The organism is Paraburkholderia sp. MM5496-R1 (assembly GCF_050436205.1).
Classification (GTDB): Bacteria; Pseudomonadota; Gammaproteobacteria; order Burkholderiales; family Burkholderiaceae; genus Paraburkholderia; species Paraburkholderia tuberum.
On sequence record NZ_JBNDLT010000003.1, the window covers coordinates 1197483 to 1312825 of the forward strand.

Annotated in this window: 92 protein-coding genes, 1 tRNA gene and 6 pseudogenes (2 of these 99 cut by a window edge); 59 read left to right on the forward strand and 40 right to left on the reverse strand. The window is 64.3% G+C overall.

Features of this window, described 5'->3' with window-relative positions; all coding sequences use genetic code 11:
• On the reverse strand, positions 1–988 hold the beginning of the coding sequence (locus tag OKW38_RS31865) for a heavy metal translocating P-type ATPase (protein WP_429364850.1). The gene continues 1649 nt to the left of window position 1, outside the view; the window shows 988 of its 2637 coding nt (coding positions 1–988); the start codon lies at positions 986–988; its stop codon lies off the left edge, out of view.
• Positions 989–1082: 94 nt separating this feature from the next.
• Positions 1083–1730 carry an FMN-binding negative transcriptional regulator gene (locus tag OKW38_RS31870; protein ID WP_429333096.1) on the reverse strand — a complete coding sequence of 216 codons (648 nt, stop codon included), beginning with the start codon at positions 1728–1730 and terminating at the stop codon, positions 1083–1085.
• Between the two features lie 344 nt (positions 1731–2074).
• On the opposite strand from OKW38_RS31870, the gene OKW38_RS31875 reads away from it, so the two are divergent.
• Complete coding sequence (locus OKW38_RS31875) at positions 2075–3493, forward strand: DUF1254 domain-containing protein (protein ID WP_429364852.1); 1419 nt, start codon at positions 2075–2077, stop codon at positions 3491–3493.
• A gap of 213 nt (positions 3494–3706) precedes the next feature.
• On the forward strand, positions 3707–7477 hold the full coding sequence (locus OKW38_RS31880; protein ID WP_429364854.1) for a DUF748 domain-containing protein: 3771 nt from the start codon (positions 3707–3709) through the stop codon (positions 7475–7477).
• A 154-nt stretch (positions 7478–7631) separates the two neighbouring features.
• Here the strand turns inward: OKW38_RS31880 and acnA are convergent, their stop codons facing one another.
• The 6 genes from acnA to OKW38_RS31910 all read right to left on the reverse strand — a co-directional run bounded on the left by acnA (position 7632) and on the right by OKW38_RS31910 (position 15912).
• Entirely contained in the window at positions 7632–10346 is a 2715-nt protein-coding gene (acnA, locus tag OKW38_RS31885; protein ID WP_429364856.1) for an aconitate hydratase AcnA, read from the reverse strand.
• Between the two features lie 42 nt (positions 10347–10388).
• Positions 10389–11840: a bifunctional 2-methylcitrate dehydratase/aconitate hydratase gene (locus tag OKW38_RS31890; protein WP_429364858.1), complete on the reverse strand. Its 1452-nt coding sequence runs from the start codon at positions 11838–11840 to the stop codon at positions 10389–10391.
• A gap of 24 nt (positions 11841–11864) precedes the next feature.
• Positions 11865–12377, reverse strand: a complete 513-nt coding sequence (locus OKW38_RS31895; RefSeq protein WP_429333091.1) for a hypothetical protein — start codon at positions 12375–12377, stop codon at positions 11865–11867.
• Positions 12378–12478: 101 nt separating this feature from the next.
• Positions 12479–13666 carry a bifunctional 2-methylcitrate synthase/citrate synthase gene (gene prpC, locus OKW38_RS31900; protein ID WP_090808268.1) on the reverse strand — a complete coding sequence of 396 codons (1188 nt, stop codon included), beginning with the start codon at positions 13664–13666 and terminating at the stop codon, positions 12479–12481.
• 54 nt (positions 13667–13720) lie between these two features.
• On the reverse strand, positions 13721–14737 hold the full coding sequence (locus OKW38_RS31905; protein ID WP_429364859.1) for an HpcH/HpaI aldolase/citrate lyase family protein: 1017 nt from the start codon (positions 14735–14737) through the stop codon (positions 13721–13723).
• Positions 14738–14928: 191 nt separating this feature from the next.
• The gene (locus tag OKW38_RS31910) at positions 14929–15912 is read right to left on the reverse strand and encodes a malate dehydrogenase (protein ID WP_090808272.1); all 984 of its coding nucleotides are present in this window, start codon (positions 15910–15912) and stop codon (positions 14929–14931) included.
• Between the two features lie 539 nt (positions 15913–16451).
• On the opposite strand from OKW38_RS31910, the gene OKW38_RS31915 reads away from it, so the two are divergent.
• From OKW38_RS31915 to leuB, 11 genes are all read left to right on the forward strand, one after another.
• Positions 16452–17252 (forward strand): GntR family transcriptional regulator, encoded by an 801-nt coding sequence (locus tag OKW38_RS31915; RefSeq protein WP_184038002.1) that lies wholly within the window; start codon positions 16452–16454, stop codon positions 17250–17252.
• 157 nt (positions 17253–17409) lie between these two features.
• On the forward strand, positions 17410–17826 hold the full coding sequence (gene sdhC / locus OKW38_RS31920) for a succinate dehydrogenase, cytochrome b556 subunit (protein WP_090808277.1): 417 nt from the start codon (positions 17410–17412) through the stop codon (positions 17824–17826).
• A gap of 3 nt (positions 17827–17829) precedes the next feature.
• On the forward strand, positions 17830–18198 hold the full coding sequence (gene sdhD / locus OKW38_RS31925) for a succinate dehydrogenase, hydrophobic membrane anchor protein (protein WP_184038008.1): 369 nt from the start codon (positions 17830–17832) through the stop codon (positions 18196–18198).
• Between the two features lie 4 nt (positions 18199–18202).
• Positions 18203–19978, forward strand: a complete 1776-nt coding sequence (gene sdhA, locus OKW38_RS31930) for a succinate dehydrogenase flavoprotein subunit (protein ID WP_429364861.1) — start codon at positions 18203–18205, stop codon at positions 19976–19978.
• A 26-nt stretch (positions 19979–20004) separates the two neighbouring features.
• The gene (locus tag OKW38_RS31935; RefSeq protein ID WP_090808286.1) at positions 20005–20709 is read left to right on the forward strand and encodes a succinate dehydrogenase iron-sulfur subunit; all 705 of its coding nucleotides are present in this window, start codon (positions 20005–20007) and stop codon (positions 20707–20709) included.
• 84 nt (positions 20710–20793) lie between these two features.
• Positions 20794–21066, forward strand: a complete 273-nt coding sequence (locus tag OKW38_RS31940; protein WP_018424116.1) for a succinate dehydrogenase assembly factor 2 — start codon at positions 20794–20796, stop codon at positions 21064–21066.
• Positions 21067–21138: 72 nt separating this feature from the next.
• Positions 21139–22440, forward strand: coding sequence for a citrate synthase (gltA, locus tag OKW38_RS31945; RefSeq protein WP_090808288.1), 1302 nt, complete (start codon positions 21139–21141; stop codon positions 22438–22440).
• A 296-nt stretch (positions 22441–22736) separates the two neighbouring features.
• Complete coding sequence (gene leuC / locus OKW38_RS31950; RefSeq protein ID WP_090808290.1) at positions 22737–24146, forward strand: 3-isopropylmalate dehydratase large subunit; 1410 nt, start codon at positions 22737–22739, stop codon at positions 24144–24146.
• 5 nt (positions 24147–24151) lie between these two features.
• Positions 24152–24310: an entericidin A/B family lipoprotein gene (locus OKW38_RS31955; RefSeq protein WP_429364863.1), complete on the forward strand. Its 159-nt coding sequence runs from the start codon at positions 24152–24154 to the stop codon at positions 24308–24310.
• 84 nt (positions 24311–24394) lie between these two features.
• Positions 24395–25048, forward strand: a complete 654-nt coding sequence (gene leuD / locus OKW38_RS31960; RefSeq protein ID WP_090808294.1) for a 3-isopropylmalate dehydratase small subunit — start codon at positions 24395–24397, stop codon at positions 25046–25048.
• 90 nt (positions 25049–25138) lie between these two features.
• Positions 25139–26206: a 3-isopropylmalate dehydrogenase gene (gene leuB, locus OKW38_RS31965; RefSeq protein ID WP_090808296.1), complete on the forward strand. Its 1068-nt coding sequence runs from the start codon at positions 25139–25141 to the stop codon at positions 26204–26206.
• Between the two features lie 108 nt (positions 26207–26314).
• Here leuB and OKW38_RS31970 read toward each other — a convergent pair whose 3' ends face one another.
• Positions 26315–26620, reverse strand: a complete 306-nt coding sequence (locus tag OKW38_RS31970; protein ID WP_429365590.1) for a hypothetical protein — start codon at positions 26618–26620, stop codon at positions 26315–26317.
• Between OKW38_RS31970 and asd the strand changes: the two genes are divergently transcribed.
• From asd to OKW38_RS32035, 13 genes and pseudogenes are all read left to right on the forward strand, one after another.
• Positions 26567–27688 (forward strand): aspartate-semialdehyde dehydrogenase, encoded by a 1122-nt coding sequence (asd, locus tag OKW38_RS31975; protein WP_187612203.1) that lies wholly within the window; start codon positions 26567–26569, stop codon positions 27686–27688. The genes OKW38_RS31970 and asd overlap by 54 nt on opposite strands.
• Positions 27689–27827: 139 nt before the next feature.
• Positions 27828–30506 carry a FimV/HubP family polar landmark protein gene (locus tag OKW38_RS31980; RefSeq protein ID WP_429364865.1) on the forward strand — a complete coding sequence of 893 codons (2679 nt, stop codon included), beginning with the start codon at positions 27828–27830 and terminating at the stop codon, positions 30504–30506.
• Positions 30503–31315, forward strand: coding sequence for a tRNA pseudouridine(38-40) synthase TruA (gene truA / locus OKW38_RS31985; RefSeq protein WP_429364867.1), 813 nt, complete (start codon positions 30503–30505; stop codon positions 31313–31315). Before OKW38_RS31980 ends, truA begins: the two co-directional genes overlap by 4 nt.
• Positions 31312–32022 carry a phosphoribosylanthranilate isomerase gene (locus tag OKW38_RS31990; RefSeq protein WP_429365555.1) on the forward strand — a complete coding sequence of 237 codons (711 nt, stop codon included), beginning with the start codon at positions 31312–31314 and terminating at the stop codon, positions 32020–32022. Before truA ends, OKW38_RS31990 begins: the two co-directional genes overlap by 4 nt.
• A gap of 60 nt (positions 32023–32082) precedes the next feature.
• Entirely contained in the window at positions 32083–33276 is a 1194-nt protein-coding gene (trpB, locus tag OKW38_RS31995; protein ID WP_429364868.1) for a tryptophan synthase subunit beta, read from the forward strand.
• Positions 33277–33285: 9 nt separating this feature from the next.
• A pseudogene (locus OKW38_RS32000) lies at positions 33286–34201 on the forward strand (DNA-methyltransferase).
• 80 nt (positions 34202–34281) lie between these two features.
• Positions 34282–35094: a tryptophan synthase subunit alpha gene (gene trpA, locus OKW38_RS32005; protein ID WP_184036040.1), complete on the forward strand. Its 813-nt coding sequence runs from the start codon at positions 34282–34284 to the stop codon at positions 35092–35094.
• A gap of 79 nt (positions 35095–35173) precedes the next feature.
• Complete coding sequence (gene accD / locus OKW38_RS32010) at positions 35174–36046, forward strand: acetyl-CoA carboxylase, carboxyltransferase subunit beta (RefSeq protein ID WP_090808311.1); 873 nt, start codon at positions 35174–35176, stop codon at positions 36044–36046.
• Between the two features lie 320 nt (positions 36047–36366).
• The gene (gene folC, locus OKW38_RS32015; protein ID WP_429364870.1) at positions 36367–37677 is read left to right on the forward strand and encodes a bifunctional tetrahydrofolate synthase/dihydrofolate synthase; all 1311 of its coding nucleotides are present in this window, start codon (positions 36367–36369) and stop codon (positions 37675–37677) included.
• Positions 37678–37706: 29 nt separating this feature from the next.
• Positions 37707–38651 carry an SPOR domain-containing protein gene (locus tag OKW38_RS32020; protein WP_429364872.1) on the forward strand — a complete coding sequence of 315 codons (945 nt, stop codon included), beginning with the start codon at positions 37707–37709 and terminating at the stop codon, positions 38649–38651.
• A 7-nt stretch (positions 38652–38658) separates the two neighbouring features.
• On the forward strand, positions 38659–39210 hold the full coding sequence (locus tag OKW38_RS32025; protein WP_090808318.1) for a CvpA family protein: 552 nt from the start codon (positions 38659–38661) through the stop codon (positions 39208–39210).
• Between the two features lie 89 nt (positions 39211–39299).
• Positions 39300–40850, forward strand: a complete 1551-nt coding sequence (gene purF, locus OKW38_RS32030; protein ID WP_090810350.1) for an amidophosphoribosyltransferase — start codon at positions 39300–39302, stop codon at positions 40848–40850.
• 141 nt (positions 40851–40991) lie between these two features.
• Positions 40992–41491, forward strand: a pseudogene (locus OKW38_RS32035) (PLP-dependent transferase).
• A gap of 288 nt (positions 41492–41779) precedes the next feature.
• Here the strand turns inward: OKW38_RS32035 and OKW38_RS32040 are convergent.
• Positions 41780–42568 (reverse strand): helix-turn-helix domain-containing protein, encoded by a 789-nt coding sequence (locus tag OKW38_RS32040; protein ID WP_429364874.1) that lies wholly within the window; start codon positions 42566–42568, stop codon positions 41780–41782.
• 20 nt (positions 42569–42588) lie between these two features.
• Entirely contained in the window at positions 42589–42930 is a 342-nt protein-coding gene (locus tag OKW38_RS32045; RefSeq protein ID WP_090808322.1) for an FKBP-type peptidyl-prolyl cis-trans isomerase, read from the reverse strand.
• 195 nt (positions 42931–43125) lie between these two features.
• On the opposite strand from OKW38_RS32045, the gene OKW38_RS32050 reads away from it, so the two are divergent.
• The gene (locus tag OKW38_RS32050; RefSeq protein ID WP_090808324.1) at positions 43126–43947 is read left to right on the forward strand and encodes a sensor histidine kinase; all 822 of its coding nucleotides are present in this window, start codon (positions 43126–43128) and stop codon (positions 43945–43947) included.
• 91 nt (positions 43948–44038) lie between these two features.
• Entirely contained in the window at positions 44039–45382 is a 1344-nt protein-coding gene (locus OKW38_RS32055; protein WP_090810353.1) for a hemolysin family protein, read from the forward strand.
• A gap of 40 nt (positions 45383–45422) precedes the next feature.
• Here OKW38_RS32055 and treY read toward each other — a convergent pair whose 3' ends face one another.
• The 8 genes and pseudogenes from treY to OKW38_RS32095 all read right to left on the reverse strand — a co-directional run bounded on the left by treY (position 45423) and on the right by OKW38_RS32095 (position 65172).
• Positions 45423–48290 carry a malto-oligosyltrehalose synthase gene (gene treY / locus OKW38_RS32060; RefSeq protein ID WP_429364875.1) on the reverse strand — a complete coding sequence of 956 codons (2868 nt, stop codon included), beginning with the start codon at positions 48288–48290 and terminating at the stop codon, positions 45423–45425.
• Positions 48287–50491 carry a 4-alpha-glucanotransferase gene (gene malQ / locus OKW38_RS32065; protein WP_429364877.1) on the reverse strand — a complete coding sequence of 735 codons (2205 nt, stop codon included), beginning with the start codon at positions 50489–50491 and terminating at the stop codon, positions 48287–48289. The genes treY and malQ overlap by 4 nt, the downstream gene beginning before the upstream one ends.
• Positions 50488–52393 (reverse strand): annotated as a pseudogene (treZ, locus tag OKW38_RS32070) (malto-oligosyltrehalose trehalohydrolase). The gene malQ and the pseudogene treZ overlap by 4 nt, the downstream one beginning before the upstream one ends.
• A gap of 139 nt (positions 52394–52532) precedes the next feature.
• A complete protein-coding gene (gene glgX, locus OKW38_RS32075; protein WP_429364878.1) occupies positions 52533–54746 on the reverse strand; it encodes a glycogen debranching protein GlgX in 2214 nt (737 codons plus the stop codon).
• A gap of 115 nt (positions 54747–54861) precedes the next feature.
• A complete protein-coding gene (gene glgB, locus OKW38_RS32080; RefSeq protein WP_429364880.1) occupies positions 54862–57072 on the reverse strand; it encodes a 1,4-alpha-glucan branching protein GlgB in 2211 nt (736 codons plus the stop codon).
• Complete coding sequence (gene treS, locus OKW38_RS32085) at positions 57065–60532, reverse strand: maltose alpha-D-glucosyltransferase (RefSeq protein WP_429333072.1); 3468 nt, start codon at positions 60530–60532, stop codon at positions 57065–57067. Before treS ends, glgB begins: the two co-directional genes overlap by 8 nt.
• Complete coding sequence (locus OKW38_RS32090; RefSeq protein ID WP_429364882.1) at positions 60529–63981, reverse strand: maltotransferase domain-containing protein; 3453 nt, start codon at positions 63979–63981, stop codon at positions 60529–60531. The genes treS and OKW38_RS32090 overlap by 4 nt, the downstream gene beginning before the upstream one ends.
• Positions 63982–64509: 528 nt before the next feature.
• Complete coding sequence (locus OKW38_RS32095; RefSeq protein WP_429364884.1) at positions 64510–65172, reverse strand: DUF1345 domain-containing protein; 663 nt, start codon at positions 65170–65172, stop codon at positions 64510–64512.
• A gap of 336 nt (positions 65173–65508) precedes the next feature.
• On the opposite strand from OKW38_RS32095, the gene OKW38_RS32100 reads away from it, so the two are divergent.
• From OKW38_RS32100 to OKW38_RS32115, 4 genes are all read left to right on the forward strand, one after another.
• Positions 65509–66135, forward strand: coding sequence for a sugar dehydrogenase complex small subunit (locus OKW38_RS32100; protein WP_429364886.1), 627 nt, complete (start codon positions 65509–65511; stop codon positions 66133–66135).
• A 118-nt stretch (positions 66136–66253) separates the two neighbouring features.
• A complete protein-coding gene (locus OKW38_RS32105; protein WP_429364888.1) occupies positions 66254–67855 on the forward strand; it encodes a GMC family oxidoreductase in 1602 nt (533 codons plus the stop codon).
• 20 nt (positions 67856–67875) lie between these two features.
• On the forward strand, positions 67876–69306 hold the full coding sequence (locus OKW38_RS32110; RefSeq protein ID WP_429364890.1) for a cytochrome c: 1431 nt from the start codon (positions 67876–67878) through the stop codon (positions 69304–69306).
• Positions 69307–69494: 188 nt separating this feature from the next.
• Positions 69495–70232 (forward strand): metallophosphoesterase, encoded by a 738-nt coding sequence (locus OKW38_RS32115; protein WP_409259238.1) that lies wholly within the window; start codon positions 69495–69497, stop codon positions 70230–70232.
• Between the two features lie 37 nt (positions 70233–70269).
• Here the strand turns inward: OKW38_RS32115 and OKW38_RS32120 are convergent, their stop codons facing one another.
• Both OKW38_RS32120 and OKW38_RS32125 read right to left on the reverse strand, forming a co-directional pair.
• A complete protein-coding gene (locus tag OKW38_RS32120) occupies positions 70270–70971 on the reverse strand; it encodes an RES family NAD+ phosphorylase (RefSeq protein WP_429333066.1) in 702 nt (233 codons plus the stop codon).
• Positions 70968–71330, reverse strand: coding sequence for an MbcA/ParS/Xre antitoxin family protein (locus OKW38_RS32125; protein ID WP_018424156.1), 363 nt, complete (start codon positions 71328–71330; stop codon positions 70968–70970). The genes OKW38_RS32120 and OKW38_RS32125 overlap by 4 nt, the downstream gene beginning before the upstream one ends.
• A 187-nt stretch (positions 71331–71517) precedes the next feature.
• On the opposite strand from OKW38_RS32125, the gene OKW38_RS32130 reads away from it, so the two are divergent.
• Positions 71518–72192: a hypothetical protein gene (locus OKW38_RS32130; protein WP_429364892.1), complete on the forward strand. Its 675-nt coding sequence runs from the start codon at positions 71518–71520 to the stop codon at positions 72190–72192.
• A gap of 44 nt (positions 72193–72236) precedes the next feature.
• Here OKW38_RS32130 and OKW38_RS32135 read toward each other — a convergent pair whose 3' ends face one another.
• A complete protein-coding gene (locus OKW38_RS32135) occupies positions 72237–73088 on the reverse strand; it encodes a LysR family transcriptional regulator (RefSeq protein WP_187612181.1) in 852 nt (283 codons plus the stop codon).
• Between the two features lie 99 nt (positions 73089–73187).
• Between OKW38_RS32135 and OKW38_RS32140 the strand changes: the two are divergent.
• From OKW38_RS32140 to OKW38_RS32175, 8 genes and pseudogenes are all read left to right on the forward strand, one after another.
• Positions 73188–73565 (forward strand): annotated as a pseudogene (locus tag OKW38_RS32140) (tautomerase family protein); the annotation flags it as partial.
• Between the two features lie 106 nt (positions 73566–73671).
• Positions 73672–74004, forward strand: coding sequence for an ArsR/SmtB family transcription factor (locus OKW38_RS32145; protein ID WP_429364894.1), 333 nt, complete (start codon positions 73672–73674; stop codon positions 74002–74004).
• On the forward strand, positions 74001–74471 hold the full coding sequence (locus tag OKW38_RS32150; protein WP_429364896.1) for an ArsI/CadI family heavy metal resistance metalloenzyme: 471 nt from the start codon (positions 74001–74003) through the stop codon (positions 74469–74471). The genes OKW38_RS32145 and OKW38_RS32150 overlap by 4 nt, the downstream gene beginning before the upstream one ends.
• Positions 74468–74989 (forward strand): arsenate reductase ArsC, encoded by a 522-nt coding sequence (locus OKW38_RS32155; RefSeq protein ID WP_429352646.1) that lies wholly within the window; start codon positions 74468–74470, stop codon positions 74987–74989. Before OKW38_RS32150 ends, OKW38_RS32155 begins: the two co-directional genes overlap by 4 nt.
• Entirely contained in the window at positions 74976–76073 is a 1098-nt protein-coding gene (gene arsB / locus OKW38_RS32160; protein WP_429364898.1) for an ACR3 family arsenite efflux transporter, read from the forward strand. The genes OKW38_RS32155 and arsB overlap by 14 nt, the downstream gene beginning before the upstream one ends.
• A pseudogene (locus tag OKW38_RS32165) lies at positions 76070–76493 on the forward strand (NAD(P)H-dependent oxidoreductase); the annotation flags it as partial. The gene arsB and the pseudogene OKW38_RS32165, both read left to right, overlap by 4 nt.
• 345 nt (positions 76494–76838) lie before the next feature.
• Complete coding sequence (locus OKW38_RS32170; RefSeq protein WP_429364900.1) at positions 76839–77543, forward strand: SDR family NAD(P)-dependent oxidoreductase; 705 nt, start codon at positions 76839–76841, stop codon at positions 77541–77543.
• A gap of 84 nt (positions 77544–77627) precedes the next feature.
• Positions 77628–78473 carry a TOBE domain-containing protein gene (locus tag OKW38_RS32175; RefSeq protein ID WP_429364901.1) on the forward strand — a complete coding sequence of 282 codons (846 nt, stop codon included), beginning with the start codon at positions 77628–77630 and terminating at the stop codon, positions 78471–78473.
• A 37-nt stretch (positions 78474–78510) separates the two neighbouring features.
• Here the strand turns inward: OKW38_RS32175 and OKW38_RS32180 are convergent, their stop codons facing one another.
• The 4 genes from OKW38_RS32180 to OKW38_RS32195 form a co-directional block, all read right to left on the reverse strand.
• Positions 78511–79221 (reverse strand): sulfate/molybdate ABC transporter ATP-binding protein, encoded by a 711-nt coding sequence (locus OKW38_RS32180; protein ID WP_429333057.1) that lies wholly within the window; start codon positions 79219–79221, stop codon positions 78511–78513.
• A gap of 1 nt (position 79222) precedes the next feature.
• Complete coding sequence (modB, locus tag OKW38_RS32185) at positions 79223–79897, reverse strand: molybdate ABC transporter permease subunit (RefSeq protein ID WP_429364902.1); 675 nt, start codon at positions 79895–79897, stop codon at positions 79223–79225.
• Positions 79898–79919: 22 nt separating this feature from the next.
• The gene (gene modA, locus OKW38_RS32190; RefSeq protein WP_429364903.1) at positions 79920–80693 is read right to left on the reverse strand and encodes a molybdate ABC transporter substrate-binding protein; all 774 of its coding nucleotides are present in this window, start codon (positions 80691–80693) and stop codon (positions 79920–79922) included.
• Between the two features lie 190 nt (positions 80694–80883).
• Positions 80884–81585, reverse strand: coding sequence for a phosphatase PAP2 family protein (locus tag OKW38_RS32195; RefSeq protein ID WP_429364904.1), 702 nt, complete (start codon positions 81583–81585; stop codon positions 80884–80886).
• A 358-nt stretch (positions 81586–81943) separates the two neighbouring features.
• Between OKW38_RS32195 and OKW38_RS32200 the strand changes: the two genes are divergently transcribed.
• A complete protein-coding gene (locus OKW38_RS32200; protein WP_187612173.1) occupies positions 81944–83122 on the forward strand; it encodes an extracellular catalytic domain type 1 short-chain-length polyhydroxyalkanoate depolymerase in 1179 nt (392 codons plus the stop codon).
• Positions 83123–83231: 109 nt separating this feature from the next.
• The gene (locus OKW38_RS32205; protein WP_090808381.1) at positions 83232–83411 is read left to right on the forward strand and encodes a DUF3563 family protein; all 180 of its coding nucleotides are present in this window, start codon (positions 83232–83234) and stop codon (positions 83409–83411) included.
• Positions 83412–83563: 152 nt separating this feature from the next.
• Here OKW38_RS32205 and OKW38_RS32210 read toward each other — a convergent pair whose 3' ends face one another.
• The 8 genes from OKW38_RS32210 to OKW38_RS32245 all read right to left on the reverse strand — a co-directional run bounded on the left by OKW38_RS32210 (position 83564) and on the right by OKW38_RS32245 (position 88960).
• Positions 83564–84022 carry a TspO/MBR family protein gene (locus tag OKW38_RS32210; protein WP_429364905.1) on the reverse strand — a complete coding sequence of 153 codons (459 nt, stop codon included), beginning with the start codon at positions 84020–84022 and terminating at the stop codon, positions 83564–83566.
• 57 nt (positions 84023–84079) lie between these two features.
• Entirely contained in the window at positions 84080–84598 is a 519-nt protein-coding gene (locus tag OKW38_RS32215; protein WP_429365556.1) for an FAD-binding domain-containing protein, read from the reverse strand.
• Positions 84487–85152 (reverse strand): hypothetical protein, encoded by a 666-nt coding sequence (locus OKW38_RS32220; RefSeq protein WP_429365591.1) that lies wholly within the window; start codon positions 85150–85152, stop codon positions 84487–84489. The genes OKW38_RS32215 and OKW38_RS32220 overlap by 112 nt, the downstream gene beginning before the upstream one ends.
• Before the next feature lie 186 nt (positions 85153–85338).
• Positions 85339–85758: an organic hydroperoxide resistance protein gene (locus OKW38_RS32225; RefSeq protein WP_429364906.1), complete on the reverse strand. Its 420-nt coding sequence runs from the start codon at positions 85756–85758 to the stop codon at positions 85339–85341.
• Positions 85759–85929: 171 nt separating this feature from the next.
• Positions 85930–86382, reverse strand: coding sequence for a MarR family winged helix-turn-helix transcriptional regulator (locus OKW38_RS32230; RefSeq protein WP_429364907.1), 453 nt, complete (start codon positions 86380–86382; stop codon positions 85930–85932).
• Positions 86383–86557: 175 nt separating this feature from the next.
• Complete coding sequence (locus OKW38_RS32235; RefSeq protein WP_090808390.1) at positions 86558–87364, reverse strand: BPSS1780 family membrane protein; 807 nt, start codon at positions 87362–87364, stop codon at positions 86558–86560.
• Positions 87355–88350 (reverse strand): homoserine kinase, encoded by a 996-nt coding sequence (locus OKW38_RS32240; protein ID WP_429364908.1) that lies wholly within the window; start codon positions 88348–88350, stop codon positions 87355–87357. The genes OKW38_RS32235 and OKW38_RS32240 overlap by 10 nt, the downstream gene beginning before the upstream one ends.
• Positions 88351–88564: 214 nt before the next feature.
• On the reverse strand, positions 88565–88960 hold the full coding sequence (locus tag OKW38_RS32245; protein ID WP_090808396.1) for a hypothetical protein: 396 nt from the start codon (positions 88958–88960) through the stop codon (positions 88565–88567).
• A gap of 190 nt (positions 88961–89150) precedes the next feature.
• Here OKW38_RS32245 and OKW38_RS32250 point away from each other — a divergent pair, with 190 nt between their 5' ends.
• Positions 89151–90677, forward strand: coding sequence for an AMP nucleosidase (locus OKW38_RS32250; protein ID WP_409259241.1), 1527 nt, complete (start codon positions 89151–89153; stop codon positions 90675–90677).
• A gap of 1 nt (position 90678) precedes the next feature.
• Here the strand turns inward: OKW38_RS32250 and OKW38_RS32255 are convergent, their stop codons facing one another.
• Entirely contained in the window at positions 90679–90876 is a 198-nt protein-coding gene (locus tag OKW38_RS32255; protein ID WP_090808397.1) for a hypothetical protein, read from the reverse strand.
• Positions 90877–91054: 178 nt separating this feature from the next.
• Positions 91055–91798 carry a TIGR00730 family Rossman fold protein gene (locus OKW38_RS32260; RefSeq protein WP_035471771.1) on the reverse strand — a complete coding sequence of 248 codons (744 nt, stop codon included), beginning with the start codon at positions 91796–91798 and terminating at the stop codon, positions 91055–91057.
• 1 nt (position 91799) lies between these two features.
• On the opposite strand from OKW38_RS32260, the gene polA reads away from it, so the two are divergent.
• From polA to OKW38_RS32275, 3 genes are all read left to right on the forward strand, one after another.
• Positions 91800–94541, forward strand: coding sequence for a DNA polymerase I (polA, locus tag OKW38_RS32265; RefSeq protein WP_429364909.1), 2742 nt, complete (start codon positions 91800–91802; stop codon positions 94539–94541).
• A gap of 157 nt (positions 94542–94698) precedes the next feature.
• Entirely contained in the window at positions 94699–96054 is a 1356-nt protein-coding gene (locus tag OKW38_RS32270) for an NAD(P)/FAD-dependent oxidoreductase (protein WP_090808401.1), read from the forward strand.
• A 90-nt stretch (positions 96055–96144) separates the two neighbouring features.
• Entirely contained in the window at positions 96145–97017 is an 873-nt protein-coding gene (locus OKW38_RS32275; RefSeq protein WP_090808403.1) for a dienelactone hydrolase family protein, read from the forward strand.
• A gap of 50 nt (positions 97018–97067) precedes the next feature.
• On the opposite strand, the gene OKW38_RS32280 is transcribed toward OKW38_RS32275, so the two are convergent.
• Both OKW38_RS32280 and OKW38_RS32285 read right to left on the reverse strand, forming a co-directional pair.
• Entirely contained in the window at positions 97068–97937 is an 870-nt protein-coding gene (locus tag OKW38_RS32280; RefSeq protein ID WP_090808405.1) for a sulfurtransferase, read from the reverse strand.
• 149 nt (positions 97938–98086) lie between these two features.
• Positions 98087–99193 carry an aromatic ring-hydroxylating oxygenase subunit alpha gene (locus OKW38_RS32285; protein WP_013092999.1) on the reverse strand — a complete coding sequence of 369 codons (1107 nt, stop codon included), beginning with the start codon at positions 99191–99193 and terminating at the stop codon, positions 98087–98089.
• Between the two features lie 320 nt (positions 99194–99513).
• Between OKW38_RS32285 and OKW38_RS32290 the strand changes: the two genes are divergently transcribed.
• The 4 genes from OKW38_RS32290 to folE2 all read left to right on the forward strand — a co-directional run bounded on the left by OKW38_RS32290 (position 99514) and on the right by folE2 (position 103747).
• A complete protein-coding gene (locus OKW38_RS32290) occupies positions 99514–99822 on the forward strand; it encodes an exodeoxyribonuclease VII small subunit (RefSeq protein WP_090808406.1) in 309 nt (102 codons plus the stop codon).
• Positions 99819–100700 (forward strand): polyprenyl synthetase family protein, encoded by an 882-nt coding sequence (locus tag OKW38_RS32295; RefSeq protein WP_429333048.1) that lies wholly within the window; start codon positions 99819–99821, stop codon positions 100698–100700. The genes OKW38_RS32290 and OKW38_RS32295 overlap by 4 nt, the downstream gene beginning before the upstream one ends.
• An 87-nt stretch (positions 100701–100787) precedes the next feature.
• Positions 100788–102695, forward strand: coding sequence for a 1-deoxy-D-xylulose-5-phosphate synthase (gene dxs, locus OKW38_RS32300; RefSeq protein WP_429364910.1), 1908 nt, complete (start codon positions 100788–100790; stop codon positions 102693–102695).
• Positions 102696–102940: 245 nt separating this feature from the next.
• Positions 102941–103747, forward strand: a complete 807-nt coding sequence (gene folE2 / locus OKW38_RS32305) for a GTP cyclohydrolase FolE2 (protein ID WP_429364911.1) — start codon at positions 102941–102943, stop codon at positions 103745–103747.
• Positions 103748–103841: 94 nt separating this feature from the next.
• Here the strand turns inward: folE2 and tsaD are convergent, their stop codons facing one another.
• On the reverse strand, positions 103842–104870 hold the full coding sequence (tsaD, locus tag OKW38_RS32310; RefSeq protein WP_184054832.1) for a tRNA (adenosine(37)-N6)-threonylcarbamoyltransferase complex transferase subunit TsaD: 1029 nt from the start codon (positions 104868–104870) through the stop codon (positions 103842–103844).
• A gap of 145 nt (positions 104871–105015) precedes the next feature.
• On the opposite strand from tsaD, the gene OKW38_RS32315 reads away from it, so the two are divergent.
• The 7 genes from OKW38_RS32315 to OKW38_RS32345 all read left to right on the forward strand — a co-directional run bounded on the left by OKW38_RS32315 (position 105016) and on the right by OKW38_RS32345 (position 114162).
• Entirely contained in the window at positions 105016–106251 is a 1236-nt protein-coding gene (locus OKW38_RS32315) for an NAD(P)/FAD-dependent oxidoreductase (protein ID WP_429364912.1), read from the forward strand.
• A gap of 49 nt (positions 106252–106300) precedes the next feature.
• Entirely contained in the window at positions 106301–106513 is a 213-nt protein-coding gene (gene rpsU / locus OKW38_RS32320; protein ID WP_429364913.1) for a 30S ribosomal protein S21, read from the forward strand.
• Positions 106514–106748: 235 nt separating this feature from the next.
• Complete coding sequence (locus OKW38_RS32325; protein ID WP_090808418.1) at positions 106749–107195, forward strand: GatB/YqeY domain-containing protein; 447 nt, start codon at positions 106749–106751, stop codon at positions 107193–107195.
• A 117-nt stretch (positions 107196–107312) separates the two neighbouring features.
• Positions 107313–109193: a DNA primase gene (gene dnaG / locus OKW38_RS32330; protein ID WP_187612164.1), complete on the forward strand. Its 1881-nt coding sequence runs from the start codon at positions 107313–107315 to the stop codon at positions 109191–109193.
• A 91-nt stretch (positions 109194–109284) separates the two neighbouring features.
• Complete coding sequence (gene rpoD / locus OKW38_RS32335) at positions 109285–111675, forward strand: RNA polymerase sigma factor RpoD (protein ID WP_090808422.1); 2391 nt, start codon at positions 109285–109287, stop codon at positions 111673–111675.
• 155 nt (positions 111676–111830) lie between these two features.
• A tRNA-Ile gene (locus OKW38_RS32340) sits at positions 111831–111918 on the forward strand.
• 1101 nt (positions 111919–113019) lie between these two features.
• The gene (locus OKW38_RS32345; protein ID WP_090808426.1) at positions 113020–114162 is read left to right on the forward strand and encodes a porin; all 1143 of its coding nucleotides are present in this window, start codon (positions 113020–113022) and stop codon (positions 114160–114162) included.
• Between the two features lie 153 nt (positions 114163–114315).
• Here the strand turns inward: OKW38_RS32345 and OKW38_RS32350 are convergent.
• Positions 114316–115091, reverse strand: a pseudogene (locus OKW38_RS32350) (porin); the annotation flags it as partial.
• Between the two features lie 143 nt (positions 115092–115234).
• Between OKW38_RS32350 and OKW38_RS32355 the strand changes: the two are divergent.
• Positions 115235–115343, forward strand: the start of a protein-coding gene (locus tag OKW38_RS32355; protein WP_429364914.1) for a transposase. 248 nt of this gene lie beyond the right edge of the window; 109 of the gene's 357 nt are visible here — the first part of the coding sequence; the start codon lies at positions 115235–115237; its stop codon lies beyond the right edge, outside the window.

A 115343-nucleotide genomic window follows, 5' to 3' on the forward strand; every position in this document is an offset into this window, starting at 1 on the left:
TGCCGAAGCGCACCAGCGTGATCACGACCGCCGATGCCTCGAAGTACAGATGCATCGTGTCGGCCGGATGCATCGCGAGTTCGTAGACGCTGATGCCGTACGCCGCCGATGTGCCGAGCGCGACCAGCAGGTCCATGTTGCCCGCGCCGGCGCGCACCGCGCGCCAGGCTGCGCGATAGAAGCGCGCGCCGAATACGAACTGCACGATCGACGCGAGCACGAATTGCAGCCAGGCTGGCAGCATCGCGTGGAGGCCGAACCATTCGCCGAACATCGGTGCGACGAGCGGCAGCGTCAGCAGCGCGGAAGCAACGACGCTCGCGAGGTCGCGGCGGGTTTGAATCCGCTTGCGGTCGACGACGGGGGCGTGGGTCGTGTCGAGGATGTCGCTTTCGTCGCCGGTCGCGGCGATAGCTGCCGTTGTCTCGGCTGGAGCGGCTGCAGCGGGCGGCGCGCTCAGCGTCGCTTCGAAGCCGGCTTTCCTGACGGCGGCGATCAGCGCGCCGCTATCGGCGGATGCGGTGCCTTGCGGATGAGCGGTGGCGGTTTCGGTCGCCAGATTGACCGACGCGCGCGCGACCCCAGGCACCTTCGCGAGCGCTTTTTCGACGCGCAACGCGCAGGCTGCGCAGCTCATGCCGCCAATCTCCAGTTCAATGGTTCCCGGCGTCGCGGCGGGTGTCGCGGTTTGCGTCGCGCTTGGCGCGGCAAGCTCGGCGTTCGCGACCGGCGTCGCTTCGTATCCGGCCTTGCGCACGGCATCGGCCAGTTGCTGAGGCCCGAGCGTCGTGTCGCTTTCCACGCGGGCGCGCTCGGTCGCGAGATTCACCGACGCGCGCGCCACTCCCGGCAGCCTGGTCAGTGCTTTTTCGACGCGGCTCGCGCAAGACGCGCAAGTCATCCCGCCGATGTCGAGTTCGACGACGCGCGTGGGCGAAGAAGAAGCGACAGCGTCGGCGGGGCGCTGCGGGTTGGCAAGTGCGGTCATGGCAGGCGAGGCTCGTGGCGGCATTGGGCCGCATCGTGAATCCAGTATCGACCTTCCCATGACGGGAAGGTCAAGGCTGATTATGCGGCCGCCGTCAGAACGCCGGCGGCGCATCGAGCATCGCCTGTCCCACCGCCTTCTGTTGATCGCCGTCGCGCGCGAGCAGCGTTTGCGCGGCGCCGCGCCGGTCTTCGGCCGCCTTGTTCTGCCCGAGCTTCCATTTGCCGACGAGCCGCGTTACCTCGATCTCCATACCGACGATCGCGCCGAGCATCTGCGCGATGTAGTCGGCGGGCGCGTCGCCCATCTTCCATGGCACCGGCTCGCCGGCTTCCATCTCGCGCGTGAGTCGCGCGACGAGACCGCGCACGAACGATTCATCGTCATGCACCACGATCCTGCCATGTGCATGCACGACCATATAGTTGTAGGTCGGCACCTGCTTGTGCGTTTCGTGTTTGCTCGGATACCAGCTCGGGGAAATATAGGCGGCCGGCCCCTGGAAGATCACGAGCGCTTCGGGATGGGTCGCGGCTTCCTGCCAGACGGGGTTCGCCCGCGCGACGTGCGCGCGCAGCACCAGACGTGACGAATCCGCCGCATCCGCCTGCGCCTCGAACGGCAGATGATTCGCATCGAGCCCGTTGGGGCCGTGCGTAATCAGCGCGCCGAACGGGTGCTCGGCGATCAGGCGATGAAGAACCCCTGGACGGTTCTCTTCGAAATGGGCGGGCATGTACATTGAAGTATTCCGAATGCAGGAGGACGAAAGAGTGGAGGCGAACGGCCAGGCTGGCGGATCGACGAATGCGCGAATCAAAAAAGCATGGCGCGCTCGCGCGAGCCGTTGGCGCGGGAACATAATGTGACAGCGACGCCGATTGTCACATCGGTGACGCGCCTGCGCGCTGTCAGCCACAATTCCCTGCTTTGTGCTTGCCTGACTAGCAAGGATACGATACAACGCGATGTTGTCGGAATCGCAATCCGCGGACTCGCTGCGCAGTGTTTCGGGAGAACCGCGCATGCACCAGGCGCTGCACACCGGCATCCCCCATAGGACTGCACGTTCCGCACTCTGAACGAATGATAAAAAATCTCCGAGAACTGTTTTTGCTTCAACGAACCTGCGCGTCGCTCGCGGGTCTGGCACTGCTGGCCGGCTGTGCGTCGACCCCGACCGCGACGCAACAACGCACCGGCTGGATCAAGGACGAAGTCGCCGACTCCTACGTATTCGGCTATCCGCTCGTGGTGATGAGCGCCGCGCGCGATGCGGCGGTCGGCACCGAGCCGGGTCAGGCGCCTTTCAACACGCTGCGTCACGCGCAGGCGCTGCCGCCGATCGGCGCGACCAATCCGCCGCAGCCGAGCCTCGACACGCTCGACTCGACCGGCTGGCTCGACCTTGCCGCCGAGCCGGTGATCCTGGCGCTACCTGATTCGCATGGCCGTTATGTCGATGCGCGCGTGCTCGACATGTGGACCAACGTCGCGTGGTCGACCGGGCCGCAGTTCGCCGCGGGCACGGGCACCGTGAAGGGCTTGCGCGCGCAGACGATCGCGTTCGTCGCACCGGGCTGGAAGGGCGAGCTGCCGAAGGGCGCAAAGCGCGTCGAAGTGCCGACGCGCAACGCATGGATCAGCGTGCGCATCCAGTCGAACGGCGCGCACGATCTGAACGCGGTGCGCAAGCTGCAGCACGCGATCCGTCTGGAGCCGCTGAGCGTGTTCGTCGGCGACGCGGAGCCGGCGGTGCCGCCGCGCGGGTACGCAAGCGGCGCCGCGGGCCCGAGCGGCACGCCGGCGCAGCAGGTCGCCGCGCTCGACGCGAGCGGCTTCTTCGGCCGTCTCGCCGACGCGTTGCCTGACAATCCGCCGACACCGGCCGATCCGCACGCGCTCAAATTTCTCGCCGATCTCGGCGTGACGCCGGGCGATCCTGTGAAGCTGCCGAAGTCATCCGATGCGCTCGCGGCCGGTCTCGCCGACGGTCGCGATCGCGTCGCGACGCCGCCGTCGAATCTGCTGAGCGCGAACGGCTGGAGCTGGTTCGGCGATACCGTCGGCAACTACGGTCCCGACTATGGGTTGCGCGCGTATGCGGCGAGCACACAGTTGGGCCTCGGTACGAAGGACGACGAAGTACGCGCGTTCGTCACGCAGGACAGCGACGGCAACACGCTGAACGGCGCGAATCGCTATGTGATCCACTTCGCGGCGAACCAGCTGCCGCCCGTGCGCGGTTTCTGGACGATCACCGCGTATACGAAGGATGGCGCGCTGAGCGAGAACGCGCCGGCACGGCTCGCGGTTGGCGATCGCAATGGCGCGCGCCGCAATCGCGATGGTTCGCTCGACGTGGTCGTGTCGTCGACGCGCAGCCGGACCGGTAACTGGCTGCCCGCACCGCGCGCGGACATGCAACTGGTGCTACGCCTGTATGCGCCGAAGCCGCAAGCCACCGACGGCAGCTGGCAGCCGCCGCCGGTCGTGCGGCAATGATGTGAACGGCGCGCGGGCAAACCGCGCGCCGTCCGGTTTTGTTATCTGACGCTCGCGAAAATCTCGTTCGCGGGAAAGCCAGTCAGTCAGCAGCACGAATCGTCAAGGCGGGCCTGACATTCCTGTCTAACCATTGATTCACGCCTTATACTGCCGCTTGCGGGATTTCTGTTTTTCGCGGCGGGCTTGCCGCCGCATTCCTCCACATCGAGCATGGCAAGCCTCAATAAAGCATCGTTAGCCTCGTCCATACAGACCGTGCGCGCAGTCGCGCAGTCGCGCCGTACGCGACGGATTCTCGTCGGTCTGCTGATCTTCGTCGTCGTATTCGGCCTGCTCGGCTTTTTCGCGGCGCCGCCGCTGATTCGCCACATCGCCAGCCAGCAACTGAGCAAGCAGCTCGACCGGCCGGCGTCGATCGGCCGCATCGCGCTCAATCCGTACACACTGCGTTTCGAGGCCGACAACGTGCATATCGGCGAGCGCGGCGGCGCGGGCGACTTCGTCGATATTTCGCGGCTCATCGTGAAGCCGTCGTGGAGTTCGCTGTTTCGCGGCGCGCCCATCGTCGACGAAGTGCAGGTCGATTCGCCGCGCTTTCATATCGTTCGCCTCGATGCGCAGCACTTCAATTTCAGCGACCTGATCGAGAAATTCGCGAATCAGCCGGCAAAACCGAATAGCAAGCCGACGCAGTTCTCCGTCTCCAACATTCGCGTCGAAAACGGCCAGATCAGGTTCGACGACCGGCTGCTCGGCACGAGCCACGTGATCGATCAATGGAAGCTCGGCATTCCGTTCATCGCGACGCTGCCGTCGAAGACCGATATCTTCGTCGAGCCGCTGCTGCGCGCGCGCATCGACGGCGACAGTCAGCTCGCGATCGACGGCAGGACCAAGCCGTTCGCGGCATCGCGCGAGTCGGAAGTGTCGCTGCGCTTCAGCGAGCTCGACGTGCCGAAGCTGGTGTCTTACGCGCCGTCGAAGCTGCCGGTGATCGTGCAGTCGGGCAAGCTGTCCACCGACCTGAAGCTGAACTTCGAGATGTCGAACGACACGCCGTCGCTGCGCGTCGCCGGCACCGTCGATCTGAACGACGTCAACGTGCAGGATCAGGGCAAGGCGCCGTTTTTCGCGGCGCGCGCCGTGCATGTGGCGGCGGCATCGCTCGAACCGTTGAAGAGCATCTATCACTTCGACGATATCCGCATCGACGCGCCGAGCGCGAGCCTCGCGCGCGACAAGGACGGCGTATTGAGCGTCGAGCATATGTTCGCGCCCGCGCCGGAAAAAACCACGGCAAAGGAAACCGCGGACGCGAATGCCAACGCCAAAACCACCGCCGCCGAAAAGGCGGCCCCGCCGTTCGACGTCGCGATCAAACGTTTCACACTCAACGACGGCACCGTGAACGTACACGACGAAGCCGTGTCGCATCCGGTAGAAGCCGGGCTGCAAAACCTCGCGGTTACGCTGACCGATTTCTCGACGCTCGCGTCGGCGCCAGCGCACTACACGCTGAACACGAACCTGAAGAACAACGGCGGTTCGCTCGCCGCCGATGGCACGGTCGGCCTCGCGGCGAAGACGGCGAGCGCGAAGCTCGATCTGAAGTCGCTGAAGCTGCCGCCGTTGCAGCCGTATCTGGATACCGCGACGTCCGCGCAGGTGCTCGACGGTGCGTTGTCCGCGACGACGAATATCGACGCGAACTGGTCGAAGTCGCCGATGGCGCTGACGGTCGCGGACACGCAGCTGGACATGCAGGCGGTGAAGCTCGCGGCGCGCGGCGGCAAGACGCCGGTGATCTCGCTCGCGCAGGGCAACGTGGTAGTCAAACAGGTCGACGTCGCGGCGCGCACGGCCGACGTGACGAGCGTAGACGTAACCGGTCTCGCGGTCGACGCGCAGCGCCTGAAGGACGGCACCATCAATCTGGATGCGCTCGCGAGGGCGCATCAACAGGCGACGGAGCGCACGGCGATCCACGCGGCGAAACAAGCGCAGGCCGAAGGCCCCGCATGGCGCTACAAGATCGCCGAATTGACGCTCAAAGACGCGACCGCCGATTTCACCGACAACACGACGCCGCAGCCGGTCAAGCTGAGCTTTACGCCGGTGCAGCTGAAGGTGCGGCAGATCAGCGACGACTTGGGCCGTCCGCTGCCGGTCGACCTGCAGGCGACGTTGAACAAGAAGGGCACGCTCGCCGTGAAGGGCGACGTGACCGCGACGCCGCTAAAGCTGGCCGTCAAGATCAACGCGAACCAGCTCGACGCGGCCGCGTTCGAGCCGTACTTCGGCAGCAAGCTGAACGCGACGCTCGCAAGCGCGCTGCTGAACGCGAACGGCGATCTCGCGGTCACCCAGGCTAAGTCGCTGAAAGCGAACTTTCGCGGCGACATGGCGCTCGTCGCCGTGCGCATGCTCGACAAGGTGACGTCGGACCCGTTCGCGGGCTGGGGCTCGCTCGCGCTGTCGAACCTGAAGGCCGATTACGACGAGCACGGCACCGTCGTCGACGCGGGCCGCGTGACGTTCTCGAAGTTCTATGGGCGTGTACTGCTCGACGCGCAAGGCAAGCTGAATCTGAAGGATGTGGTCGCGCACGAGGGCGGTACGACGCAGTCGCTGACGCGCGACAAGAGCGGCTCGCACCCGATTCCGCTGACGCCCGAGGCGGTGTCTGAGGCAGTCGCGGCGTCGGCGCCGGTCGCGGCATCTGCTGCAACGCCCGGCAAGCCTGCCGCCACGGCCGTCGCCAGCGCCACGGCCGCGACGCCGCCAGCAAACCCGGTCAAGATGCACGTCGGGCAACTGGTGTTGCAGCAGGGCCGCGTGACCTATACCGACAACTTCGTCAAGCCGAACTACACGGCGAACCTTGTCGCCATTCAGGGCACGATCGGCGCGTTCGGTACGGAATCGACGACGCCCGCGCCGGTCGACGTGGCCGCGAAGCTCGCGGCCAACGGTCCGCTGACGATCCGCGGCACCATCAATCCGCTGATCGCGAAACCGGCGCTCGATCTGACCGCGAGCGCGCACGACATCGAGCTGACCAACCTGACGCCGTATTCGGCGAAATACGCGGGCTATCCGATCACGAAGGGCAAGCTCAACGTCGATCTGCATTACAAGCTCGAGAACGACCAGCTGAACGCGAACAACCACCTGTTCATCGATCAACTGACGTTCGGCGATCACATCGACAACGACACCGCGACCAAACTGCCGGTGCGTTTCGCGATCTCGCTGCTGAAGAACTCGCGCGGCGAGATCGACGTGAACCTGCCAGTGTCGGGCTCGTTGTCGAACCCCGAGTTCAGCATCGGCGGGCTGATCTGGCATGCGGTGCTCAATCTGCTCGAAAAGGCGGTGACCGCGCCGTTCTCGCTGATCGCGCACGCGTTCGGCGGCAATGGTGAGGACCTCGGTTACGTCGAATTCGAGGCCGGCTCGGCGACGCTCACCGATGCCGACAAGCAGAAACTCGACACGATCGTGAAGGCACTCACCGACAAGCCGTCGATCCGCATGGACCTGATCGGACGCGTCGATCCGAAGGTCGACGAGCCGGCGCTGCGCACGCAGTACGTCGATCAGATGGTCAAGCGGCAGAAGATCAAGGACACGGTGGGTAATGGTGAGAGCGTCGATCCGTCGACGGTCACGGTCGATCAGAAAGAGTACGACAAATATCTGACCAAGGCCTACAAGTCCTCCGACTTCAAGAAGCCGCACAACTTCATCGGCATGACGAAGACGCTGCCCGACGACGATATGAAGAGCGCGCTCGCGGCCAACGCGCCGATCGACGACGCGAGCTTGCGGCAACTCGCGCAGCGGCGCGCGCAGAGTGTGCAGCAGTACCTGCAAGGCAAGGTCGACAGCAGCCGCGTGTTTATCGTCGCGCCGAAGATGAATGCCGACGACATCAAGGACAAGGGTGCGACGACGCGGGTCGATTTCGGCTTGAAGTGATGGAGGAGTCGCGGCGCGGCGCGGCGCGCGAGCCGTGGCGTTCGGCGAGCCGATAAAAAAAAGCCCGACCTGAGGTCGGGCTTCAAAGTCGGCTGCGCCCTCCACAGGACGCAGCCCCTGCAAAACAGCGAGGCTGTATGCGTTGCCGCGAGGCTTAAGCAGCCAGCAGCGAGCGCAGCACGAACGGCAGAATCCCGCCGTGCTTGTAGTAGTCGACTTCAATCGGCGTGTCGATACGCAGCAGCACCGGAACGCGCTTGTCGCCGTCCTTGCCGTGGATCACGAGCGTGACTTCCTGTTGCGGCTTGAAGTCGTCGCCGAGGCCTTCGATGTCGTACGTTTCTTCGCCGGTGATGCCGAGCGACTGCACGCTATCCGAGCCCTTGAACTGCAGTGGCAGAACGCCCATGCCGACCAGGTTCGAACGATGGATCCGCTCGAAGCTGCGTGCGACCACAGCTTTCACGCCCAGCAGTTGCGTGCCCTTGGCCGCCCAGTCGCGCGATGAGCCCGTGCCATACTCTTCGCCCGCGAACACGACGGTCGGCGTATCGGCGTCGATGTACTTCATCGCTGCGTCATAGATGGACAGCTGTTCGCCGCTCGGCTGGTGAATCGTCAGGCCGCCTTCGATGCGCGAGCCGTCCGCCTTCGCCGGGATCATCAGGTTCTTGATACGGACGTTCGCGAACGTGCCGCGCATCATCACGTCGTGGTTACCGCGCCGCGAGCCGTAGCTGTTGAAGTCGGCCTTTTGCACGCCGTTTTCCTTCAACCAGCGGCCTGCCGGCGAGTCTTCCTTGATCGAGCCTGCCGGGCTGATGTGGTCGGTCGTGACCGAGTCACCGAAGATGCCCAACGCGCGTGCGCCCTTGACCGGCGCGATGCTGGAAGCCGGCGTCATCGAGAAGTCCTTGCCGAAGAACGGCGGCTCGGCGATGTAGGTCGACTTCGGCCAGTCGTAGACCTGACCTTCTTCGCCCTCGATCTTGCTCCACAGATCGCCCTTCTTCGTGAGCTGCGAGTAGTTCTTGCGGAACGCGTCGGCATCCATCGCGTACTTCAGCAGCGCGTTGACTTCTTCGCTGGTCGGCCAGATGTCGCCGAGGTAGACGTCCTTGCCGCCCTTGCCCTTGCCGACCGGCTCGGTCATCAGGTCGCGCGTGATGTTGCCGGCGATCGCGTATGCCACGACGAGCGGCGGCGACGCGAGGAAGTTCGCGCGGATGTTCGGGTGGATACGCGCTTCGAAGTTACGGTTGCCCGACAGCACCGCTGCCGCGACGATGTCGTGCTTCGTGATCGCGTCGTTTAGTTCCGGCGTCAGGTCGCCCGCGTTACCGATACAGGTCGTGCAGCCGTAAGCGGCCAGCGTGAAGCCGAGCTTGTCGAGGTACTTCAGCAGGTCGGTCTTCGTCAGGTACTCGGTGACGATACGCGATCCCGGCGCCAGCGACGTCTTGATGTGCGGAGCGACCGTCAGGCCAGCTTCGACAGCCTTCTTCGCAAGCAGACCGGCGGCCAGCAGCACGCTCGGGTTCGACGTGTTCGTGCACGACGTGATCGCGGCGATCAGCACGTCGCCGTTCTTGACGTCGACGCCGTTGCTCGTCGTGTATTGCGCGTCGAGATCGGCGGCCTTCTTCGCAAAGCCGTTTTCGGCGACCGGCTTCGAGAACAGGTCGGTGAAGGTCGACTTCACATGGCCGATCTCGATGCGGTCCTGCGGACGCTTCGGGCCTGCCAGCGACGGCGCGACCGTCGCGAGATCCAGCGTGACGACCTTCGTGTAATCGATATCGCCTTCGCCCGGAATGCCGAACAGCTCCTGCGCCTTGAAGTAGTTTTCGAAAGCCGCGATTTCCGCGTCCGTGCGGCCCGTGCCGTGGAAGAAGTCGATGGTCTTTTCGTCGACCGGGAAGAAGCCCATCGTTGCGCCGTATTCCGGCGCCATGTTGCCGATCGTCGCACGGTCCGGCACCGACAGCGAGCGCGTGCCTTCGCCGAAGAACTCGACGAACTTGCCGACGACCTTCTCCTTACGCAGCAGTTCGGTGATCGTCAGCACGAGGTCGGTCGCAGTCACGCCTTCGATCAGCTTGCCCTTCAGGTGCACACCGACGACGTCCGGCGTCAGGAAATACACCGGCTGGCCGAGCATGCCTGCTTCGGCTTCGATACCGCCCACGCCCCAGCCGACCACGCCGATGCCGTTGATCATCGTCGTATGGCTGTCCGTGCCGACCAGCGAATCCGGGTAGTACACGGTGTCCGCGCCGTCGGCCTTCTTGTGCACGCCGCGCGCGAGGTACTCGAGGTTCACCTGGTGAACGATGCCGACGCCCGGCGGCACGACCTTGAACGTGTCGAACGCCTGCATGCCCCACTTCATGAACTGATAGCGCTCGTTGTTGCGCTGGAACTCCAGCTTCATGTTCAGGTCGAGCGCGTTCTTCTCGCGGAAGTGGTCGATCTGCACCGAGTGGTCGACGACCAGATCGACCGGCACCAGCGGCTCGATCGACTTCGGGTTCTTGCCGATGGCCTTCGCGACGCCGCGCATCGCGGCGATGTCGGCGAGCAGCGGCACGCCGGTGAAGTCCTGCAGCACGACGCGCGACACGACGAACGGAATTTCGTCGACGCGCGCCGCGGTCGGCTTCCAGTTCGCGAGTTGCGTGACATGTTCTTCGGCGACTTTCTTGCCGTCGTAGTTGCGCAGCACCGATTCCAGCACGATACGGATCGAGACCGGCAGGCGGTCGATCTTGAGGTTCAGAGCTTTGCCGAGTTGCGGCAGGGAGTAGAACTTGCCTTTGCCGGAACCGCTGTCGAATTCCTTGAGCGTTTTGTGGAGGTTGTGGGCCATGGTGTTTTCCTTGGTTTGGATCGCGGAACTACAGTACTCAACCTAGATGACGTACAGATCGACGTATTCATTGACCGGCGTCGCTTCGAGCTTGGCCTGGTCGAGCGATACGTCGAGAATCGCCAGTTGTTGCTTGACCGGAAAGCGCCGCGCGAGGTTGGTCTTGAACTTCTCGACCAGCAACGGAATACCGTCTTCACGACGGCGCTTATGACCGATCGGGTATTCGACTACGACTTCACCGAACTTCGACCCGTCGTTGAATTCGATCGTCAGTGCGTTGGCGATCGACCGCTTCTCCGGGTCGTGATAGTCCTTCGTGAACTGTGGGTCTTCGACGCATTCCATCTTCGCGCGCAATGCATCGATACGCGAGTCCTGCGCGACTGAATCTTCGTAATCGGCAGCCGTCAGACGGCCGAAAATCAGCGGCACCGCGATCATGTACTGGATGCAATGATCACGGTCAGCCGGATTGTTCAACGGACCCTTTTTATCGATGATGCGAATCGCCGCTTCGTGGGTGCGGATCGTGATGCGGCGAATGTCTTCGACGCGCCGGCCCTGCGCGGCGAGCTGCACATGCAGCGCGAGCGCGGCTTCCACGGCGGTTTGCGCGTGGAACTCGGCCGGAAACGAGATTTTGAACAGCACGTTTTCCATCACGTACGAGCCGTACGGACGCTGGAACTGGAACGCGTTGCCGTTGAACAGCACGTCGTAGAAGCCCCACATTTTCGCGCTGAGCACCGACGGATAGCCCATCTCGCCGGTCTTCGAGATCAGCGCGAGGCGCACGGCGCGCGAGGTCGCGTCGCCGGCGGCCCACGATTTGCGCGAACCGGTGTTCGGCGCATGACGGTAGGTGCGCAGCGCCTGCCCATCGACGAGCGCCTGCGATACCGCGTTGATCAGCTCGTCGCGCGTAAGGCCGATCAGCTGGCCGACCACCGCGGTCGACGCTAGCTTGACGAGCAGCACATGATCGAGCCCGACCTTGTTGAACGAGTTCTCGAGCGCGATGCAGCCTTGAATTTCGTGCGCCTTGATCATGGCGATCAGGACGTCTTTCATCGTCAGCGGCGCTTTGCCGGTTGCGATGGCGGTGCGCGAGAGCCAGTCGGCCGTCGCGAGAATGCCACCGAGGTTATCGGACGGATGGCCCCATTCGGCGGCGAGCCAGGTGTCGTTGAAATCGAGCCAGCGGATCATCGCGCCGATGTTGAAGGCCGCCTGAACCGGGTCCAGCTGGAACGACGTGCCCGGCACCTTCGCGCCGTTGGGGACGATCGTGCCTGCCACGATCGGTCCCATCAGCTTGGTGCAGGCTGGGTAGGTAAGCGCCTCAAGTCCGCAACCGAGCGTGTCGATCAGGCAATGACGCGCGGTTTCCAGCGCGAGCGCGCTGTCGATCCGGTAATCCAGCACGTAGTCGACGATATCGGCCAGGACGGCGTCCGGGGCGGGTCGTACGTTGGAGATCGGGGCGGACATCGGGGGCTTCCCTGGCGGCGAAAATCAGTTGCCGGTCTTGTTGATCGCGTTCGATTGCGTTGCAGCCGGCGCGCCCTCTTCCATGGCGACCGTCTTGCACTCGTCGGCGAGACGCGAGCTGTCCTTGTCCTGGAACAGCATGGCCTTCGTCGGGATCACGACGAGGTCCATGCCGGATGCTGCGTCGTGGAAGCGGTCGGCGCCCGTCGTGGTCGCTTCGCGCGGCAGGTTGTAGTTCTTGTTCGCCCAGTGAACCGTGACGATCTGGTCACGCTTCATGTCGCCTTTCATTTCGAAAGCAAGGCCGTCCTTGCACGCCCACTTTTCAGCGCCTTCCGGGATCGGATCGACCTTCGCTTCCTTCGCCGGATTCGGCTTGCGCTTGATCAGGCGGCGCGGCTCCGGGCGCTTCGCGACGGCCTTGGTGGCCGGCTTCTTCGTGGTGGTGGCCGTGTCCGCAGCGGTGGCGTCAGTCGCGACGGTCAGCATCGTCGTGGACAGGGCGCCAATCATGGCGGCGATCATCAGCTTTTTCATGGAGAAAACCTTTCTATCAAAATCAGTTAAACAGTGCGCGGACGACCGGTCCGGCGGCCGCGCGGGTTGAACTGCACGCGCTGTGGAGCGCGCAGCGATCGCTATTTTCTCCTATTTAGCGGCACGTACTTTAAATTCTCGGGTCCGGTGTAATTCGCGCTCGGGCGGATGATCTTGTTGTCGACGCGCTGCTCGATGATGTGCGCGCTCCATCCTGCCGTACGCGAGATCACGAACAGCGGCGTGAACATCGCGGTCGGCACGCCCATCATGTGATACGACACCGCGCTGAACCAGTCGAGGTTCGGGAACATCTTCTTCGCGTCCCACATCACCGATTCGAGCCGTTCGGCGATCGAGAACAGCTTCGTGTTGCCCGCTTCCTTCGACAGCTTCTTCGCGACTTCCTTGATGATCTTGTTGCGCGGGTCCGAGATCGTGTAGACCGGATGGCCAAAGCCGATCACGACTTCCTTGTTCTCGACGCGGCGGCGGATGTCGGCTTCGGCTTCGTCAGGCGTCTGGTAGCGCGACTGGATTTCGAACGCGGCTTCATTGGCGCCGCCGTGTTTCGGGCCGCGCAGCGCGCCGATCGCGCCGGTGACCGCCGAGTACATGTCCGAGCCCGTGCCCGCGATCACGCGGCCGGTGAACGTCGACGCGTTGAACTCGTGCTCCGCGTACAGGTTCAGCGACACGTGCATCGCATCCACCCACGCCTTCGACGGCTCGACGCCATGCAGCAGATGCAGGAAATGCCCGCCGATCGAATCGTCGTCGGTTTCGACCTCGATGCGCTTGCCGTTGTGCGAGTAGTGATACCAGTACAGCAGCATCGAGCCGAGCGAGGCCATCAGCTTGTCGGCGATATCGCGCGCGCCGGGCAAGTTGTGATCGTCTTTCTCGGGCAGTACGGTGCCGAGCACCGACACGCCGGTGCGCATCACGTCCATCGGATGCGCGGCGGCCGGAATCCATTCGAGTGCGGCTTTTACGTTGGCGGGCAGGCCGCGCATCGACTTCAGCTTCGTCTTGTACGCGGTCAGTTCGGCCTGGGTCGGTAGCTTGCCGTGGACCAGCAGATAAGCGATCTCCTCGAATTCGCACGCCTCGGCGATGTCGAGAATGTCATAGCCGCGATAGTGCAAATCGTTGCCGGTCTTGCCGACCGTGCACAGCGCGGTGTTGCCCGCGGTCACGCCCGACAGCGCGACGGATTTTTTCGGTTTGAAGCCGCTTTGCGTTTCGTTGCCGCCTGTTGCGCCAGCGGCTTGCGTCGTCTCGCTCATGTTCCGCCTTCTCCTGTGTGCCGGCTCATCGCTGCCGTTTGAAAAACGCGTCGCTTATGCCACCGACTGTCCGTTGGCGCCCACTTGCGCAAAAAGCGACGCCGCTTCTTGTGGAACAGCGCGGCCGGTGGTTTGCGCGCGGCGCAGCACCGACCAGTAATAGCGGTAGCTCGCACGGTCGTGCAGCGTATCGCCGTGACGCGTCGGGCCCCAATGCGCGGACTGCGCGGCGAGCAGGATTTCGGCGGCCGTCGCGATTTCTTCGTCGCGCGGCGCGAACGCGGCGACGATCGCCTCGATCTGCGCGGGGTGGATGCTCCACATGCGCGTGTAGCCGAACTCGTTGCGGGCGCGCTGTGCGTCGTTCGCGACAACGCTCATGTCGCGCACTTCGGTGCTGACGTTGTGCGACGGCACCTTGCCGAACGCATGGCAGGCCGCCGAAATCTCGAGCTTCGCGCGCCGCACGAGCGGATGATCGAATTGGCCCGGCGAGCGCATCGCGGTATCGGGGATCGCGCCGTCGTGCGCGGAGACGAAGTCCATCAGGCCGAAGCTCAGCGCCTCGACGCCCGGCAGCGCGGCGAGTTCGAACACACGCGTAAGCGCGCCGTGGGTTTCGACCAGCAACTGCACCGGCACCGGCTGCGCGAGGCCGAGCTCGCGCCGCGTCGCCTCGATGAACGCGATCATCGAGGCGGCATCGTGAACATTGCGGATTTTCGGCAGCGTGATGTAAGCGGGTGCTCGCTTTGCGGCGCGCAGAATGAGGCGTACGTCGTCGCGCCAGTGCGCGTGAGCGAAGTCGTGGATGCGCACGCCGACGCGGCCGAAGCGGTCATGCTCGGTGCCCAGTAGCGATGCGACCAGTTCCGCGTGCTCGGCCTCGCGGCCGACCTGCGCGCCGTCTTCGCAATCGAGCGTGATATCGAACACCGGGCCGAGTTGCTGCTGTAACGCGAGCGACTTCAGCATCAGCTTTTCGCTGCCCGCGTAGTGATCGCAGGCAGGCAGCACAGCGGGCGGCGCTTCGCCCTCAAACAGCACTTCGGCGGGTGTGAGAACGCGCATCTTCGGCGTGTGGGGCGTGGTGAAAATTAAGGATGTCGGATTCGGGCGTGCTCTGCGCGAGTGCCGTCGGGCAACGGCAAAGCACGTTCGAATCAGAGGCGAATGGCGATGATCGCACGGCCATTCACACGAAAAAAACCGGAACCCGCCGCGCTGAGGCTTCGGAGTTCCGGTTCATCGGCATCAGATGCTTAGCCGAGCAGGTGCTGAACGCCGTCGCGCTCTTCCAGCAGTTCCTGCAGCGTGCCGTCCATCTTTTCGCGCGAGAACGCGTCGATTGCCAGACCTTCGACGCGCTTGTACTCGCCGTTTTCGCAGGTCACGGGCACGCCGTAGATGATGTCTTCAGGAATGCCGTACGAGCCGTCCGACGGGATGCCCATCGTGACCCACTTGCCGTTCGTGCCGAGCACCCAGTCACGCACGTGGTCGATCGCAGCGTTAGCCGCCGATGCCGCCGACGACAGGCCGCGCGCTTCGATGATCGCCGCGCCGCGCTTGCCGACGGTCGGGATGAACGTGTTGCGGTTCCATTCTTCGTCGTTGATCAGCTTGGTCAGGTCCTGACCTTCAGCCGTTGCAACGCGGAAGTCCGGGTACATGGTCGGCGAGTGGTTGCCCCACACTGCGAGCTTTTCGATCGACGCGACCGGCTTGCCCGACTTGGCGGCCAGTTGCGACAGCGCGCGGTTGTGGTCCAGACGGAGCATCGCGGTGAAGTTCTTCTTCGGCAGATCCGGCGCCGACTTCATGGCGATGTATGCGTTCGTGTTGGCCGGGTTGCCGACCACCAGAACCTTCACGTCGCGGCTGGCGACGTCGTTCAGCGCCTTGCCCTGAACCGTGAAGATTTCGGCGTTGGCCGACAGCAGATCCTTGCGCTCCATACCCTTCGAACGCGGACGCGCGCCGACCAGCAGTGCAATGTCGGCGTCCTTGAACGCGACCTTCGGGTCGTCCGTGATCACGACGCCCGACAGCAGCGGGAATGCGCAATCATCCAGTTCCATCACGACGCCTTTGACGGCGGCTTGCGCTTGCGGCAGATCGAGCAGTTGCAGGATCACCGGCTGGTCCTTGCCGAGCAGGTCGCCATTGGCGATGCGGAATAGCAGGGAGTAAGCGATTTGACCTGCGGCGCCGGTGACGGCAACGCGCTTTGCGGGCTTAGCCATTGAGAAATCTCCAGGACGATGCGTTAGACGCTAGGGAAAACGCCATTCTATATGCGCGTTCAGCGAAGCGTGATGAAACACGGCGGAATTCACTGTTCGCGTGCGGGCTCGGAATTGGCGAGACCGGGCGGCGCGTTACGGCAAGACCGCCGTGCCGGAAAGCTGTACTGCGGAGCGGGACGGGATGGCCCAGGGCTTACGCCGGGCCGGGGCCGCAACTGCACGGTGCGGGCTCCTGCAAACAGCGCGTTTCGGCAAGCGTCGGGCCAGCGGGTGCAACACGGAGACAGCGCGCGAATGCAACGGATGGCGGCGAATCGAAACCTGGACTGCGTAGGGGACGGCATGGTGCAGAGTGGCTGCCGGAGCGTCGCGGCGCTGCATCAAACAGCCGCCGCAAAATCCCGCAAACCCTTGCTCGACAAGGAGTGTAGGAGTCGAAACAGACAAAGTCAACAGTATCTTATGTCTTATATAAGACACATCTATCGCGGGGAAAACCCTAGACGTGTCCCAGCCCTTTATGATGAAATGCGCGCATGAATTCGAACCCGGCGAATCCTGTGAACCCGAATGGCCAAGGGGCCGCCGGCGAAGGCGTATCCGCTGTTTCCGCTGCCGCGTCGCCTACCTTCAGCCCCTTATATCAGCAGATCAAGGGCTTGATTACGCAGAGCCTCGAAAGCGGCGAATGGAAGCCGGGCGAGATCATTCCTAGTGAAGTCGAACTGGCCGCGCGTTTCAAGGTGAGTCAGGGTACGGTGCGCAAGGCGATCGACGAACTCGCCGCCGACAACCTGCTGGTGCGCCGCCAGGGCAAGGGCACCTTCGTTGCAACGCACAACGAAGAGCGCGCGCAGTTCCGTTTCCTGAGATTGCTCGCGGACGACGGCGCCGAGCATCCGCACGTGAGCCGTCTGCTCGAATGCCGGCGGCTGCGCGCATCGGCGGAAATCGCGCGGCAGCTCGATCTGAAGCCGGCCGATCCGGTCGTGCTGATCAAGCGTTTGCTGCAGTTCGACGGCGAAGTCACCGTGCTCGACGAAATCTGGCTGCCCGGCGTCGTGTTCCGCGGGCTCACGCTCGAGCGGCTGTCGGAGTACAAGGGTCCCCTCTACGCGATGTTCGAGACGGAATTCGGTACCCGCATGATTCGCGCGACGGAAAAAATCCGCGCGGTCGCGGCGGAGCCTTCCGTGGCGGACCTGCTGCATGTGCCGGCGGGTTTTCCGTTGCTGTCGGTCGAGCGCGTGTCCTATACCTATGGGGACCGGCCGGTCGAAGTCCGGCGAGGTTGGTATGTCACAACCGGGTATTACTATCAGAACGATCTGAGCTGAATCGGGCTGAAACGAGGCGCGGCATCCCACACGCGTGCCAATCGGAAGGCGCTTTTAATGCGCGCGCCGCAAGGGACCCAGCGTGGTTTTCGCTGCAGCGCGATATAAAAAGGCGCTAAAATTGCGGATTAGTGTGACTACATAGTAGGGGTCTAGCATGGCAGAAGCCGTAAAAAAACCGAGGCCGGAATTCCGGAACATCGGTATTGGGCAAATACTGACGGCATATCGTCTCCCGCTGGCGGGGCGCGTGTCGATTCTGCATCGCGTGAGCGGTGCCTTGTTGTTTCTCTTCCTTCCGTTCCTGCTGTTCCTCTTCGATCAGAGCCTGACTTCCGAACTGAGCTTCGAAGTATTCAAAGGCTTCCTCTCCAACATCATCGTCAAGCTGATCACGCTGGTTCTCGCGTGGGCCTTCCTGTTCCACTTCTGCGCCGGCATCCGTCACCTCGTGATGGATACGAATCATGATGCCGTGTCGAAGGAGAAGGGCAAATCGACCTCCATCGTGGTGATCGTCGTGTCGTCGCTGCTTACCATCGCATTCGCGGCAAAACTGTTCGGAGCATTCTAAAAAATGTCAGCCAATAACCGAATCGGTTCGAAGCGTCTCGTCGTCGGCGCGCATTACGGTCTGCGCGACTGGCTCGCGCAACGCGTCACCGCCTGCGTGATGGCGGTGTACACGGTGATTCTGCTCGCGTGGTTCTTCCTCGCGCGCGACTTTTCGTACGACGGCTGGGCGTCGATCTTCGCGACGCAGTGGATGAAGCTCGCCACGTTCGTCACGCTTCTCTCGCTGTTCTACCACGCGTGGGTTGGTATCCGTGACATCTGGATGGATTACGTGAAGCCCGTTGGCACGCGTCTCGTCCTCCAGGTGCTGACGATCCTCTGGCTGCTCGCATGTGCGGGCTACGCTGCGCAGATTCTCTGGAGAGTATAAAAGCATGGTTGCAATCAAGAATTCTCTGCCGCGTCGCCGCTTCGACGTCGTCATCGTCGGCGCGGGCGGCTCGGGGATGCGCGCGTCGCTGCAACTCGCGCGTGCCGGTCTGTCGGTCTGCGTGCTGTCCAAGGTGTTCCCGACGCGTTCGCACACGGTCGCGGCCCAGGGCGGCATCGGCGCTTCGCTCGGCAACATGAGCGAAGACAACTGGCACTACCACTTCTACGACACGATCAAGGGCTCCGACTGGCTCGGCGACCAGGACGCGATCGAGTTCATGTGCCGTGAAGCACCGAACGCCGTCTACGAACTCGAACACTTCGGCATGCCGTTCGACCGTAACGCAGACGGCACGATCTATCAGCGCCCGTTCGGCGGCCACACCGCGAACTACGGCGAAAAGCCGGTGCAACGCGCCTGCGCGGCGGCTGACCGTACCGGTCACGCGCTGCTGCACACGCTGTACCAGCAGAACGTTGCTGCCAAGACGCAATTCTTCGTCGAATGGATGGCGCTGGACCTGATCCGCGACGCCGACGGCGACGTGCTCGGCGTGACCGCACTGGAAATGGAAACCGGCGACGTCTACATCCTCGAAGGCAAGACCACGCTGTTCGCCACGGGCGGCGCGGGCCGGATCTTCGCGGCATCGACGAACGCGTTCATCAACACCGGTGACGGCCTCGGCATGGCGGCCCGTTCGGGCATCGCGCTGCAGGACATGGAATTCTGGCAATTCCACCCGACCGGCGTGGCCGGCGCGGGCGTGCTGATCACCGAAGGCGTGCGCGGCGAAGGCGGTATTCTGCGTAACTCGAACGGCGAGCGTTTCATGGAACGCTACGCGCCGACGCTGAAGGACCTGGCGCCGCGCGATTTCGTTTCGCGTTCGATGGACCAGGAAATCAAGGAAGGCCGCGGCGTGGGTCCGAACAAGGATCACGTGCTGCTCGACCTGTCGCACATCGGCGCCGAGACGATCATGAAGCGTCTGCCGTCGATCCGCGAAATCGCGCTGAAGTTCGCGAACGTCGACTGCATTAAAGAGCCGATTCCGGTCGTGCCGACCATCCACTACCAGATGGGCGGTATTCCGACGAACATCAACGGCCAGGTCGTCGGTACGCCGCGCGGCCCCGAAGAAGTCGTCAACGGTTTCTACGCAGTGGGCGAATGCTCGTGCGTGTCGGTGCATGGCGCAAACCGCCTTGGCACGAACTCGCTGCTCGACCTCGTGGTGTTCGGCCGCGCTGCCGGCAACCACATCGTCAAGCACGTGAAGGAAACGAAGGAACACAAGCCGCTGCCGGCCGATGCAGCCGACTTCGCGCTGTCGCGTCTGGCGAAGCTGGACAACTCGTCGTCGGGCGAGTACGCACAGTCGGTCGCGAACGACATCCGCGGCACGATGCAGAAGCACGCTGGTGTGTTCCGTACCTCGGCTCTGCTGTCCGAAGGCGTCGAGGCCATCCGTGAAGTGGCGGCACGCGTCGACAACATCCATCTGAAGGACAAGTCGAAGGTGTTCAACACGGCTCGCATCGAAGCGCTCGAAGTGGCGAACCTGATCGAAGTGGCACGCGCCACGATGGTCTCCGCCGAAGCGCGCAAGGAAAGCCGCGGCGCGCACGCGCAGAACGACTTCGAACATCGCGACGACGAAAACTGGCTGCGCCATACGTTGTGGTTCAGCGAAGGCGATCGCCTCGACTACAAGCCGGTTCACATGAAGCCGCTGACCGTCGAATCGGTTCCGCCGAAAGCGCGTACCTTCTAAGGCACAAGTCAAAGGAATTCAGAGAAATGGCCAAGCGTACATTTGAAATTTACCGCTACGATCCGGACAAGGACGCCGCTCCGCGCATGCAGACGTACGAGATCGAAATCGACTCGCACGAACGCATGCTGCTCGACGCGCTCATCAAGCTGAAGGCGCTCGACGAAACCCTGTCGTTCCGTCGCTCGTGCCGCGAAGGCGTGTGCGGTTCGGACGCAATGAACATCAACGGCAAGAACGGCCTCGCGTGCCTGACGAACCTGAACGACCTGCCGCAGAAGATCGTGCTGCGTCCGCTGCCGGGCCTGCCCGTCGTGCGCGACCTGATCTGCGACTTCACGCAGTTCTTCAACCAGTATCACTCGATCAAGCCGTACCTGATCAACGATACGCCGCCGCCGGAAAAGGAACGTCTGCAGTCGCCGGAAGAACGCGACGAGCTCGACGGCCTGTACGAATGCATTCTGTGCGCGAGCTGCTCGACGTCGTGCCCGAGCTTCTGGTGGAACCCGGACAAGTTCGTCGGCCCGGCTGGTCTGCTGCAAGCCTACCGCTTCATCGCGGATAGCCGCGACGAGGCAACCGGCGAGCGCCTCGACAACCTGGAAGATCCGTACCGTCTGTTCCGTTGCCACACCATCATGAACTGCGTCGACGTTTGTCCGAAGGGCCTGAACCCGACCAAGGCAATCGGCAAGATCAAGGAATTGATGGTTCGCCGCGCTGTCTAGTATCAATGAGCTCCGCGCTCCCTGGCGCGCGCTGTCCCCGAGAGGGCGGTCAGTGCGCCCGGGCGCGGCGCGGGGTGTACCGACATGACCGAAACATCGCATCAGTCCGACCCCCTCCGCCGCGCGCGTCTTCGCTGGCGCGCACGGCGGGGCCTGCTGGAAAACGACCTGATTTTCGAGCGTTTTTTCAGCCGATATGAGCATGACCTCAGCGATGCCGACGTGGGCGCACTCACGCGCCTGCTCGAGCTGAGCGATAACGACCTGATGGACTTGCTGCTCGCGCGCAAGGAACCTGAAGGCGATCTGGCCGACCCGGACGTGGTCCGGGTTCTGGAGTTGCTGCGCAACGCTTGAGCGCCGCCAGTCCGTTGTTCCAGGCGTGCAATTATCGAAACCCTGTATCCATACTTCGATTGAGGATGTGCTATGACCCCGTCAGATGTTAAAGCCACGCTATCGTTCAGCGACAATTCGCCGAGCGTCGAAATGCCGATTTACAAGGGCACGATTGGCCCGGATGTGATCGACATTCGCAAACTGTACGGCCAGACCGGCAAATTCACGTACGACCCGGGCTTCATGTCGACGGCGGCGTGCAATTCGGCGATTACCTACATCGACGGCGACAAGGGCGAACTGCTCTACCGCGGCTACCCGATCGACAACCTCGCGCAAAACGCCGATTTCCTCGAAACCTGCTACCTGCTGCTGAACGGCGAGCTGCCGAACCAGAAGCAGAAGGTCGAATTCGTCGGCACCGTCACGAAGCACACGATGGTGCACGAGCAGATGCAGTTCTTCTTCCGCGGCTTCCGCCGCGACGCGCACCCGATGGCAATTCTGGTCGCCGCGGTCGGCGCGCTGTCCGCGTTCTATCACGACTCGCTCGACATCAATAACCCGCATCACCGCGAAGTGTCGGCGATCCGTATGATCGCGAAGCTGCCCACGCTGGTCGCGATGGCGTACAAGTACAGCATCGGCCAGCCGTTCGTGTATCCGAAGAACGACCTGTCGTACAGCGCGAACTTCATGCGCATGATGTTCTCGAACCCGTGCGAAGAGTACGAGGTCAACGACGTGCTGGTGCGCGCGCTCGACCGTATCCTGATCCTGCACGCTGACCACGAGCAGAACGCGTCGACGTCGACCGTGCGGCTCGCCGGTTCGTCGGGCGCGAATCCGTTCGCGTGTATCGCGGCGGGTATCGCGTGTCTGTGGGGCCCGGCGCACGGCGGCGCGAACGAAGCCGCGCTGACCATGCTGGAAGAAATCGGCTCGGTCGACAACATTTCTGAGTTCATCAAGCAGGTGAAGGACAAGAACTCGGGCGTGAAGCTGATGGGCTTCGGCCACCGCGTGTACAAGAACTACGACCCGCGCGCGAAGCTGATGCGCGAGACCTGCTACGAAGTGCTCGAAGAGCTGGGCCTGCACGACGATCCGCTGTTCAAGCTCGCGATGGAACTCGAAAAGATCGCGCTCGAAGACGAATACTTCGTGTCGCGCAAGCTGTACCCGAACGTCGACTTCTACTCGGGCATCGTGCAGCGCGCGCTGGGCATTCCGACGTCGATGTTCACGTGTATCTTCGCGATGGCGCGTACGGTCGGCTGGATCGCGCAGTGGAACGAAATGATCGCCGATCCCGAGCAGAAGATTGGTCGTCCGCGTCAGTTGTTCATCGGCGAGACGCTGCGTGAAGCGAAGCCGATCGCACAGCGCTGATCGCTGATCGACCTCAATACGCGCGCTTCGCAGCGGCATTCGTGCCGTGCAAAAGCGCGAAATTGGAGTGAATAAAACGCCTCGACGGGTTTACCGTTGGGGCGTTTTCCGTTTCGGCGGCAGCTAGGCGTCGCTGGGGCCAACGCTTGCCGGGTAACGACGATACAGGTATTGCCACTACCAGCCAACTCCATGTTTTTTATCGGTTTTTTCGTCGGCTGAGCAGCCCATCGCGGTGTGCAGCGTGGCATAATCAATCGACACAGTCAGCCCGCAGTCATTACTCCCCGCATACCATGGCACAGACCCTCTACGACAAATTGTGGAACACGCACGTGGTCCACACGGAAGACGACGGCACCACGATTCTCTACATCGACCGTCACCTGCTGCATGAAGTGACCAGCCCGCAGGCGTTCGAAGGCCTGAAAATCGCCCAGCGTCCGGTGTGGCGCATCAGCGCGAACCTGGCCGTGTCCGACCACAACGTGCCGACCACGGACCGCAGCCACGGCATCGCCGATCCGGTGTCGAAGCTGCAGGTCGACACGCTCGACGCCAACTGCGACGCCTTCGGCATCACACAGTTCAAGATGAACGACCTGCGTCAGGGCATCGTTCACATCATCGGGCCGGAACAGGGCGCCACGCTGCCGGGTATGACAATCGTCTGCGGCGACTCGCACACGTCCACGCACGGCGCGTTCGGCGCGCTCGCGCACGGCATCGGCACGTCGGAAGTCGAGCACGTGCTGGCCACGCAAACGCTGCTGCAGAAGAAGAGCAAGAACATGCTCGTGAAGGTCGAGGGCCAATTGCCGCGCGGCTGTACCGCGAAGGACATCGTGCTCGCGATCATCGGCAAGATCGGCACCGCGGGCGGCACTGGCTACGCGATCGAATTCGGCGGCTCGACGATCCGTTCGCTGACAATGGAAGGCCGCATGACGGTCTGCAACATGGCGATCGAAGCGGGCGCGCGCGCCGGCATGGTCGCCGTCGACGACACCACGGTCGAATACCTGAAAGGCCGTCCGTTCTCGCCGCAAGGCGTCGAGTGGGATCACGCGGTCGAGTACTGGAAGCAGTTCAAGTCGGACGACGGAGCGCATTTCGATCGCGTGGTCGAGTTGAACGCCGCCGAAATCGTGCCGCAGGTCACCTGGGGCACGTCGCCGGAAATGGTCACGCCGATCGACGGCCGCGTGCCGGATCCGGAGCGCGAAAAGGACCCGGTCAAGCGCGACGCGATGGAGCGCGCGCTCAAGTACATGGCGCTCGAGCCGAACGCGCCGATCGAGTCGATCAAGCCGGATAAAATCTTCATCGGGTCGTGCACCAACGCGCGCATCGAAGACATTCGCGCCGCGGCTTATGTCGTGAAGAAGCTCGGCCGTCGGGTCGCGCCGAACATCCGTCTGGCGATGGTCGTGCCGGGTTCGGGTCTCGTGAAGGCGCAGGCGGAGCGTGAAGGCCTCGACAAGGTCTTTACCGAGGCCGGTTTCGAATGGCGCGAGCCGGGCTGCTCGATGTGTCTGGCAATGAACGCCGACCGGCTCGAGCCGGGCGAGCGTTGCGCGTCCACGTCGAACCGCAATTTCGAAGGTCGTCAGGGCGCTGGTGGCCGCACGCACCTGGTGAGCCCCGCGATGGCCGCGGCTGCGGCCATCGAAGGGCATTTCGTCGACATTCGCAAGCTCGGATAAATCGCATGATGAAGAACATGAATCGCATCACTCTGTTGCGCCGCTTCGCACTCGGCACGGTCGCCGGGCTCCTGCTCGGTCTTGCCGGCTGCAACACGGTGCACGGATTCGGCCAGGACATGTCGCACCTCGGCAATTCGATCAGCAATCACGCTGAGAAATAAGCGGTTTTTGATTTTTGCCGGCGATACGGCGCGGGGGTTCCAGCCGCCAGTCGCATCGCCCGGTCCTGAACAGGCGCAAGCGTCATGGATAAATTCATCGTACACACCGGCGTCGTGGCGCCGCTCGATCGCGAGAACGTCGACACGGACGCGATCATTCCGAAGCAGTTCCTGAAGTCGATCAAGCGCACGGGTTTCGGTCCGAATGCGTTCGACGAATGGCGCTACCTCGACCACGGCGAACCGGGTCAAGACAACTCGAAGCGTCCGCTGAACCCGGATTTCGTGCTGAACCAGCCGCGCTACCAGGGCGCCTCGGTGCTGCTCGCGCGCAAGAATTTTGGCTGCGGCAGCTCGCGCGAACACGCGCCCTGGGCGTTGCAGCAATACGGCTTTCGCGCGCTGATCGCGCCGAGCTTCGCGGACATCTTCTACAACAACTGCTTCAAGAACGGCGTGCTGCCGATCGTGCTGACCGAACAGCAGGTCGATCATCTGTTCAACGAGACGTATGCGTTCAACGGCTTCGAGCTGACGATCGACCTCGAAGCGCAAGTCGTGCGCACGGCCGACGGCGGCACCGAATATCCGTTCGAAGTCGCGGCGTTCCGCAAGTATTGTCTGCTGAACGGTTTCGACGACATCGGCCTCACGCTGCGTCACGCGGACAAGATCCGCCAATTCGAAGCGGAGCGTCTCGCGAAGCAACCGTGGCTGAACCATCGCCTCGTCCGCTAAGCGAAACCGTGAGGGCGTCAGGGGCGTGAAGTCCGCGCGCCAATGTCGGTTTGCGCCAGAAAGATCCGAAAAAATCATCAAGGAATTCGCATGAAGATCGCAGTGTTGCCGGGCGACGGCATCGGTCCCGAAATCGTCAAGGAGGCCGTCAAGGTCCTGAACGTGCTCGGCGAGAAGTTCGAACTCGAAGAAGCGCCGGTCGGCGGCGCAGGCTACGAAGCGAAGGGCCACCCGCTGCCGGACTCGACGCTCGCGCTCGCGAAGGAAGCCGACGCGATCCTGTTCGGCGCGGTCGGCGACTGGAAGTACGACAAGCTCGAACGCGCGCTGCGCCCTGAGCAGGCGATTCTCGGTCTGCGCAAGCACCTGGAACTTTTCGCGAACTTCCGTCCGGCGATCTGCTACCCGCAACTGACGGGCGCGTCGTCGCTGAAGGAAGAGATCGTTTCGGGTCTCGACATCCTGATCGTGCGCGAACTGAACGGCGACATCTACTTCGGCGCGCCGCGCGGCGTGCGTACGTCGCCGGACGGCCTGTTCGCCGGCGCAAAGGAAGGCTTCGACACGATGCGCTATTCGGAACCCGAAGTGCGCCGCATCGCGCACGTCGCATTCCAGGCGGCGCAAAAGCGCGGCAAGAAGCTCACCTCGGTCGATAAAGCCAACGTGCTCGAAACGTCGCAGTTCTGGAAGGACGTGATGATCGACGTGTCGAAGGAATACGCGGACGTCGAACTGTCGCACATGTACGTCGACAACGCCGCGATGCAGCTCGTGAAGGCGCCGAAGTCGTTCGACGTGATCGTGACCGGCAACATGTTCGGCGACATCCTGTCCGACGAGGCGGCCATGCTGACCGGCTCGATCGGCATGCTGCCGTCGGCATCGCTCGACAAGAACAACAAGGGCTTGTACGAGCCGTCGCATGGCTCCGCGCCGGATATCGCCGGCAAGGGCGTGGCCAATCCGCTCGCCACGATCCTGTCGGCCGCGATGATGCTGCGCTATTCGCTGAACAAGGCGGAGCAGGCCGATCGCATCGAAACCGCGGTGAAGAAGGTGCTCGAACAGGGCTATCGTACCGGCGACATTCTCACGCCGGGTTGCAAGCAGATCGGCACCGCCGCGATGGGCGATGCCGTCGTGGCCGCGCTGTAAAACGCGTGCACCGCATGCGCTCGCAGAGCGAGGGCATGCGGTGGTCAGGTCAACGATACTGGCCTTTTAAAAACGCGAATCGGGCCTTGAAACAGGCCGATTTGCGCGTCATACGGCGAAGAACGCCGCCAGTTTTCCGTTTTCGTGTATATTGTTTTGATGGCTCAGATCTCCCAAATCTCCTCGATTTCCAAAATGCACGGCACAACGGCCCGTGCGATCGAGTTCGCCATTACCATCAAAACCATTACCCCGAAAACGATCACGAAGCGCTGATCGTCCGTCGTGCCCGCCCATCTTCCCCGCGCGGTCACTGCGGGCAAAGACGCGGGGAAGTTTCCATTCGAAGGGTATGAAGTCATGAACGTAGGTCTCGTAGGTTGGCGCGGCATGGTCGGCAGCGTCCTGATGCAACGTATGCAGCAGGAAGGCGATTTCGACTTGATCGAACCGGTGTTTTTCAGCACCAGCAACGCGGGCGGCAACGCGCCTTCGTTCGCCAAAAACGAGACCAGGCTCAAAGATGCGACAAGCATCGACGACCTGAAGAAGTGCGACGCGATCATTTCCTGCCAGGGCGGTGACTACACGAACGAAGTGTTCCCGAAGCTGCGCGCGGCGGGCTGGAACGGCTACTGGATCGACGCGGCATCGTCGCTGCGCATGAAGGACGACGCGGTCATCATTCTCGATCCGGTCAACCTCGACGTGATCAAGAACGCGCTCGTCAAAGGCCAGAAGAATTTCATCGGCGGTAACTGCACGGTCAGCCTGATGCTGATGGCATTGGGCGGCCTGTTCCGCGAAAACCTCGTCGACTGGATGACGGCCATGACTTATCAGGCCGCATCCGGCGCGGGCGCGCAGAACATGCGCGAATTGCTGTCGCAAATGGGCACGCTGCACGGCGCGGTGAAGAACGAACTGGCAGACCCGGCTTCGGCGATTCTCGACATCGACCGCCGCGTGCTCGAAGCGATGAACAGCGACAGCATGCCGACCGACCACTTCGGCGTACCGCTCGCGGGCTCGCTGATTCCGTGGATCGACAAGGATCTCGGCAACGGCATGTCGAAGGAAGAGTGGAAGGGCGGCGCGGAAACCAACAAGATCCTCGGCAAGCCGGCCATGGGCACGCCGGGTTCGATTCCCGTCGATGGTCTGTGCGTGCGGATCGGCGCAATGCGCTGCCATTCGCAAGCGCTCACGATCAAGCTGAACAAGGACGTGCCGCTCGACGAAGTGAACAGCATCCTCGCGTCGGGCAACGACTGGGTCAAGGTTGTGCCGAACGAACGCGAAGCGTCGATGCGCGATCTGTCCCCGGCGGTTGTCACCGGTACGCTGACGGTGCCGGTCGGCCGCGTGCGCAAGCTCGCGATGGGCGGCGAGTATCTGTCGGCCTTCACGGTCGGCGATCAGCTGCTGTGGGGCGCGGCTGAACCGCTGCGTCGTATGCTTCGCATTGTGCTCGACAAGTAAAGTAAACTACGCGCTCACGACGCGTAGACAACTCAAGAAGCGTCGCGCTTGCGCGGCGCTTTTTTCATTGTGTGCTCCGATCATCTTGTCTCTTTCCACTCGCAAAAAAGGCTGCGCGCTGACGCGCCCAGGAGTCCCGATGAACTTTCGACGCTCCGCTCTTCGGGCTATGTCCATTCGTCACGAGAAGGTGCGATTCAGCAGCCGTCCGGCGGCGATGGCCGCTTGTGCCACTTTCGCCCTTGCGCTGCTCGGCGGTGGCGCGGGCAATGCGCTTGCCGCGCCGGCCAGTGCCATGAGCGCGCCGGATGCCGCTTCCGCTGTCAGTTCCACTACCGCTGTCGTTGCTGTCGCTGCGGGCTCTCAGTACACCGTACACGCAGGGCAGTCGCTGAACGATGTCGCGATCGCTATTACGCAGTCGCATGACCGGGCGGTACTCGCGCGCGCTACGCACGCATTGTTCGACACGAATCCGGCCGCGTTCATGAATCACGATCCGAGCCGGATGCGTGTAGGAGCGGTGTTGATCGTGCCGGCGCTCGATGCGTCGGGGGCCTTGGCGGTTTCGTCGACTGGGGCCGCGGCAGGGGCGTCGGAGTCCACGGCGGCTGCGCCCGCTGCCGCGCCGACTGCCGCGCCGGCCGCGGCGGCTGCCGCCAGCACGGCGAGTGCAGTCGCGCAGGTCAACGCCGCCGCCGCGAGTGCGGCCAGCGCGGCGGCTCAAGCGACGACGCCAGCCGCATCCACGGTTTCCGGCGCGGCCAGCGCGGCGGTATCGACCGGCGCGGCGGCGGGCGGTGCGGTTTCGTCCGCGCCAGTGGCCGGTTCGGCGCCGGTGGCGACGAGTCGCACGCGGGAATGGGCCGGATCGATTCAACCGGCGGCGAGCGCGCCCGCCGGACAAGCGCCGTCGGCAGCGACCGCGGCCGCGCAGGCGGCTTCGCAGCCGCATCCGCAGGTGTCGAGTCTGCAGCAATTGCTGGCGCTGAAAAACCGCGTGCTGATGGAGTTGCAGAAGCACGGTATCGGCGGGGCGCCCGTCGCTTCAGGCCCAACGCCGACGAGCGCTGCGCAGCCGGCACCGGCAGGTTCCGCGGCGACCGTGGCCGCGGCGCCGGAGCATGCGAATGTGACGACGTCGCCGTCGAATGAAGGCGGCATCTCTCAGCGCGATTTGAGCATCGCGGCGGCCGTGGGCGCGGCACTGATCGTTCTGCTCGCTGCTCTGCGCATGGGTCGCCGCAAGCGCGATAAAGAGGCCGCGGCACGGGCTGCCCAGGCAACTGATGCGGAAATGGCGAGATCCGCGCGTGAGGCCGATTCGCGCAATTGCAGCGCGGCGGCGGGGCAGGCGGCGGTCACGGAAGGATCGGACGCGCAAGATCAAGAGGTTGCACGGCAGGCCGCAGCAGCAGAGCATGCGGCTGCGGAACGTGCAGCAGCCGAGCAAGCCGCAGCAGAAAGCGCGGCAGCCGAACGTGCAGCAGTCGAGCAAGCCGCAGCGGAAAGTGCAGCAGCCGAACAGACGGCAGCGGAGCGAGCCGCAGCAGAGCGAGCAGCGGCCGGAGAACACGCCGCGGCGGAACGCGCAGCAGCCGAACAAGCAGCAGCCGAACGCGCAGCAGCCGAACAAGCAGCAGCCGAACAAGCAGCAGCCGAACAAGCAGCAGCCGAACAAGCAGCAGCCGAACAAGCAGCAGCCGAACAAGCAGCAGCCGAACAAGCAGCAGCACGCGTCGCCGCCGAACATGCGGAAGCGGAACGCATCGCAGCAGAACGCAGCGCATCCGAGCGCGCCGCAGAAGAACAGGCGGCACAGCAAGCAGGCACGCCCGAACCTACTGCACCGACGGCGCCACTCGCCAGCATCCCGCTACCCAGCCAAAGCGAACTGTCCAGCGAACCACCGGCTGTCGCACCCGCCCATGACGAGACGCTGCGCTCCGCCGCGACGGCCGCCAATCTCGCCGCCGCGGCAGAACTCGGCGCCGACGCGCTGCCGCTGGGACCGCTCGAACCGGTTGGCGCCGCGGCGCAGGACGAGAACGCGCATCGCCTGCAATGGGACGAGGAACCCACAGAAAGTCCGACCGCAGAGAAAACGACAGGCACGACGACAACCCCGAGCCCAAGCGCCGCGGAACCGCCCTCGACAGCGTCGCACACCGCGACGGCCGAACCGCAGTCCCCCTTGAACGTTCCACCCCCGGTGATCGATTTCACGCAACATCAGATCGAACCGCGCGCCACTACGTCGTTCGGTCAGCCGTTCAGCGACATCCCCGTGCCGACGGAACGCGCGCCGTCCGCGCCGACCGAGTTCCCGCGCGAGGCCGTCGACGCGTTCGGCAGCCTCAACATGCCGCTGCCACCGCGCATCGACGTGCCCACCCTCGGCGAAGCGGAGCCTTCCACCTCGCTTTCGACGCAACCGGTCGCATCGCCCGACACGACCGCGCAGCAGGCCTTCGGCGTCCATGGCGCGGACGACGACGCCCCGCACATCGCCGACCAGATCGCCGCCGGCACAGCCGGCCACGGCGCCGTCGCGGGCCTCGGCGCGGCCGGCTTCGGCGCGCTGAAGCTCGACTTCGACCTCGAGTTGCCGCCGAGCCCGGCTCAGCCATTGCCGGCCTTCACACCGGCCGATCTCGGCCGCATCGCGCGCAACAAGCTGGAGTTGGCCTCCGAGTACATCGAGCTCGGCGATCTGGCGGGCGCCCGCGCGCTCATCAACGAAGTGATCGAAGCAAACGATCCGGCCACGCGCACCGAAGCCCGCGCGTTGCTTTCGACTCTCGCACCGCTGTCGTGAAGCGCATCGCATTAGGCGTGCAATACGACGGCGCCGCGTTCACTGGATGGCAGTCGCAGCCGCATGGCAACACGGTACAGGACGAGCTCGAACGGGCGCTGCGCGAATTCATGCGCAGGCCCGTGCAGACGGTGGTCGCCGGCCGCACCGACCGCGGTGTGCATGGCTTGGGTCAGGTCGTGCATTTCGACACCGACCTCGATCGTCTCGAGATCTCCTGGGTGCGCGGCCCGAATGCGTTTCTGCCGAAGACGATCGGCGTGCAGTGGGCCAAGCCGATGCCCGACGATTTTCACGCGCGGTTTTCGGCATTCGAGCGGACCTATTACTACATGCTGTACGTAAGTCCGGTTCGCTCGCCGATGTTCACGACGCGCGCCGGCTGGGTGCACACGCCACTCGACGTCGACGCAATGCGCTCGGCCGCCGAGCACCTGATCGGCGAGCATGACTTTTCGGCGTTTCGTTCGTCGCAATGCCAGTCGAAGACGCCGTTCAAGCACCTGTACCAGATCGACGTCAAACGACAGGGTAACTTCGTGCATTTCCGCTTCCGCGCGAACGCGTTCCTGCATCACATGGTGCGCAACGTGATGGGCTGTCTGATCGAAATCGGCAGCGGCCGCCGCCCGGCCGCGTGGATGGCCGACGTGCTCGCGAGCCGTAGCCGCGATTGCGCGGCGCCGACCTTCATGCCCGACGGCTTGTACCTCGCGCAAGTGGGCTATCCTGAGCAATTCGGCGTGCCCGACCCGGCGACGGGCAGCGTGCCGTGGAGCAGCGTATGGACCGAACAACCGGAAACATGAAAGCAGCAGAGAACCCCGCCATTCAGACCGACGCCACCGCCTTGCAAGGCGTGCCACATCGCACGCGCATCAAGCTGTGCGGACTGTCGAAACCCGTCGACATTGCACACGCGATCGACCTCGGCGCCGACGCGATCGGCCTCGTGTTCTATCCGCCGAGCCCGCGCTCGGTGAGCGTCGCGCAAGCGGTCGAACTCGTGCACGAGGTGCCGCCGTTCGTGTCGGTCGTCGGTCTGTTCGTCAACGCGACGGCGGAATGGATTCACGAAGTCGCGAGCAACGTGAACCTGACGCTGTTGCAGTTCCACGGCGACGAGACGCCTGAGCAGTGCGAGGCGCTCGCCGGCGTTGCGGGTTTGCCTTGGTTGCGCGCGTTGCGAGTTGCGGCGGATACTCGAGCGGCCGATTTGGTAAAATCGGCATTCAACTATTCAGCAGCTAGTGGTCTTCTATTCGACACCCATGTCGAAGGCTACGGCGGCGGTGGGAAGGTTTTCGATTGGTCACTTATTCCAGCAGAGCTCGCGCGTCGGGCCGTTTTGAGTGGTGGGTTGAACGCGCAAAACGTCAGTGATGCGATCCATCGCGTGCGCCCGTACGCGGTCGATGTCTCGAGCGGCATCGAAGTAGCGGGCGCCCGGGGCGTGAAGGATCACGCCCGGATGGCGGCGTTCGTACGCGCGGTGCGCGCTGCGGACGCTGAATGATTCAGGCTCGCGGGCGCTTTCCGATGAAAGCCGCGAGCCATCCTGAGAAAAGTGATCACCATGTACAACTTGCCTGACGAAAGAGGCCACTTCGGCCAATTTGGTGGTGTGTTCGTCGCCGAAACGCTGTTTTCCGCACTCAACGAGTTGCGTGAAGCGTACGAGAAATATCAGAAAGACCCGGAGTTCGTCGCCGAGTACGAGCGCGAATTGAAGTATTTCGTGGGTCGCCCGTCCCCGATTTATCACGCCCAGCGCTGGAGCGAATTGCTCGGCGGCGCGCAGCTTTATCTGAAGCGTGAAGACCTGAATCACACCGGCGCGCACAAGATCAACAACGTGATCGGCCAGGCGCTGCTCGCCAAGCGCATGGGCAAGCCGCGCGTGATCGCGGAAACCGGCGCCGGTCAGCACGGCGTGGCCACGGCGACAATCTGCGCGCGCTTCGGTATGGAGTGCGTGGTCTACATGGGCGCCGAGGACGTGCGCCGCCAGGCCGCGAACGTTTATCGCATGAAACTGCTCGGTGCGACGGTCGTGCCGGTCGAATCGGGGTCGCGCACGCTGAAGGACGCGCTGAACGAAGCGATGCGCGACTGGGTCACCAACGTCGAAAACACGTTCTACATCATCGGCACGGTTGCGGGTCCGCATCCGTACCCGATGATGGTGCGCGACTTCCAGCGAGTGATCGGCGACGAATGCCACGTGCAGATGCCAGAACTCGCTGGCCGCCAGCCGGACGCCGTCATCGCGTGTGTTGGCGGCGGTTCGAATGCGATGGGGATCTTTTACCCGTATATCGACGATAGTTCCGTGCAGTTGATCGGCGTCGAAGCGGCCGGCGACGGCCTCGAAACGGGTCGTCACGCGGCATCGCTGATCGGCGGTAGTCCCGGCGTGTTGCACGGTAACCGCACGTATCTGCTGCAAGACGAAGATGGCCAGATCATCGAGACGCATTCGGTGTCGGCAGGCCTCGACTACCCGGGCGTCGGCCCCGAGCACGCATGGCTAAAAGAGAGCAATCGCGCTCAATACGTAGGCATCACCGACGAAGAAGCCCTGAAGGCGTTCCACGATTGCTGCCGCATCGAGGGCATTATTCCTGCGCTGGAGTCGAGCCACGCGCTCGCTTACGCTACGAAACTCGCGCCGACCTTGTCGAAAGACAAGATTCTGCTGGTCAACCTGTCGGGCCGCGGCGACAAGGACATGCACACGGTCGCTGAGCGATCGGGTATCCAGTTCTGAGCCGCGACGATGCGCGACGAGTTCGACGAGCCGCAGCCGGCGATTGAATCCACGAATCCGGCCGCCGAAGTCCCGGCGGCCGCGGCATCCGCACCGCTGCTGGCGCAGGTGCCTGCGGGCATTCAGCTATTGAACCGCGATTTTCTAACCGATGTAGCGAACATTCCCGATGAGTCGATCGACCTGATCGTCTGTGATCCGCCTTATGGGTTGGGGAAGGACTATGGCAACGACTCCGGACATGCGCACGGGCGAGGAATTTCTCGTCTGGACGCGCGGCTGGCTCGAGCTCGCTGTACCGAAGCTCAAGCCAACAGGGTCGCTCTATATCTTCTGCACCTGGCAATACGCGCCGGAAATCTTCAGTTTCCTGAAGACGAAACTCACGATGGTCAACGAAATCATCTGGGACCGGCGCGTGCCGAGTATGGGCGGCACCACGCGCCGCTTCACGTCAGTGCATGACAACATCGGTTTTTTCGCGGTGTCGAAGGACTACTTCTTCGATCTCGATCCCGTCCGCATCCCGTACGATGCAGTCACGAAGAAGGCGCGTTCGCGAAAGTTGTTTGAAGGAAGCAAGTGGTTGGAGCTTGGCTATAATCCGAAGGATGTCTGGTCGGTATCGCGTCTGCATCGGCAGCATGCCGAGCGCGTTGCGCACCCAACCCAGAAACCTCTGGAAATCGTCGAGCGGATGGTACTGTCCTGCTGCCCGAAGGGCGGCCGCGTGCTCGACCCATTCATGGGCAGCGGCACCACCGCAGTCGCTTGCGTCCGTCATCAGCGCGAATTCGTCGGCTATGAGATCAACGAGAGCTATTGTGCGATAGCGCGCGAGCGCGTCAGCGCCGCCGCTACGCCTGCTGCGCCCCGTCGGACCCGAGCCAGGCCAAAAGTGCAGCCGCCGACCGAAGTGCAGTGAAAAGCGCGAGATGCACCTCTAAGTTCGCTGAAAAGCGCGCGGCAATGGGCGCGCAATAGCCCTAATTCGAGAGTACTTCCATGTCCCGTATCAAGAACACGTTTGCCGCGCTGTCCGCCCAAGGTAAGAAAGGCTTGATCCCGTTCATGACCGCTGGCGACCCGGACCCGGCTCGCACGGTCGAGTTCATGCACGCCCTCGCCGCCGGCGGCGCCGATGTGATCGAACTAGGCGTGCCGTTTTCCGACCCAATGGCAGACGGTCCTGTCATTCAGCAGTCGTCTGAACGCGCGCTCGCGAAGGGCGTGTCGCTACGCCATGTGCTGGCCGACGTCAAACGCTTCCGCGAAGCCGACGACAAAACCCCGGTCGTGCTGATGGGCTATGCGAATCCGATCGAGCGAATGGGCGCCGAGGCCTTCGCGAAAGCCGCGAAGGAAGCCGGTGTCGATGGCGTGCTGGTGGTCGACTATCCGCCTGAAGAGTGCGCAAACTTCGCGGAACAGATGCAATCTGCCGGGATCGATCCGATCTTTTTGCTCGCGCCGACTTCAACCGACGAACGTATCGCCGAAGTCGGCCGCATCGCCAGCGGTTACGTCTACTATGTGTCGCTGAAAGGGGTCACCGGCGCCGCAAATCTGGACGTTTCCAGCATCGCGAGTAAAATCCCGGCCATCAAGTCGCGCGTCCCCCTGCCGGTGGGCGTCGGTTTCGGCATTCGCGACGCGCAAACGGCGCGTGCGGTGGGCGAGGTGGCCGATGCCGTCGTGATCGGCAGCCGTATCGTTCAATTGCTCGAACAGGCAGCGCCCGACGCCGCTGCCGAGACGCTCACGCGTTTCGTTGCCGAGGTGCGCGAGGCGCTCGATAGCGTTGCGACTGCCCGATAACAGTTATTTTTTGTCGCGGTAACGTGAGCGGCGGGCTCGTCCCGCCGTTCGCGCGACTGCTGACCCAGAAGGATTCCCTATGAGCTGGCTCGATAAGCTGCTGCCGCCGAAAATCAAACAAACCGACCCGAAAAACCGCAAGGGAATTCCGGAAGGCCTGTGGATCAAGTGCCCGTCGTGCGAAGCCGTGCTGTATCGCAACGACGTCGAGGCCAATCTGCATGTTTGCCCCAAGTGCGACCATCACATGCGCATCGGCGCACGTGAGCGGCTCGACAGCCTGCTCGATCCGGAAGGCCGCTACGAAATCGGCCAGGAAATCGTTCCGGTCGACGCGCTGAAGTTCAAAGATAGCCGCAAGTACCCTGAGCGCATTAAAGAGGCGATGGACGAAACCGACGAGACCGACGCAATGGTCGTGATGGGCGGCGCGATTCACACGCTGCCGGTCGTCGTGGCGAACTTCGAGTTCTCGTTTATGGGCGGCTCGATGGGTTCGGTGGTCGGCGAGCGTTTCGCGCGCGGCGCGCAGAACGCGCTCGAACAGAAAGTGCCGTTCATCTGCTTCACCGCTTCGGGCGGCGCGCGGATGCAGGAAAGCTTGCTGTCGTTGATGCAGATGGCAAAGACCACCGCGATGCTCACGAAGCTGGCGGAAGCCAGGCTGCCATTCATCTCGGTGCTGACCGACCCGACGATGGGCGGCGTGTCCGCGAGTTTCGCATTCCTCGGCGACGTCGTGATCGCCGAACCGAAGGCGCTGATCGGCTTTGCTGGTCCGCGCGTGATCGAACAGACCGTGCGCGAGAAACTGCCGGAAGGCTTCCAACGCGCCGAGTTTCTGCTGCAAAAGGGCGCGATCGACATGATCGTCGATCGTCGCAAGCTGCGCGAAGAGATCGCGCAATTGCTGGCGCTGTTGAGCCATCAGCCGGCGGACGCGGTCGCGTAAAAGCCGGGCAGCACCGCATTTGCCGCTCTTTCGCCGCGCTGTCGAAGACGCGGTGGAGCCAGAGAAGCAATCAAAAAATAGCGCGCCGCGTGAGCAATCAAGCGGCGCGCTGTCATTTCCAGGATAATTACCGTCGCCTGCGATGCGGCAGCGGTCGAAGCCGAAGCTGGCGCGGCTCAAGGCGCGGGTTTGTGCGCATAAACCGCGCAACGGCCTACGCCCATGACCGGCGACCCGCGACCCTCGACCACAACCGCCTGACCAGCACCCTTCGCAGCACTGCAGAACCGAACTACCGCGACTCACTCAAGATTCACCCGATGACGACATTCCCCACTCTCGACGCGTGGCTCACGCACCTTGAATCCGCGCATCCGGTCGGCATCGACATGGGTTTGGGCCGCATCTCCCAGGTACGCGATGCGATGCAGCTATCGTTTGCGTGCCCGATCATCACGGTCGGCGGCACGAACGGCAAAGGCTCGACCTGCGCGATTCTCGAAGCGATCCTGCTGCGCGCGGGCTATACGGTCGGCTGCCACACGTCGCCGCATCTGCTGTCGTTCAACGAGCGCGCGCGTATCAATGGGGCAATGGCAAGCGACGCAGATCTGCTGCCGCACTTCGAAGCCGTCGAGGCCGCGCGCCTGAGCCTCGCCAAACCGGTCACGCTGACCTACTTCGAATTCACGACGCTAGCGATCATGAGCCTGTTCGCGTTGCGCGGCCTCGACGCGGTGATTTTCGAAGTTGGCCTCGGTGGCCGTCTCGACGCGGTCAATATCCTCGACACCGACTGCGCGATCATCACGAGCATCGATATTGACCACACCGACTATCTCGGCGACACGCGCGAAAAAATCGCGTTCGAAAAAGCCGGTATCTTCCGTCCCGGCAAGCCCGCGATTTGCGCGGACCCGGTGCCGCCGCAATCGTTGATCGATCACGCGGAAAAGATCGGGGCGCAATTGTGGTTGTTCGGCCGCGATTTCCGTTACGAAGGCCAGGCCGGCAGCGAGCGACAGCAGTGGAGCTATGTCGGCCCGACGCTGCGGCGCTCGGCGCTCGCGTATCCATCGCTGCGCGGCGCGAATCAGCTGATCAACACGTCGGCGGCGCTGGCCGGGCTCGAAGCTTTGCGCGACCGTCTGCCGGTGTCCGCGCAGGACATCCGGCTCGGCATCGCCAACGTGGATCTTCCGGGCCGTTTCCAGGTACTGCCGGGCAAGCCGTCCATCGTGCTCGACGTCGGCCACAATCCGCATGCCGCCGCGGTGCTCGGGCAGAACCTCGGCAACATGGGCTTTTTCCCGTACACGTACGCGGTGTTCGGCGCGATGCGCGACAAGGACATCGCCGGCGTGCTAAGTCATCTGAAAGGCGAGATCGATCACTGGTGCGTGACCGATCTGCCGACCCCGCGCGCCGCGTCCGCGCAAGAGCTGGAAACCGTGTTGCGCGAGCTGGGCGTGGAAGACGGCGCCGACAGCAGCGTCATGCGTTATGCGACGCCGGCGCAGGCTTTCCAGGACGCGCTAAAACGTGCGTCAGAGAATGATAGAATCGTCGTTTTCGGCAGTTTCTATACGGTAGCGGGTGTGATGGCCTACCGGAAATCGCAGCAACACTGAGCGGGCACCAGGCTCGAACCAAGCGATTCATGGGAATTTTCTCGTTCGGCAAGAAAGACGACGCGCCCAGCCGGCGCGGCGCAAACACCAGTTCCAATCGGGCCACCCGGGGTGAACGCGTCGAGCGGCGCACCCGCCGCACCGAGCGCACCGTCGATGCAGATGCAATGCTGCTCGACCCCACGCTGCCGGAAAAGCAGCGCGCGCGCCGCCGGCTCGTCGGCGCAATCGCACTGGTTGTCGCGGCGGTGATCATCCTGCCGATGGTGTTGGACTCGCACCCCAAGCCCGTCACCGACGACATCTCGATCGACATTCCGAACCGGCCCGCGCCGAAGCTCTCCAGATCCACCGCCAACGAAGACGTGCAGGCCGGCGTCGCGCTGGACAATCCGCCGGCCGCCGACACGGGCGTGGCTGCGTCCGGCCTCGCGCCGGCAACGAGCGCGGCGACCACGGCGGCAGCCTCGGTCTTCGCCGCCAAATCGACGCAATCGACCGCAGCGAAACAAGGCGCGACCCCCTTCGCCGCAACTGGCGCTGTTACCGCCGCGACGCCGAAGCCCGCCGCGAAGCCGCAAACGCAATCGCTCGCAGCCAACACCGCGCCTGCTGCCCCCGCCAAACAGATGAAGGCACCCGCCACCACACCGTCGGCGTCGACCGACGACGAAGCGAACACGGCCACCGCCAGCGCCGACGCGAACTCCGGCACGCCGGCCTCGCCGCCGGGCAACCGTTTCGCGGTGCAGCTCGGCGCCTTCTCGAACGAAGCGAACGCGCGCAATTGGGCCGCGAAGTTGAAAGCGGCAGGCGTGCCTACATATACGGAACATAGGAAGCAAGCCGACGGCTCGACGCTGACATTGCTGCGTGCAGGCCCGTTCGCCGACCGCGCCGCGGCCACCGCCGCTGTCGCGAAGGTCCGCGAGGCGGGCCTCGTGTCGGGCTCGAACGGCGGCAGAGCACAGTAAGCGAGCGATGTTCACTGCCTTCGACTACGCTGTAATGGCGGTGATCGGTTTGTCGGCGCTGCGAGGCGCCTGGCGCGGTTTGCTGTCGGAAGTGTTTGGTTTGATCGGCTGGGTCGCGGCGTTTTTCATCGCTTGCGAGTTCGTGGGCTACGTGGTCCCGTATATCCCGTCTACCTGGCCAGGCGGCGCGTTGACGCAGTGGCTGCTGGCTTTTTCGCTCGTGGTGATCGGCGTAGTGCTGGTCACGAGCGTGGTGAGCGCGCTGCTCAGCCGCCTCGTGCAGGTCACGGGACTGGGTGGTGCGGACCGCTCGCTCGGTTTGATGTTCGGCCTCGTGCGTGGGGTCGTTCTGGTGCTGATTCTGGTCGCCCTCGCAGGCTTGACCGAACTGCCCAAAGAGGAATTCTGGCGCAACGCGCTGCTTCGTCCGTATGCGGTTGCGGGCGTACGCGCAATGAAACCGCTGCTCCCCGAGGCGCTCGCCGCTTACGTCCATGTGGACGATTCGGGCGCCCCGAGCAATGCGCAACAGGACTCCGGCGCATACCGGCTGCCTTGACGTCGTAGCGCGTGCCGTCGCATGAAAGCGCGGGCGCGGTCGCAGGCACCGGTCGCCATCACGAATTTCGTACCTTTGAAGGACATGCCATGTGCGGCATCGTAGGCGTAGTTTCCCATTCCCCGGTCAACCAGCTGATCTATGACAGCCTGCTGCTTCTGCAGCATCGCGGTCAGGACGCCGCCGGCATCGCAACGGCGAACGGCAGCAATTTCCACATGCACAAGGCCAACGGCATGGTGCGCGACGTGTTCCGCACGCGCAACATGCGCAGCCTGCCGGGCACGACGGGCATCGGCCAGGTCCGTTACCCGACCGCCGGTTCGGCGTCGAGCGAAGAAGAAGCGCAGCCGTTCTACGTGAACGCGCCGTTCGGCATCATCCTCGCGCATAACGGCAACCTCACCAACTGGCAGCAGCTGAAAGATGAGATGTTCCGCATCGACCGCCGCCACGTGAACACCAATTCCGATACCGAAGTGCTGCTCAACGTGCTCGCGCACGAGCTGCAACTGTCGAGCTCGGGTCTGCAGCTCGATCCGGCCGCGCTGTTCAAGGCGGTGTCGGGTGTGCATCGGCGGGTGCGCGGCTCGTATGCGATCGTCGCGTTGATCGCTGGCTACGGCCTGCTTGGTCTCCGCGACCCGTTCGGCATCCGTCCGCTGTGCCTCGGCAAACGGGAAACGGCTGACGGCGTCGAGTGGATGCTGGCGTCGGAATCGGTGGCGATCGAAGGTGTCGGTTTCGAATTCGTGCGCGACGTGCAGCCGGGCGAGGCGATTTTCATCGACGCCGAAGGCCAGCTGCATTCGCAGCAATGCGCGACGACCACCAGCCTGAACCCCTGCATCTTCGAACTCGTGTATCTGGCGCGTCCGGATTCGGTGCTCGACGGCGTGCCGGTCTACAACGTGCGTCTGCGCATGGGCGACTACCTCGCCGAGAAGATCAGGCGCGAGCTGCCCGACGTCGCAATCGACGTGGTGATGCCGATTCCCGATTCGTCGCGCCCGGCCGCGATGCAGGTCGCGAAGAAGCTCGGCGTCGAGTATCGCGAGGGCTTCTTCAAGAACCGCTATGTAGGCCGTACCTTCATCATGCCGGGGCAGGCGGTGCGCAAGAAGTCGGTGCGCCAGAAGCTGAACGCGATGAACATCGAGTTCAAGGGCAAGAACGTGCTGATCGTCGACGACTCGATCGTGCGCGGCACGACGTCGCATGAAATCGTGCAGATGGCGCGCGATGCGGGCGCGAACAAGGTGATTTTCGCGTCGGCGGCGCCGCCGGTGAAATTCCCGAACGTCTACGGCATCGATATGCCGACGCGCGGCGAACTGGTCGCGCACGGCCGCTCGGACGAGGAAGTTGCGCGCATGATCGGCGCGGATCACCTCGTGTATCAGGACGTCGATGCGCTGAAGCAGGCGGTGCGCGATATCAATCCGGCGCTGAAGGAGTTCGAGGCTTCGTGCTTCGACGGCAACTACGTGACCGGCGACATCACGACCGAATACCTCGACCGCATCGAAAGCGCGCGTCTCGCGCCGTCGTCGCAATCGGATCGCGATGCCGCGAGCGAAGCGATCGACGGTGGCGGCCCGGCGCGTTCGCAGCTGCATCTGCAACTGTCGGTGGGTTGAGCGTACACGCGACAGTCGTCCGCCCTGGCTCCAGCCTCCCCGTACATGAAGCCCGCTTATGCCGACGCAAAAGCGGGCTTTTTTGTTGCTGCCTCATTTAGCCACGGAAGCAGCCACGGAAACCTGGAGACCAGAACCCACATGGACGACTTCCACGACTTTGACTTCGACACGCTGACCGTTCGCTCGGGCACCGTGCGCAGCGATTTCAACGAGCACTCGGAAGCGATCTTCCTGACCTCGAGCTTCGTGTTCGCGAGCGCCGCGGACGCCGCCGAGCGCTTCAGGAATTCCGAGGACTATTTCACGTACTCGCGCTTCTCGAACCCGACCGTGTCGATGTTCCAGGACCGTCTGGCCGCGCTCGAAGGCGGCGAGGCCTGCATCGCGACGGCTTCGGGCATGGCCGCGATCATGTCGGTCGTGATGTCGACGTTGCAGACGGGCGATCACCTCGTCAGCTCGCGGGCGCTGTTCGGCTCGACGCTCGGCATGTTCTCGCAGATCTTCAGCAAGTTCGGCATTACGCGAATGCGCTGTTCGTCGTCGATAGCTGCTTCTGCAGCCCGGCGTTGCAGCAGCCGCTGAAGCTCGGCGCGGACGTCGTCATGCATTCTGCGACCAGGTTCCTCGACGGCTAGGGCCGTGTGCTCGGCGGCGCGCTGGTCGGTTCGAAGAAAATCATCATGGAAAAGGTGTTTCCGTTCGTACGCAGCGCTGGCTCGACTCGCATCCGGCCGTCAATCGCGTGTTCTATCCGGGGCTCGAATTTGCGGTGGGGCTTGAAAACGCGGGCGATATCCGTGCGGATCTGCAATGTGGGCTCGAAAGCTGACAGGCAGGGCAAAACCTGTTCGCGGCATACAGGCTTCAAATGGCCTCAAAGGCCTCAAAGGCCTCAAAGCGCCTCCGCGCCACCTCCGCCGCGCTCAGTGCCGCAACGCGCGCCACTGCCCGGGCGCCAGCCCGAAACGCCGCGTGAACGCGTGCGTGTAAGCGCTCTGATCGCCGAAACCGATCTCGAGCGCGATATCGGTCAACGAAAGACGCGCTTCCGCAAGCAGCGTGATCGACGTGTCGAGCCGCAGCCGCTGCAAATAGCGATGCGGCGTCTCGCCGAACGCATCGATAAACAGTTGATGAAAACGCCGCATGCCGAAACCGCAGTGCGCGGCGAGGTCCGCGATCTTCAGCGGCTCGGACAGATGCGCGCGCAGCCAGCGGTCGATGCGCGCGAAATCGAGGCGAACGCCTTCGCTCTGCACACCGGCTAGTGCGCCGGAATCGGCGACAAGCGCGGCGCCCAGGCGTGCCGCAGCATCCCAATGAAAGCGACGGTGACCGAAGGCATTACCAGGCGCTTCGCCCACGCCGCCCGCAGCATGCGCGGCAATCGCGCGCACGAGTTGTGCGAGCGACGGATCAACGGCCACGGCGCGCGCGCGCTCGAACAACCGCTCGGGCACCGCCAGCGACGCCGCAGGCAAATCGAGCACGAGCTGCCGGTTGGTGCCGACACCCGCATAATCGTGCCGCGCGCCGGCCGGGATCAGCCATGCGGAGCTGGCGTCGATCTGCTCGGCGACGCCGTCAACCGCCATCACCATTGCGCCGTCGAGCCCCAGCACGACCTGGTGGAAGTCGTGCACGTCCGACGCTTCGATCGCGCCATAGCAGCGCAGCGAAACGTTGGGGGCGGTGACGGCGGCGTGGCTCACGACAATACTCAGGCGTGGGTTCAGACTTCGAGCAGTTCGACTTCGAACACGAGCGTCGCGTTCGGCGGAATCACCCCGCCCGCGCCGCGCACGCCGTAGCCGAGTTGCGGCGGAATGGTCAGCTTGCGCTTGCCGCCGACCTTCATGCCTTGCACGCCTTCGTCCCAGCCCTTGATGACCATGCCGCCGTCCAGCACGAACGCGAACGGGTCATTGCGGTCCTTGCTCGAATCGAACTTCTGGCCGTCGGTCAGCCAGCCCGTGTAATGCACGGTCACGGTCTTGCCGGCCACGGCTTCGGCGCCGGTACCTTCCACGAGATCTTCGTACTTCAGGCCGGATTCGGTCGTCACAGTCGACATGCGTTGCTCCTCAGATCAAAACGTAAAACCGACATTGTAGGCGCGTTGACGTCGATCGCCGAGTCTGGTCCGGTTCCGCGCATGGCATGCGGATTGCGTCCCGCGTCGCGATTCGGCCTCGACTGGCCGGTCCGAACGGGATGCCTATAATGAGGCTTCCCCCCATCATCCAGCATTGCCTGAGAGGACTCGATCGTGACTACGTCACCCAACGGGACTGCTGGCGCCCAGCCGGCGTCGGCCGGCTTCGTCATCACCGAACGCAGCGCGCTGCTGCGCGCGGAAACCGCGTTGTTCATGCGCGATCACGTGCTGTCGCAGGTGTCGCACGACCTGCGCGGTCCGTTGAATGCGATTCATAGCTGGGCGTACGTGCTCGAGCGCAAGCTCGACGCGAACGATCCCAATTCGCAGCGCGCGATCACCGGCATTCGCAGCGGCGTCGATCAGCAGGTGAAGCTGCTCGAGACGATCGTCGATGCGACGCGCGCCGAAACGAAATCGCTCGCGCTCACGTATGAACCCTTTCCGCTGCATCCGCTGCTCGACGAAACCGTCGAGGAAGTCCGCGCCGGCCTCGCCCGCGCGCGCGGCGTCGAAGTGCGGCTCGACTCGCAGATCGCCACCGAGCAACTGAACGGAGACCGCGCTCGGCTCGCCGCCGCGGTGTGGCTGATGCTGACGTTCGCCGTCGAAGCGAGCGCGCGGGGCACCGAGGTCGCTCTGGCCGCGCGCGCGGACAACGGCACATGGCATGCGAGCGTCACGTACGAGCCGAACGAGGCCGCGTTGAACGACGCCGCGCTGCCGCATGTGCTCGAAGCGTTCGCGCGCAAGCAGGCGGGCGAACCGCACGAGGCGAAGCGCATCGCGTGGGTGTTCGCGTTGTGCAAACGCGTCGCGGAGGCGCACGGCGGAAGCTTCGAGCAAAGCGATACGACGGAAGCGGACGGCGTCACCGCGACCCCCGCCACGCTCGTGCTGCGCGTGCCATTCAGCGCGGCGGGGCCGAAATGAGCGTCGCGCGCGAATGCGTTGGCGCACAATCAAGAATTCATCGAGCTTTCAGCCCCTATACTGACAACTTTTGTTGCCGGAGCCCGTCGCTTTGATCCAGGTTGTCGCTCTTATCGGTGCAATGTTTCTGGTTGCACTCAACGGCTTTTTCGTCGCAGCCGAATTCGGTCTGGTCAAACTGCGGCAGACCCGCGTGCAAAGCCTTGCCACCCAGCATGGCATGCGCGGACGTCTGCTCGCGAAGGTGCACGGACAGCTCGACGCATATCTGTCGGCGTGTCAGCTCGGCATCACGCTCGCGTCGCTCGGCCTCGGCTGGATCGGCGAACCGGCGTTCGCGCAACTGCTGATGCCGCTTTTCACCGTGATCGGCGTCGAGTCCGAGAAGCTGATGCATGGCATTTCACTGTTCTTCGCGTTTTCGTGTATTTCGTTCCTGCATATCGTGGTCGGCGAACTCGCGCCGAAGTCGCTCGCGATTCGCGAGGCGGAGAAAATTTCGCTGTGGACCGCGACGCCGCTGTACGGTTTCTACTGGGCCATGTACCCGGCCATCTGGCTGCTCAACACGAGCGCGAACGCGGTGCTGAAGGCCGCGGGGCTCGATACCGACCAGGGTCACGACTCGCGTTACTCGACCGAGGAACTCAAGCTGATCCTGCGCGGCCGCCGCGCGAACGTCGCGAGCGAACTCGGTGCGTCGACCGGCGCGTACAGCCAGGACGAATGGAACACGATCGCGCACTCGCTCGACTTCTCGCGAATGACCGTATCGGACCTGATGCGGCCGTCGCATGAAATGGTGTGCCTGCGGCGCGATCTGCCGTTGCGCGACAACATGCAGGTGGTCGCGCGGCACCGCTTCAGCCGCTATCCGCTGTTCGAGGATGCATCCGGCGAACGCGTGGCCGGCATGATCCATCTGAAGGACCTGCTGCTCGCGCGCCAGGCGGGCAGCACGCTCGACGACCTGTCGCGCTACGTCCGCCCCGTGCAGTACGTGAAGCCGGACATGCCGGCGCTCGAACTGTTCCGGCGCTTTCGCAAGGGCGCGCCGCACTTCGCGCTGGTCGGCCACAAGAACGCGAAACCGATCGGCTTCCTGACGCTCGACAACCTGCTCGGCGCGCTGGTCGGGCAGATCCACGATGAATTCCGCCAGGGCGACGCCGACTGGACCCGCATGGACGACGGCACGCTGATGGGCAAGGGCAGCTTGCCGGTGGTGTCGCTCGAACGTGCTCTGGGTATCGACATCGATGAAGGCAAGGCCGAATCGGTGGGCGGGCTCGTGATCCAGGCGCTCAACGATCTGCCGAGCGAAGGGCAGCGCGTCGAGTTCGAAGACTTCGACGTCGTGGTCAAGAAGATGAAGGGACCGCGCATCGTGCTCGTGCGCGTGTATCCGAAGCTGTTCGACGACGAGGGCGGTTGAGGGTCGAGCCAAGCTGAAGCCTCAACCCTTTTTAGCCGCCTCAGCTTCGAGGCACCCCATCCTCAACCAACACCGCGACCGGCATCGCGGCGAGCGCGTCGCGCAGATATAGCAGCCCGTGATCGTCGACTTTCGGCGCGGCGGGGCTCAGCCAATCGAACAGCGCACGCGCCGACAGATCGGGCGGCATTTCGATGGCCGTATCCGCCCATTGCGCCGGCTCGACGAGCGGCAGACCAGCATCATCGCCAAGCAGTCGCGCGGCCAACCGGCTGGCAATCACCACGGCCCACGCATTGCCATGCCGCCGCGCGAACGCGATCACACTCGACGCATGCGCGCCGCGCACCGTGAGCGGCAGATACGCGCCCTGACTCAGTAGCTCCGGCAGATGCGCGCGCAACGCCAGCACGCGCTGGATCACCGCGAGCTTTACGCGCCCGTCGCGCCAGTCCGCCAGAAATTCCGACGGCGGCGTTTGCGTCTGCGGCAGCCACGCCTCGCGTTTCGCGAAATCGACGGGCCGCCGATTGTCCGGATCGACGAGGCTGAAGTCCCACAGCTCGGTGCCTTGATAAAGATCAGGGATCCCAGGCGACGCGACGCGCAACACCGTCTGCTGCAGGCTGTTGAGCGCGCCCGCGCGACCAATGCGCTCGACGAACGCCGACAGCTCCTTCAGAAAGGCGTCGCGCCGCTGCGGCGCAAGGATGCCGAACAGGAATTCGCGGCAGCCGGCTTCGTAGGCTTCGTCGGGCGCAATCCAGCTGGTTTGCAGCTTCGCCTCGCGCAGAGCCTTCAACTGCCATTGCGCGACGCGCTCGGCCAGCTCCTTGACGCCGGCTTCGTCGTCGGCGCGCAGCGGCGGCGGCCAGCAGCCCACCAGCGTTTGATACAGCATCGCCTCGGCGGCGGGGCCGGGAGCCCATGCGTCGCTCTTGTCCTGGCTCACGCTGTTGATCGGCATGCCGTCGAGCGCTCGACGCTGCGGCGCGTTCAACGTCGACCATGCACGCAACGTCGCGCCCCATTCGTCGGCGATCTCGCTGAGCACCGCGAGCCGCGCGCGCACATCTTCACCGCGCTTGTGATCGTGCGTGGCGGTCGCAAGCATCGCATGAGGAAAACGTTGCGCGCGCTCGAGATTGCCCGCATGAAACTGCTCCACCGACAGCGCGAACTCGCCCGGGTCCGAGCCGACTTCGTTGCGCGACAGCAGACGGCCGTAGCGATAGCACGCGGTGTCCTCGATCGCCTTGGCGGCGAGCGGCGCGGTCAGCTGCGAAAACAGCGTTTGCGCGCTGCGCCGGGACGAGCCCGCATGCGGCGGCGCTCCGCCGCCTTGCGCCTGCTGCTGCGACTGCGCGCCGGGCCGCGCGGGCGAGGCCTCTTCGGCGCTGCCGCCGAGCCACGCATTCACGCGCTCGAGCGCCGCATGGTCCGAGCGCGGCAGCGAAGCGCGCGCGCCCGCGAGCGCCTCCTCGAAATAGACGTTGTCGGCGGCGCTGCGCAGTCCGCCCAGCGGATACATGCGGTACACGGGGAAATGCACGACCAGTTCGGTCAGCACGCGGCGCAGCGCCGGGTACGTGAAGTCGCGCGTGCTCAGCGAATCGCGTGCGATCCGATGCAGCGCGCGCGCCGCGCGGTCCAGTTCCGCCGAGAAGTTTTCCGCGAGAATCTTGCGCCGCGCCGCGTGCGCTTCATCGGCGAAGCGCGCGCTGCGGCCGGTGAGCTCGGCCCACGTACCGGCGAGCGGGTCCGCGCCGGCCGGATCGTGCAGCAGCGCGCCGACGTCGTTCATGAAGTCGTAGCCCGTCGTGCCGTCGACGGGCCAGTCGTCGCGCAACGGCTCGCCACGGCCGAGAATCTTCTCCACCACCACATACGGCGCGGTGTCGCGCAACTCGCTGAGCCGTTGGCGCAAACGCTGGCAGTATTCGCGCGGCTCGGCGAGCCCGTCGATGTGATCGATCCGCAAGCCGTCGACGAGCCCTTCGCGATAGAGGCGAAAGATCAGCGCGTGCACCGCCTCGAACACCTCGGGCCGCTCGACGCGCACGCCGGCGAGCGTCGAGATGTCGAAGAAGCGCCGCCAGTTCACTTCGTCGGAGGCGGTGCGCCACCACGCGAGCCGGAAATGCTGCCGCTCGAGCAGCCGATGCAGCCGGTCGCGCGTGACCGGATCCTCGGGCGCGTAAGTCTCCAGCACGAACTCGATCGCCGACTCGCCTTCGCGCGCGACGAACTCGCGCAGCGCGTCGCGCGCCTCGGCGGCGCGTGGTTGGTCGGCGGGCTGCGTGGTGAGTCCCTGAAAGCGATTCGCGAGCGCGCTCAGATCGGCGCGGTCGGCGCCTTGCAGGATCGCCGCGTAATCGACCGGGCAGATCGGGAACACGTGCGGACCGTAGCCGATATGAAAGCGTCCGCTGTCGGCCGCGAAATGCAGCCCGATGCGGCCCGCCGCCAGTTCTTCGCCGTACGACGCGCCGAGCGTCGGCAGCAGCACCTTGCCGCGCAGTGCGGGATCGGGCGAATGCCAGTCGACGTCGAAATGACGCGCATACGCGCTGTGGCGGCCCCATTCGAGGATGTCGAGCCACCACGCGTTGCTCGACCCGCCGACGCCCATATGATTCGGCACCATGTCGACGATGAGCCCCATGTCGTGCGCGCGCAGCTTGTCGACGAGGTGCTTCAGGCCCGCCTCGCCGCCGTATTCGGCACTGACCTGGGTGTAGTCGACGGTGTCGTAGCCGTGCATCGAGCCGGGCTCGGCCGTCGTGATCGGCGACGCGTACAGGTGGCTGATGCCGAGCGCGGCGAAGTAGTCGATGTGCCGCGCGGCGTCGTCGAACGTGAAGCCTCGATGGAACTGGAGGCGCAGTGTGGAGCGTGGAACGGTCATGGCGTGTCAGGCTCCGCGGAAGTGTTGGATGAACGCGCGGCGGCGCGGCGCGCGCCGTCGACGGCCAGCAGGCGGTCGGTGAACACGGGGTCGTCGAACATCGCGTCGACGGGCAGCGTCATGCGGCGGCGCCAGTTCGGATGTTCGTCGATCGAGCCCGGCAGGTTCGGCTGCTCGTCGAGCGCGAGCAGGTCTTCGAGCGGAAACGTGACGAGCGGCCCGGGTGTCGCGGCGACGAATGCGAGCGCTTCGTCGACCGGCGCGTTGTCGGCGTCCGGCGGCGCGACCTCGGGCGCGGCCACGCCCGCTTGCTGGAACGCGCGCCACAAGTCGGCGCGCTGCTGCGCGCGCTCTTCGAGCGCCGCTTCCTCGGGATCGCGCCCGTCGGCGCGCGCCATCGTCTGGCCGATGCGGTTGCGCCACATGATGTCGCTGCCGCGCCACCAGCCGGCGACGGTCGGCAGATCGTGCGTGGTCGTCGTGCCGACCGCGTAGCGGTCCCAATCGGCCGGCGCCTTGAAGCCGTTGCCGTCGGGGGCGCCTTCGAACCACAGCACGCGAATCCCCTCGATGCCGTGCTCGTCGAGCCGCTCCCGAAACCCGGACGGCACGGTGCCGAGGTCCTCGCCGATCACGATCGAGCGATGCCGCCACGATTCGAGCGCGATCAGCCGCAGCAGGTCTTCGAGCGGATAGCGCAGATACGCGCCATTGCGCGCGCTTTCGCCTTCGGGCACGAGCCACAGACGCCGCAAGCCGAGGATGTGATCGATGCGGATGCCGCCGGCATGCGCGAACGCCGCGCGCAGCATGTCGATGAACGCGGCGAAGCCTTGTGTGCGCATCGCGCGCGGCGAAAAGGTCGTGAGTCCCCACGACTGGCCGGCCTGGTTGAAGAGATCGGGCGGCGCGCCGACCGACACGCCCTGCAGCATGTCGTCGGGATAGGACCATGCATGACTGCCGGCGCTGTCGCAACCCACCGCGAGATCGGCGATCAGGCCGACCGCCATGCCGGCTTCGCGCGCGGTGTGCTGAGCGTGCAACAGCCCGCGCGATGCCAGCCACTGCAGGAACAGATGAAAGTCGACCTCGTCGCGATGCGCGGCGGCGAACGCCTCGACTTCGGGGCTGCGTGGGTCGCGCAACGCATCGGGCCAGTTGCGCCAATGGCCGTCGCCGCCTTGCGCGAGCTGCGCGGCCTGCAGCGCTTCGAAGCGCGCATGATCTTCGAGCGCGCGCCCCGCGCGTTCGCAGAAGCCGTGAAATTCGAGCGCCCGCGGCGAGTGCTGCGGGCGCTCGTTGGCGCTGAACTGCTCGTACAGCGTGCGCAAAACCGTGAGCTTCAGCGGGGTCGCGTGCGGCCAATCGATCAGCGGCAGCTCTTCGTATTTGGACCACGCGTTGCCGGCCTGCGCCGATGCGGACGCGGACGCATCCGCGCCGAACACCGCGGCCGGATCGATATGCGTGACGTTGAGCCATAAACGCGACGACGGCGCGTACGGGCTGAAGCGCTCGGGCTGCGCGCTGAACATCGCGTGGGTCGGACTGACGGCGAGCGCGTGCGCGCCGCGCTGCGCGCCGTGCCGCGCGAGCTGCGCGAGCGCCGTGTAATCGCCGATACCGCCGTCGCCGGTGCGGCGCAAGCCATACAGTTGCGCGGCGATGCCCCACAGCGGCGGCGCGGGCGGCGCGGCTTCGCGTTCGCCTTCTCCGTCGCCGCCGTGCAGCGTGCGCCACGCGTCGGCGACGGTGTAGCAGCGCGGCGGCGCGACCGCGAGCGTCATGCGCTGGTCGTTGATCACGAGCGTGTGATAGCCGGTTTCGTCGATCGGCGCGAGCAGCGCTTCCTCGCCTTTCGGCGCGGTGAAGCGGCCGTCGATGATCGAGCCGCTCTCCAGCTCGATCCGGTAATGGCTGCCCGACCTGACCGCGGCCGCGGGCAGCGCGATGCCACGCCCGATCACCGCGGTCATCAGCGGCGGCAGCCGACGGCCCGATAGTTCGGCCTCCAGAGCAGCGGCGCTGTGGCGGATATCCGTGACGTTGCCGCACGGCAGACCCATGCGTTCGAGCAGCGTGCCAAGAGTCTTCTCCGGCACGTGCTGCGTATGATGGTGCGCGTCCTGCCACTCCACCTCGAAGCCTGCGCGGGTGGCGAGCGCGGCGAGCCTGTCGTTGGGGCGTCGGGTCGTCACGCGCGCTGCTCCTCGTGCGATGCGATGCGCGCATCGTGGCGGCTCGCGAATTCGTTGATGTCGCCGGTCAGCCAAGCGATGCACGCATGCGCGGGCAACACCCGCGCGTCGGCCTGTTCGCGCGCGCGCGGCGGTGTTTCGAAAATGATCTTGCCGTCGGGGATGGCGTCGAACGCGACGTTCTGCTGCGACAGATTCAGCGCGATCGACAGCGTCTCACCATCGCCGAGATTCCAGCGCGCGATCAGCGCGTTCGCGTCGCCGCCACCGGCATCGCGCAGCACGGTCGCGCCGCACGCCTTCGTATGTTTCAGGCGCGGCGTGATCAGCTTCGCGCGCACCGCGAGCGCGGACTTGTAGTAATGCATCCAGTCGAGCCGATCCGGCGTCGGCTGTACATCGGGCGCGGGTGGCGACGAGGCGGCGAAGGTCTGGGCATCGTTCGGATCGGGAATCTGCGCGCGGCGTTTCTCATCGCTGAACGCGGCAAAGCGCGCGAATTCACGGCGGCGCCCTTCGCGCACGGCGTCGGCGAGATCGCCGGTGTAATCGGTGAAAAACAGGAACGGTTGCGTCGAACCGTGCTCCTCGTCCATGAACAGCAGCGGAATTTGCGGCGACAGCAACAGCAACGCGGTCGCGGCGCGCAGCGCGTCATCCGAGGTCAGCTTGCGCAGACGTTCGCCGAACGCACGGTTGCCGATCTGATCGTGGTTCTGCAAAAACATCACGAACGACGTCGGCGGCAGATGCGCGCTCGCTTCGCCACGCGGCGCACCATCGTGCAGCGGCGACGGCTCGCCCTGATACGCGAAGCCTTCGGCCAGCACTCGCGCGAGCCGGCGAATCGGTTCGTTGGCATACGCGTGGTAATAGCCTTCGGTTTCGCCGGTCAGCAGCACGTGCAGCGTGTTGTGCGCGTCGTCGTTCCATTGCGCGTCGAAATGCGCGTCGAGCAGGCTCGCGCTGTTGTGCTCGTTTTCGACCACCAGATGCACCTGACGGCCCTGCTGCACGCGCGCGCGGATATGGTCCGACAGCTCGCGCAGCCACCCGGGATTGTCGATCGCATGCGCCGCATCGAAGCGCAGTCCGTCGAAGCGGTACTCGTTGATCCAGTAGACGGCGTTGTCGGTGAAGAAGTCGCTGACTTCGCTGCGCTCGAAGTCGATCGCGGGGCCCCACGGCGTGTTCACGCCTGCGCGGAAAAACGGCTCCGCGTAAGTATGCAGATAGTTGCCGTCCGGTCCGAAGTGGTTGTAGACGACGTCGAGAAACACCATCAGGCCCACACCATGCGCGGCGTCGATCAGCGCCTTCAGTTCGTCGGGGCGGCCGTATGCGGAGTCGGGCGCGTACGGCAACACGCCGTCGTAACCCCAGTTGCGACGACCGGGAAAGTCGTTCAACGGCATCAGTTCGATGGCGGTGACGCCGAGCGCGGCGAGCTCGGGCAGGCGCTTTTGCACGCCCGCATACCCGCCCATCGCACCGACGTGCAATTCGTACAGCACCGTTTCTTTCCCAGGGCCGGCCGTGCCATTCGGTGTGTTCCCAATGGTAGGCGCGCGGATCGATGACCTCGCTCGGGCCGTGCACGTCCCGCGGCTGGAACCGCGAGGCCGGATCGGGCACCGCCTGCCCGTCGTCGAGCTGGAACCGATACAGCGTGCCTGCGCCGCTCTCGACGGTGGTCTCGAACCAGCCGTTGCCGGTCGGAGCCATGTCGTGCGCGCCTTGCGCGGGGCCGTTTTCGACCACCACCTGCACGCTGCTGCACGACGGTGCCCAAAAACGGAACCGCGTGCGCGGTCGCGTGCCGCTCGCGCCGATCAACTGCGCGCTGAACGGCAGGCAGTGCGCGTAATGATGCGTGTGAGGATCAATCGGACTTTCAGACATGTCTTCACCATTCGAATCTGCTAACGAGCCTGGACGGCAATGCGACGCAACGCAAGCAGGCATTGCGTCGCAACATTCTTGCCACCCCGGCTGCGGCGCGATTTATCCACGCTCAAACGAGGTCGCCGCAGTGCATCGTTCATTGCGAACCAACATCGTTTGCGGTCTGCGCGCCCGGATCGGGCGGCAGCGCGGTCAACAGCCGCGGCCCGTGCTGCGCGCCAGCCACCCAGCCGGCTTGCCAATCCGCTTCACCGGTCGGTTGCGCGGCGAGTATCACGAGGCCGTGCGCGGCGACCTCGAGTTCGGCCGTCGCGAGCCGCTGCGGCGCGCATTCCGGATCGGCCGTGTCTAACAGCACATGCCATTCCAGGTGCGGCGCGGGAGGCGCGAACTGCAGCGGCTCCTCGTGAGCGTTGAGCATCATTAACAATACTTCGGTTTCGCCATTCAGGCCCGGACCCGCGCGACGCAACGTGAACGCGCGTCCCTCCGGGTCCTGCCACGCTTCGATCGTCAGCGGATCGCCGTGTTCGTCGAACCAGCCGACGTCGAACAGGCCGGGCAGCACTTCGCGGTCGCCGAACAGAAAGCGCGTTTCACGTAGCAGCGGATGGCGCTTGCGCAGCCCGATCACGCGCGCGACGAATTCGGTCATGCGCTGACCTTCCGGCGAATCCGCGAGGTCCCAGTCGATCCAGGATAGGTCGTTATCCTGACAGTACGCATTGTTGTTGCCGCGCTGCGTGCGCAGCGCTTCGTCGCCGGCCAGCAGCATCGGCGTGCCGAGCGCGATCATCAGTGTCGCGATCAGCGAGCGCGACACGCGACGGCGGGTCGCGAGGATCGCGGGGTCGTCGGTCGCGCCTTCGAGACCCCAATTGCGGCTGCAATTCTCGTTGTGGCCGTCGTTGTTGTCTTCCAGGTTGGCTTCGTTGTGCTTCTGCTCGTACGCGGTGACATCGGCCAAGGTGAAGCCGTCATGCGACGTGACGAAGTTGATCGACGCCCACGGCTTGCGATGCCGCCGGTTGAACAGATCGGCCGACCCGGTCAGGCGCGCGGCGAGGTCGGGCCGCAGGCCGGCATCGCCACGCCAGAAACGTCGCACCGTGTCACGGAAACGGTCGTTCCATTCGCTGAATCCCGGCGGATGATTGCCGAGCTGATAGCCGCCAGGGCCGAGATCCCATGGCTCGGAAATCAGCTTGCGTTGCGATAGCACCGGGTCCTGGCGCAACGCGTCGAACAGGCCCGAGCCAGGATCGAAGCCGTGGCTTTCGCGCCCGAGCGTCACGCCGAGATCGAAACGGAAGCCGTCGATATTGAACGCGGTCGACCAGTAGCGCAGTGAATCCATCACCATCTGCAGCACGCGCGGATGCGGCAGATTGACCGTGTTGCCGCAGCCCGTGTCGTTGATATGGTGACGCTCGTCGCCGGGAATCAGCCGGTAATAGCTGGCATTGTCGAGGCCGCGCCATGAAATGGTCGGGCCCATCTCATTGCTTTCGCAAGTGTGGTTGTAGACCACGTCGAGAATCACCTCGATGCCGGCCGCGTGCAGCTGGCGCACGGCGATGCGCATTTCGTCGAGCCGGTGCGTGCTCAGATAGGTCGGCTCCGGCGCGAAGAACGCCGCCGTGTTGTAGCCCCAGTAATTGCGCAGGCCGCGCTCCACGAGGAAGCGGTCGTTCAGAAACGCGTGCACGGGCAGCAGCTCGACCGCGGTCACGCCGAGCTTCAGCAAATGCTCGATGAACTCCGGCGACGCGAGCGCCGCGAACGTGCCGCGTTCATGCTGGCGCAGGTCGGAGCGCAGCATCGACGCGCCGCGCAAGTGCGTTTCGTAGATCACGGTCTCGCCCCACGGCACGTCGGGCCGCCTGTCGTGCGACGAGTCGAACGCCTCGTCGACCACGACGCACTTGGGCATCGCGGGCGCGGAATCGCGCCGGTCGATCGAAAGGTCCGCGCGATTCGAATGCACGCGATAGCCGAACAGCGCGTCGGACCAGCGAAACTGCCCGACGAGCTTGCGCGCATACGGGTCGAGCAGCAGCTTGTGCGGATTGAAACGATGCCCGAAATGCGGCTGATACGGCCCATGCGCGCGAAAGCCGTACGCGGTGCCCGGATGCGCGTTCGGCAGATAGCCGTGCCAGATCTCGTCAGTGCATTCGGGCATGGTGAAGCGGCGAATCTCCTTGCGGCCGGTTGAATCGAACAGGCATAGCTCGATTTTCTGCGCATTGGCCGAGAACACCGCGAAGTTGACACCCAGCCCATCCCAGTTCGCGCCGAGCGGATACGGCGAGCCGGGCAGCAACCGCTCGGGCAACGCATGCGACATGATTTCCCTTTCCTGTTCTGATTGTCGAGCTGGAGCTCGGGTCTGACTGGGTCTTCATGCAACGGGCGCGCGGCGGCTGCCTGTGCGCCGCGCGCCCGGGTTACGGCACGTTTTCTCAGTCCGCGCGCAATACGATCGTCGCGAGCGGGGGCAAGATCAGCGCGGCGGAATGTGGCCTGCCGTGGCTCGATACATGGTCGGAATGAATCAGCCCGCCGTTGCCCGTGTTCGAGCCGCCGTACACGCCTGCATCGGTATTCAGCACTTCCACCCAGCGTCCGCCGCGCGGCATGCCGAGCCGATAGCCGAGCCGCGGCACCGGCGTCATGTTGCACACCACGACGAACTCCTGGCCCGCGCCGTCGGTGCGCCGATAGGCGAACACGCTGTTGCCGCTGTCGTCGCCGATCAACCATTCGAAGCCGCCCGGTTCGCTGTCGAGCAGATGCAGCGCGGGCTCGTTGCGATACAGATGGTTCAGGTCGCGCACCAGTAATTGCACGCCGTGGTGGTTCGAATCGTCGAGAAGATGCCAATGCGGCGAGCCGTCATGGTCGAACTCCGCCATCTGGCCGAATTCGCCGCCCATGAACAGCAGCTTCTTGCCTGGGTGCGTCCACATGAAACCGAAGTACGCGCGCAGATTAGCGAAACGCTGCCAGCGGTCGCCGGGCATCTTGCCGAGCAGCGAGCCCTTGCCGTGCACCACCTCGTCGTGCGAAAGCGGCAGCACGAAGCGCTCGGAATATGCGTACACCATGCCGAACGTCATGTTGTGGTGGTGATACTGGCGATACATCGGGTCTTCGTGCATGTAGTGCAGGGTGTCGTGCATCCAGCCCATGTTCCACTTGAAGTCGAAGCCGAGGCCGCCGTCCGCGAGGCGCGCGGTCACGCCCGGCCATGCGGTCGATTCCTCGGCGACCGTGATCGCGCCGGGCGCGCCCGGCACATAGCGGACCTCGTGATTCAACCGCTTCAGGAACGCGATCGATTCGAGATTCTCGCGGCCGCCATAGATGTTCGGCACCCACTCGCCGGCCGCACGGGAGTAGTCGCGATACAGCATCGACGCGACCGCATCGACGCGCAGGCCGTCGACGTGATAGCGCTTCAACCACGCGAGCCCCGACGCGATCAGGAACGCGCTGACCTCGTTGCGGCCGAGGTTGTAGATCATCGTGTTCCAGTCCTGGTGATAGCCTTCGCGCGGATCGGCATGCTCGTAGAGCGGCGTGCCGTCGAAATCGATCAGGCCATGCGCGTCGTTCGGGAAATGCGCGGGCACCCAGTCGAGAATCACGCCGAGCCCTGCTTCGTGCGCGCGATCGACGAAACGCGCGAACTGCTCGGGCTTGCCGAAGCGCGCGGACGGCGCGAACTGCCCGAGCGGCTGATAGCCCCACGAACCGCCGAACGGATGCTCGGCGATGGGCAGAAATTCGATGTGCGTGAAGCCCATGCTCTTCGCATAGGGGATCAGCCGCTCGGCGAGCTCTTCCCAGACGAGACCACGCTGGCCTTCCTCGGCGACGCGCAGCCACGACTCCGCGTGCACTTCGTAGATCGTGATCGGCGTGCGCGCGGTCTGCTTGTCGGCGCGCGACTGGATCCACTCGTGATCGCTCCACGGAAACTGCTCGATCTCGTCGACGTGTGCGACGATCGATGCGGTGCCCGGCGGCTTTTCCGTCTGCATCGCGCACGGGTCGGCCTTCAGCGGCAGCGGATGGCCGTCGCGCGACAGCAGCTCGTACTTGTAGCGCGTGCCGGCGCCGACACGCGGCACGAACAGCTCCCACACGCCCGCCTGGTGACGCAGCCGCATCGGATGGCGGCGGCCGTCCCACGCATTGAAGTCGCCGACCACCGACACGCGCCGCGCATTCGGCGCCCACACCGCAAAGCGCACGCCCGGCACACCGTCGACGTCGACCGGCCGCGCGCCCAGACATTCGAGCACCGCGTACGGATCGCCGCGCGCGAGACGTTCGAGCGGCTCGTCGCCGAGCACCGGAGCAAACGAATAGGTATCCTCCACTTCCTGCACCACACCATGCCAGTCGATGCGCAAGCGGTACGGCATCGCCGACGTGATGCGGCCCGCGAACAGGCCAGGGCGCAGTTGTTCGAGTTCGCCGAGCGTCGCGCCATCAGCGCGCGAAATCACGGTGACGTGCGCGGCGTTCGGCAGCAGCGCGCGCACGATCGGCCCCGCGTCCGTCTGATGCAGCCCGAGCTGCGAAAACGGATCGGGGTGACGCGCTTCGACGAGCGCGTCGATATCGACGGGTTGAAGGCCTGCGGCCGGATCATGCTCACTCATAGTCGCCCTCGGCCGGGTTAGGCGGCGTGGCCGCGCCAGGCGCCTGGGTTGACGGATCGTGGTGCGGCGGCCTGCCGGTGTCGCCGAGCAGCCGGCTCACGAGCGCCGCGAGGCCGCGCACCGGCAAGCCGAGCCACGCCGGTCGGTTGGCCGCTTCGTAGCGGATTTCGTAGGCGGCCTTCTCGATCAGGAACAGATCGAGCAGCGCCTCCTCGGATTCGGGCGCGACGAGCGGCGTCGGCGACTGCGCGGCGGCCGCGCGGTATTCGGCGAGGAACGCGCTGGTCGCGTGCGCGCGGAAGCGCTCGAACAGCGCGCGCTTGCGATCGGCGGTCTGTTGCGGCGCGCCTTCGGTGGTCGATTGCGCGGCTGCGCTCGCATACGAGAGCGAGCGCATCAGACCGGCCACGTCGCGCAACGGGCTCGATTTCTGGCGACGCTCGTCGAGCGAACGCGCGGGCTCGCCCTCGAAGTCGATCAGGTACGCGTCGCCGTGCGCGACCAGTACCTGGCCGAGATGGAAGTCGCCATGGATGCGGATGCGCAACGCGCCCGCGTCGCCCGGCACCAGCTTGTCGACGGCCTCGACGAGTGCGGCGCGGCGATCGATCAGACTTTGCGCGAGCCCCTTCGTGTCCGCGTCGCTCATGTCCGCGATGCGCGGCGCGAGCAGATCGAGCGCGGCCGCGAGCATCGTCTGCGCCGCCTCGACCCATGCCTTCACCTGTTTGGCGTTGGCCGGTTCCGGCGCGAACGCGGGGTCGTCGCTCGGCGTGGCGAGCGCGACGTGCAACTCGCCGAGCCGGCGGCCGATGATGCCCGCGAGTTCGCCGTAACCGTCCAGCAGAATCGACTCGTTCGTGCGATCGGGTACGCTCTGCGTCTCGGTGTCGATCGCGATCGCGAGTTCGTCGACCGAGCGGCGCAGATAGTCGAGCGACCAGTTCCACGCATCGCCCTGATTGTCGATAAAGCCCTGCAGGATCGCCAGCGTATGCGGCACGCCCTCGGGATCGACGCGCACCACTTCGCCATACAGCGGCGCGGTGTTCGCATAGCCGAGCTGCGTCAGATAGCGGCTGATTTCCGCTTCCGGATGGATGCCGCTGACGAGCCGTCGCACCAGCTTCAGCACTGCGGCATCGGCGACGATCAGCGAGCTGTTGCTCTGTTCGGCCGCGAGCCAGCGAATCTCGGGCCGCTCGCCGAGAGCGTCGAGTTCGGCGAAGCGCTCAGTCGGCAGGAACTTGATCTCGCTTTTCTGCACGGTCGGCACGACCGCGCGCTCGCGCATCTTGCGCAGCACGTTGTGCGCGAAGATCGGCAGCGAGAACGCGTCGGTAAGATGGCCGACGTTGCGGCCCCGCCGCACGCGTGCAAGCGCCAGTTGCAGAAACAGCGGCGTGGTGGTTTCGCCGCCCCATGTGATCGCGATCGGCACCACGTAGCGCTCGGTGTGGTTGCCGACGTCTGCTTCGATTTCAGTGAACGCGAAGCCGCCGTTCGGGATCGTGGTCAGCGCGGCGAGCCGCACCGCGTGCATCTTCTGATCTTTCGACGCGAACCAGCGGCGCCGGCTCAGCCACGACGGCAGCACCTCGGATTCCAGCAGCCGCACGTTTTCGGGTGTCGGCCCGGACTGTCCTTCGCGGATCACGATCGTGACGAACTCGGGCAGCGGCTCGGAATGCGCCTGCGCCCATGTCGGACGCCCGCCGCCTTCGCACAGCATGAACCACAGGAAGCCGTAGGGCGGGAACGTCAGCAGATAGGTCAACTGGCCGATCGCGGGGAACACCGAATCGGCGGTCATCTCGATCGGCACGAAGCCTTTGAATTCTGACAGCTCGAGCTCGACCGCCTGCGGCGCACGCGACAGATTCGCGACGCACAGGATCGGCGCCGCGCCGGGCATCTCGCGCAGATACGCGAGAATCTTGCGGTTTTCAGGCTTCAAAAAGCGGATCGTGCCGCGTCCGAAGGTCTGCTTCGCGCGCCGCGTCGCAAGCATGCGGCGGGTCCAGTTCAGCAGCGAATGCGGGTCGCGGCTCTGCGCTTCGACGTTGACCGCGTCGAAGCCGTACAGCGTACCCATCACGGGCGGCAGCACCAGTTGCTCAGGGTCGGCGCGCGAGAAGCCGCCGTTGCGATCCGACGACCACTGCATCGGCGTGCGCACGCCGTCGCGGTCGCCGAGGTGGATGTTGTCGCCCATGCCGAGTTCGTCGCCGTAGTAGATGACCGGCGTGCCGGGCATCGACAGCAGCAGCGAGTTGATCAGCTCGATGCGGCGGCGGTCGCGCTCCATCAGCGGCGCGAGACGGCGGCGAATGCCGAGATTCAAACGTGCGCGGCGATCGCTCGCATAGGTGTTCCACAAATAGTCACGCTCGGAATCGGTGACCATTTCGAGCGTCAGCTCGTCGTGATTGCGCAGGAAGATCGCCCACTGGTTCGATTCGGGGAGTTCCGGTGTCTGCTTCATGATGTCGGTGATCGGGAAGCGGTCTTCGCTCGCGATCGACATGTAGATGCGCGGCATCAGCGGGAAGTGGAACGCCATATGGCATTCGTCTTCGTTGCCGAAATACTCCTTCACGTCCTCGGGCCACTGGTTCGCCTCGGCGAGCAGCATCCGGTTCGGGTACTCGGCGTCGATGGTCGCGCGAATCCGCTTCAGGATCTCGTGCGTCTCAGGCAGGTTCTCGTTGTTGGTGCCTTCACGTTCGACGAGGTATGGCACCGCATCGAGCCGCAGCCCGTCGATGCCCATGTCGAGCCAGAAACGCATCACGTGCAGCACCTCTTTCAACACCGCCGGATTGTCGAAGTTCAGATCGGGCTGGTGCGAGTAGAAGCGGTGCCAGTAGTACGCGCCCGCAACCGGATCGTGCGTCCAGTTCGACGGCTCCGAGTCGATGAAGATGATGCGAGTCTCCGGGTACTTCTGATCGGTATCGGACCACACGTAGTAGTTGCGATAGTTCGAGCCGGGCTTCGCGCGCCGCGCGCGCTGGAACCACGGGTGCTGATCCGACGTGTGGTTGATGACGAGCTCGGTGATCACGCGGATGCCGCGCGCGTGCGCTTCCTGAATGAAGCGCCGCACGTCCGCGAGCTGACCATAGTCGGGATGTACGTTGCGGTAGTCGGCGATGTCGTAGCCGTCGTCGCGGCGTGGCGACGGATAGAACGGCAGCAGCCAGATCGCGTTGACGCCGAGCTCGGCGATGTAGTCGAGCTTGGCCATCAGACCGGGGAAATCGCCGACGCCGTCGTTGTTCCCATCGAAGAACGACTTGATGTGCACCTGATAGATGATCGCGTCCTTGTACCACAGCGGATCGTCGCTGAGGGCCGCGGGTTTGCCGCGGCGGCGCGTGCGTACCTTCGCCGCGGTGCCGACGGCCACGGCCGTTTGCGCCTCGTGCGCGGTTTGGGCTGGATCGTCGCGCTTCATGTTCCACCTTCCATCCAGGTTGGGTTGACAGCGTCTGCGTGAGGAGCGCTGTCGGGATCGTGGTCGCTGTCCTCGGGGCGATCGGCGGGCAGGCCGCCTAGCGGCGCGATTCGCCAGATCGAGAAGGGTTGGCCCGAGCCGAGCCGCACGTGTTGCCAGCGTCCGTGCCATTCGAAGCGTGCGCCGGTCATCTGGTCGATCACTTCGAGCGTGGCGTGATCGTGTAGATGCCAGCGCTGGAACGTGTCCCACGACAACTCGATGTCCGCGCCCTGTTCGTTGAACGGATCGAGATTGATCGCGACGACGATCACATTGTCGCGCGATTCGGTCGCTTTCTCGAAGCACAGGATGTGGTCGTTGTGCGCGGCGAGGAACGTGAGACCGAGATGCGTTTGCAGCGCCGGATTCGCGCGACGGATGCGGTTCAGTGCGGTGATCTCGCCGACGATATTGCCGGGCCGGTGCCAATCCCACGCCCGCAACTGATACTTTTCGGAGTCCAGATACTCTTCGCTGTTCGGCAGCGCGGTGGCCTCGCACAGTTCGAAGCCGCTATACGCGCCCCACAGGCCGGCCAGGGTCGCGGCCAGCGCCGCGCGGATCAGAAAGCCCGTGCGTCCCTGCGATTGCAGATGGCGCGGGTTGATGTCCGGCGTATTGACGAAGAAGTTCGGCCGATAGAAATCGCGCGCGCCGGTCTGCGTGAGTTCGCCCATGTACTCGGTGAAATCGCGCTTCGACTCGCGCCACGTGAAGTACGTGTACGACTGCGAGAAGCCGATTTTGCCGAGCCGGTTCATCATGCGCGGCCGCGTGAAGGCTTCGGCGAGAAAGATCGTGTCGGGGTGGCGCGCACGCACGTCGGCGATCATCCATTCCCAGAACGGCAGCGGCTTGGTGTGCGGATTGTCGACGCGGAAGATGCGCACGCCCGCGTCGACCCAGAACAGGATCACGTCGCGCAATGCGAGCCACAGGCCGGGCTTGGCGTCGTGCGCGTAGAAGTCCGGGTTGACGATGTCCTGATACTTCTTCGGCGGATTCTCGGCGTAGCGCAGCGTGCCGTCAGGGCGCCACGCGAACCACGTCGGATGCTCCTTCAGCCACGGGTGATCGGGCGAGCACTGGATCGCGAAGTCGAGCGCGATCTCGAGGCCATGCGCATGCGCGGCGGCGAGCATCGCCTTGAAATCGTCGAGCGTGCCGAGTTGCGGATGCACGGCGGTGTGACCGCCCTCGGCGGCGCCGATCGCATAGGGACTGCCCACATCGCCCGGCTGCGTGGTCAGCGTGTTGTTGCGGCCTTTGCGGTTCGCGAGGCCGATCGGGTGGATCGGCGGGAAGTACAGCACGTCGAAGCCCATGTCGCGGATGCGCGGCAGCTTCGCGCTCACGTCCGCGAACGTGCCGTGGCGCGACTCGTCGTCGCTCATCGAGCGCGGGAAGATCTCGTACCAGCTCGCGAAATAGGCGGCCGTGCGTTCCGCGTCGATCTTGTAGATCACGGGGTCGCGGCTCAGAAACGGGCGATGGCGCGCGGCGGTCACTGCCTTCGCTGTGGCGGGCGCGAGAATCACTGCGAGCTTCTGTTCGGCGTCGGCCTTCTGGAAGTCGCGCACGATGTGTTCGAGCGGCTCCTTGTCGGCGCCTTCGGTCGTCTCGACTTCGGCGAGCACGAGCGCGAACAGATGCGCGGCTTCGTCGAGTTCTATCTCGACGGTCTGGTTCGCCTTCAGCTTCTTCTGGATGTGCTCGACGAGCGACGCGAACTCGTCGCGCCACGCGATCACGGTGAACTCGTAGCGGCCGATCCGCTCGAGCGGAATGCGCGCGCTCCACAAGTCGAGCCCGGCCGGCGGCGCGGGCGACATCAGTTCTTCGTGCCACGCGGTTTCGTCGGCCGCGCGCCACAGCACGGCAGCCGCGATCTTGTCGTGACCTTCGGCGAAGATCGCCGCGCGAATTTCCGCCCGCTCGCCGACGCTGCGCTTGGCCGCGAAGCGACCGTTCTCCACCGACGGCGACACGCTCTCGATCGCGACGCGCGGCGCTTCGATCGCGTCGAGCACTGTCTTGCGGCCGCTGCGCTTGCTGTTCGCCTTGTCGATCGGCGGCGCGAGGCAGATCGGCTGTTCCGCGAACGCGCGCAGCAGCCGCACCGCACCGGGCGCGAGCGCGAACGGCGCGAGTGCCGCGGGTTCGGTTCGGCCGCGCGCGTCGAGCGGCGCGAAGCGCGTAAAGCTGCCCGGCACGCCCGCGAGGAAGCGCGCGGGATCGACACGCACTGGCGCGCCGAGTTCGGGATTCACGACGATCAGGACTGCTTCGCTGGCGTCGCGCAGATCGGCTGCGTCGCCGCGCAGCAGAACCGCGGCCGATGCGCCGGGGCCGCTCAATGGGCGCAATTCACCGTTCGCGTGCAGTGTCGGCGTGTTGCGCGCGAAGTCGTTGGCCTGGGTGACGGCGGCGCTCAGATCGAAGCGGCGCGACTGCGCGGCGCGGGCGAACTGCGCGGCGTCGCCGCGCGTTTGCGACATCGGTTCGGCGATGCCGTATTCGAAGCCCATCGGCATCATCCAGCCGCTGCCCAATGCAACCGACGTGAACAGCGCGCGTCGATACGCCCGCTCGACGATCGCCGCATCATGCACGTCGCTCAGCTCGGCGGCGAGGCGCGTACCGTACGGCGCTTCGGGAAAGGCGATCGGCGCACCAACGCGCGCGAGCGCCGCATGCTCCTCGGCCATCCAGCTCGAACGGAAATCCCACCAGCGCACCGACGAAAACGCGCTGTCGAAGCCGGCTACTTCGAGACCGGGCAGATCGCCGCGCGACAGGCCCGGCGTTGCCGCGAGAAAGCGCACGCGCGGATGCTTCGCGCGCACTTCATCGCCGAGGTACCGCCATACGGCAGCCGGCACGTGATGCGGCGAATCGAAACGGAAGCCGCCGACACCGGCCTCGGCGAGCGCGAGCAGTTGCTGGGTCCACCAGACGCTCAGCGAGGCACTCGTCGCGGGGTCGTCGAAATTCGCGTAGGCAACGTTGTCTTCGCGATGCACGTGGCGCGGATCGAGCCGTGCGAGCTCGGACTCACGCGCGTGAAACCAGTCCGAATGCTCGCTGTACAGCACGCCGTCGGCGGCCATGCGGTCGATCACGAGATCGACCAGCAGCGTCAGGTTGTTGCGGCGCGCGGCATCGGCGAGCATGCGTACGGCGTCGTGCACCGAATGCTGCGCCTCGAACACCGGATGCAGCCGAGCGTGATTGCCGACCACCTGGCCATGGCCGGCGTGGCCGGGCTCGAACAGCCCGCCGATCAACGCATGATCGAAGCCGAGCCCGGCCGCATGAGCGAACTGCGCGGGCCAGGCATCGAGGGGCCCGACGAGAAGAGAATGAAAAAAGTAAATCCGCGGCGCGTACCCGTTTGGAGATTCCATCGGTCGTTTCCAGAGTTGTCCTGCTGCGGTGTGGATGCACTTGGCATGCGATCACAGCGCTCATTGGGCTTCCCGAGCCGGATACCGCGCGATGCGTCAGCGGGGGCACGTACTGGTCAATGTAGTGCAAAGATCGTCGCGCCGCTGGCCAGTCGCGGGTGCTTTGACGCCAGACGCCGGTCTCGCGGGACTGGTCGTCACTCGTCGCGGAAAGGAGCAAACCGTGTGCCAACGCGGGCAGCCGGGCACCGCGCTAGCGCGGAAACGGGAGGTTACGGTGAGATGGCGGGTGCCGAAGGTGCGCGCGCGCACGGAGCGCGCGCAAAAATGCGGGCATTGTCACGCACGCCGCGGCTGGCCGGCATGTAAAACGGGGTGGTGTGGGGCGGGTTTTACACGGGCGGCCCCGCGTTGCCCGGAATGCGGTTCAAGCGGACGCGTGAAGCCTGGGTGCCGCTCGCGTGGCAGCCATGTGGCACGCGCGTGGCATTCGCATGAAATTCATCCGAACGCCGCGCAGCGGCCTTGTCACGAACCCAGCAGCCCCGCCGCGATGTTCACGCACAGGCCGAGCACCGCGACGTTGAAGTAGAACGACAGGACCGATTGGGCGAGCGTCGCGCGGCGAATTTCGCGTGAGCGCAACACGACATCGGAAGTCTGCGACGCGACCGCGATCGTGAACGAGTAGTACAGGAAGTCCCAGTAGTTCGGCAGCAAATGGTGATCGGGAAACTTCAACGCGGTCTCTTGCGAGTCCGTGTCGAAGTAGAGGCGCGCGTAGTGCAGCGTGAAGATCGTCGGAATCAGAAACCATGCGCCGATCAGCGTCAGACCGGTCAGCAGGTAGTGCCAGACGGTCGTTGCGCCGCCCGCGCCCTTGGCCGACGCGAGTTCGAGCACGATCGCGGCGACGCTCGCGATCGTCGCGACGCAGATGACGACCAGCACGACGCCCGCGTTTTCGTCGTCGCGCATCGCGTATGCGCGCACGCGGTGCTCGTCGGCAAAAGCCATATGCACCCAGATCATCAGCAGGTAGCTCCAGATGGCCGCGTCCCAGCCGATCAGTGTGCGGGCGATCGGACTCGTGTGACCGGGCACGAGGAACGCGACGACAATCCCGATCACGAGGCCGATCACCGTGCGGGGCCGATTGCGAAGAAGCTGCGGATAGTAGTTGATGGACATGGACTCGATGAACGACGAAGTGTAGGGCAGTCGGTGTCGCGGATTCTACGCGTGCAACGCGGACCGATTGTCGAATGGTGGGTCACAGGCTATAGTCTTTCGCGGCGGCCTTGCGCGCCGCTTTCAGTTGAAAGGCGATTGGTAGATAACGGCAGCAATCGTTGCGGTCATGCATGCAACACCGCACATGCGGCGCGCGTGAATCACGCGCACGGATACGAGACCGCTGAAGCGGCGTAAGACCAGGTTTGGGGAGGAGCAAACGAAGCGGCAGGCGAACGGCATCATGCCCTCGCCGCGCTGCTCGTCGAGAACGACTCATCATCTGGAGCCCCCATGACAGATGTTCCTGAGGATAACGATGCGCATCCCCACGTGACGCATCGGCAAGGAGCGAAGTCTTATCGCAATGCCACACGTTTCACCGGCTTGCCGCCGTCGTTTTCCGCTTCGCGCAGGGCCTGGGTGCTCGGCTCGTGCGCGACGGCCGCGGCGCTCGCGTTCGCCGGCGCGAGCCGTTCGCTGTCGTGGATCGCGCCCGCCTTCGCCGATACGCGGCCAGCCGGGGGCCGACTCGATGCCTTCCTCGCGCTTTCGCAACACCTCACCGGTCGTAGCAGTTTCGATACCGTGCTTGGCCAACGTGTCTACGATGCGCTGGCGCGTGCCGATAACCAGTTCGCGCAGAACGTCGCGGCGCTGAACACGTGGCTGCAAGGCCACGGCGGCGTGCCGTCCGATACGGTCACGCAGGCGCTGCAGACCGACCAGCCCGCGCTCGCGAAAACGGTCGGCGCGATCATGCGCGCGTGGTACCTGGGCCTCGTCGGCGACATGCCGCACGTCCAGGTGATCGCGTATGAAAAGGCGCTGATGTTCGAGCCCGTGCAAGACGTGCTCACGATTCCCTCCTATTGCCGCGACGTGCCGTTCTACTGGACGCAGAAGCCGACGCCCGCGTGAGCCGCGTGAGCCGCGCGAGCCCGCGAGCGGGCCACGCCAGCAGCGCAACCAGCACGCCGGACCCGCAAGCGTCGCACGAACAAAGCCCGCAACAGGCAGGGCATCGAAGAGAGAAACGATGGCAAACACACAATCCGCCGATATCGTCGTGGTCGGCTCCGGCGTCGCCGGCAGTCTGGTTGCGCATCAGCTGGCGCTGGCGGGCGCGTCGGTGATCCTGCTCGAAGCGGGGCCGCGCATTCCGCGCTGGCAGATCGTCGAGAACTTCCGCAACTCGCCGGCCAAGTCCGACTTCGCGACGCCGTATCCGTCGACGCCTTACGCGCCGCATCCCGAGTACGCGCCCGCGAATAACTACCTGATCCAGAAGGGCGATTATCCGTACAACTCACAATACGTGCGGCTGGTTGGCGGCACGACCTGGCACTGGGCGGCCGCCGCGTGGCGGCTGCTGCCGTCGGACTTCCAGTTGCGCAAGCTGTATGGCGTCGGGCGCGACTGGCCGTATCCGTACGAAACGCTCGAGCCGTGGTACGTGGCCGCCGAAGTGCAGCTCGGCGTGTCCGGTCCCGATAGTTCGATCGATCTCGGTTCGCCGCGCTCGAAGCCCTATCCGATGCAGCAGCTGCCACTGTCGTACATGGATCAGCGGTTCAGCGACGTGCTCAATGCGCAGGGCTTCAAGGTCGTGCCCGAACCGGTCGCGCGCAACAGCCGTCCGTACGATGCGCGGCCCACCTGCTGCGGCAACAACAACTGCATGCCGATCTGCCCGATCGCGGCGATGTACAACGGCGTGATTCACGCGGAGAAGGCCGAGCAGGCCGGCGCGAAACTGATTCCCGAAGCGGTCGTGTATCGCATCGAAGCGGACGACAAAGGGCTCATCACCGCGGTCCACTACAAGGACCCGAACGGCAATAGCACGCGCGTCACGGGCAAGCTGTTCGTGCTCGCGGCGAACGGCATCGAAACGCCGAAGCTGATGTTGATGTCGACCTCCGACAAATTCCCGCGCGGCGTCGGCAACAGCTCCGATCAGGTGGGCCGCAACCTGATGGACCATCCCGGCACCGGCGTCACGTTTCTCGCCAACGAACCGCTGTGGCCCGGCCGTGGCCCGATGGAGATGACCTCGATCGTCAACTTCCGCGACGGCGCGTTCCGCTCCGATCACGCGGCGAAGAAGCTGCATTTGTCGAACGGCGTGCCGACGATGGGGGTCACCGCCGACCTGCTGAAAAAAGGCCTGACCGGCGCCGAGCTCGACCGGCAGATTCGCGACCGCGCGGCGCGCACGCTGAACATCAACAGCTTTCACGAACATCTGCCGGAGCCGCAGAACCGCATCGTGCCGTCGGCAGATCACAAGGACGCGCTCGGGATTCCTCAGCCCGAGATCTACTACTCGATCAACGACTACGTGAAGAAGAGCGCCGCCAATACGCACGAACTGTATGCGCAGATCGCGACGCTATTCGGCGGCACCGAGGTCTCGTTCGACGACAGCTTCGCGCCCAACAATCACATCATGGGCACGACGATCATGGGCAGCGATGCGGCGAGTTCGGTCGTCGACGCGGACTGCCGCACGCACGATCATTCGAACCTGTTCATCGCGAGTAGCGGCGTGATGCCCACCGCCGCGTCGGTGAACTGCACGCTGACGATCGCTGCACTGTCGCTGAAACTGGGCGACAAGCTGAAGCGCGAAATCTGAGCGCCGACCGGAGAGCCACAATGACGAAGAAAACCTGTCGCGCGCAGCCGGACCCTGTGCCGATGCACGTCAACCAGCGCCGCCGCTTCGGCGGCGCGGCGCTCGCGGCCGCGTTTTCGCTGCTTGCGCTGTCGATAGCATGGCACGAGTCGCACGGCCCGGACGCAGACTCGACCGACGAAATGCCGATCACCCAGGCGCGCGCCGACGACGCGGCGCAGGCTTCGGTCGGCGGCCCGGCCATGCTCGCCGGCAAGGCCGCGAATGGCGAACTCGTGAAGCGCGGCCAATACCTGACCCGTGCTGCCGATTGCGCGGCCTGCCATACGGCGGACAAGTCGCGCCCATTCGCGGGCGGCCTGCCGATCAGCACACCGTTCGGCACGATCGTGACGCCGAACATCACGCCCGATCCCGACACCGGCATCGGCCAATGGAGCGACGCCGATTTCATGCGCGCGATGCACGAAGGCATCGGCAAAGGCGGCGAGCGGCTCTATCCGGCGTTCCCATACACCGCCTACACACGCGTGACCGAACAGGACGTGCTCGCGATTCGCGCGTATCTGAACACGCTCGCGCCGATTCACTACACGCCGCCCTCGAACAGCCTCAAGTTCCCGTTCAATCAGCGCTGGCTAATGGTGTTCTGGAACCTGTTCAACTTCACCGAGGGGCGCTTCGTGCCGGACCCGAAACAGAGCCCCGAATGGAACCGAGGCGCGTATCTGGTCGAAGGGCTCGCGCATTGCGAGGAATGCCATACACCGCGCAATTTCATGCAGGGGCTGAAGTCGAGCGCGCGTTTCTCCGGTGCGGTGCAGGCCGGCTGGCATGCGTTCAATATCACGCCGGACAAGCTGAGCGGCGTCGGCGACTGGCGCGACGACGAACTCACGGCGTATCTGTCGACCGGTGCGGCGCCGAGCCGCGCAAACGCGGCCGGCCCGATGGGCGAAGTGGTCGCGAACAGCACGCAGTATCTGACGCCGGTGGATCTGCGCTCGATCGTCGTGTTCTTGCGCTCGGTGCCGGCCGTGAGCGGCGGCGACGCGCGTCCCCGTCATCAATGGGGCAAGCCGGCCAGCGACGTCACCGCCATGCGCGGCACCGCGATCACCGGCGTGAACGGCGCGCAGCTGTTCGTCGCCAATTGCGCGACCTGTCATGGCTGGACTGGGCAGGGCGTGGGCGCGAGCGCGCCGGGCGCGTATCCGTCGCTGATCCACAACTCGACGGTCGGCGCGAACGACGCGAACAATCTCGCGTTGGTCATTCTGCACGGCGTAAATCGCACGACCGCGCACGCGGACGTGCTGATGCCCGGGTTCGGCGGCCATCTCGACGACGAGCAGATCGCGGCGATCACCAACTACGTGACGAAACAGTTCGGCAATCCGCAGGCGACGATCGCGGCCGACCAGGTGGCGAAGCTGCGCACGCTGCAATAACGCGCGGGACGACTCGGGCGCGCGCCAGGAGTGACTCGCGCAAACGTGCATTTCCGGTAACGCATACCGCAAATGTGGCGTTTCAGCGTCATTTTTGCGTCGTTCGATGTCTTTCTTGCTCGATGAAGCGTCCGGATACGATAGGCACCCCGCATACGCGTGCGCGTCGGCCGCATTATCATGGTGGAATGAATTCCACCCCCGCCAACTTCGTTCAGCATCACGACGCCAACGAGGCCGGCCGCGATTTCGTGGTCGGCGATCTGCACGGCTGCGTCGACGCTTTGCGCTACCTGCTGCGTCAGATCGCGTTCGATCCGACGTGCGACCGGCTGTTTTCGGTCGGCGATCTGGTCGATCGGGGCGAGCACTCGGAGCAGGCGCTCGCGCTGCTCGAGAAGCCGTGGTTCCATGCGGTGCTCGGCAATCACGAGGACGCGCTGTGCGCGGTCGCCGACGGCCGCTTGCGGCGGCAGTGGTGGTACGGCATCGGCGGCGCGTGGGCGGCCGACGTGCCCGACGAGCGTCTGCGCTATTACGCCGAGCATCTGCGCACGCTGCCGCTCGTGCGCGTGATCGGCAGCGGCAAGGCGCGCTTCAATGTTCTGCACGCCGAATTTTTCGGCTCCGACGCCGAGCTCGACGCGGGCAATTATTCGGCCGAAACGCGCCAGCAATTGCTGTGGGGTCGCGAGCTCGCGCTGGGCAACGGCGATCCGCTGCGGCAGCGCGGGCTGTCGCTGACCTATTGTGGCCATACGCCGGTGCGCGACATCACGCAGATCGGCTCGCAAGTGTTCATCGATACGGGCGCGTTCGGGCCGGACGGCACGTTGACGATCGTGCAGCCGCAGGCGTTGCGTCGTTGGTCGATCTCGGTCGAGGCCGCGCGCGCGGAAGGGGCGGCGGAATTGGCCTTGCCCTGAACGGCTGAAGTCCCCGCGCTGCTTCGCCGCTCTTCTGTCACCCGACCTGATTCAACTCGAACACCATATCGACGCTCCTGCCGTTCCAGTTGTATTCGAGGTATGCCGCGTGATGGCAGTCGCGCAGCAGCATCGTGCGGAATGCCGCGAGGCATTCGCCAGCGCTGTCGCGCACCGACGGATACACGATGCCCGGCGCGCCCGCCGCGCGTACCGCGCGCCCGAGCGCCTGTCCGGGAAGGTAGTCGTCGGGCGACAGCACGGCGGGATCGAACTCGGGGTCGCGACGCAAGTCGACCACGCTGCCTTGTGCGACTACCGTGTAGAGACGCATCTGTTGACGCATCGGCGGCTCGGCGGTCGCCTGGAGAAACTGACCCGTGTGATAGCGTGTTTCCGCGATCGCAGTCGCGCGTGAACGCGCGCAATAGAACACGCCGTAGGTGCCGTCGGAAAAGCGGCTGCCGAGCGGATTCAGATGCGTGAGCGCGGCCATGATCGGCCCGTAGCCGGGCCCGAAACGGCGCTCCTCGCGCGGCACCAGATCGAGTTCGCCGATTTCGGTGCGCAGACGGTCGTTGGTCATCGCTTCGAGCGCGTACAGCGCGTCGAAATCCTCCGGCGATGCGACCCGATCGAACAGGTTGATGGCCGGAAAGCGCGTCGGAATCACGCGATACGCGGGCGACCAGTTGAGCGCGGTGCTGGTCCAGCGGTCCTGCCATTGCGGTTGCGTCACGCCCAGCCGCCTCGCATTGCGTCGAGATACTGGCGCACGGCCACGAGATCGCTGATGTTGCCCGCCAGCATGCGGTCCAGCGCGCGTTTGCCGCCGAACGGCGGCGCGCTGTTGGGACGTTTGACCCAGGTGTCGGCGGCGCTCGGCTGCGGCAGCAGAATCTGCAGCGCCTTGTAGATGCCGAGCAGCAGCGACAGTCGCTCCAGCGTGTCGTGGCTGAGCCGCGCGGTCTCGGGCGTCGCCCTCCACTTGAAGAACGTCGAGCGGCCCGGCTTGCCGAGCAGCACGATCTGCTCGTCGGCGCTCAGGTCCCAGTCGCGCGCGATGTTGAAGAACGCACGCAGACCGGCCGCGGACATCTGCGTCAGCGTGGGTTCCGAAAGCGATCGTCGCGGCGATGCCTCGGGCGAGGAAATTCGGGCAGCGTGAGTCATTGCGGGTAGGTCCCTATGTGTACTTTTTAATGATATTAGTCCAAAAGCGGATTTTAGCAAGAGAATATAATCCCGGCTCGTTTTGGCAGTCGTCGATCAGGAGAAGCAGCAGATGCGGGTTCGAGCAGTAGCAGCGGCGCTGGCCGTGTGGTGTGTGTCGGAGGTGGCGTTGGCTGCCGGTTATGGGGAAGTGTGGAATCCGCCGGAGGCGAGCGGGCATATCGCGAGCGGACACGTTACCCGGCAGGCGCATGCGCGGAAAAAACCCGAGGCGGTGAAAGTGAAGGCGGGCGCCAAGGGCGGAATCAAGACCAAAGCTGGTGCGCATGCGCGGCAGACGGCGAGCGCCCGGCACGCGGCAACCCATGTCGCGTCGGCCGGCGCGGCCCACGGCGGCAAACTCGCGGCGCATGGGAACGGCGTCAAACGTCTCGTGGCGGGCGGGAACGTGAAAGGCGGTACGAAAGTCGCGGCGTCGGGCCAGAACTGGTCGCACGCCACCGTGACCGCGCAGACCGCGAAGCATGCGCAGCCACATGTGCAACTGGCGCACGCGAAGCCGTCTCAGGGCAAGGTCGTGCACGCCGATTTCGCGGCGGCTCACACCGCGCGTCCGCATGTGGACAAGGTCGCGGCGAAGCCCGCGATTTCACGTGCGAATCTGATCAAACCGCCCGTGCGGACTTCGTCGGACGCGTCCGCAAACGTTAGCGATATCGCGCCGATGGGCTCCGTGCCCAATCCGGCGACCGCCAGCAGCGGTTCGCTGCCGCCGATCATCCACTAAGGCTGCTTCGAGCGGCGCGGCGCGGTGTGGCATCGGTCGTGGCGTCACGCCGTGGCGAGGCCGTTTGCAAGCAGCCGCAGCGTTTCCGCCGAGCGGGCCTCGCGCACGCGCGAATGCAGCGTCACACGCGATTCCGGCAGCGCCGGCAAGCTGAGCCGCGCGCCGACGTCGATCAGACCGCGCGGCGCAACCCGACGCGCGAGCGGCGACACGGCGAGCCCAGCGGCCACAGCCGCGCCCACTGCCGCGACGCCACCACCCACAAACACCTCCTGCCAGGCGATCCCCGCCGCCGTCAGCGTGTGCAACGCGACCTCACGCACGTTGCACGGCGGGCTCAATAGCGCGAGCGCTAGCGGCTCACCGACTCGCGGCAGCCATGTCGGCGTCGCGAGCCAACCGAGCGGTTCGCTGAACAGCGTCTGCGCGTCATCGCGCGGCGGTTCGTCGGCGCCGTAGCGGACGATCGCCGCATCGAGCCGGCGTTCGTCGAACTGCGCGAGCAACGCCGCCGATGTGCCCATATGCAACTCGACCACGAGGCCCGGATCGTGCGCGTTGAGCCGGCCGAGCAGGTGCGGCAGATCGGAGCCCGCAACGTGCTCGCTGAGCCCGAGCACGAGCCGTCGCCGCTCCACCGATAGCGCGCCGAGCGCGCGCTCGTGCGCGTTCAGCAACTCGCGCGCGGCGCCGAGAAACGCGTGGCCGTCGGCGGACAGACGCACGATGCGCGGCGTGCGCTCCAGCAACTGCTTGCCCAGGTGCGCCTCCAGTCGCTTCAGCTTCAGGCTGACGGCCGATTGCGTGGTGTCGAGCGCGTCCGCGGCGCGCGTGAAGCTGCGCAGATCGGCGACCAGCACGAAGGCGCGCACCGCATCGAGATCGAGGACTTTCATTTCGGATGGAAATGGATGAAATAGACAGAGATATCTGTTTATTATGACCGAGCGCGCCTAAGCTGTGTTCAACCCAACACCGCAAACAAGGAGCCCATCATGCCGCTCACCCGGATCTCACTGCGCGCCGGCAAGCCGGCCGATTACCGCCAGGCGCTGAGCGCCGGCATCCAGCGCTCGCTGGTGGACACGTTCAACGTGCCGAAGGACGACATGTTCATGCTGATCACCGAGCACACGCCCGACAACATGATCTATGACCGGCAGTACCAGAATATCGAGCGCGGCGACGATCTCGTCGTGATCCAGCTGACCGTTAGCAACACGCGCTCGGTCGAGCAGAAGAAGGCGCTGTACCGGCGCATCGTCGATGAACTCGGGAAGTCGCCGGGCGTGCGGCCCGAGGATGTGTTCATCAATCTCGTCGAGGTCGAGAAGGAGAACTGGTCGTTTGGGAATGGGATTGCGCAGTACGCAAGCCGTCCCGACCAGAGAAATACGTCATCAAAGAGCGAACCACCGACCAAATTGCGACATTTCAACAAATATTGAAATATAACGATGAAGTCGATATAGTGTCTTTATGGACACGATCAATGCCGTACGCGCGCTCGGCGCGCTCGCTCACGAATCCCGTCTCGCGATCTTTCGCCGGCTCGTCGTTGCCGGTCCCGAAGGCATGGCGGCTGGCGAAATAGCGCAGCAGTTAGGCATTTCGCCTTCCGGCCTTTCATTCCACCTGAAAGACCTGACACACGCCGGACTGGTGAGTCCGCGACAGGAAGGGCGCTTCGTCATCTACACCGCAAACTTCGACGCGATGACGTCGCTGATCGGCTTCCTCACAGAGAACTGCTGCTCCGGTGCATCGTGCGCCGCGAGCGACCTTTCCAACTGCTGCCGAGACGAAACATGAAACGCATGCACATTCACGTGGCTGTGGACAATCTTGCCGACAGCATCCGCTTCTACAGCGCGATGTTTGGCAACGTCGAGCCGACGGTCATCAAGAGCGATTACTGCAAGTGGGAGTTGAGCGACCCCGTCGTGAACTTCGCGATCTCGCAACGCGGGGCGAAACCTGGCGTCGATCACATTGGCATCCAGGTCGAAACCGATGAAGAACTGGCAGAGATGAACGCGCGCTTCGCCGCCGCTGAAGTTCCCGTGCAGCACCAGAGCGGCACGACATGCTGTTACGCGAAGTCGGACAAGGCGTGGACCGTCGATCCGCAAGGCGTGGCCTGGGAAACCTTCCTGACCCTCGAATCGGCTCCCATCTATGGGCAATCTCATACCCCGGAGGCATTGGCAGCAAACGAATCCGCGGCAGCCTGCTGCGCTCCGTCCCAGACAAGCATTTCATTTCGGAGCCGCACGTGAGCGGCAAACCGTATTCCGTACTGATTCTCTGCACCGGCAACAGCGCACGCAGCATCATGGCCGAGGCGCTGTTCAACGTGCTCGGCAAAGCACAGTTTCGCGCGTACAGCGCGGGCAGCCATCCATCCGGCGCAGTCAATCCGTTCGCGATCGAGAAATGCGCGGCACTGGGCTACGACACCGCCAGGATGCGCAGTAAGAGCTGGGACGAGTTCGCAACGCCCGACGCGCCGCAGATGGACTTCGTCATTACCGTATGCGATCAGGCCGCGGGCGAGGTCTGCCCGATCTGGCCCGGCAAGCCGATCAGCGCACACTGGGGCTTTGAAGATCCCGCAGCCTGCCAGGGAACCGACGACGAGAAGCGCGAAGTTTTCGACAAGGTCTATCGACAGATCATGAATCGCGTGAGCCAGTTCGTGAACCTGCCGCTGCACGCGCTCAACCACGACGCAATCCGGCGCGAAATGCGTGCCATTGGCGAGCGTCCGGCAGAGGAAACCAATGAGTCGCGCTGAGGCTCGTGCAGTAGCGCGCCCGGCTATCGGCTTCTTCGAGCGCTATCTGACGGTGTGGGTCGCGCTGTGCATCGTGGCAGGCGTGATACTCGGCCAGTTGTTGCCGGGCGCATTTCAGGCGCTCGGGCGCATGGAAGTCGCGCACGTCAACCTGCCCGTCGGCGTGCTGATCTGGGTGATGATCATCCCGATGCTCATCAAGATCGACTTCTCGGCGATGAAGCAGGTCGGCAGCCAATGGCGCGGCATCGGCGTGACGCTCGCGGTCAACTGGCTCGTCAAACCGTTCTCGATGGCCGTGTTGGGCTGGGTATTCATTCGTCACGTGTTCAGGCCGTGGCTGCCCGTCGAGCAACTCGACAGCTACCTCGCAGGTCTCATCCTGCTCGCCGCCGCGCCGTGCACGGCAATGGTCTTCGTGTGGTCGCAGCTGTGCAAGGGCGACCCGTATTTCACTCTGTCGCAGGTCGCGCTGAACGACTCGATCATGGTCGTGGCGTTCGCGCCACTCGTCGCGTTGCTGCTCGGGCTGTCCGCGATTACAGTGCCTTGGGACACACTGATCGCTTCGGTTGGCCTTTACATAGTGATCCCGGTCATCCTCGCGCAACTGCTGCGCCAACGCTTTCTTCGAAAGGGGGAAGAGCATTTCCGTAGCGTCGTTGCCCGTCTCGGTCCCTGGTCCATCTGCGCCTTGCTCGTGACGCTGGTCCTGCTGTTTGCGTTTCAGGGTCAGCAGATCGTTGAGCAGCCGCTGGTGATCGCGATGCTCGCCGTGCCAATCCTCATTCAGGTGTTTCTGAACTCGGGACTGGCCTACCTGCTCAACCGCCAGTTGGGCGTCGCACATTGCGTCGCTGGCCCGTCGAGTCTGATTGGCGCAAGCAACTTCTTCGAACTCGCCGTGGCCACGGCAATCAGCCTGTTCGGTTTTCATTCGGGTGCCGCACTGGCGACGGTGGTTGGGGTTCTGATCGAGGTCCCCGTGATGCTGCTCGTCGTGGGGGTCGTGAACCGTTCGCAAGCATGGTACGAATCAGGGCAGCCGAAAGTCGCGCCCAACTTGGGGAGAAACGGATCGTGATGAGTGATCTGCCGAACGTCAGCCCTATTCACCTCGATATACCGGACGTGGACAAGCTGGCACCCGTGACGACTTCAACGCATCCGCCACGCATCCTGCTGCTTTACGGGTCGCTGCGAGCAACGTCTTATAGCCCGGCTGCTGACGCTCGAAGCCGAGCGCATCCTCCGTCATTTCGGAGCGCAAACGCGGGTATTCGACCCGCACGGCCTGCCGCTCGCCGATAGCGTCCCGGCAGATCATCCGAAGGTCGTCGAACTGCGCAAGCTGTCCGAGTGGTCGGAGGGGCAGGTTTGGTGCAGCCCGGAACGCCACGGCAATCTCACGGCCGTATTCAAGAATCAGATCGACCGGCTGCCGCTCGAAAGCGCGGGAATACGGCCGATCCAGGGGCGCACGCTGGCTGTGATGCAGGTGTGCGCCCGGCCTTGACCGATGGACACCTCCTGTTCCAAAGGATAGGTGTCCACGAAAGCGGGTCAACTCCAGAAACCGGAAAACGACCACCCCGAGCAACACGAAATACGCGAGCAGCGTCAGCCGTCCTTGCCAGCGCAGGGGAAGGCCCCAACCCCAGCCATAGCGTTTGGCTGGGAACCAGTATTCACGAGAGGGTGACATCGCGCGGTCTCCTGGTTCGGGCGCTTGCTCATTGTCGACGATTCACGGTCGGTAAGTGCAAGCATTGCATCTTCCGCGCTGTATCACGCGGGACTATATTTCCTGGACCGGCTTTAACCCGAGTCCATCGACAGGAAACGTTCCATGCAACCCGCAAACCAGCAAAAAACCGTGCTTCTGATCGGCGCCTCGCGCGGCCTCGGCTTCGCGATGGTCGAGGAGTATCTGAAGCGTGGCTGGCGAGTCATCGCGACCGGCAGGCAAAATTCCACGACCAGGCTCCTTCAGCTTGCGACGGCGTCACATGACGCACTCGAAGTCGAAACGGTCGACATCGCGATGCCCGAACAGGTCGCCGCGTTGCGGGGCCGCCTCGAAGGACGTCCGATCGACCTGCTGTTCGTCAACGCCGGCGTCAAGAACGACGATAGTGAAACGATCGCGGATGTATCGACCGACGAATTCGTGCGCGTGATGGTGACGAACGCGTTGAGTCCGATGCGGGTCGTCGAGGCGCTGCAGGATCTCGTTCGGCCGACTGGCACGATCGGCGTGATGTCGTCAGGGCAGGGCAGCGTCGCCAACAACGAGAATGGCAACTACGAGGTCTATCGCGGCAGCAAGGCCGCGCTCAACATGTTCATGCGCAGCTTTGCCGCACGTCACCGAAGCGATACCAGAACCCTGCTGCTGATGGCGCCCGGCTGGGTGCGAACCGATATGGGCGGGCCGGACGCGCGTCTGAGCATCGACGAAAGCATCCCGAACCTGGTCAGCACGATCGACGCTTACGAGGGCCGTGCCGGTTTGCATTACCTCGACTACCTCGGCAGAGTCGTGCCGTGGTGAACGGCAAGCGTAGGGGCCAGCGATAGAAGAGCGCGTCGCTATAATGATTCGCCGCCCTGCACGTACCCTCAACCACTCTCTGCCATGACCATCGAGCGCCCCGATCCTCCCCGCGATGCCCTCGAACTCGGCGGCTCCGTCTGGTTTCAGGCGGGCACGCAGACGCTCGGCGGCGCGGCCCGCATCGCGCTGCTTGCGGCGATTGGCGAGACCGGCTCGATCACGAGCGCGGCGAAGGCGGTCGGCATCAGCTACAAAGGCGCGTGGGATGCCATCGACACGATGAACAACCTCGCCGGCGAGCCGCTCGTCGTGCGTCTGACCGGCGGCAAGGGCGGCGGCGGCACGACGCTGACGCCGCGCGCGGTGAAGCTGATCGAGACGTTTCGCGCGGTCGAGCGCGAGCATCGGCGCTTTCTCGAACGCGCGGGCGCGGCGATTGGCGAGGGCTTCGCGACGGACTGGGACCTGATCGGCCGCATCGGCGTGAAGACGAGCGCGCGCAATCAGTTCTACGGCACGGTGTCGGCGATCGAGCGCGGCACCGTCAACGACGAAGTGTCGCTCGCGCTACCCGGCGGCCACACGATCGTCGCCGTGCTCACGCACGAGAGCACCGAAGCCCTCGGGCTCGCGGTCGGCGTGGCGGCGTTTGCGCTGATCAAGGCGTCGTGGGTCGTTTTGCTCGTACCGGGTGATGGCGATCGCGATGCGCCGTTGAACCTGTCGGCGCGCAATCAGTTGCGTGGCACCGTGCACAGCGTGAAGCGCGGCGCGGTGAACGCGGAAGTGTCGCTGGGGCTCGAAGGCGGCGCGGTGGTCACGGCGGTCGTCACCAATGGCAGCGTCGACATGCTCGGTTTGCAGGAAGGCGCGAGCGCGGTCGCGGTGTTCAAGGCGTCGAGCGTGATACTTGGCGTGAAGGATTGAGGTTGCCGGGGCGTAACGAAGGCGCAATGCCACCCGCTCAACGAGGCGACGCCTCGCTGCGCGCATATCCTGCGAACGGATGATCCTCGCGCACGCGTCCGTCGCTGACCTGCACGACCTGATCGCCGAATGCGGCGACGTCGTCCGGATCGTGCGTGATCAGCACCATCGGAATATCGAGCCGCGTTTGCAGGTCCGATAGCTCGCGTCGCATGCGCTGGCGCAACTCACTATCCAGTGCGGAAAACGGCTCGTCGAGCAGCAGCAGGCGCGGCTGCGAAACCAGCGCGCGCGCGAGCGCCACACGCTGCTTCTGCCCGCCCGACAGCTGCGCCGGGTGATTGCCCGCCAAGCCCCTCAATTCGAGCGCATCGAGCCAGTAATCGACCTGCGCATGCGCGCCGCGCGCACGCGGATTGAGCCAGCCCCGGCGCAGCCCGAAGCCGATGTTCTGCCGCACGTTCAGATGCGGAAACAGCGCGTAGTCCTGAAACAGATACGCGATCTTGCGCGCCTGCGGCTTCTGATCGATGCCGACCGCGCTATCGAACAAGGTGGTGCCGTGCAGCGTGATGGTCCCTTCATCGGGACGCAGCAAGCCGGCGATCGCCTGCAAGGTCAGGCTCTTGCCCGCGCCCGACGGCCCGAACAGCACGAGCCGCTGCGTGCTCGCGCTGAACGCGACGTCGAGCGTGAAGCGCCGCTCGGCGGTCTCGAAGGTCTTGCGGATGGCGACGTTGAGCGGCATGTCAGCGGGCTCTCAGAAGCGTGTGCTGCGGCACGAGACGCCCCGCGAGCAGCAGGATCGTCACGCACGCGACCGATGTCACGAGCACGAGGAAGTTGGCGGTGCTGTCGTCGCCGGCCTGCACCGCCGAATAGACCGCGACCGACAGTGTCTGCGTGCGGCCTGGCAGATTGCCCGCGATCATCAGCGTCGCGCCGAATTCGCCGAGCGCGCGCGCGAACGCGAGCAGGCCGCCCGCGAGGATGCCGCGCGTGGCGAGCGGCAGCGTCACGCGGAAAAACACCGCGGCTTCGCTGACGCCGAGCGTGCGCGCCGCGCGCTCCAACTGCGGATCGACGCCCTCAAAGGCGGCGCGCGCGGACTTCAGCACGAGCGGAAACGCGACCACCGTCGACGCGATCACCGCGCCCTGCCACGTGAAGACGAGCTGGATGTCGAAGCGGTCGAGCCACGCGCCGATCACGCCGCGTCGGCCGAGCAGCACGAGCAGGTAATAGCCGAGCACGGTGGGCGGCAGCACGAGCGGCAGCATCAGCAGCGAATCGATCACGTCGCGCGCGCCGGAGCGCCAGCGCGACAGGCCGAGCGCGGCCGCGACGCCGAGCACGAGAGTGAGCGCGGTGGCCCAGCCTGCGACCTTCAGCGATAGCAGCAGCGGAACCCAGGCCTGTTGCATGAGCGTGTGCTCTCCCCGTGAATCAATGCGCCGGCTTGAAGCCGTACTTCGCGAGCACCGCCTGGCCGGCCGGCGACAGCACGAAGTCGATGAAGGCTTGCGCGTCGGCCGCGTGATGGCTGCCTTCGACCTGCGCGATCGGATAGCTGATCGGCGTTTGCGTCGGCAGGTTCAGCGCGATCTTGACCTTGTCGGGCATGATCGCGGCATCGGTGCCGAACACGAAGCCGGCGTCGACTTCGCCGCGCGCGACGTAATCAAGGCTCTGACGCACGTTCGACGCGAGCACCGCCTTCGCGCTGACCGCGTCCCACACGCCGGCGGCCTGAAGCGCGCCCTGCGTGTAGCGGCCAACCGGCACCGAGGCCGGATCGCCGAACGCGACGCGCTTGACGTGCGCGGTCGTCAGCGCGTTGAGGTTGGCGGGCGCGAAATGACTGTCGGCTGGCACGATCAGCACCAGCGAGTTGGCGGCGAAGTCGCGCCGCGTCGACGGCACGATCACCTTTTCGGCGGCGGCCTTGTCCATTGCCTTCTGATCCGCGGACGCGAATACGTCGGCGGGCGCGCCTTTGACGATCTGTTGCATCAGCACGTCGGACGCGCCGAAGTTCAACAGAACCTTGGTGCCCGGATGCTGTTGCTCGAACGCGTCGCCGACCGCCTTGAACGCATTGGTCAGGCTGGCGGCGGCCGAGACCACCAGTTCATCGGCGTGGGCATTCACGCTGACCACGAGGGCGGCGGCGGCTGCGACGCACAGCGCGTACTGCTTCAGATGGCAAGAGCGTGTCATGAAGGACCTGGAGTCTGACGTGAACGGGAAGCAGTGGCTTAAAAACGCTATCGTAATATATGCGCGGTTATAGCGGTGGGCGAAACGGTCGATTCGGCGCAGCGCTTCACGTATGGCGTGAAGCGAGGGAAGTGCTACGAAACTGTAAAAGGAAGCTTGAAAACGCGGCGGAAGGGCCGGCGCAGCGTGCTCAGATGTCCGACGCGCGCATCGGCTCGAGCGTATTGCGCGTTTGCGACAGCGGCGCGGCCGACGGTCGAATGTAGCGTGGGGACAGCCATTTCGCGCGAATGAACGGCCGGTCGTGGCCGGACACCTTCAATGCGATATGCGTGACCCAGCGCTGCGTGGGCACGTGCACGCCGTGCATCAGGATTGCCAGCACCATCAGGCTGACGGTGACCGGGAGCGCCGACAGCCGGCCCGGCTCCGCATTCCACGCGATGCGCACGAACACGAGCGCGGTGAGCGCGCCGACGAGGCAGCCAGTCACGGCTTCGGACGGCGAATGCGCGCTCAGCACGACGCGCGACAAGCCTACCGCCAGGCCGGCGGCAAGCCCCCCGAGCACGCCGAGCAGCCGGACGGCGCGGCGCGCGGGCAATAGCATCAAAAACAGCGCGACCGGATAGACGGCCGTGGACAGCATGGAATGACCGCTGACGCCGGTGAAATCGAGCTCGCGCACGCCGACGCCCCAGCCGAGGAAGGCGAGCTTGGTCACGGTCACGACGCCGATCGCCGTACCGAGCAGCGCGAGCCAGCAGGCCGCGAGCCGCCACGAGTAGCCGACCGCCAACCACAGCGCGATGGCGAGCGCGAGCGGCAGCGTCAAGCCGGCGCCGCCGAGGCTGGTGATCGAATACCACAGGTGGATCGGTAAATCGGGCATGGCGGGAGCGCGACGCGGGTCGCGTGAAATCGGGTTGGTGGAAATCGGCGCGCGGCCGGCACGAAACGCCGATGCGGCCCGGATCGACAGATCGGGAGATCAACCGCCAGTATAGTCGGGTGTCGCGCGACGGTCTTGCGGCGCACAGCGCTTTTGCACGCCGAATGTGGGCTGCCGAACGGCTATCGAGGTGGTTTGACGACAGGGCCCCGGCAAGGTTCGCGACGAGCGAAATGGGGCATGAAGAGCGGCGCTGTGTTCAGCACCGCAGGAAAAATGATGTTATTGTGCATTGCACAACTTCATCTGATCCGCAGTTTTGGGGTCCGCATTTGTCTCTTTTGCGAGGTTATCGCCGATGGCAAAAAGCCTGTCGAAAATCTGGCTGCGTGGTTTGAAGCGCCTGCTCGCGATCCAAACCGAACACGCGCAAAAAACCGCCAAGCGAGCGCAGGCGCGACCGGTTCGCGCCGCCACCACCAAACCGTCGAGCAAGGCTCATCCACTGAAGCCGGCTGCCGCGCTACGCACGCCGATGAAACGCGAAGCGCCGCGCGAGTCGCGCGTGCGTCCACGCGCGGCAGCGTGGGCGAGCGGCGCGTGGACGCGCTCGTTCCATTCCGCGCCGGCCGCGCCGGGCCGGCTGGTCAATCACCTGCAGTACGGGCTCTATATCCCGTCCGGGCACGCGCATGAGGCGATGCCGCTGGTCGTGATGCTGCATGGCTGCACGCAGTCGATCGACGAATTCGCCGAGGGTACGCGCATGAACCTGCTCGCCGACCGCCACGGCTTCGCGGTCGTGTATCCGGAGCAGTCGAAGCACGCGCACTCGCACCGCTGCTGGCATTGGTACGATGCCGGCGCTAACGCGGGCGGCGCGGAAGCGCGCGCGGTCGTGTCGCTAGTGGATTCGCTGGTCGAGCAGCACGGCTTTGACCGCGCGCGTGTCTACGTGGCGGGGATTTCGGCGGGCGCGGGGCTGACCGCGCTATTGGCCGTCAAGTACCCCGGGCATTTCGCCGCGGTCGCGCTGCATTCCGGCCCCGCTTTCGGCGAGGCGCGCTCCGGCATTACCGCGATGGACGTGATGCGGCGCGGCGCGCGTCGCGAGCCGGCGGAACTCGTCGACGAAACCACGAACGTCGCGCAATACCCGGGCATGCCGGCATTGATCGTCCACGGCGATGCCGACCATGTGGTGGCGCCGGTCAACGCGGACCAGTTGGCGACACAGTTTCTGCGTCTGAACCGCCTCATTGACGCGAACGGCGCGCGCAAAGCCGGCGAGACGCGCGAGGACCGCAAAAATGGCGTCGTGATGCGCGATTATCTGCGCGGCGGGCGGCGCGTGGTACGGGTTTGTCGTGTGCAGGGGCTGGGTCACGCATGGGCCGGCGGCGACGATGCGCTGCCCTTCCATTCGTCCAAGGGCCCGGACGCGAGCGCCATGCTGTGGGAGTTTTTCCGGCATCAGCGTCGTGCGGACGCGGGCCGCATCGCGGAAGGATTGGCGGCATCGTCGGTCGGGCGGTGACATCCGAGCAACACCTCGAAAATGAGCAGTGGCGTGTAATCAGGGTTTTCCCTATAATGCGGGTTATCCCTTAGGCGTAACCGCCTAGCTATCATTGCCGAGGTGAACCATGTATCTGATCAGCCGCCTGTTCCTGTTTCTGACCAAGTCGCCGGACCAGCTCGCGAAGGAGCGCGCTGACGCCTATCTCGCTGAAGCGACCGATCTCTACGATCTCGAATTCCGCATGCGCAAGCTCGATCAAGAGACGAACGCGCGTCCGTCGTGGATGAGCCAGCACTACGGCTAAGCCGACTGCCTGTAATCGGCATCAGGCCGTCAGCAATCGGAACATCGGCGCGTGGTGAGGCGCTGGTGTTTGGGGTTGGCGAGGCTAGTGCCCGTGTCGCGCACTCCCCTTTTCTCATCGCGCGGCCTTCGCGCCCGCTTGGCAGACCTCACTCAAGCAGCCGGATTCAGTTGCCACAACGCGTAGTTCAAAAGCGCGGCGTACGCGACCCACACGACATACGGCACGAGCAGAATGCCCGCGAGGCGATCGCGCCGCCAGAACACGTACGTCAGCATCACGATCAGTAGCAGCAGAATCAGGATGTCGATCAGCGCCGTGTCCGGCCGATGCAGGCCGAAAAACAGCCACATCCACGCGGCGTTGAACACCAGCTGCACGACCCACAGTACGATCGCCGCGGTCAGGCCGTCGCGCTTCCACACGCGCCACGCGGAAAACGCCATCAGTACGTAAAGTACGGTCCAGACCGGTGGGAAAACCCAGTTCGGCGGATTGAACACAGGCTTTTGCAGGCCCGTGTACCACGCGTCCGGCAGAGACAGACTCGCGGCCCAGCCGGCCGCCAGCGTCAGGATCAAAAACACGAGCAGCGACGGCAGACGGCGCATCTTCGCCCCCTTCAGACTTTCTTATTCAATAATGTGAGCAGGCACTCACTTTCCGTATCAGGCCAGTGTGCGCTCGCGGGCCTGTGCCTGGTCGACGATCCGTTCGGGAAATTCCCGCCCAGTACCGTGCACCGAATTCCGCGAGCCGCTCCGCGCCGGCCAGCCACCGCGCGCGAATCCATTTTGCCGGCAAGTTCGCGAGCTGCGGTAGATATCGTTTGATAAAGCGCCGTCGGGGTCGAATTTTTCGGATCGCGTGACCGGATTGAAAATACGGGAGTAAGGTTGCGCGCCGTAGCCGGTCGAGGCGGCCCACTGCCAGCCGTCGTTGTTCGCCGAGAAATCGAAGTCGTTCAGCAAATCGGCGAAGTATCGCTCGCCGAGCCGCCAGTCGATGCCGAGATCCTTCGCGAGGAAGCTTGCCGTGACCATCCGCAGACGGTTGTGCATATAGCCGGTCTGGTTCAACTGCAGCATCGCGGCATCGACGAGCGGATAGCCGGTGCGGCCGTCGCACCAGGCGGCGAACGCTGCGTCGGCCGAGCGGCCTTTTTCCCAGTGTGCAACCGCTCGTATTCCGGCTTGAACGGCGCGCCTTTCGCGAGGCGCGGGTGGTGCGCGAGGACCATGAAGTAAAAATCCCACCAGATCGGTCCCGACAGCCACGTCGCGGCGCCTTTGCCGTCGGGTTGCAGCGACATCTCGTACGCGAGCCGCGCCAATGTGCGGATCGACACCGTGCCGAAGCGCAGATGCACCGGCAGATAGCTCGGCTTTTCGCAGCGGGGAAATCGCGCCGTTCCGCGTAGCTGTCGATGCGCGTGAGGAAATCGTCGAGCAGCTATTGGGCGCCGCTCATGCCGGCGGGCAGTTGAAAGTCCGTCAGGTTGCCAGGCGCGAAGCCGAACTGGTCGAGTGTGGCGATCCTGCACCGGCTTGCCTGGATGGCGCGTCTGCCGGGCATCGACAATCGGCTGCAGGATCGTCGTGTCGAACACGAACACGCACCAGATACGCTCGCAATGCTTGGGCGCGTAGTACAGCGCGGCATGATCGGTGCTGCGCAGATCGCGGCGGAACCGGACGAGGCCGGAGTCGAAGCTGTCGTGCAGGCGGCGGGCGCGTGTCATCGGGACAGGCAGTCGGGCTGAAGGTGGTCGAGGACCGGCTACGCAGGATGCGTGCCGTGCGCGCGAAAACAATCAGCGCCCGGCCCTATTGTGCAGGGTGCGGGCGCTGCTCGCGACGGCGCAGGGTAATGCGCCGTGAGCGGTTCTTCTTGAGCATTGCTGATCGGCGCAACGGCCGGCCTGACCTCAAGCGACGTGCAGACGAACCGCGACGTTGTTACGCGTAGCGTTCGAGTACGGGCAGACCTGGTGCGCTGCATCCACCAGTTTCCTGGCAGCGTCCGCAGCCAGACCCGGCAGAGTGATACGCAGGTCGATGTCGAGCGCGAAGCCGCCCTTGTCGTTCGGACCGATGCCGACGTCGGCGGAAACCTGCGTGTCGGCCGGCAGGGCCTGTTTGCGCTGGCCGGCGACAAACTTCATGGCGCTCAGGAAACAGGCCGAGTAGCCGGCTGCAAACAGCTGTTCGGGATTCGTGCCTGCTGCGCCATTTCCGCCGAGTTCACGCGGTGCCGTCAGCTTCACGTCCAATGCATCGTCCGACGATACGGCGCGGCCGTCGCGGCCGCCGGTGCTCGTTGCGCTTGCTTTGTAGAGGATGTTCATGGTGCGGTTCCTAGTCTGGGGTGTCAGGGTTGGCTTGTTTGCCGCTGGCTGCCGGTTCGCCGGTCTGGCGAAGCGCTAGCGAAGCGACAGATGACCAAGATAGTACACAAATCATTTGTGTACAAATTAATTTTTCGATGGAACCGGAACTAGTCCTTTTCAACTATCGCGCTACTGGTCCATAAAGTCGTTGAGCGTCGTGCGCAGGCGTGTGAGGTCGTCGCGCAGACGCAGCAGGAAGTCCGCCGTCTGCTGCGTCGCGCAGAAGATCTCGCCGGGCACGTCGCGCGCCTGACGCTTGAGCGCCTTGCCCGCGCCCGTCAGGCGAATGTAGACGAGGCGCTCATCGTCGGTGCCGCGCGCGCGCTCGACGAGTCCCTGCGCTTCGAGGCGCTTGAGCAGCGGCGTGACCGTCGCCGGATCGAGATTCAGGCGCGAGGCCATGTCCTTGACGGTGACGTCGTCGGTTTCCCACAGCACGAGCATCGCCAGATACTGTGGATACGTGAGTCCGAGCTTTTCGAGCAGCGGCTTGTACGCTTTCGTCATCGCGAGCGAGGTCGAGTAGAGCGCGAAGCACAGTTGCTCGTCGAGCGTGAAGGGGAGAGCGGGGCGCTGGGTCATGATTCATCTCGGCAAAAAGAGCGTGCAAATGGATTGCACGCAAACCATTGTGCCGCAAGTCGATTCAGGATGCCGAGCGTCGGGAACAGGTGTGTCGACAGAGACGTCGGGAAGGTGCGCGCGGAACACGCGGCGCGCGCGGGCGCCAGAACGGCTCCCGCGCGGGAACGACGGATCAGGCCGCCGGCGTGGTCGGCAGATCCGGCGTTTGCGGCGTCTGCACGCCGAAGCAGCCGCGATAGGTCGCGTAGAACGAGCAGTACAGCATGGTCGTGACGATCATCGTCGCGGGCATCAGGATCGCGAACGCGAAGTCGGCCGCGCCGAGCGCCTGCATCAGCACGGACAGCCCGATCGACACGACCGTTGCGACTGCGAACCACAGCGCCGCGAATACGACGAAAGCGCCGCGATTGCGCCAGCAACTGACGACGCTGAAGAACATGGCCTTGACGGGCGGCACGTCGTGCCAGGCGGCGAGGATGGGCGAGAACCAGAACAGCATCGCGACCGGTATGTAGAACGCGAGCGCGGTGATCACCGCGAGCGGGATATTGCTGTTGGCGATCGTGTTCTCGTCCATCGACGCGTTGCCGAGCATCACCTTCAGCAGCATGCCGCCGTCGGCGAGCGCCGAGCCGGCCAGCACGAGCGCCATGGCGATGACATACAGCACGCCGAGCACGAGCAGCCGCCGCGCGACCACCGGGCCGTACGAATGAAAGCCGTCGACAAGGATGGTCGGAAACACCGGTTTGCCCGCGATCGTGTTGCGGCATGCGGCCATGAAGCCGACCGCGACACCGGGAATGAACAATAGCGGCAACACGCCGCCGACCACCGGAATCTGCGACACGAGCGTCATCACCAGCAAATAGGTGAAGAACAGCGTCAGAAAGGCGAGCGGATTCTTGCGGAACAGCCAGATACCCTGGCGGAACCACACATAGCCGGTTTTCGCGGGGACTTCGATCAGTTGCATGAGGTATGGATGCCTGGATTCGCGACGCCGTGCAGGCGCTCGCGCAGAATGCGTTCGAAATGACCGGGGTCGTGCGGCTTCAGCAGTTCGGCCGCGCGCGGCAAATGAAAATCATACAGGCGCGAGACCCAGAAACGGTATGCGCCCGCACGCAGCATGTCGCCCCAGTGATGGTTTTCCTTGACGGTGAACGGCCGCACCGTCTGATACGCGCGCAACAGCGCCTCGGTGCGCTCGGCGTCGAGCTTGCCGGTCGCGAGGTCGACGCACCAGTCGTTGACCGTCACCGCGACGTCGAACAGCCACTTGTCGCAGCCGGCGAAATAGAAATCGAAGAAACCACCGAGCCGCACTTCGTGGCCGGTGTCGGGCGCCGCGTGAGCGAACATCGCGTTGTCGCGGAACAGGTCGGCGTGGCACGGGCCCGCGGGCATTGCCGCGTAATCGGCGGAGGCGAAGAACGCTTCCTGATGCGCAAGCTCGGACGCCAGCAGATCGCGCTGCTCGCCTTCCAGATACGGCAGGATCGTCGGCACGGTTTCGCGCCACCACGGCAGGCTGCGCAGGTTCGGCTGATAGCGCGGATAGTCGCGGCCCGCGAGGTGCAGGCGCGCGAGCATCTGGCCGACCTCGACGCAATGCTCGATGCCCGGCGAGAGTTCGGGTGCGCCTTCGAGCTTCGTCACGATGGTCGCGGGTTTGCCGAGCAGCATGCCGAATAGCGCGCCGTCGAGGCGCGGCATCGGATCCGGTACCGGCACGCGACGCGCGGCAAGATGCCGCATCAGGTTCAGATAGAACGGCAGTTGTTCAGCTGTCAGCTTTTCGAAAATCGTCAGCACGTATTCGCCGCGCGTCGTCGTCAGAAAGAAGTTGCTGTTTTCAATGCCGGACGAAATGCCGCGAAACTCGACGACATCGCCGAGATCGTAGTGACTCATCCATTCTGCGAGTTGGGATTCGTTGACAGCGGTGAAGACGGCCATGCGGAAACGTCGGATCAGGTTGTTCGGGCTGGCGCGGTGCGGCCAGTGCGAGGTGAGACAAACGAATGTGGCGGAGCGGGCGACGAATGCGGAACGGCGAAGTGCAAGCGTCGCCGCATTCAGCGCGGGTTCATCGCGCAGCGGCCGCGATCGGGTTGAGCGGGGGCGCGGTCGCGCCGCGGCCGCCGTTGCCGGCGTGCCGCTTTCGTAACGATCAATAGTGGAGATTCACCGATGGCAAGCGCGTACTGGGCTTGCCGCTGTCGTGGACGGTGGGCGACGTGTCGGGCGACGCGCTCATCTGGTAGCGGGTGCCGAAATTCGAATGCACGTCGATTTCGACCGGCTTGCCCTTGTCGCGGAATTCGGTGATTTCGGTGCCGTTCGGGCTGACTTCGTGAAAGCTCGGCGTGCGCGGAACGTTGATGTCGACCTTCGAGCTGACCTCTGCGGCCGGACGATTGATCTTGTCCAGGTCCGGCAGACCGGCCCGTTCATTGCCGGACTGGGGCACGCCGGCGGCCGGCGGTTCGTCGACGGGCTGGGCAGCCATCGCGGCGTTGCCGAAGGCCAGAGCCAGCGCAACAGCGATGGGAAGGAGCAGCTTCATGGTGATTCTCCGATTGGGTGCCAGATTCTAGCAAATCCGGCCTGACGCACGGGCGCCAAGCCTTATTTTGCGCCGCTTTCGCGCAACCTGCGCGCGTTCTCGCGGGCGCTGTTGCAAGCGTCGCCGCCGACATTTGGCAACAGCGGGTTCCGTGGTAATGTCGTCTCATCAAAAAGGGTGAACGATGATGATCAACAACGATATCAATCAGCGCACGGTGCAGACTCCCGCCAACAGCTTCCCAACCGAAGGCTTCGACGACGCGGCCGAGGCCGTCACCCGCCTCGCCGCGATCTACGAGGCGAACACGTCGTTCCTGCGCGATGCGTTCGCGCGCTATCGCCGCAACGAGCAGTTCGACCATCGCGTGCGCGCCTGCTATCCGTTCGTGCGCGTGCGTACCGAGGTCAACACGCACGTCGATTCACGTCGCTCGTACGGTTTCGTCGCGGGGCCGGGCGTGTTCGAGACGACCGTCACGCGGCCAGACCTGTTCGGCAACTACTATCGCGAGCAACTGCGGCTGCTGGCGAAGAATCATCACGTGCAGATCGAGGTCGGTGTGTCGGACCAGCCGATTCCGATTCATTTCGCGTTCGCCGAGGGCATCCACCTCGAAGGCGATCTGGACCGCGAGCGCCTGTTCCTGATGCGCGACATCTTCGATATACCGGACCTCGCGCTGCTCGACGACCGCATCGTCAACGGCACGTACGAGCCGCTGCCGGGCGAGCCGCATCCGCTCGCGTTGTTCACGGCGGCGCGCGTCGATTTTTCACTGCATCGGCTGAAGCACTACACGGCGACCTCGCCGACGCATGTGCAGAACTACGTGCTGTACACCAACTACCAGTTCTATATCGACGAATTCGTCAAGCTCGGCCGGGGCATGATGGCCCGTACCGACGACGAGGAATTGCGCGCCTATCGCAGCGAATACACGTCGTTCGTCGAGCCCGGCGACGTCATCACCTACAACGAGAATCTCGGCGAGCAGGCGCAGGAGGGCACGCTGCCGCCACGTCTGCCGCAGATGCCGGCCTATCACCTGAAACGCGCGGACGGCAGCGGCATCACGATGATCAACATTGGGGTCGGGCCGTCGAATGCGAAGACCATCACCGATCACATCGCGGTGCTGCGTCCGCATGCGTGGATCATGCTCGGCCACTGCGCGGGACTGCGCAACACGCAGCGTCTCGGCGACTACGTGCTCGCGCACGGCTATGTGCGCGAAGATCATGTGCTCGATGCGGATCTGCCGCTGTGGGTGCCGATTCCGGCGCTCGCCGAAGTGCAGGTCGCGCTCGAGCGCGCGGTCGCGCAGGTCACGCAGCTCGACGGCGTCGAGCTGAAGCGCGTGATGCGCACGGGCACGGTGGCGAGCGTCGACAATCGCAACTGGGAGCTGCGCGATCATCGCGAGCCGGTGCAGCGGCTGTCGCAAAGCCGTGCAATCGCGCTCGATATGGAAAGCGCGACGATCGCCGCGAACGGCTTCCGCTTCCGCGTGCCTTACGGCACGTTGCTGTGCGTGTCGGACAAGCCGCTGCACGGCGAGCTGAAGCTGCCGGGCATGGCCGATCAGTTCTATCGCGCGCAGGTCGATCAGCATCTGCAGATCGGCGTGAAGGCGATGGAACTGCTGCGGATGAATGGGCTGCATCGATTGCATAGCCGCAAGCTGCGGAGTTTCGCGGAAGTCGCGTTTCAGTAACTCAGGCCGAGGCACTGATAAACAGCCCGCTTACGCTGGATGTGCCGCTTTGAAGATGGCTCGCGAGCGGCAACGCGCCGCCGAATGAAATGAGACCGAGGTCGAGAAAGCCGCTGAAGATCTCACGCAACGTCGGCATGGGCGCGAGCGCGGCTTCGGGTGAGGTGAGTTCGTTCAGATTGCGAGCTTCGAGTACCAACTGAGCACGTTAGCGCCGGACGGCAAGCGTGCAAACGATTTGTTCGCTAATCCGGTTGACAGTCAGCGCGCCGCAAACTGGCCTGCTAAACGAAAGCGGGCAGCCCGAAGGCTGCCCGCCATGTGCGCGACGATAGGCATCGTGCTACGCGCATTGCGAGGCGCGCAGCCTCTTGCCATCACAGGTAGAACATCCGGTCTTCTTCCGACTTGACCGGATGAACTTCGCCTTCCTCGCGGTCTTCGTAGAACTTGAGCACCGCTTCGAGCACCTGGTCCGGATTGTCGATCACCTGCATCAGATCGATGTCGGTCGGATTGATCAAACCCATCGGAATCAGAGCGCTCTTGAACCACGCGAGCAGACCTTCCCAGAACTCGGCGCCGACCAGAATGATCGGCACATGGCGCGACTTCTTGGTCTGGATCAGCGTGAGCACTTCGGCCAGTTCGTCGAGCGTGCCGAAGCCGCCGGGCATCACGATCACCGCGTCCGAGTTCTTCACGAACGTGACCTTGCGCGTGAAGAAATGGCGGAAGCGCAGCGAGATGTCCTGCCACTGGTTGCCCGACTGCTCGTGCGGCAACTCGATGTTCAGACCGACCGAAGGCGCCTTGCCCGCATGCGCGCCCTTGTTGGCCGCTTCCATGATGCCGGGGCCGCCGCCGGAGATCACCGCGAAGCCGGCATCCGACAATTTGCGCGCGATCTGCGTGGCGAGTTTGTAGTACGGCGAGTTCGGTTTCAGGCGCGCCGAACCGTAGATGCTGACCGCCGGGCGAATCTCCGACAGGTACTCGGTCGCCTCGATAAACTCTGCCATAATCGTGAACATCTGCCACGATGCGCGGGCTTTCTTGGCCGTTGCGCGCTCTTGATCTGCGAGCGATCGCAGACTCGGAATCACTTTTCTCTTAGTCATAATGCCTGAAGAACGAAGCCTTGAAGGTAAGACCCTGCTGTTGGTCGACGGTTCGAGTTATCTGTACCGGGCCTACCATGCGATGCCTGATCTGCGCGGTCCCGAGGGTGGCCCGACGGGTGCGCTCTACGGGATGATCAACATGCTGCGGCGCATGCGCAAGGAAGTCACAGCAGAGTATAGCGCGTGCGTGTTCGACGCCAAGGGCAAAACGTTTCGCGACGACTGGTATCCGGAATACAAGGCGAACCGTCCGTCGATGCCGGAAGATCTTGCCCGTCAGATCGAGCCGATTCACGTCGCGGTGCGTGCGCTCGGCTGGCCGCTGCTGATGATCGATCGCGTCGAAGCGGATGACGTGATCGGCACGCTGTGCACCGAAGCGGAAAAGCTCGGCATGAACGTGGTCGTGTCGACCGGCGACAAGGACCTCGCGCAGCTCGTGTCGAACCGCGTGACGCTCGTCAATACGATGACCAACGAAACGCTCGACCGCGAAGGCGTGGTCGCGAAGTTCGGTGTGCCGCCGGAGCGCATCATCGATTATCTGTCGCTGATCGGCGATACCGTCGACAACGTGCCGGGCGTCGAGAAGTGCGGTCCGAAAACCGCGGTCAAATGGCTGACGCAATATGAGTCGCTAGATGGCATCGTCGGGCATGCGAGCGAGATCAAGGGCGCGGTCGGCGAGAATCTGCGCCGCGCGCTGGACTTTTTGCCGATGGCGCGCAAGCTCGTCACAGTCGAGCGTCATTGCGATCTGACCGGGCACATCGTGTCGATCGAGGAGAGTTTGCCGAGCCTTCCCGAATCGCGCGAAGAGTTGCGCGAGGTGTTTACGCGCCACGGCTTCAAGACGTGGCTGCGCGAAGTCGAAATCGCCGATGCGGTCGAAGGTCCGGAAACCGACGTGCCCCCCGCGTTGTTCGTCGATCACGAGCGCCACTACGAGACCGTGCAAACATGGGAGCAGCTCGATGCGTGGCTCGACAGGATCAATGCGGCCGAGCTGACCTCGTTCGATACCGAGACCACGTCGCTCGATCCGATGATCGCGCAGATCGTCGGCTTGTCGCTGTCGGTCGAAGCGGGCCGCGCCGCGTATGTGCCGCTCGCGCATCGCGGCCCCGACGCGCCGGTGCAGCTGCCGCGCGACGAAGTGCTCGCGAAGCTCAAGCCGTGGCTCGAAAGCGCCGAGCACAAGAAGGTCGGCCAGCATCTGAAGTACGACGAACAGGTGCTCGCGAATTACGGCATCGAAATGCGCGGCGTCGAGCATGACACGCTGCTCGAGTCGTACGTGCTCGAATCGCATCGCACGCACGACATGGACAGCCTCGCGCTGCGTCATCTCGGCGTGAAGACGATCAAGTACGAAGAGGTCGCGGGCAAGGGCGCGCAGCAGATCGGCTTCGACGAAGTCGCGCTCGACAAAGCCGCCGAATATGCGGCCGAAGACGCAGACATCACGCTGCGTTTGCATCAGGCCTTGTATCCGCAGATCGCCGCGGAGAAGTCGCTCGACCATGTGTATCGCGAGATCGAAGTGCCGACTTCGCGCGTACTGCGCAAGATGGAGCGGACCGGCGTGCTGATCGACGCGGAGAAGCTGCGTCAGCAGAGCAGTGAGATCGCCACGCGTCTGATCGAACTCGAAGGCAAGGCGTACGAACTGGCCGGCGGCGAATTCAACCTCGGCTCGCCAAAGCAGATTGGTCAGATTTTCTTCGAGAAGCTCGAACTGCCGGTCATCAAGAAGACGCCGAGCGGTGCGCCTTCCACCGACGAAGAGGTGTTGCAGAAGCTCGCCGAAGACTATCCGCTGCCGAAGATTCTGCTCGAACATCGCGGCCTGTCGAAACTGAAGTCGACCTATACCGACAAGCTGCCGCGCATGGTCAATCCGCACACCGGCCGCGTGCATACGAACTACGCGCAGGCCGTCGCGGTGACGGGGCGGCTCGCGTCGAACGATCCGAACCTGCAGAACATTCCGGTGCGTACCGGCGAAGGTCGGCGCATCCGCGAGGCGTTCATCGCGCCGCTCGGGCACAAGCTCGTCTCCGCCGATTATTCGCAGATCGAATTGCGCATCATGGCCCACATCTCGGGCGACGAATCGTTGTTGCGCGCGTTTTCGCAGGGCGAGGACATTCACCGCGCCACCGCGTCGGAAATCTTCAGCGTGACGCCGCTCGAAGTGTCGAGCGATCAGCGGCGCGTCGCGAAGGTCATCAACTTTGGGCTCATCTACGGCATGAGCGCGTTCGGACTCGCATCGAACCTCGGCATCACGCGCGATGCGGCGAAGATTTATATCGACCGCTACTTCGCGCGCTATCCCGGCGTCGCGCGCTATATGGACGAGACGCGTTTGAGCGCGAAGGCGAAGGGCTACGTCGAAACGGTGTTCGGCCGTCGTCTGTGGCTGCCCGAGATCAACGGCGGCAACGGTCCGCGCCGCCAGGCCGCCGAGCGTGCCGCGATCAACGCGCCGATGCAGGGTACCGCGGCCGACCTGATCAAGCTTTCGATGATCGCCGTGCAGAACTGGATCGAAGACTCGAAGATCGGCACGCGGATGATCATGCAGGTGCATGACGAACTGATTCTCGAAGTGCCCGACGCTGAGTTGTCCGAAGTCCGCAAGCGCCTGCCAGAACTGATGTGCGGCGTCGCCGCGCTGAAGGTGCCGCTCGTCGCCGAGGTCGGCGCGGGCCTGAACTGGGAGGAAGCGCATTGACATGCCCGTGACATGCGCACGATAACGTCGTGCGCATGTCACACATGGGTTTTGGCGACTTGTGACTTCTTAGGCGGGTCGAGGACAATCGGTTCAGGACGGCGCATTCATGCGCAGCGTCGCGACAGATAATTCATCGGCTACACGGAGAAGTGCAATGCATCGATTTATCGTCGTTGGCGGAGGTGCGGGAGGATTGGAACTGGCGACGCGTCTTGGCGATCGCTATGGGGCCGACAAGAAGGGGCGCAGCGCGCAGGCCCAGGTCACGCTGGTCGACCGCTATCCGACGCATATCTGGAAGCCGCTGCTGCACGAGGTGGCGGCGGGCAGCATGGACCCGTTCACGCAGGAGCTCCCGTACGCGGCGCAGGCGCGCTGGCATGGCTTCGCGTTCCAGCAAGGCGACCTGACCGCACTCGACCGCACGAATCGACGCATTACGCTCGGCACCGTGCTGGACGACGACGGCGCTGAACTGCTGCCCGAACGCGAGCTCGAGTACGACACGCTGATCATCGCGATCGGCAGTACCACGGCCTTCTTCGGCGTCAAGGGAGCGGCCGAATTCTCCATAGCACTGGATACGGTCAGCGAGGCAGAGCGTTTCCGCAAGCGCCTGATCGCCGCATGCGTGCGCGCCGAGCATCAGGCGCACGAACCCGTCGAGTCGAGACCGGGACCCGGCACGTGGACGTCCAGCGAGCCGCGCATTCAGGTGGCGATCGTCGGCGGCGGCGCGACGGGGGTCGAGTTGTCGGCGGAGTTGCGCAATACCGCGCAGGTGTTGTCCGCGTATGGCTTGCACAAGCTCGATCCGCGGCATGACGTCGGCATCGTGCTGATCGAGGCGGGGCCGCGCATTCTGCCCGCGTTGCAGGAGCGCGTTTCCACGGCCACCGCCGAATTGCTGACCAGGCTCGGCGTGAAGCTGATGATTGGCGAGACGGTGGCCGAGGTCGCGCCGGGCTACATCCGCACCGCGAGCGGTCACACCGTGCGGGCCGATCTGACCGTGTGGGCGGCGGGCATCAAGGCGCCGGCTGTGCTCGGTCAGCTCGACGGCTTGCCGGTCAACCGGCTCGGCCAGCTGGTCGTGCGCCGTACGCTGCAAACCGGGATCGACGACAACATCTTCGCGCTCGGCGACTGCGCGGCCTGCGAGTGGCCGGGCAACGAGCGCAACGTGCCGCCGCGCGCGCAGGCCGCGCATCAGCAGTCGAGCTTTCTGATGAAAGGACTGGCGGCGCGCCTCGACAACAGGCCACTACCGGAATTCACTTATCGCGACTTCGGCTCGCTGGTCTCGCTCGGCCACTTCAGCGCGGTCGGCAATCTGATGGGCGGGGTGATTGGCGGCAATATGCTGATCGAAGGGCTGTTCGCGCGCTTCATGTACATGTCGCTGTACCGGCTGCATATCGCGGCGCTGCACGGCTATCCGCGCATGGTGCTCGACACCTTCGCGCACTGGTTGCACCGTACGACGCTGCCGCGCGTCAAGCTGCACTGACGCGCGCGGACGATCTCCTCAGTTGAATGTGCAACGGGATGCGCGCAAGGCGTATCCTGTTGCCTCTAACAGTACTTCGAGGAGCGTCCCGTGCTGAAGCCTGAAGTCGACTGTCTGATCCCGCACGTTCCTTTCGATCGGCGCACCTTCATCAAGGCGACGCTGGGCTCCGGCTTCGCGGCGGCGGTGCTGCCAGTCTCGGCGCAAACCATCCATACCGATAGCGACGGTCTCGAAGCAGGGGAAGTGGCGTTCCATTCGGGCGGTACGCTGATACCGGCTTATCGCGCGCAGCCGAAGGGCAAGACGCATCTGCCGGTGATCCTCGTCGTGCATGAAATCTTCGGCGTGCATGAGCATATCGCCGACGTCTGCCGGCGCTTCGCGAAGCAGGGCTATCTGGCGATCGCGCCGAACCTGTACGAGCGCGAGGGCGATCCGACTGTCTACACGAGCATGCAGCAACTCAACGAGCAACTGGTCAGCAAGGTGCCCGACGAGCAGGTATTGGCCGACCTCGACGCGGCCGCCGCGTGGGCCGGCGAGAATGGCGGTGACCTCAACCGGCTCGGCGTGAACGGCTTCTGCTGGGGCGGGCGCATCTCGTGGCTGTATGCCGAGCACAATCCGCGCGTGAAGGCAGGCGTCGCCTGGTATGGTCGCGTGACCGGCGCGAAGAACGCGATGACGCCGGCCAATCCGCTCGATCTCGTCGCCGACCTGCATGCGCCTGTGCTCGGCTTGTATGGACGCCAGGATCAAAGCATTCCGCAGGACACGCTCGAGCAGATGAAGCAGGCGATCGCGCAAGGGCCGCAAGCGGGACGCGGCTCGCAGTTCGTCGTATATGACGACGCAGGTCACGCGTTTTTCGCCGATTACCGTCCGAGCTACAAGAAAGCCGATGCCGAGGATGGCTGGCGTCGCGCGCTCGTGTGGTTCAAGCAGCACGGCGTGGCTTGAAGCGCTGCTCGAATTCCTCGCGTCTGGTTACGACTTGCGGCGGCTCGCGCTCAAGGTTTCGCCCCCGTCGCCACCGGCCGTTTCGGGTCGGAACTCCATTCGCTCCAGGAGCCCGCGTACAACGCTGAACCATGCAGGCCGGCAACCTCCATCGCAAGCGAATTGATGCAGGCGGTCACGCCCGAGCCGCATTGCAGCACCACGTGTTCGGGCGGCGTGTCGCCGAGCAGCGCGTGGAATTCCTCACGCAGTGTGTGCGCCGGCTTGAAGCGGCCGTCGGGGGTCAGGTTGTCCTTGAAGAAGCGGTTCAGCGCGCCCGGGATATGGCCGCCGACGCGGTCGAGCGTCTCGTTTTCGCCGCGATAGCGATCGGCCGCGCGCGCATCGACGACGATTCGCTCCTTCGAACCGAGGTTGCGCTCGACCGCCTGGGTATCGATGGTCACGGCGAGCGGCGCGGCCGCCTTGAAGTCGCCGGTGTTCTGCGCGGGCACGTCCTGCGTCAGCGGTTGGCCAGCCGCTTCCCATGCCTGCAGCCCGCCGTCGAGCAGCGCGACCGCGTCGTGACCGAGCCAGCGCAACAGCCACCAGACGCGCGCCGCGTACATGCCGCCTTGTGCGTCATATGCGACGACCTGTTGACCTTGCTTCAGTCCCCGCGACTCCAGCGTTTCGACGAGCCGCGCGCGATCGGGCAGCGGATGCCGGCCGTTCGAGCCGTTCTTCGGCCCGGACAGATCGCGATCGAGATGCAGATAGTGCGCCCCCGGCAGATGGCCGGCCAGCCAGGCTTTCTCGCCCGCGTCGGTATCGGCGAGGTCGAACCGGCAGTCGATCACGAACACGCTGCCCGGCGCGGCCGTGAGCCGCTCGGCAAGATTGGTCGCGGAGATCAGGGTGGTGTAATGAGTGTGGGGCATGAGCGTCTCCTCGATACGGGCGATGGCGGCTGCGGGCCGCGTGGTTCACGCGGCTGGCGCATGGCCGGTCTATATCGGTAGTCTAAACAAAAAAAGACGGGTCGAAGCCCGTCTTTCCTTGAGTCGATCGATGCGCCACGCGGCGCGGATCAGATCGTGCCGAGTTCGCGCCGCAGAAACTCGTGGAAGTGCTGCATACCGTCTTCCATCGGGCTCTGATACGGTCCGACCTGTGATTCGCCGCGCTCCATCAACGCGAGGCGGCCGGCGTCCATGCGCTCGGCGATCTCGTCGTCTTCGCGCGCTGTCTCCATATAGGCGGCGCGCTCGGCTTCGACGAAGTCGCGCTCGAACAGCGCGATTTCCTCGGGGTAATAGAACTCCACCACGTTGGTGGTCTTCTGCGGACCGCGCGGAATCAGCCACGACACGACCAGCACGTGCGGATACCACTCGATCATGATGCCCGGGTAGTACACCATCCAGATCGCGCCGAACTCGGGCGGATTGCCGTCGCGAAAGCGCAGCACTTCGTCGTGCCACTTGCGATACGTCGGGCTGCCCGGTTGCTCGAGCGCCTTGTGCACACCGACCGTCTGCACGCTGTACCAGTCGCCGAACTCCCACGTCAGATCGTCGCAATTGACGAAGCTGCCGAGGCCCGGATGGAACGGTGCGACGTGATAGTCCTCCAGATAGACCTCGATGAAGGTCTTCCAGTTGTAGTTGCACTCATGGACTTCGACGTGATCGAACATGAAGCCCGAGAAATCGAAATGGCGCTTGGTGCCGAGGCGTGCGAGATCTTTCGCGACGTCCCGACCTTGGGCCTCGAACAGCAGACCCTGCCAGTTCTGCAGTGGCGTGGCGCCGAGATTCAGGCACGGGTTGTCGGCGAAATGTGGCGCGCCGAGCAGCTCGCCCTTCAGGTCGTACGTCCAGCGATGCAGCGGACAGACGATGTTCTGCGTCTGGCCGCGGCCGTTGAGCATGATGGCTTGCCGGTGGCGGCACACGTTCGACAGCAACTCGACTTGCGACTGCTGGTTACGGACGAGTACCCGCCCCTCGCGTTCGCTGGGCAAGGCAAAATAATCCCCCGCTTCGGGCACCATGAGATCGTGGCCGATGTAGCGAGGACCTTTCTTGAAAAGGGTGTCGATTTCGCGCGTAAGAAGCGCTTCGTCAAAGTAAGCCGTGACTGGCAGCTGGCTATGAACAGACCGCAACTGCAATGCATTGCTCAGATTGGACATTCCCACTCCCGATGAAGACGTGAAAGCAGTGAACAACCCAACCATCGAAGATTCGATTTAGGGAGCCCGCAATTATACCCGTTTCCCTGTGACAGGGGCACTTAAGTCCCTGATTTGGGTTAAAAATGTCAAGAAAGTTCGGCATTTTCGCCGCAGACCTCGAGCTTTTTTTCTGCGAGACTTCAGGGTCGAAGCGGGGCAAGGGTGTGCATCGGACAGGCTCGAAGCGAGACGGCACGGCGGGGCGCAGGCCGGCGGGCGGATCGAAAATGTCGCTTTTGCCGTAGAATGTCCGACTTGTTTTAATTTTGCGACTATTCATGGCGAAGACCGCATCGAACGATTCCGCCGCCGCACCAGCCGAAAGCGGCGATAGCGCGCCGCTGCCGGAGAACTACGAGGCCGCGCAGACCGAACTGGAAGAGCTCGTCGCGCGCATGGAAGGCGGCAGTCTGAGCCTCGAGGAATCGCTGGCCGCTTACCGTCGCGGGGCGGCACTTGTCGCATTCTGTCAACAGCAGCTCGAAAAGGTCGAGCAGCAGGTGCGGGTCCTCGATGGCGAGACCCTCAAGCCGCTGCCCATGAATACCGCAGGAACAGCCGCGACTGAGAGCGGGGACGACCTATGACATTCGAACAATGGACGCGCTCGGTGCTCGAACGCGTCGAAACGGCTCTGGAACACTATCTGCCGGCCGAGACGACCGAACCCGCCAGGCTGCACGAGGCGATGCGCTATGCGGTGCTCGGCGGCGGCAAGCGGGTGCGGCCGCTCCTGTGCCACGCGGCCGGCGAGCTGACCGGCGCGCGTGCCGAATGCCTCGATGCGGCGGCGGCGGCGCTGGAAATGATTCACGTGTACTCGCTCGTGCACGACGATATGCCCTGCATGGACGACGACGAACTGCGCCGCGGCAAGCCGACGGTCCACGTCAAGTATGACGAAGCGACCGCGCTGCTGGTCGGCGACGCGCTGCAGTCGCAAGCATTCATCGTGCTCACGTCCGACGTACTCGGCCGGCCGCAGCAGGCCTCGCTCGTACGCGAACTCGCGCTCGCAAGCGGCTCGATCGGCATGTGCGGCGGCCAGGCCATCGATCTGGCGAGCGTCGGCCACACGCTGAGCCGCCCGCAGCTCGAGACCATGCATCGCATGAAGACCGGCGCGCTGCTGCGCGCGGCCGTGCGCATGGGCGCATTGGCCGGCGAGACGCCGCACGCGCAGGGTCTGGCGTCGCTCGACGCCTACGCCGCCGCGGTCGGTCTCGCGTTTCAGGTCGTCGACGACATTCTCGACGTCACGACCGACTCCGCAACGCTCGGCAAGACCGCCGGCAAGGACGCGAAGGACGGCAAGCCGACCTACGTGTCGATTATTGGGCTCGACGCGTCGCGCGCGCTCGCGGCGCAACTGCGCAGCGACGCGCACGCCGCGCTCGCGCCGTTCGGCGCGCGCGCGCAGCGTCTTGCCGAACTGGCCGACCTGGTGGTGAACCGGGTCAGCTGAACGCGAAAGCCCGCCGCCGCGCACCCTCCATCCCCGGGGTGCATGTATGAAGTGCGGGCGCGTAAGTTTTCCTACAATGGAACGACGATGTACGACTTGCTGAAAACCATCGACGACCCGGCAGCCCTGCGCCGCCTCGATCGCCGCCAATTGCAACCGCTTGCCGACGAGTTGCGTGCCTTCGTGCTCGACAGCGTATCGCAGACGGGCGGCCATCTCTCGTCCAACCTCGGCACGGTCGAGTTGACCATCGCGCTGCACTACGTCTTCGATACGCCGCACGACCGGATCGTCTGGGACGTCGGCCATCAGACCTATCCGCACAAGATCCTGACCGGTCGTCGCGACCAGATGCACACGCTGCGTCAGTTGGGCGGCATCTCGGGCTTCCCGAAGCGCGACGAATCGGAATACGACACCTTCGGCACCGCGCACTCGAGCACGTCGATTTCGGCCGCGCTCGGCATGGCGATCGCGAGCAAGCTGCAAGGCGACAACCGCATGGGCATCGCCGTGATCGGCGACGGCGCGATGACGGCCGGCATGGCCTTCGAGGCAATGAACAACGCGGGCGTCGAAGACGACGTGCCGCTGCTCGTGATCCTCAACGACAACGACATGTCGATCTCGCCGCCGGTCGGCGCGCTGAATCGCCATCTCGCGCGTCTGATGTCTGGGCGCTTCTATGCGGCCGCGCGCGCGGGCGTCGAGCGCGTGCTGCGCGTCGCGCCGCCGGTGCTCGATCTCGCGCGCAAGCTCGAGGAGCACGCGAAGGGCATGATCGTGCCGGCGACGCTGTTCGAAGAGTTCGGCTTCAACTACATCGGACCGATCGACGGTCACGATCTCGATTCGCTGATTCCGACGCTGCAAAACATCAAGGAACTGCGCGGGCCGCAATTCCTGCACGTGGTCACGAAGAAAGGCCAGGGCTACAAGCTGGCCGAGGCTGATCCGGTGCTGTACCACGGCCCCGGCAAGTTCAATCCGGCCGAGGGTATCAAACCGGCCGCGACGCCGTCGAAAAAGACCTACACGCAGGTGTTCGGCGAGTGGCTGTGCGACGCGGCCGAGCTCGACTCGCGCGTGATCGGCATTACGCCGGCAATGCGTGAAGGCTCGGGCATGGTCGAGTTCGAAAAGCGCTTCCCGGATCGTTACTTCGACGTCGGCATCGCCGAGCAGCACGCGGTGACGTTCGCGGGCGGCCTTGCCGCGGACGGCATGAAGCCTGTCGTCGCGATCTATTCGACCTTTCTGCAACGCGCATATGACCAGCTGATTCACGACGTCGCGCTGCAAAACCTGCCGGTGGTGTTCGCAATCGATCGTGCGGGTCTCGTTGGTGCGGACGGCGCGACGCATGCGGGCGCGTACGACCTCGCGTTCATGCGTTGTATTCCGAACATGACCGTGATGGCGCCGTCTGACGAAAACGAGTGCCGCCAGATGCTGTACACCGCGTTGCAGCAGTCGCATCCGACCGCTGTGCGCTACCCGCGCGGCGCGGGTACCGGGGTCGCAACGGTCAAGCAGATGGCCGCGTTGCCGCTCGGCAAGGGCGAAGTGCGTCGCGAGACGTCGGCGCCGGCCGGCAAACGCATCGCGATTCTCGCGTTCGGCACGATGGTCGCGCCGTCGCTCGCGGCTGCTGAGCAACTCGACGCCACCGTCGCGAACATGCGCTTCGTGAAGCCGCTCGACACCGAACTCGTGCGCAAGCTGGCCGAGACGCACGACGCGATGGTCACCGTCGAGGAAGGCTCCATCATGGGTGGCGCGGGTTCGGCGTGCGTCGAAGCCCTGCTCGCGAGTGGGGTTATGCGCCCCGTACTACAATTGGGCCTCCCCGATCGGTTCATCGATCACGGGGACCCGGCCAAGCTGCTCGCCGCGTGCGGTCTCGACGCCGCGGGTATCGCCCGGTCGATCCGCGAACGCTTCCTTGCGAGCGGCGCGGTCGGCGGTCAGTCGTCCGTGAAGCGCGTCGCGTAAAGCGCTGTCGGCTGTCGTGCCGTCGTAGGTTCGACTCATGCCGCCGTCATGCGACGGCGGCTTCGGCAATCTCCAGTTTGAACCGACGGGTGTTGTGGGCCGTCACCCAACGCCGGCGCGAGCCGGCGTTCGCCGTTGCGCGCACTGATCCGCGTGGCCGTTGGGTGCCTCGCACTCGCTGCGCGATAGTCGCCGATGCAGCGAAACCTTGGCGCAGCCCGGCGCTTTCCAGAAAGGACAAAAGAATGAATCAGATGAATCCCGCTTTCGTGATGCCCGACGTGCAAAGCACCCCCGACATGCGCCAGATTCCGATCCAGCGGGTCGGCGTGAGGGGCGTGCGTCATCCGTTGACAATTCGCACGCAAGGTGGCGAAGTGCAGCCGTCGGTCGGCACGTGGAATCTCGACGTGCATCTGCCGGCCGAGCAGAAGGGCACCCACATGTCGCGCTTCGTCGCGTTGCTCGAAGAGAACAAGGCGCCGCTCGAACCGGCCACGTTCCGCACGATGCTCGCGGCTATGCTCGAAAAACTCGAGGCGGAGGCGGGCCGCATCGAAGTGTCGTTCCCGTACTTCGTGAACAAGACCGCGCCGGTGTCGGGCGTGCAGAGCTTGCTCGATTATGAAGTCACGCTGACCGGCGAGACCCGCCATGGCGCGACGCGGGTGTTCCTGAAGGTGCTGGTGCCGGTCACGAGCCTGTGCCCGTGCTCGAAGAAGATCTCGCAGTACGGCGCGCACAATCAGCGTTCGCACGTGACGATCGATGCCGAGCTGAACGGCGACGTCGCTGTCGAAGAGTTGATCCGTATCGCCGAGGAAGAAGCGTCGTGTGAACTGTGGGGCCTGCTCAAGCGCCCGGACGAGAAGTTCGTCACCGAGCGCGCGTATGAAAATCCGAAGTTCGTCGAAGATCTCGTGCGCGACATTGCCCAGCGTCTGAATGCCGACGAGCGCATCGTCGCGTATGTGCTCGAAGCGGAGAACTTCGAGTCGATTCACAATCACAGCGCGTATGCGGTGATCGAGCGGGACAAGCGCCTCGCCTGATACGTTCCTGATCGCTCCACGCCGTGTCGTTGCGAAAGCATTGAAGCAAAAAAGCCGCTTGTAAAGCGGCTTTTTGTCCTCTTGGGGCGGCGGTTCAGTGCGCGAGCGACGTCAGATCCCAACGCGGCTTCACGGTGAACGCGTAGTCGTGGCCGGCCTGTTCGGGCCAGCGTTGCAAACGCAGCGCGCCGGCCAGCGCGATCATCGCCCCGTTGTCCGTGCACAGCGACAGGTCCGGGTAGTGGACGTAGAAATTGCGCTTCTGCGCGGCGGCCGACAGCGCTTCGCGCAATTGCCGGTTCGCGCCGACGCCGCCCGCCACCACCAGCCGGTTCAGCTTCGTGCGCTTGAGCGCCGCTAGAGATTTCGCGGCCAGCACGTCGACGGCGGCATCGACGAAACCGCGCGCGAGGTCGGCCTTGGCCTGCTCGCAGATGTTCGCGCCGCCCAGCCGGTTCGCGTGCGTGAGCACGGCGGTCTTCAGGCCGCTGAAGCTGAAATCGAGGTCGCCGGAATGCAGCATCGGGCGCGGCAGCACTACTGCGCCGGGTGTACCGAACTCGGCCATGCGCGAGACTTCGGGGCCGCCCGGATAGCCGAGGCCCAGCAGCTTGGCGGTTTTGTCGAAGGCTTCGCCGGCGGCGTCGTCGAGCGTCTCGCCGAGCGTCTCGTAGAAGCCGACGTCCGTCACGCGCATCAACTGCGTGTGGCCGCCCGAGACCAGCAGCGCGACGAACGGGAACGGCGGCGGCTCGTCGACGAGCAGCGGCGACAGCAGATGCCCTTCGAGATGGTGAATGCCCACGGTCGGCTTGTTCCACGCCATCGCCAGCGAATTCGCGACGCTCGCGCCGACCAGCAGCGCGCCCGCGAGCCCGGGCCCTTGCGTGTAAGCGATCGCGTCGATGTCGCCGCGCGCGACGCCGGCGCGCTCCATCACCTCTTCGAGCAGCGGCAGCGCGCGGCGGATATGGTCGCGCGATGCAAGCTCCGGCACGACGCCGCCGTACTCCCGATGCATCGCAATCTGCGAATGCAGCGCGTGCGCGAGCAGGCCGCGCTCCGTGTCGTAGAGCGCGAGACCGGTTTCGTCGCAGGAGCTTTCGATGCCGAGAACGAGCATGATGAATCGCTTGAGACGGGCGCGCGCGACGCGCGTCCGGAAGTGAAAGGTAAGCCCGAAAGTATACCAGCGCGGACAGGCGGCCGCAGGCGGCCGCCTGAGCACGGGCATGGATGCGAGGGCCCGGCAGGTACAATGCGGCCCCATGGAATCCTTCGATATCGCGGTGATCGGCGCGGGCGCGGCCGGCATGATGTGCGCGGCCGTGGCCGGTCAACTCGGCCGGCGTGTGGCGCTGATCGACCACTCGCAGCGTCTCGCGGAAAAAATCCGCATTTCCGGCGGTGGCCGGTGCAACTTCACGAATCTGTATGCGGGGCCGGCCAATTATCTGTCGGCGAATCCGCATTTTTGCCGCTCGGCGCTCGCGCGCTATACGCCGCGCGATTTCATGGCGCTGCTGAAGCAGCATCGCGTGACATGGCACGAGAAGCACAAGGGCCAGCTGTTCTGCGATCAGTCGAGCGACGCGGTCATCGACGTGCTGAAGAACGAGTGCGACGCCGGTGGGGTTGCATGGCGCACGCCGCTGTCGGTCGAAGAGGTGCGCCAGGACGCCGAAGGACAGTTCCTGCTCGGCACGACGGCGGGCACGATCGCCGCCTGTGCGCTCGTGATCGCGACGGGCGGTCTGTCGATCCCAAAGATCGGCGCGACCGATTTCGCATACCGGATCGCCAGGCAGTTCGGCCACAAGTTGATCGACACGCGTCCCGCGCTGGTTCCGCTGACCTTCGCTCCGGCCGACTGGGAGCCGTTCGCGGCGCTATCGGGCGTGTCGCTTGAAGTACAGCTGTCGACTGGCAATACGAAGACCGGCGCCGAATTCACCGAAGATCTGCTGCTTACGCACCGCGGCCTGTCGGGCCCAGGCGTGCTGCAGATCTCGAGCTACTGGCAGCCCAGCGAGCCGATTCACATCAATCTGCTGCCGGAGCGCGACGCCGCGACTGCGCTCATCGACGCGAAAAGCGGCACGAAGCGGCAGATCGCCAATCTGCTATCGGAATGGGTGCCGCAGCGGCTCGCGCATGTGTGGCTCGACACTCACCAGGTGGCCGCCGAGGCCCGCGTCGCCGATCTGCCGGACAAGGCGCTGCGCGGCATCGGTGAGGCGCTGTCGCGCTGGACCCTCACGCCGAACGGCACCGAGGGTTATCGCAAGGCCGAAGTGACGCGCGGCGGGGTCGATACGCGCGGTTTGTCATCGACCACGATGATGAGCGCGCGGGTGCCGGGCCTCTACTTCATCGGCGAGGCGGTCGACGTGACCGGTTGGCTCGGCGGCTACAACTTCCAGTGGGCGTGGGCGTCGGGTGTCGCGGCGGGCGAGGCGGCGGCCGAATATGCCCGGGGGCTTGACGGCGCAATGGCTTTGTGAGAAAGCTCTGCTATACTCCTGAACCTTTACAAAGTTCCGTTATTGAAAAATGACGACCGTCCGCGTAAAAGACAATGAGCCGTTCGAAGTCGCCATGCGCCGTTTCAAGCGCAGCATGGAGAAAAACGGCTTACTGACGGAACTTCGCGCTCGCGAGTTTTACGAGAAACCCACAGCCGAACGCAAGCGCAAGAAAGCGGCGGCGGTGAAGCGTCATTTCAAGCGTCTGCGTGGCCAGATGCTGCCAAGGAAGCTCTACTGATTCTGGCGTTGCCCCGCTGTACGCGGCGCGGCAGCATCCAAGCCGATGGCGGCACGACAGGTGTCATCATGGCAAACCTGGCCCATCGGGCCAACCGGCAGGGTCGCATCCACTACGCAAAATTGCGCCAACCCGCTTGAGGAAGACGTCCCAAGCGGGTTTTTGTGCTGATGCGGCGGTGTCGCCGCCGTCGACCGGCCGGTTTTTCAACTTTTCAACGCAATTCAGGTGAGTGATGAGTCTCAAGGACCGGATCAACGACGATATGAAAGCTGCCATGCGGGCGCGCGAGACCGAACGTCTCGGGACGATCCGCCTGCTGCTCGCCGCGATCAAGCAGCGTGAAGTCGATGAGCGGGTCACGCTCGACGATGCCGCCATAACCTCCGTCGTCGACAAGATGATCAAGCAGCGCAAGGATTCGATCAGCCAGTTCGAGGCCGCAGGACGTACGGATCTTGCGGACAAGGAAAAGGCCGAGTTGGCCATTCTTTCCGCGTACATGCCTGAGCAGATGTCCGAAGCGGAAATCGTTGCCGAGGTGCAGGCGGCGGTCGCGCAAACCGGCGCTGCCGGCCCGCAGGACATGGGCAAGGTGATGGGCGTGCTGAAGCCGAAGCTGGCCGGCCGCGCCGACATGACCGCCGTCTCCGCACAGGTCAAGGCCGCGCTCGCTAAGTAACTCTGTCGATTTGTCCGGGTCGCGCGCCTCCTGAAGGCGAGGCGCGGGACCCGGGCGCGGTGTCGAGCCCGCGCTCCGGGCTTGGATTTTGAAGCTTTCCAGGCAGCGTCATTTACTGTGATCCCACCGTCATTCCTGCAGGACCTGCTCAACCGCGTCGATATCGTCGACGTGGTCGGCCGGTATGTGCAGCTGAAAAAGGGCGGCGCGAACTTCATGGGGCTGTGCCCGTTTCACAACGAGAAGAGCCCCTCGTTTACGGTTAGTCCGACTAAACAGTTTTATCACTGCTTCGGCTGCGGTGCGCATGGTACGGCCATCGGTTTCCTGATGGAACACGTGGGCGCGTCGTTTCCCGAAGCGGTCAACGAGCTCGCGCAATCGGTGGGTCTCACCGTACCGCACGAGGCTTCTCCCGGATATGGCGGCGGCGGTGGTGGCGGAGCTGGCGGCGGCTACGCGCCGGCGGCATCGAAGGCCGTGACAACCGCGCTGTCCGATCTCATGCAGACCGCCTGCGACTACTACCGTAAGCAACTGCGCGGTGCGCCGGGCGCGATCCAATATTTGAAGAAGCGCGGCCTGACCGGCGAAGTCGCCGCGCGCTTCGGTCTCGGCTATGCGCCGGACGGGTGGCAAAACCTCGAGGCGGCGTTCCCGAACTATCGCGACGACGCCCTGGTCGAAGCGGGTCTCGTGATCGTCAGCGAAAAGTCGGACGCGCAGGGTCAGAACCGCCGCTACGACCGCTTTCGCGAGCGGATCATGTTCCCGATCCGCAATGTCAAAGGGCAGGTGATCGGCTTCGGCGGCCGCGTGCTCGACGGCGGCGAGCCAAAGTATTTGAATTCACCAGAAACGCCGCTATTTAACAAGGGCAGCGAGCTGTATGGGCTGTTCGAGGCGCGTCTTGCGATTCGAGAGCAACATTACGTGCTGGTCGTCGAAGGTTATATGGACGTGGTCGCGCTGGCCCAATTGGGCTTCCAGAACGCGGTCGCGACCCTCGGCACCGCTTGCACGCCGATTCATGTGCAGAAACTGATGCGCCAGACCGATACGGTCATCTTCAGTTTCGACGGCGACGCGGCCGGCCGGCGCGCCGCGCGTCGCGCGCTCGATGCGTGCCTGCCGCACGCCGCCGACAACCGGACGATCCGTTTCCTGTTCCTGCCCAGCGAGCATGATCCCGACAGCTACGTGCGCGAGTTCGGCACCGAGGCTTTCGCCGAGCAGGTCGAACGGGCGATGCCGTTGTCGCAGTTCATGCTCAACGAGGTGTTGACCGGCAAGGAGCTCGATCAGCCCGAAGGCAAGGCCCGCGCGCTGTTCGACGCGAAACCGCTGCTGCAGGCGTTGCCGGCCAATGCGCTGCGCGCGCAGATCATGCATATGTTCGCAGACCGGCTCGATGTGCCATTCAGCGAAGTCGCGGCGCTTTGCGAAGTCGACGCGCGGATCGCGGCCGCGTCGCGCAGGGCGCCGGCCCGCAAGGACCGGCGCAGCGTGACCGGCATCGAGGAAAAGACGCTGCGCAATCTGGTGATGTATCCGCGCACGGTCGCGATGCTCGACGAAGCGGCCGAAGAGGCGCTGCTCACCGTGACCCGGCACGGCGAACTGTTCGCGGAAGTGACGACGCACGCGCGAGCCCTAGGCGATTCGGCAGCGTTCCAGTTGTTGTCCGATCTCTTGCGAAATGGCGCGAACGCCCCAACTTTCGAGGAAATCTTTCGCAAAATTCTAGACTATGATGAAAACGTCCGGGATTTGCTGCTGAAAGACCCGCAGGACGCGGCCGTCATCGAGGAACGGCGCGAGCAGGAACGAATTGTCGGCGAGGAGCTGAAAGCCGCGATTTTGAAGATGCGATACGACGCTTATTGCGATCGTCTCGAACAGCTTTCGCGACAGTCGCGGCATACGCCGGAAGAGTTTGCCGAGTTTTCGGAGCTCAACCGGAAGCGGGCCGACATGAAGCGTCAACTCGGGCTGTAGCGGAGAGGCCGAAACCTCGGGTGGTATAATCAAAAGTTTCTAGCGGTTTGTTTTTTCAAGGGTTTTCCTAGCAAAGGCGAAAGGCGATGCGATGGCAAAGACGACAGGCGGAAATCATGCAACGGGCTCACGCGCTAAAGAGCGCACCGGAAAAGTTACCGAAGCCAGGCTGACTGCATCCGCCAGAAGAACGTCTGTTGTCAGCGTTGCACCGGCTGCCGGGAAGAAGTCGTCGACCACTGCGGCCGCGCAGGCCGCACCGGTTCGGGCGGCGAAAGCTGTAGCACCGCCGGCTGCCAAGCGGGCGGGTGTCAGAAGCGCAAGGGAAGCGGCTGCCGTTCAGGACGATGCGGTAGCGCGCGTGACTTCAGTATCCACGGTTCAACCGGCTGTTGTCCAACAGCCGGGGGTCGAGACTACAGCCGGTACGGCGAACTCCATGACGAAAAAGCTGAATGAAGTACCCGTCGATGACGATGCAACCCAGACCGAAGAAACCGCTGCTGCCGCACCGGGCAAGCCGGAGAAGGTCAAGGCTCGCGACCGTCGTGCAAAGGAAAAAGCGCTGCTGAAGGATGCGTTCGCGTCGTCGCAGCCTGGCACGGTGGAGGAACTCGAGGAGCGTCGCTCCAAGCTGCGCGCCCTGATCAAGCTCGGCAAGGAGCGCGGCTTCCTCACGTACGCTGAAATCAACGATCACCTGCCGGACAACTTCACCGAGACCGAGGCGATCGAAGGCATCATCAGCACGTTCAACGACATGGGCGTCGCGGTCTACGAACAGGCCCCGGACGCTGAAACGCTGCTGCTCAACGACAACGCGCCCGCGGCTTCGTCAGACGACGAAGTCGAAGAGGAAGCTGAAGTCGCGCTGTCCACCGTCGACTCCGAATTTGGCCGTACCACCGATCCCGTGCGTATGTACATGCGCGAAATGGGCACGGTCGAGCTGCTTACGCGTGAAGGCGAAATCGAAATCGCGAAGCGCATCGAAGACGGCCTGAAGCACATGGTGATGGCCATCTCCGCGTGCCCGACCACGATCGCCGACATTCTCGCGATGGCCGAGCGCGTCGCCAACGACGAAGCGCGCATCGACGAACTCGTCGACGGTCTGATCGACGTCGACGCGGCAGACGCCGACGGCTTCTCCGCGCAGGAGGCGGAAGCGATCGAGAATGAAGACGAGGAAGCCGAGGAAGAGGACGAAGAGGACGAGGAAGAAGACGATGGCGCGGCGCAAGCCACCGCCAACGCCGCGCAGCTCGAAGCGCTGCGGCGCGCGTCGCTCGAAAAATTCGCGTCGATCAGCGAATGGTTCGACAAGATGCGTCGCGCGTTCGAGAAGGAAGGCTACAAGTCCAAGTCGTATCTGAAGGCGCAGGAAACCATCCAGAACGAGCTGATGACGATCCGCTTCACCGCGCGTACCGTCGAGCGTCTGTGCGACACGCTGCGCGCGCAGGTGGATGAAGTGCGTCAGGTCGAGCGTCAGATCCTGCATACGGTCGTCGACAAGTGCGGCATGCCGCGTGCGGAATTCATCGCGCGTTTCCCGGGCAGCGAGACGGACCTCGAATGGGCCGACAAGATCGTCGCCGAAGGTCACGGGTATAGCGCGATCCTCACGCGCAACATTCCGGCGATCCGCGAACAGCAGCAACGTCTGCTCGATCTGCAGGCGCGCGTGGTGCTGCCGCTGAAGGACCTGAAGGAAACCAACCGTCAGATGGCGGCCGGCGAGCTTAAGGCGCGCCAGGCGAAGCGCGAAATGACCGAGGCCAACCTGCGTCTCGTGATCTCGATCGCGAAGAAGTACACGAACCGCGGTCTGCAGTTCCTCGACCTGATTCAGGAAGGCAACATCGGCCTGATGAAGGCGGTGGACAAGTTCGAATACCGTCGTGGCTACAAGTTCTCCACGTATGCGACGTGGTGGATCCGCCAGGCCATTACGCGTTCGATCGCCGACCAGGCGCGCACGATCCGGATTCCGGTTCACATGATCGAAACGATCAACAAGATGAACCGCATCTCGCGTCAGATCCTGCAGGAAACCGGTCTCGAGCCGGATCCGGCGACGCTGGCCGAGAAGATGGAAATGCCGGAAGACAAGATCCGCAAGATCATGAAGATCGCGAAGGAGCCGATCTCGATGGAAACGCCGATCGGTGACGACGACGATTCTCATCTGGGCGACTTCATCGAAGATACGAACACGGTCGCCCCGGCGGATGCGGCGTTGCACGCGAGTATGCGCGACGTCGTGAAGGACGTGCTCGATTCGCTGACGCCGCGCGAAGCGAAGGTGTTGCGCATGCGTTTCGGTATCGAGATGAGCACGGATCACACGCTCGAAGAAGTCGGTAAGCAGTTCGACGTGACGCGTGAGCGAATTCGTCAGATCGAGGCGAAGGCGCTGCGCAAGCTGCGTCATCCGAGCCGTTCGGACAAGCTGAAGTCATTCCTCGAAGGGAATTGACGGCGACGGCCGCGGTTGGCCGCAAATGATGCGATCAAAGGGGGGCCTCCCGGTCGTTTCGCCGAAGCGAAGCGGTTGCGGAGGCTCCTTTTTCGTGTAGTATGTCGGCCAATCGACGAAACGGGCCCGGCCTTCACGACCGGGTCTTTTTTCTTGGGCTGGACGCCGTGTTGGTTGCAGGCAGTGGACTCATAATCCACCTCCGAAAGGACATCGTGGGTTCGAACCCCACCCGGCCCACCAAAGTATCGAAAAAAGGGTTCCGAATTCCGGAACCCTTTTTTGTTTTTGGGCGGCCTTCGGCTGCCTCGGCTGGGCGACCCAGTGCCCAGCCTCAACCCCGGCGAGCCGCGTCCGTTGCCCCACACACCACCCGACACCGACCCGCTCGCGCCGGGCCTCGCCGGCGGACGAGGAGGCGCTTAAGCGCGCTCCGCGCCAACCATAAGCGGTGATCACGCGTAATCAGGGAAACTCCGTGTAAAAGCGGGCGCAACCCCGCCATTAATTGAATGCGGAAGGCTTGTTGATGCATGCCGTCCGCTTTCAGCGCGGGTCTTGTCACGCGGCGGTCGGCGTCGCAATTCACCTCCGGGCAACGCCCGTGCTGAAGGCTTTTTCGAAGCGCGCGCGCATCTTATAAAGACGTGACAGAGGGTGCTCACTAAAGCGAGAAATCAGAAGACCGCCGCAATGGCAGTGTCTCAATAGTGAATGCTGATTCGACGCGGTGGGCTGGGACCGTTGCGCCGCCCGGGGGCGGCAGCGATTGCTTGCGTCGGTCAATAAAGATTAGGTGAATGAGCCGTCTTGGTGATTCGACGAGTTAATCGCCCCGCCGGAAACCATTAATTGGCGGGTGCGCGAGGATGACTGCATTTAACTCTATTAAGTTCCGGCGCTCCAAAAATAAATCTCAAACGACGCGGAAAACCGTCACTTCAACCATTTGATTACAAAAATATCGGCCGGTCTTTTCGTCAATTTGCTCCGACCCGATTACGTCACGCGTATTAAAGCACTGTTGCAAACGCGCAACTCAGGATATTGAGGCGTTGCAAATTCGTTTTGGCTGGAGCTGTCGATCCGGCCCCTCGATCTTGCAATAAACGGTGGAAAAACAAGAAGTTATCCCCATCGGCTCTAACATTGTTGCGAATTTCGAAAGATCCTGTTGCGGGAATTGCCTGCGTCGGTACCAGGGTGTCCCCCTACACTCACGCTTCGCTTCAAGGGTGCCCGGTCGATCCCCACGGTTCGGCCAAGCGGGCGGCGGCAAATGCGATGCATCGGCTGCTGAAGCAGGTCCTGCTCCCCGTATAAATTTTTCGAATTGGAGTTCCCATGAAAAAGAGTCTCATCGTCGTTTCGGCTGCCGCATCGTTCGCTTCGGTCGCTCACGCACAAAGCAGCGTGACCCTGTACGGTCTGCTCGACGCAGGTCTGACGTACACCAGCAACGTTGCCCACAACTCCAAGTGGGCAGCAGGTAGCGGCGGCATCAACCAGAGCATGTTCGGCCTGCGTGGTTCGGAAGATCTGGGCGGCGGTCTGAAGGCAATCTTCACGTTGGAAAGCGGCTTCAACATCAACAACGGCAAGTACGCTAACAACAACGGCATGTTCAACCGCCAGGCCTTCGTCGGTCTGTCGAGCTCGCAATTCGGTACGGTCACGCTGGGTCGCCAGTACGACGCAGCGCAGGACTACCTCGCACCGCTGACCGCAACGGGCAGCTGGGGCGGCACGTACTTCGCGCACCCGTTCAACAACGACAACCTGAACACCAACGGTGGTCTGTCGGTCAACAACTCGGTCAAGTACTCGAGCGCTAACTACGCTGGCTTCACGTTCGGCGGCACGTACGGCTTCTCGAACCAGGCTGGTGGCTTCGCAAACAACCGTCAGTACAGCTTGGGCGCCGCATACCAGTGGCAAGGCCTGCACCTCGGTGCTGCCTACGCTCAGCAAAACAACCCGGCTGCTAACGCAAGCGGCGCATCGGACGGCGTTCTGGCGAACACCGCGGGCGTGCTGCAAGGCGATTTCCGTCAGCGTCAGTTCGGCGCAGGCGCTTCGTACGGCTTCGGCCCGGCGCTGGTTGGCGTGGCATGGACGCAATCGCGCGTCGACAACCTGGTTGGTGAAGCTCCTGGTCAGCGTCAAGGCCACACCAACAACTACGAAATCAACGGCAAGTACAACGTGACCCCGGCTATGGCTCTCGGCGTCGCGTACACGTTCACCGACGCGCGCGGCTACGGCATCAACGCCGACGGTAACGACATGAAGACCCGTTACCACCAGATCGGCCTGCAGGCTGACTACTCGCTGTCGCGTCGCACCGACGTCTACGCTCAGGCTGTGTACCAGCACGCAATGGGTGACGGCGGCGTGGCTTCGATCTACAGCGGCGACAACACGGTTCCGACCTCGTCGTCGAAGAACCAGACGGCTGCTACGGTCGGTCTGCGTCACCGCTTCTAAGCTTCAGCAGAAGCTGCCTGTAGTACAGAAAGGTGCCGTTCGCGGCACCTTTTTTTATGCGCGCGGCAGACCGGTGAGCCGGTTTCCGTATGCGAGGCGAAAAAAACGGGCGTCCCTGGGGACGCCCGTTTTGCCATGACGACGTGAAACGATTCAGAAAATTGTCCGCAAACCGAGCGCAACGCCGGTCTGGTTGTCGCGGGCCGGCAGTTCGACCGACGCCGCGCCCGACACCTTGTCGAAATCGACGGTGCCGTACACCTCGGTGCGCTTCGACAGCGCGTACTCTGCCAGTGCGACGAACGTGTAGCGATAGCCACTGCCGAGCTGACCAGCGCCGATCGCCGCGTTCGACATGTGGTCGTAGTACGCGGCGCCCGTCAGCGTCAGCGCGCGCATGGCCTGCCACCTGACGCCGGCGAACGGGCCGTTGTCGATGCGGCCCGAGCCCTTGACGATATCGACGCCCGGCACGAGCGTCTGCTGCGCGAGCGCGCTGTCGACGAAGCCGGTGTCGTCGTTCGAATGCAGATAGCCGACGTACAGCTTCGTCGAGCTGAACGCATAGACCGCGTTCGCGTTGAAGATGGTCTGCTTGTGATTGCTGTTGTCGCTGTTCTGCTGCACGCCGGCCGCGACCGACAGCGGACCCGCCGCGTACGACAGCGTGAAGCCGTACATGTTGCCCGCGCCGAGATGGCCTGGCACCTGGCCCGAGAAGCCGCCGTCGCCGGTCGATTCCGAGTTCGTGCCGATGAGTACATCGCGGCCACCGTCAGGCCTTTGAACGTGCCCGTGTACCTGATCGCGTTATCGGCGTAAACCCCCGCGCCGAGCGCGCCAGGCAGCCACGAGTTCTCGTTGTAGTTGCCGACCGTGAGCGGGTCGTAGGTGTCGCCGAGCAGAGGTCTTCCGAGCCGCGCAGACCCCAGCGGCTGTTGGTGATCGCGCCGTTCCTGTGACAAAAGTTGACTTTCTCCCAGGCAAGCTGCGAGTAGTCTCGAGCGAATTGACGTATCGACACGACTTTCGGAGCGACGCCAGCACGCGTTTTACGCGCGCGCTTTCACGCATGAATAGTCCATCTTGCGAATCCATCGAGACCTCGCCAGTCGTTCAGGAGCTGACCGACGAGCAATGGCAGCGGGTCGCGCCGCTGTTACCTGAAACCTTGCATGATG

Excerpts from the sequence above, each read along its gene's own strand:
- OKW38_RS32315 (WP_429364912.1), top strand. The coding sequence starts at position 105,016 with ATGGAATCCTTCGATATCGCGGTGATCGGCGCGGGCGCGGCCGGCATG.
- modA (WP_429364903.1), bottom strand. The coding sequence starts at position 80,693 with ATGACACGCTCTTGCCATCTGAAGCAGTACGCGCTGTGCGTCGCAGCC.
- modB (WP_429364902.1), bottom strand. The coding sequence starts at position 79,897 with ATGCAACAGGCCTGGGTTCCGCTGCTGCTATCGCTGAAGGTCGCAGGC.
- OKW38_RS32205 (WP_090808381.1), top strand. The coding sequence starts at position 83,232 with ATGTATCTGATCAGCCGCCTGTTCCTGTTTCTGACCAAGTCGCCGGAC.
- OKW38_RS32195 (WP_429364904.1), bottom strand. The coding sequence starts at position 81,585 with ATGCCCGATTTACCGATCCACCTGTGGTATTCGATCACCAGCCTCGGC.
- leuB (WP_090808296.1), top strand. The coding sequence starts at position 25,139 with ATGAAGATCGCAGTGTTGCCGGGCGACGGCATCGGTCCCGAAATCGTC.
- OKW38_RS32145 (WP_429364894.1), top strand. The coding sequence starts at position 73,672 with ATGGACACGATCAATGCCGTACGCGCGCTCGGCGCGCTCGCTCACGAA.
- OKW38_RS31980 (WP_429364865.1), top strand. The coding sequence starts at position 27,828 with ATGAACTTTCGACGCTCCGCTCTTCGGGCTATGTCCATTCGTCACGAG.
- acnA (WP_429364856.1), bottom strand. The coding sequence starts at position 10,346 with ATGGCCCACAACCTCCACAAAACGCTCAAGGAATTCGACAGCGGTTCC.
- OKW38_RS31940 (WP_018424116.1), top strand. The coding sequence starts at position 20,794 with ATGACCGAAACATCGCATCAGTCCGACCCCCTCCGCCGCGCGCGTCTT.
- OKW38_RS31895 (WP_429333091.1), bottom strand. The coding sequence starts at position 12,377 with ATGAAAAAGCTGATGATCGCCGCCATGATTGGCGCCCTGTCCACGACG.
- OKW38_RS32025 (WP_090808318.1), top strand. The coding sequence starts at position 38,659 with ATGTTCACTGCCTTCGACTACGCTGTAATGGCGGTGATCGGTTTGTCG.
- OKW38_RS32225 (WP_429364906.1), bottom strand. The coding sequence starts at position 85,758 with ATGAACATCCTCTACAAAGCAAGCGCAACGAGCACCGGCGGCCGCGAC.
- purF (WP_090810350.1), top strand. The coding sequence starts at position 39,300 with ATGTGCGGCATCGTAGGCGTAGTTTCCCATTCCCCGGTCAACCAGCTG.
- OKW38_RS32200 (WP_187612173.1), top strand. The coding sequence starts at position 81,944 with ATGGCAAAAAGCCTGTCGAAAATCTGGCTGCGTGGTTTGAAGCGCCTG.
- OKW38_RS31990 (WP_429365555.1), top strand. The coding sequence starts at position 31,312 with ATGAAAGCAGCAGAGAACCCCGCCATTCAGACCGACGCCACCGCCTTG.
- OKW38_RS32125 (WP_018424156.1), bottom strand. The coding sequence starts at position 71,330 with ATGTCCGCGGCCGGTCTGCGTGCGTTCTTCAACATCGCGCGCGACTGG.
- trpB (WP_429364868.1), top strand. The coding sequence starts at position 32,083 with ATGTACAACTTGCCTGACGAAAGAGGCCACTTCGGCCAATTTGGTGGT.
- OKW38_RS32270 (WP_090808401.1), top strand. The coding sequence starts at position 94,699 with ATGCATCGATTTATCGTCGTTGGCGGAGGTGCGGGAGGATTGGAACTG.
- OKW38_RS31890 (WP_429364858.1), bottom strand. The coding sequence starts at position 11,840 with ATGTCCGCCCCGATCTCCAACGTACGACCCGCCCCGGACGCCGTCCTG.
- OKW38_RS31875 (WP_429364852.1), top strand. The coding sequence starts at position 2,075 with ATGATAAAAAATCTCCGAGAACTGTTTTTGCTTCAACGAACCTGCGCG.
- OKW38_RS32130 (WP_429364892.1), top strand. The coding sequence starts at position 71,518 with ATGCGGGTTCGAGCAGTAGCAGCGGCGCTGGCCGTGTGGTGTGTGTCG.
- tsaD (WP_184054832.1), bottom strand. The coding sequence starts at position 104,870 with ATGCTCGTTCTCGGCATCGAAAGCTCCTGCGACGAAACCGGTCTCGCG.
- treS (WP_429333072.1), bottom strand. The coding sequence starts at position 60,532 with ATGAAGCGCGACGATCCAGCCCAAACCGCGCACGAGGCGCAAACGGCC.
- OKW38_RS31880 (WP_429364854.1), top strand. The coding sequence starts at position 3,707 with ATGGCAAGCCTCAATAAAGCATCGTTAGCCTCGTCCATACAGACCGTG.
- prpC (WP_090808268.1), bottom strand. The coding sequence starts at position 13,666 with ATGAGCGAGACGACGCAAGCCGCTGGCGCAACAGGCGGCAACGAAACG.
- OKW38_RS31955 (WP_429364863.1), top strand. The coding sequence starts at position 24,152 with ATGATGAAGAACATGAATCGCATCACTCTGTTGCGCCGCTTCGCACTC.
- trpA (WP_184036040.1), top strand. The coding sequence starts at position 34,282 with ATGTCCCGTATCAAGAACACGTTTGCCGCGCTGTCCGCCCAAGGTAAG.
- sdhC (WP_090808277.1), top strand. The coding sequence starts at position 17,410 with ATGGCAGAAGCCGTAAAAAAACCGAGGCCGGAATTCCGGAACATCGGT.
- OKW38_RS32180 (WP_429333057.1), bottom strand. The coding sequence starts at position 79,221 with ATGCCGCTCAACGTCGCCATCCGCAAGACCTTCGAGACCGCCGAGCGG.
- OKW38_RS32090 (WP_429364882.1), bottom strand. The coding sequence starts at position 63,981 with ATGGAATCTCCAAACGGGTACGCGCCGCGGATTTACTTTTTTCATTCT.
- OKW38_RS32230 (WP_429364907.1), bottom strand. The coding sequence starts at position 86,382 with ATGACCCAGCGCCCCGCTCTCCCCTTCACGCTCGACGAGCAACTGTGC.
- asd (WP_187612203.1), top strand. The coding sequence starts at position 26,567 with ATGAACGTAGGTCTCGTAGGTTGGCGCGGCATGGTCGGCAGCGTCCTG.
- OKW38_RS32285 (WP_013092999.1), bottom strand. The coding sequence starts at position 99,193 with ATGTCCAATCTGAGCAATGCATTGCAGTTGCGGTCTGTTCATAGCCAG.
- OKW38_RS32345 (WP_090808426.1), top strand. The coding sequence starts at position 113,020 with ATGAAAAAGAGTCTCATCGTCGTTTCGGCTGCCGCATCGTTCGCTTCG.
- OKW38_RS31910 (WP_090808272.1), bottom strand. The coding sequence starts at position 15,912 with ATGGCTAAGCCCGCAAAGCGCGTTGCCGTCACCGGCGCCGCAGGTCAA.
- sdhA (WP_429364861.1), top strand. The coding sequence starts at position 18,203 with ATGGTTGCAATCAAGAATTCTCTGCCGCGTCGCCGCTTCGACGTCGTC.
- leuD (WP_090808294.1), top strand. The coding sequence starts at position 24,395 with ATGGATAAATTCATCGTACACACCGGCGTCGTGGCGCCGCTCGATCGC.
- OKW38_RS32240 (WP_429364908.1), bottom strand. The coding sequence starts at position 88,350 with ATGGCCGTCTTCACCGCTGTCAACGAATCCCAACTCGCAGAATGGATG.
- OKW38_RS32150 (WP_429364896.1), top strand. The coding sequence starts at position 74,001 with ATGAAACGCATGCACATTCACGTGGCTGTGGACAATCTTGCCGACAGC.
- OKW38_RS32175 (WP_429364901.1), top strand. The coding sequence starts at position 77,628 with ATGACCATCGAGCGCCCCGATCCTCCCCGCGATGCCCTCGAACTCGGC.
- polA (WP_429364909.1), top strand. The coding sequence starts at position 91,800 with ATGCCTGAAGAACGAAGCCTTGAAGGTAAGACCCTGCTGTTGGTCGAC.
- OKW38_RS31915 (WP_184038002.1), top strand. The coding sequence starts at position 16,452 with ATGAATTCGAACCCGGCGAATCCTGTGAACCCGAATGGCCAAGGGGCC.
- glgB (WP_429364880.1), bottom strand. The coding sequence starts at position 57,072 with ATGAGTGAGCATGATCCGGCCGCAGGCCTTCAACCCGTCGATATCGAC.
- leuC (WP_090808290.1), top strand. The coding sequence starts at position 22,737 with ATGGCACAGACCCTCTACGACAAATTGTGGAACACGCACGTGGTCCAC.
- OKW38_RS32170 (WP_429364900.1), top strand. The coding sequence starts at position 76,839 with ATGCAACCCGCAAACCAGCAAAAAACCGTGCTTCTGATCGGCGCCTCG.
- accD (WP_090808311.1), top strand. The coding sequence starts at position 35,174 with ATGAGCTGGCTCGATAAGCTGCTGCCGCCGAAAATCAAACAAACCGAC.
- folE2 (WP_429364911.1), top strand. The coding sequence starts at position 102,941 with ATGAATCAGATGAATCCCGCTTTCGTGATGCCCGACGTGCAAAGCACC.
- OKW38_RS32110 (WP_429364890.1), top strand. The coding sequence starts at position 67,876 with ATGACGAAGAAAACCTGTCGCGCGCAGCCGGACCCTGTGCCGATGCAC.
- OKW38_RS32020 (WP_429364872.1), top strand. The coding sequence starts at position 37,707 with ATGGGAATTTTCTCGTTCGGCAAGAAAGACGACGCGCCCAGCCGGCGC.
- OKW38_RS32325 (WP_090808418.1), top strand. The coding sequence starts at position 106,749 with ATGAGTCTCAAGGACCGGATCAACGACGATATGAAAGCTGCCATGCGG.
- OKW38_RS32295 (WP_429333048.1), top strand. The coding sequence starts at position 99,819 with ATGACATTCGAACAATGGACGCGCTCGGTGCTCGAACGCGTCGAAACG.
- OKW38_RS32105 (WP_429364888.1), top strand. The coding sequence starts at position 66,254 with ATGGCAAACACACAATCCGCCGATATCGTCGTGGTCGGCTCCGGCGTC.
- glgX (WP_429364878.1), bottom strand. The coding sequence starts at position 54,746 with ATGTCGCATGCGTTGCCCGAGCGGTTGCTGCCCGGCTCGCCGTATCCG.
- rpsU (WP_429364913.1), top strand. The coding sequence starts at position 106,301 with ATGACGACCGTCCGCGTAAAAGACAATGAGCCGTTCGAAGTCGCCATG.
- OKW38_RS32280 (WP_090808405.1), bottom strand. The coding sequence starts at position 97,937 with ATGCCCCACACTCATTACACCACCCTGATCTCCGCGACCAATCTTGCC.
- OKW38_RS32245 (WP_090808396.1), bottom strand. The coding sequence starts at position 88,960 with ATGAAGCTGCTCCTTCCCATCGCTGTTGCGCTGGCTCTGGCCTTCGGC.
- rpoD (WP_090808422.1), top strand. The coding sequence starts at position 109,285 with ATGGCAAAGACGACAGGCGGAAATCATGCAACGGGCTCACGCGCTAAA.
- OKW38_RS31935 (WP_090808286.1), top strand. The coding sequence starts at position 20,005 with ATGGCCAAGCGTACATTTGAAATTTACCGCTACGATCCGGACAAGGAC.
- OKW38_RS32220 (WP_429365591.1), bottom strand. The coding sequence starts at position 85,152 with ATGACACGCGCCCGCCGCCTGCACGACAGCTTCGACTCCGGCCTCGTC.
- treY (WP_429364875.1), bottom strand. The coding sequence starts at position 48,290 with ATGACCGTTCCACGCTCCACACTGCGCCTCCAGTTCCATCGAGGCTTC.
- dxs (WP_429364910.1), top strand. The coding sequence starts at position 100,788 with ATGTACGACTTGCTGAAAACCATCGACGACCCGGCAGCCCTGCGCCGC.
- OKW38_RS32210 (WP_429364905.1), bottom strand. The coding sequence starts at position 84,022 with ATGCGCCGTCTGCCGTCGCTGCTCGTGTTTTTGATCCTGACGCTGGCG.
- gltA (WP_090808288.1), top strand. The coding sequence starts at position 21,139 with ATGACCCCGTCAGATGTTAAAGCCACGCTATCGTTCAGCGACAATTCG.
- OKW38_RS32135 (WP_187612181.1), bottom strand. The coding sequence starts at position 73,088 with ATGAAAGTCCTCGATCTCGATGCGGTGCGCGCCTTCGTGCTGGTCGCC.
- OKW38_RS32260 (WP_035471771.1), bottom strand. The coding sequence starts at position 91,798 with ATGACTAAGAGAAAAGTGATTCCGAGTCTGCGATCGCTCGCAGATCAA.
- OKW38_RS32290 (WP_090808406.1), top strand. The coding sequence starts at position 99,514 with ATGGCGAAGACCGCATCGAACGATTCCGCCGCCGCACCAGCCGAAAGC.
- OKW38_RS31870 (WP_429333096.1), bottom strand. The coding sequence starts at position 1,730 with ATGTACATGCCCGCCCATTTCGAAGAGAACCGTCCAGGGGTTCTTCAT.
- OKW38_RS32095 (WP_429364884.1), bottom strand. The coding sequence starts at position 65,172 with ATGTCCATCAACTACTATCCGCAGCTTCTTCGCAATCGGCCCCGCACG.
- folC (WP_429364870.1), top strand. The coding sequence starts at position 36,367 with ATGACGACATTCCCCACTCTCGACGCGTGGCTCACGCACCTTGAATCC.
- OKW38_RS32235 (WP_090808390.1), bottom strand. The coding sequence starts at position 87,364 with ATGCAACTGATCGAAGTCCCCGCGAAAACCGGCTATGTGTGGTTCCGC.
- sdhD (WP_184038008.1), top strand. The coding sequence starts at position 17,830 with ATGTCAGCCAATAACCGAATCGGTTCGAAGCGTCTCGTCGTCGGCGCG.
- OKW38_RS32100 (WP_429364886.1), top strand. The coding sequence starts at position 65,509 with ATGACAGATGTTCCTGAGGATAACGATGCGCATCCCCACGTGACGCAT.
- OKW38_RS32115 (WP_409259238.1), top strand. The coding sequence starts at position 69,495 with ATGAATTCCACCCCCGCCAACTTCGTTCAGCATCACGACGCCAACGAG.
- arsB (WP_429364898.1), top strand. The coding sequence starts at position 74,976 with ATGAGTCGCGCTGAGGCTCGTGCAGTAGCGCGCCCGGCTATCGGCTTC.
- OKW38_RS31905 (WP_429364859.1), bottom strand. The coding sequence starts at position 14,737 with ATGCGCGTTCTCACACCCGCCGAAGTGCTGTTTGAGGGCGAAGCGCCG.
- OKW38_RS32045 (WP_090808322.1), bottom strand. The coding sequence starts at position 42,930 with ATGTCGACTGTGACGACCGAATCCGGCCTGAAGTACGAAGATCTCGTG.